This window comes from Microvirga sp. Mcv34 (genome assembly GCF_024519725.1).
GTDB lineage: Bacteria > Pseudomonadota > Alphaproteobacteria > Rhizobiales > Beijerinckiaceae > Microvirga.
In genome coordinates, this window is sequence record NZ_JALJRK010000012.1 from 1 (window position 1) to 102,465 (window position 102,465).

The following is a 102,465-nucleotide window of genomic DNA, read 5'->3' on the forward strand; positions in this document are numbered from 1 at the left end:
GGCACCGGGATCGGCACGTTGATGCCGACCATGCCCACATTCACCTTGGAGGCGAAGTCGCGGGCGGCGTCGCCGTCGCGGGTGTAGATCGCGACGCCGTTGCCGTATTCATGATCGGAGGGCAGGCGCAGGGCCTCGTCGTAGTTCTTGGCGCGCACGACCGACAGGACGGGACCGAAGATCTCTTCCTTGTAGATGCGCATGTCGGTGGTCACCTCGTCGAAGAGGCAGCCGCCCATGTAGAAGCCGTTCTCGTAGCCCTGCATCTTGAAGTCGCGGCCGTCGACCACGAGCTTGGCGCCTTCCTGGACGCCGAGATCCACGTAGGAGCGCACCTTTTCCATGTGGGCCCGGGTGATCATCGGGCCGAAATCGGCGGACGGATCAGTGGAGGGGCCGACCTTCAGGCTTTCCACGCGCGGGATCAGCTTGTCCATGAGCGCATCGGCCGTCGCCTTGCCGACGGGAACCGCCACCGACACGGCCATGCAGCGCTCGCCCGCCGAGCCGTAGCCGGCGCCGATGAGGGCGTCCGCCGCCTGGTCGAGATCGGCGTCGGGCATGATGATCATGTGATTCTTGGCGCCGCCGAAGCACTGGGCGCGCTTCCCGTTCGCCGCCGCGCGGGAATAGACGTACTGGGCGATCGGCGAGGAGCCGACGAAGCCCACGGCCTTGATGTCCGGATCATCGAGGATCGCGTCCACCACTTCCTTGTCGCCGTTGACCACGTTGAGGATGCCAGCGGGAAGGCCCGCTTCCATCATGATCTCGGCCAAGCGCATCGGCACGCCCGGATCGCGCTCGGACGGCTTCAGGATGAAGGCGTTGCCGCACGCGATGGCGGGGGAAAGCTTCCACAGCGGGATCATGGCCGGGAAGTTGAACGGCGTGATGCCGGCCACCACGCCGAGCGGCTGGCGGATCGAGTACATGTCGATGCCGGGGCCAGCGCCTTCCGTGAACTCACCCTTCAGGAGATGCGGAATGCCCGTGCAGAACTCGGCCACCTCGACGCCGCGCTGGATGTCGCCCTTCGCGTCGGCAACCGTCTTGCCGTGCTCGCGGGCGAGCACGTCGGCGAGGCTGTCGGTTTCCTTGGCGATGAGCTCGAGGAACTTCATCATGACGCGGGCGCGGCGCTGCGGGTTCGTGGCCGCCCAGGCGGGCTGCGCCGCCTTGGCGTTCTCGACGGCCTGGCGCAGCTCGTCCTTGGAGGCCAGCGCCACCCGGCCGAGAACCTCGCCGGTCATGGGCTGGAAGAATTCGGTGGTGCGACCCGACTTGCCGGCAACCTGCTTGCCGCCGATGAAATGTCCGACCTCGCGCATGGCGTCGTCTCCTCCTGAGAGTGTTTTTCGTGCCCTTCTTCTATCATTGTTGAAATCGCACGACTATGGGTGAAACCGAAGCACCGTTGTGCGAAAATGCCAATATGGCCAAGGTAGGCCCAAAGGGGGCCTAAGGGAGGTCCAAGATAGGCCATGAGCGCTTTCGACTGGGACGATCTCCGCTTTTTCCTGGCCGTCGCCCGCGCCGGCCGTCTCACCGTGGCGGCGCGGCAGCTGGAGGCCGACCACACCACCGTGTCCCGCCGCGTTTCGGCCCTGGAGGCGGCCCTCAAGGCCAAGCTGTTCGAGCGCAGTCCCCAGGGCTACACCCTGACCGAACAGGGCGAGCGGCTCCTGAAGCACGCGGAGAGCATAGAGACGCAGGCGTTTGCCGTCGCGAGCGAGCTCGGCGGGGCGGACCTCGCCCTGTCGGGCACCGTGCGCATCGGCGCGCCGGACGGGATCGGCACCTATTTTCTCGCCCCCGAGCTCGGGGCGCTGGCCGAGCGGCATCCGGGCCTGACCCTGCAGCTCGTGGCCCTGCCGCGCACCTTCTCGCTGTCCAAGCGCGAGGCCGACATCGCCGTGACGCTGGAGCAGCCGACGGAAGGGCGTCTCGTCTCGCGCAAGCTCACCGATTACCGCCTGAGGCTCTACGCCTCCCAGGATTATCTCGACCGCCACGGGCCGGTGACGGAACTGGCCGATTTGTCCGGAAAAACCCTCGTCACCTATGTGGCGGACCTGCTCTACAGCCCGGTGCTCGACTATTTCTCGGGCCTCGAGAAATATACTGCCCGCCGCTTCGAATGCGCCAGCGTGGTGGCCCAGGCCGAGGCGGTCCGCGCGGGCGTCGGCATCGGGATCCTGCACGACTACGCCGTGCGCCAGTTCCCGGAGCTGCGGGTGGTGTTGCCCGAGGTGTCGTACCTTCGCACCTATTGGCTCGTCACCCACGCGGATGTGCGGTCCTTACGCCGGGTGGAGGAGGTTTATTCCTTCATCCTGAGCCGCGTGCGGGCCCATCGGGGGCTTTTTGTCTGAGGCTTTGCCCTTCACGCGAGCCCCTTATGGGACTAAGTCAGACGCCAAAGGACAACCCACGGAGATCCCCATGCCCTCCAAGCTCGAGCAATTGCGCGCCATGACGGTCGTCGTCGCCGATACCGGCGACCTCGACGCGGTGCGCCGCCTGAAGCCCCAGGACTGCACCACCAACCCGACCCTGCTCCTGAAGGCGGTCGAGACGCCCGCCTACGGCCACATCATCGAGGAGGCCCTGGCCTGGGGCCGGTCCCATGGCGGGTCGCGGGATGATGTCGTGTCCGCCATCTGCGACCGGCTGGCGGTGGCGTTCGGAGCCGAGCTTGCCAACATCGTGCCCGGCCGCGTCTCGACGGAAGTGGACGCCGACCTCTCCTTTGACACCGAAGCGACGGTCGCCAAGGCGCGCGCCATCATCAAGGCCTATGAGGAGCGCGGCATCGGGCGGGAGAAGATCCTGATCAAGATCGCCTCCACCTGGGAGGGCATCCGCGCGGCGGAAATTCTCCAGAAGGAAGGCATCGACTGCAACCTCACGCTCCTGTTCTCCCAGGCCCAGGCCCAGGCCTGCGCCGAAGCGGGCGTGTTCCTGATCTCGCCCTTCGTCGGCCGCATCCTCGACTGGCACGTGAAGGCGGGCGGCGGACCCTACACGGGCGAGACCGATCCGGGCGTGCTGTCGGTGCGCAAGATCTACGCCTCGTACAAGGCGCAGGGGATCAAGACCGTCGTGATGGGCGCTTCCTTCCGCAATATCGGCGAGATCGAAGCGCTCGCCGGCTGCGACCGCCTCACCATCTCGCCCGCGCTCCTCGACGAGCTGGCGAACGCGCAGGGCGACCTGCCGCGCAAGCTCTCGGCCGAGAACGTGGAGACGATCCAGCCCCTGCCGCGCATGGACGAGAAGAGCTTCCGCTTCGCCCTGAACGAGGACGCGATGGCCACCGAAAAGCTCGCCGAGGGCATCCGCTCCTTCGTGAAGGACCTGCGCTCCCTGCGCACGCTCGTGGCCCAGCGGCTCGACGAGGCGAAGGCGGCTTAGTATACATTGTTACGGAGGGAGCATATGCTCCTTCCGTAACAATGAGAGCGGTTTATGCAGCGCTCTTTAGGGAGAGCGAACTGTCAGTGATAAAAGAAGATTCTGCCGAAGGTCCAAGCTACGATGCAGAGCTTGCTGCGGACCTAATTGGCAAGACATTGCTTGTCGGCCTTACGTACCTTGATAGCAATGGTTCTCTGGCCAATCGACGCCAACTATTTGGCACTGTCATCTCATGTGACGAGAGAAAAGGCATCGTTCTTAAGCTCAGCGGAAGTGACGAGCTTTTTACGATAGCGCCAATTACTGACGCTATCGAACCTGCTGCTCCGGGAGTCTATCAACTAAGCGATGAAGACGTTGAAGTGATAGATCCAGATTTTACAGCCCTGCTAACGGTGAGAAAGCCTGTACAGCATTAGCAAGGCTGCATCTTAAGCTTTCCCCGCCATCGCCTTCTCGCGGATCTGTGTCAGCGACATGGTCGGGGTGATGACTTCCGGGTCGATGATGCAGTGGAGGATCGCCGGCTTGCCGGAGGTCAGCGCGCGCTGCAGGGCGGGGGCGAATTCCTCCGTCAGGGTCACGCGCTCGCCGTAGCCGCCGAAGGCCTTCGCGTAGGCGGCGAAGTCGGGGTTTTTCAGCATCGTGGCCGAGACGCGGCCTGGATATTCACGCTCCTGGTGCATGCGGATCGTGCCGTACATGCCGTTGTCGAGCAGGATCACCAGGATCGGCAGGTCGTATTGCACGGCGGTGGCGAATTCCTGGCCGTTCATGAGGAAGTCGCCGTCGCCCGCGAACACCACCACGGGGCTGTCGGGTCGGATGCGCTTGGCCCCGACGCCGGCCGGGACGCCGTAGCCCATGGACCCGGAGGTCGGCGCCAGCTGCGTGCCGTATTCGCGGAAGGGCCAGAAGCGGTGGACCCAGGTGGCGAAGTTGCCCGCGCCGTTGCAGAAGATCGTGTCAGCGGGCATCACCTTGCGCAGGTGAGCCATCACCTCGCCCATCTGCAGGCCGCCGGCGGTGCGGATGGCGCTCGGATCGCTCCAGGCGAGATAATCGGCATGTGACGTCTTCGTGCCCTCGCTCCAGGGCAGCAAAGCCGGGGGATGCACGCCCTCCAGGGCCGCCGTGAAGGCGACGGGCGAGGCGTTGATGGCGAGATGCGGGGCATAGACCCGGCCGATCTCGCTCGGATCGGGATGGACGTGAACGAGCTTCTGCTGCGGGGCCGGAATGTCGAGCAGCGTGTAGGCCTGGCTCGGCACCTCGGAGAGGCGCCCGCCGACGAGCAGGACGAGGTCGGCTTCCTTGATGCGCGTGAGCAGCTTCGGGTTCACCCCGAGGCCGAGATCGCCGATATAGGAGGCGTGATCGGCGGGAAACAGCATCTGGCGGCGGAACGTGCAGGCGACCGGCAGTTCGAAACGCTCGGCGAAGCGCACGAAGCGCTGCACCGCCACCTCGGACCAGCGGCTGCCGCCGAGGAGCGCGACGGGATTCTTCGCGCCCTGCAGCAGCTTCTGCAGCTCGGCCATCTGCGTGAGGCCCGGATGCGTCTCGACGATCTGGTAGCGCGGCGCGTCGGCGACCTGCGCCATCTCCGTGAGCACGTCCTCCGGCAGCGCGATCACGACGGGACCGGGACGGCCCGAGGTGGCGACGTGGAAGGCGCGGGAGATGATCTCGGGGAAGCGCGCCGGATCATCCACCTCCGTGGCCCATTTGGCGAGCGGCCCGAAGGCGGCGCGGTAATCGAGCTCCTGGAACGCCTCGCGCTCGCGCATGCCGCGCTCGATCTGGCCGACGAACAGGATCATCGGAGTCGAGTCCTGCTTGGCGATGTGGATGCCCGGCGAGGCATTGGTCGCGCCCGGGCCGCGGGTGACGAAGCAGATGCCGGGGCGTCCGGTGAGCTTGCCGTAGGCTTCCGCCATCATGGCGGCGCCGCCTTCCTGGCGGCAGACCGTCACGTCGATCTTCGCATCATGCAGCGCATCCAGCGCCGCCAGATAACTCTCGCCCGGAACGCAGAAGATGTGATCGACCCCGTGAAGAGTCAGCTGATCGACAAGAATCTGGCCGCCGGTGCGGGAGGGCGCTGTCATGGAAGGCTCGCGATATGAGAGGGCAGATAAAGAAACGGAGGGCATTTCTGCCCTCCGCCGTGTTCTTACGAGGATCAGGCGTCCACGTCGAACTTCACGCCCTGGGCGAGCGGAAGCGTCGAGCCGTAATTGATCGTGTTGGTGGCGCGGCGCATATAGGCCTTCCAGGCATCGGAGCCCGACTCGCGTCCGCCGCCCGTCTCCTTCTCGCCGCCGAAGGCACCGCCGATCTCGGCACCCGAGGGGCCGATGTTGACGTTCGCGATGCCGCAATCCGAACCCGCCGCCGACACGAAGGCTTCGGCCTCGCGCAGGTTGAGGGTGAAGATCGAGGAGGAGAGGCCGGCGCCGACCGCGTTGTGCAGCGCGATCACCTCGTCGAAATCCGAATAGCGCATCACGTAGAGGATCGGCGCGAAGGTCTCACGCGTCACCGGGCCGGTCTGGCTCGGCATCTCGACGAGGGCGGGGCGGGCATAGACGCCCTCGTTCGCCACATCCGTGTAGCGTCCGCCGCCATGCACCTTGCCGCCGGCCGCGCGGGCCTCGTCGAGGGCACGTTCCATATTGTCGAAGGCCGCCTTGTCGATCAGCGGGCCGACGAGCGTTCCTTCCGCGCGCGGGTCGCCGATCTTCACGCTGCCATAGACCTTCACGAGGCGCGGCACGAGCTGGTCGTAGACGCTCTCGTGCACGAAGAGACGGCGCAGGGTGGTGCAGCGCTGGCCCGCCGTGCCCATGGCCGCGAAGGCGATGCCGCGCAGAGCGAGATCGAGATCGGCCGACGGAGCCACGATCGCGGCGTTGTTGCCGCCGAGCTCAAGGATCGCGCGGGCGAAACGCTCGGCGAGCTTCGGACCGACCTGGCGACCCATGGCCGTCGAGCCGGTGGCGGAGAGAACCGGGACGCGGTGATCCTCGACGAGGATCTCGCCGATCTCGCGGCCGCCCAGCAGCACCTCACAGAGACCTTCCGGCACGCCGCCGAAGCGCTTGGCGGCGCGCTCGACGATGGCATGGGTGGCAAGGGCGGTCAGCAGGGTCTTCTCGGAGGGCTTCCACACCACGCTGTCGCCGCACACGAGGGCGAGCGCCGCGTTCCAGGACCACACGGCCACGGGGAAGTTGAAGGCCGAGATAACGCCGCAGACGCCGAGCGGATGCCAGGTCTCCATCATGCGGTGATCGGCGCGTTCGGTCGCGATGGTCAGGCCGTAGAGCTGGCGGGACAGGCCGACGGCGAAATCGCAGATGTCGATCATCTCCTGCACTTCGCCCAGACCTTCCGAGACGATCTTGCCGGCTTCCAGCGTCACGAGGCGGCCGAGGTCGTCCTTGGCAGCGCGCAGTTCCTCGCCGAGCAGGCGGATGAACTCGCCGCGCTTGGGCGCCGGGACCTTGCGCCAGGCCTTGAACGCGGCGTCGGCGCGGCCGATGGCGGCCTTGGCCTCGTCGGGCGTCGTCTCGCGCACATGGCCGATCACCTCGCCGGTGATCGGCGACAGGGCCGGGCGGCCGCCGGACGCGAAGGCGCTTTCCGGCACGCCGAGGCGCGCGAGAATGGCGCGGGCCTCATCCGCAACGGAAGCGGGCGCGGAGGATACGGGTTTCAGGCTCGCGGTCATGTTGGTTCTCCCTGGATGCGGGCTTGGGCCCATGGGGCCCGCCACCCTCGCTTGTCTTTGAAACGAAACGACGGCGGCTATCATGCCACCGTCTTAATGCATGACCGGGAAGCCTGGGAACTGCTTTTCCCGAATAGGGTCATGCCAATTAGTCAAGAACCCGACGGCTTGGGCCGCCTCGCCTCGTCATCACCTCCCCGGATCAAGTCCGGGGACGCCATGATGTCGAGGTCGCGTTTAGGCCACCGCGTCGAGGCGGATGTTCTTCACCGCCGGCTCGTGGCCCTCGTCCAGGCGCTCGCCCGCATAGACGCGGCCGAAGCGGTTGGCGAGGAACGTGTCGAGGCCGATCTCCTCCTGGCGCACGAAGCCCTGCTTCGGCAGTTGGCCCGCTACGAGCAGGTCGAGCATGGCGCAGATGCCGGCCGCCGTGGTCACCTGGATGGCGGTGCGCTGGGTGCCGGCGACCTTCTGGCCGTAGACGCTGCGGGCATAGGTCTCCTGAACGTAGCGGCCGTCGCGCTCGCCGGTCACGGTCACGAAGACGATGACCATGTCCTGCATGGTGGCCGGAACGGCGTTCTCCAGGATGTCCTTCAGGACTTCGCGGCGGTTGCGCAGCTGAAGGTCGTTGAGCAGCACGCGCATCAGGGCGCAGTGGCCAGGATAGCGAATGGTCTTGTAGTTCAGGTTGCGCACCTTGCCTTCCAGCGTCTCGCACAGGGTGCCGAGGCCGCCCGAGGTGTTGAAGGCTTCGTAGCGGGTGCCGTCGAGGGAGAACTCTTCGAGCTCCTCCATGGCGGGAACTTCGCGCAGCTTGCCGTCCACGACCGCCTCGCAGCGCTCGATGTACTCGTTGATGACGCCGTCAGTGCTCCAGGTGAGGTTATAGGAGAGGGCGTTCGAGGGATATTGCGGCAGGGCGCCGACGCGCAGGCGCACGGTGTCGAGCTTGTCGAACCGGCTTGCGATGTCATGGGCCACGATGGAGATGAAGCCCGGGGCGAGGCCGCATTGCGGAATGAAGGCCGTGGTGGCGCCTTCCGCCAGCTCCTTCACCATGCGGGTGGTGGCCACGTCCTCGGTCAGGTCGAAATAGTTCACGTCGGCGAGGCGCGCGGCCTGGGCCACGTGGCCGGTCAAGTGATAGGGGGCGGCGCTGAGCACGGCGTAGCGGCCCTTGAGAGCATTCTGCAGGGCGACCGCGTCATTGAAGTCGAGCTGGACCGTCTTGATGCCACCCTTGGCGACCGCTTCGAGAGCTGCGGCGGACGAATCCGCGACGGTGACGTCGTAGTCGCCGGTCTCGTGAAGCATGTCGACGATGGTGGAGCCGATCTTGCCGGCGCCGATGACGAGGATCGAGTGCATGGAGTTCTCCCTGTGATGGCCCCAGAAAAAGGCAAACCCCTGCAGAACGCCATGGACAGGCTGACGGAAAGACGAGTATTTATCGGCAGATCGCCAAAGTGACTGGTCATTCTGATGCTCGACGCCACGGATCGTGCCTTGATTGCGCTCCTGCGGGAGAACGCCCGGATCGGCCATGCGGAGGCGGCCCGGAGGCTCAAGCTCTCCCGCACGACCGTGCAGGCCCGGGTCGAGAGCCTCGAGCGCCGGGGGGTGATCGCCGGCTATACCCTGCGCCTGGCCGAGGAGGTGGCGAGCCGCATGGTGCGGGCGCATGTGACCATCGTGGTGGCCCCCAAGGCCTCGGGCGGCGTCGTCTCGGCGCTGCAGCGCATGCCAGAATTGCGCGCGCTTCATTCGGTCGCGGGTGTCTTCGATCTCCTGGCGGTGGTAGAGGCTGAGGACGTTCCCTCCCTCGATGCGGCTATCGACAAGATCGGCGCGGTCGAAGGGGTGGAGCGCACGCAATCCTCCATCATCCTCTCAACGAAATTCGAACGATGACCTCTGCAGCTTCTTCTTCAGCCGATGTCGTGATCGTGGGCGGCGCCGTCATGGGCTCCTCCACGGCCTATCACCTGCTCGCCGATTCCGGCTTCAAGGGACGCGTCGTCGTCATCGAGAAGGATCCGACCTACCAGCTTTCCGCCTCGGCCCTGTCGGCGGCTTCGATCCGCCAGCAATATTCGAGCGCGGTGAACATCCGGATCTCGCTCTACGGCATCGATTTCCTGCGCTCCATCGGCGACCGTCTTGCCGTTGACGGCGACCGGCCCGAGATCGGCCTGAAGGAGGGCGGCTATCTCTACTGTGCGTCTGACGCCGGTGCCCCGATCCTGGCCGAGAACCAGGCGCTGCAGGCGGCCGAGGGTGCCGATATCCTGTTCCTGAAGCCGGACGACCTGAAGGCCCGCTTCCCTTGGCTCAACGCGGATGATCTCGCGGCCGGCACCTGGGGACGCTCGGGCGAGGGCTGGTTCGACGGCTGGGGCCTTTTGCAGGCCTTCCGCAAGAAGGCGCGCTCGCTCGGCGCCGAATACATGAAGGGCGAGGTCGCGGAGGTCGAGCGGGACGGCGGCACCATCGTGGCCGTGCGCCTCAAGGACGGAACCCGGATCGCCTGCGGCACGCTCGTCAATTGCGCCGGCTCCGGCGGGCGGGCGCTCGCCGCCATGGCCGGGCTCGACATCCCGGTCCAGGCCAAGCGCCGCTACGTCTTCACCTTCTCGTGCAAGGGACCCGTCGAGAACTGCCCTCTGCTCATCGATACCTCGGGCGCCTATGTGCGGCCCGAAGGGGAGGGGCATTTCATCTGCGGCGCCTCGCCGGAAGCGGATCTCGATCCCGACTGGTTCGACGAGGATCCCGCATCGCAGGAGATCGATCACACCTTCTTCGAGGAGTTCATCTGGCCGAACCTGGCGCATCGCGTCCCGGCCTTCGAGGCGATCAGGCCGGGTCGCGCCTGGTCGGGCCCTTACGACATGAGCCTCCTCGATCACAACGCGATCATCGGCCTGGCCGGCGGGTTCAAGAACTTCTACCTCTGCAACGGCTTCTCGGGCCATGGCCTGCAGCAGGCCCCGGCGGTCGGCCGGGGCCTGGCCGAACTGATCGTCCACGGCGGCTACCGCACGCTCGACCTGTCCGAACTCGGCCACGAACGCGTTCTCGCCAACCGTCCGCTGCTCGAGCGGAACGTGATCTAAAGCCCGCCTTCCTCGAATGACCGATAGGCCCAGACCCGGCCGCCGCGATTCAGATAGCGCTGCATGAGGCCGGGCTGGTCGGGGTCCGGCCGGGTGTCGACGGCGAGTTCGTTGACGCCTTCCCGGTCGGCCCGCTCGTCGCTGCGGCGCGAGCCGGTGCCGGTCGTCGTCCCTGAGCCCTGGTTGGATTGGGCGAACTCGTCCGCCCTGAGATCCGTGGTGCCGAGGTCGTCCGAACCTTCCGCCATCAGGCCCATGCCGGGCAGGGCGCTCGTGTTGGTCATGCCGCCTTCCGCACCGCCGGTGATCCCGGCCCCGAGTGGAGCGCCCGCATCGGCTCCGGACCGGTCGGATGCGTGCTCGCTCAGCCACTCACGGCTGCTGGCGTCGAGATCGACTGGATCGAACATCTCCAGCACCCGCAGGGCCTCCTCGACATTGTCCTTGTCGACCTGCGCGGCGATCAGGGCGCAATGCCTGTGGATACCCTGGGCGAAGAGCCGCTTGTCGGCTTCCGGAAGGTTCAAATCTTGGAGAGCGTCCAGGGTCTCGTCCCTGGCCGAGAGCGCGCGAAAGCCCGAGATCGACGAGATCTCCCGCGCCTCCGCATTGCCGGCAGCGACGATTCGGTTCTGAGCGATGCCCATTTCCAGAAGGGATTGAAGGGCTTGGCGGGCTTGGGCGGGATCCCTGAACAGGGCGGCGATCATCTGGGGCATGGGTCTCTTCCGTTGAGTTGTTTCCTCAACGAAGAGGCGTTCCGGCCTGTTCCCGTCGGCCGCCGTTAAGTCTTTTGGCGGAAAGGGGCTTCCATTTTGAAGCCGGCTATGATTGTCATGTTTTCGTCATAGAAACGTCATCCGGCCTTAATGCAGGGGTGATGAACGACAAGAACGTCCCCGACGGGATGACATGGGAGAGATCACTATGATGAAGAAGTCCCTTCTCGGCGCACTGGCCTTCGGCCTGGCGACGAGCACGTCCGCCTTCGCCCAGACCGAGATCCAGTGGTGGCACGCCATGACGGGCGCCAACAACGAGGTCGTGAACCGACTGGCGGAAGAGTTCAACAATTCGCAGAAGGACTACAAGGTCGTCGTCAGCTACAAGGGCCAGTACGCCGATACGCTGAACGCCGGCATCGCGGCCTTCCGCGCCGGTAATGCTCCCCACATCCTGCAGGTGTTCGAAGTCGGCACGGCGACCATGATGGGCGCCCGCGGTGCCGTGAAGCCCGTCTACCAGATGATGGCCGAGGCCGGCGAAAAGTTCGACCCCAAGGCCTATCTGCCGGCCATCACCGGCTACTACTCCACCGCCAAGGGCGAGATGCTCTCCTTCCCGTTCAACTCCTCCTCGATGGTCATGTGGATCAACAAGGACGAGCTGAAGAAGGCCGGCGTGAACGAGATCCCGAAGACCTGGCCTGAGGTTTTCGAAGCCGGCAAGAAGCTCAAGGCCGCCGGCCACGACACCTGCGGCTTCTCGAACGCCTGGGCCTCCTGGGCGAATGTCGAGCAGTTCTCCGCCTGGCACAACATCCCGATGGCCACCAAGGCCAATGGCCTCGACGGCTTCGACACGGAGATGAAGTTCAACTCTCCGGCTCACGTGAAGCACCTGCAGAACCTCGTGGATCTGCAGAAGGACAAGACCTACGACTATTCGGGCCGCGACTCGAAGAGCGAAGGCCGCTTCACCTCCGGCGAATGCGCGATCTTCCTGACCTCGTCGGGCTTCTACGGCAACGTGAAGGCCAACGCGAAGTTCGACTTCACCTCGGTGCCGATGCCGTATTATCCGGACATCCAGGGCGCTCCGCAGAACTCGATCATCGGCGGCGCTTCCCTGTGGGTCATGGGCGGCAAGAAGGCCGAGGAATACAAGGGCGTGGCCAAGTTCTTCGCGTTCCTGTCGGACACCGACCGCCAGGCCAAGCTGCACCAGGAATCGGGCTACCTCCCGATCACCAAGGCGGCCTACGAGAAGACCAAGTCTTCCGGCTTCTATGAGAAGAACCCGGTGCTTGAGACGCCCCTGAAGGAGCTGACCAACAAGGAGCCGACCGAGAACTCCCGTGGTCTGCGCTTCGGCAACATGGTCCAGATCCGCGACGTGATCTCCGAGGAGATCGAAGCGGCTCTCGCCGGCCAGAAGCCCGCCAAGGACGCCCTGGACGCAGCGGTCACCCGCTCGAACCAGATCCTGCGTCAGTTCGAGCGTACCGTTCGCTAAAACCGAACGACTGAAAACACTTTGTCATCCCGGGCGGCCGAAAGCCGTCCGGGATGATCTTATAGAACAACCACGCAGACCGGTGGACGCCGTCATCTGCACCGTCACCGGACAACCGTAAGCGCGATGGAAAAACGAGCTCATTTTTCAGGGTGGACGCTGCCTCTGCTGCTGATCATTCCGCAGATGGCGATCACCGTCATTTTCTTCTACCTGCCGGCCTCGCAGGCGATCTGGCAATCCTTCCTGCGCGAGGACGCCTTCGGCCTTGCATCCGAATTCGTCGGTTTCGAGAACTACAGCGCGGTCTTCGAGCAGCCCGAATATTACCGGGCGATGATCACGACCGTGATCTTCTCGACGCTGGTGGCCTTCTTCTCGCTCGCCGTCGCCCTTCTCTTCGCCACACAGGCCGACAAGAGCCTTCGCGGCGGCCACGGGTTCAAGACCCTGCTGATCTGGCCCTATGCGGTGGCTCCGGCGATCGCGGGCGTGTTGTGGATGTTCATGTTCCATCCGACGCTCGGCATTCTCGGTCGCCCGCTCAACGTCATGGGGTTCAACTGGAATCCCATGCTTGACGGCAAGGATGCCATGATCCTGCTCGTGCTCTCCGCCACGTGGAAGCATGTGAGCTACAACTTCCTGTTCTTCCTCGCGGGACTGCAGGCGATTCCGAAGAGCGTGATCGAGGCCGGCGCCATCGACGGCGCGGGGCCGCTGCGCCGCTTCTGGACGATCATCTTCCCGCTTCTGTCGCCGACCACCTTCTTCCTTCTCGTCGTGACCATCGTCTACGTGTTCTTCGAGACCTTCGGCATCATCGATGCCGTGACGGGCGGCGGCCCCGCCGGGCAGACGACGACTCTCGTCTACAAAGTTTATGCGGACGGCCGCTCCGGCGGCGACCTCGGTCTCTCGGCCGCGCAATCGGTGGTCCTCATGGTCATCGTGATCGCGCTCACCGCCGTCCAGTTCCGCTATGTCGAACGCAAGGTGCAGTACTGATGGTCGAGAATCGTCCCTTTCGAGACTTCATGGCCTACCTGACGCTGGTCATCGGCGTCATCCTGGTGGCCTTCCCGGTCTATATCGCCATCATGGCGTCGACCTTCGACACCGCCACCATCATCAACGGCAACATGCCGTTGACGCCGGGCGATCAGACGCTGGAGAACTACTCCCGCGCCCTGTTCTACGGCGGCAAGACGGCCCGCGAGCCCGTGATGGGCATGATGATCAACTCCCTGATCGTCGCGCTGGGCATCGCGTTCGGCAAGATCCTGATCTCGATCCTGTCGGCCTATGCGGTGGTCTATTTCAAGTTCCCGTTCCGCAAGACGGCGTTCTGGGTCATCTTCATCACCCTGATGCTGCCGGTCGAGGTGCGTATCTATCCGACCTACAAGATCGTCGCGGATCTGGGGCTTCTCGATACCTATTCCGGTCTCGTCCTGCCGCTCATCGCGTCGGCCACCGGCACGCTCCTGTTCCGGCAGTTCTTCATGACCATTCCGGAGGAGCTTCTGGAAGCCTCGAAGATCGATGGTGCCGGCGCGTTCCGCTTCTTCAAGGACACGCTGCTGCCGCTGTCGATGACGACGATCGCGGCGCTCTTCGTGATTCAGTTCATCTATGGCTGGAACCAGTATCTCTGGCCCCTGCTGATCACCACGAAGAGCTCGATGCAGACCATCGTGATCGGCATCAAGAAGATGATCACGACCACCGACGCGCTGACCGAGTGGAACATCGCCATGACGACGGCCGTGCTCGCGATGATCCCGCCGGTCCTGGTCGTCATCTTCATGCAGAGGCTCTTCGTGAAGGGCCTCGTCGAAACGGAAAAGTGACGCGGGAAAAATCCCGCAGGGCCCTCCCGAATTTTCCGGGAGGGCTCATCCCCACACATTTGGAATTTCGCCCGATGCCCCTGAGGCGCGGGCAACGGTCAAAAGGAATGGAACGATGGCAGGGGTAACCCTCGATACGGTCAGGAAGATCTACTCGGGCAACGTGGAGGCCGTGAAGGGCGTGTCGCTCGGCATTGAGGACGGCTCCTTCTGCGTGCTCGTCGGCCCGTCGGGCTGCGGCAAGTCCACGCTTCTTCGCATGATCGCGGGTCTCGAGACGATCTCCGACGGCGAGGTGAAGATCGGTGATCGCGTCGTGAACCAGGTGGAGCCCGCCGATCGCGATATCGCGATGGTGTTCCAGAACTATGCGCTCTACCCGCATATGAGCGTCTACGACAACATGGCCTATGGCCTGAAGAACCGGAAGACGCCCAAGGACGAGATCGAGACGCGCGTGAAGGAGGCGGCCCGCATCCTCGCCATCGAGCCGTTCCTCGACCGCAAGCCGCGCGCACTCTCCGGCGGCCAGCGCCAGCGCGTCGCCATGGGCCGCGCCATCGTGCGCAAGCCTCAGGTGTTCCTCTTCGACGAGCCGCTCTCCAACCTCGATGCCAAGCTGCGCGTGCAGATGCGCGTCGAGATCAAGCGCCTGCAGAAGGCCCTCGGCGTGACGTCGATCTACGTCACCCACGACCAAGTCGAGGCGATGACGCTCTCAGACAAGCTCGTGGTGATGTCGAGCGGCCAGATCGAGCAGGTCGGCAGCCCGTCCGAGGTCTATCGCCGCCCCGAGACCCGCTTCGTCGCCACCTTCATCGGCTCCCCGCCCATGAACATCCTGCCCGGCAAGGTCGAAGGTCCGGGCCGCGTGTCGGTCGGTGGACAGTCGATCGCCGTCACGGACATGCGCGACGGCCTCACCCCCGGCTCCGCCATCGAAGTGGGCCTGCGTCCCGAGGACGTGCAGGCGGGCGGTGTGGGCTCCAGCTCGCTGTCCATGGACGTGGACTTCGTCGAGGAACTCGGCGCGACCCAGCTCTTCCACGGCAAGGTCGCGGGTGCCGACTTCGTCGTGCAGGCCTCCACCGGCCAGATCCCGGCCGACACCCGCAAGCTCGCCCTCGCGGTCGATCCGGCGAACGTCCATCTCTTCGATCCCCAGACCACGAAGCGCCTCGGCCGCGTCTGACGCGGATTCGCCAGTTCAATGAATAGCGCAGGGCCTCGGCACAGCCGGGGCCTTTTTCGTCGGGTCTCACGGGAGTCCCAGCCCCGGCATGGCCATCCCGATCATGTGAAGCTCGGCGTTTCACGCAAACGGGCCCACCGGCACGAGGCCGGTGACGACGTCGCGCGAGGGGGCAGGGGGAGTTCCGTCCTGTACTTGCTCCTAACCTCCCGAGAACCGGCGGTTGCGCCGCGTTCGAAGCCTCGGTATCCCTGTATCTTCAACGTGAGGAACAGCGATGACGGTCAAGCTCGATGGCGCCACTCTCGGCATTCAGGACGTGGTGCGCGTCGCGCGCGCCGATGCCCAGGGGGACTTCGCCACGGCCGCCCTGGCGCCGGAAGCACGCGATCGCATCGCGGCGACGCGGAGCTATATCGACCGCACCTGGATGCATGACGATGCGCCGCTCATGTACGCCTTCAACACCGGCGTCGGCCTGTTCAAGGACCAGCGTGTCCTTATCGCAGACATGGCGGCCTACCAGCAGAAGACCGTCTATGCCCATGCCACCGGCGTCGGCGAGCCGTTCTCCGAGGACGTGACTCGGGCCATGATGCTCCTGCGCGCCAATGCCTTCGCGTCGAACTACTCCGGTCCCCGCGTCGAGCTCGTGGAGCGCCTCATCGCCTTCCTCAATGCGGGCCTGCACCCGGTCATCCCGCAGAAGGGCTCCGTCGGAGCCTCGGGCGACCTTGCGCCGCTCGCCCACATGGCTGGGGCGGTCTGCGGCTTCGAGGAAGCCGAGATGGTCTACCGCGGCCGCCGGATGCCGGCGCGCGAAGCCATCAAGGAGGCGGGCTTCAATCCCGATTTCGAGCTCGGCGCGAAGGATGCTTCCGCGCTCATTAACGGCTCGACCACGTCGCTCGCCCTCGGGGCGCTCGCCACGCACGACGCGCGCCGCCTGCTCAAGCAGGCCGACATCGCCATGTGCCTGTCGCTGGAGGCCATGCGCGGCGAGCTCGCGGCCTTCGATCCGCGCGTGCACAAGGCGCGTCCGCATCCGGGCCAAGCGCGCACGGCGCGTAATCTGCTGCGCATTCTCGAAGGCACCAAGCGCTGCTCCCAGGATGCGCGGGACATCGTCTTCCCCGACGAGCCGCGCCAGCCGGGAACGCCCGCCGCTCCGCGCGTGCAGGACGTCTATTCGCTGCGCTGCACGCCGCAGGTTCACGGGCCGGCCGTCGAGGCGGTCGAATACGTGGAGCGCATCATCGGTACGGAGATGAACTCCGCCACCGACAACCCGCTGATCTTCGATGACGGTCAGGGCGGTTACGTGTCGATTTCCGGCGGCCATTTCCACGGGCAGTACATGGCCCAGGCCATGGATTTCCTGGCCATCGCCATGGCGGATCTCGGGGCGATCTCGGAGCGGCGCCTGGCGCGCCTCATCGACCCCACCATGTCATACGGGCTGCCGCGCAACCTGCTGGCGGGCAAGCGCGGCCTCAACACGGGCTTCGCCACGGTGCAATGCTCCATGTCAGCGCTGGTCATGGAAAACCGGGGGCTGGCGACGCCGGGATCGGTCGATTCCATTCCCGGGAAATCCAATGCCGAGGACCACGTCTCCAACTCCACCTGGTGCGGACGCAAGGCGCGCATCGTGGTCGAGAACGTGGAGCAGATCGTCGCCGGCGAATTGCTGATGGCCGCGCAGGCGCTCACCCTCGTGGAGCCTCTCGCCAAGGATCATCCGCTGGGCAAGGGGTCCCGCGCAGCGCTCGACGCGATCCGCGCCGTCATCCCGCCGGCGCTCGACGGCGACCGCTGGTATGCTGCCGAAATGCGCCAAGCCCTCGACCTCGTGCGCTCAGGCGCCGTGGTCGAAGCCGTCGAGAGCGCCATCGGCGAACTGGAATAAAAATGGGCCCGGTCATCCCGGGCCCTTTCTTCTGGCTGAGCTCGATCAGCGGCAACGGCGGATGTCACGATACACCACGCGGCCGTTGGGACGGACCACGCGCTCACGCACGGTGCGGCAGCGTTCCATACGCCTCATGTGGGGCCGCACGCCGCAATCCCGCACGGTGCGAAACACCACGCGGCCGTTCGGAAGCACGGTGCGGACGCGGCGCGTCACGCAGGCGACATCGTCCACGAGGCTGGGCGCCTGCAGCTGCTCGGCGCCGAAACGGGCTTGGGCTTCTTGCGGTGCAGCAAGGAATCCTGCGCCGAGGACAAGGGCGAAAGCAGGGAGAATGATGGCTCGCATGGTCCATTCCTTATGTTTTGAGGAGGGGCTGACGACAACGACATGTCTATGCCATGGTTCCTGAAGATGGGATGAACTTCATGTTGCCACGCGTTGTGATTCGTCTCGTTCACGCTTCGGACGCCGCCGAGCTGATCGCCGCCAATCTCGCCAGCATCGACCTGCACGAGCCCTGGGTCTCGCCCTGCCGCGACCCTGTGAGCTTCCAGGGCTACCTCGCCCGCTGCGACGGTGACCGTTCCATAGGGTTCATCGCTCGTGAGCGGGAAACCGGCAGGATCGTCGGCGTCGTCAACCTGAGCGAGATCGTGCGCGGCTTCTTCCAGAGCGCCTATATGGGCTATTACGGCATGGCCGGCATGAACGGGCGCGGGCTGATGAGCGAGGCGGTGAGCCTTGTGGTCTCGCACGCCTTCCGCGAACTCGGGCTGCACCGCATCGAGGCCAATATCCAGCCGGGCAACGGGCCTTCCCGCGCTCTCGCCCAGCGCTTGGGCTTTCGCCAGGAGGGCTACTCGCCGCGCTATCTCAAGATCGGCGGCGAATGGCGCGACCACGAGCGCTGGGCCATCCTCGCGGATGAATGGCGTGGTTGACGGCGATTATGCAGCAGATCCGAGCTTCTTCTGCAGGAAGAAGCGGCTGCCGCCGACAGGATAATCCTTCAGCTCGCCGAAAAGCTCGTAACCCAATTTTTGGTAGAGCGTAAGCGCCTTGGGATTGAGCGTGTCGATCCAGGCCGAATGACAGCCTTGGGCCCGGGCCTCTTCCTCGGCCATCGCGATCAGGCGCGTGGCGAGGCCCCTGCCGCGAAAGGCCTCGGGCACGAAGATGAGTTCGATATCAAGCCAGCCGCCATTCATGCGGCCGCACAGGCCCCCAACAGGCTCGTCGCTGTCGGGATTGCGGATTGCGATGGAAAGATCCCGGCCGGGCGGATGACCGGCGAAGAGAGTTCTGTTGAATCCCCGTAGTCCCGTCAGAACGATCTGGTGGAGCGCGGAGGCATCGTCGACGAGCGCGATCTCAGGCACCTGGGTCATCATACGTTACTCACATTGAAATTCGCTGGACGGCATCAATCAGAACACGCGCGGCCACATCCGCATCCTCGACCGTGATCGACTCCGCCGGATTGTGGCTGATGCCGCCCTTGCAGCGCACGAAGAGCATGGCCGAGGGGCAGAGATTGGCCATCGCGACCGCATCGTGGCCCGCTCCGGAGGAGAGATGCAGCGGCTCGATGCCGAGACTCTGCACAGCCTGTTCGAGCTGCCCGATCAGATCCCTATCCATGGGTGTGGCGGGGGACTCCATGAACGGCTCGATGGAGAAATCCACATTGCGTCTTTGCGCAGCAGCCCGGCATTCGCTCACGATGTCCTCGACCATGGCCAGGCGCACCGCGTCATCCGGCGAGCGCGCATCGAGGGTGAAATCGACCCGAGCGGGAATGACGTTGATCGCTCCGGGCTGCACCTGCGCGACGCCCACCGTCGCCACCGTGTCGTTGCGTGTGGAGCCTGCGCGCTCCACGATGCCGATCATCTCGGCCACGGCCGCGAGCGCATCGCGGCGCATATTCATTGGCACGGTGCCCGCATGGCCCGCTTCGCCGATCACATGCGCGCGGGCGCGCGTGATGCCGTTGATGGCCGACACGATGCCGACGGGCAGGTTCTTCGCTTCGAGCAGCGGCCCCTGCTCGATATGCACCTCGAGATAGCCGCGGTAGCGCGCCGGGTCGCGGGCCAGCGCTGCCGCGCCGTCCGGATCGCCGCCGAAGCGGATCAGCGCATCGCGCAAAGCGACGCCGTCCTGGTCCCGGCCGTCGAGCCAGGCCGGATCGAAGCGGCCGGCGAGAGCCTGGGACGTGGAGAGATTCGTCGGGAAGCGCACGTTCTCCTCGTCGCCGAAGGCCACGACCTCGATGGGGCAGGCCGGCACGATGCCCTGCTGCCGCAACGCCTCGACCACCGCGATGCCGAGCACCACGCCGAGATTGCCGTCATAGCGGCCCGCATCGACGACGGAATCGATATGCGAGCCGATGAGGAGCGCGGGGGCTTGCGGATCGGTGCCCTCGACGCGCCCGATCACGGAGCCGAGAGCGTCGATATGGGCGTTCAGCCCCGCCTGCCGCATCAGATTCAGCGTGGCGTCGGCGGCCCTGCGATGGGCCCCCGAGAGATAGAGGCGGGTGATGCGGCCGGGTTCGTCCGTGTACTGGGCCAGTTCCTCGATCATCGCCATCACGCGGCGGCCGAGGGTGAGATCTGTCGCGTTCGTCATGGGACCGAGAGTTTCAGGAACGGGATGGCTGCGCAAGTGGGGGACGAGCGCGACACCGCAGAAATGGGATGGCCGGCACAAGGCCGGCCATGACGTGGTGAGTTTATGAGACGTGCCTTACGCCGCGACGCCGAGCTTTTTCTGCAGGCTCGTTGACGAGGTCGTGTATTGGAACAGCAGCCTCTTCTCGGGATAGACGTAGCGATGCACCTTCTGGGCCGCGAGCGCACCCTCGTGGAAACCGGAGAGGATGAGCTTCAGCTTGCCCGGATAGGTGTTGATGTCGCCGATGGCGAAGATGCCGGGAACGTTCGTCTCGAACTTCTCCGTATCGACGGGGATCACGTTCTCGTGCAGATTCAGGCCCCAATCGGCGATGGGTCCGAGCTTCATGGTGAGGCCGAAGAAGGGCAGCATCACGTCGCAATCGACCGTGAATTCCGAGCCGTCGTCCTTGCGGATCACCGCACCTTCGAGAACCGGCGCCTCGCCCTTGAGGGAGGTCACCTGGCCGAGATGCAGGTCCATGTCGCCGGCGGCCACGAGGGAGCGCATCTTCTCCACCGTGTGGGGCGCGGCCCGGAAGGCGTCGCGGCGGTGGAGCAGGGTCAGGCGCTTGGCGATGGGCTGCAGGTTCACCGTCCAGTCGAGGGCGGAATCGCCGCCGCCGACGATGAGCACCTTCTTGCCCCGGAACCTCTCCATCTTGCGTACGGCGTAGTAAACGCCGGTGCCCTCATAGGCCTCGATGTTGTCGATCGGTGGCTTCTTGGGCTGGAACGAGCCGCCGCCGGCCGCGATGATCACCGCCTTGCAGGTGAAGGTGGTGCCGTTCTCGGAGGTCTTGACCTTGAACAGGGGCGCTTCCGGCGTGCCAATGGATTCCAGGCTCTCCACCATCTCGTTGAGGTGGAAGGTCGGATGGAAGGGCTCGATCTGCGCCATCAGGTTATCGACGAGGCCCTGGCCGGTCACCATCGGAAAGCCCGGAATGTCGTAGATCGGCTTTTCCGGGTAGAGCTCGGCACATTGGCCGCCCACCTTCGGCAGGATGTCGATGAGATGGCATTTGATATCGAGGAGGCCCAGTTCGAACACGGCGAACAGGCCCACGGGGCCGGCACCGATGATGACGACGTCCGTTTCGATATGGTCGGTCATGAACAGGCTCCTTCGAGAGACCCTTTCGAAGCACGGTCTCTCCGTCTTATCAATGTGGCAGGCTGACGGTCAGGCTCCGGTGGGAGCGAGAGTGACCTCCAGGCCGTCGAGTTCGGGGGTCCAGAGGATCTGGCAGGACAGGCGGGAATTGGGTTGCGTCATCACGGTGTCCAGCTGGTCCTCCTCCTCTTCCGTCGGAGGATAGAGCTTGTCCAGCCATTCCTCGGCAACGAAGACGTGGCAGGTCGCGCATTCGCAGGCGCCGCCGCACAGGCCCTCGATGGGCAGGCCCCAGTCGCGGATGATCTCCATCACCCGCCAGCCCTCGATGGCCTCGAGGGTGTGGCGCTGGCCGGCCCGGTCGGTCACATGGATGACGCCCATGAAGCGGGAAATCCTTATGTCGTGCATTCTGGGATGAGGCGCGGAAGGGGATGCGCCGGAGGGGCTGATATCGTCCTTTCGGCCCGGTCCGTCAACGGTTTAGGGCTTCGTTCGTTCTTAGAAAGGGAATACTGGCAGGCCTTATGGTTTCTTGTCTATGCCCGGCTCATGAGTGATTAAGCCAGTATTCCTCAGCATGTTCAGGTAGGCCGGCGGATCTGCAATTTGGCAGGAATAGGCGCTTCCAGGGCAAGGGATCCTGCTCGCCTTCAAAGGGTCCATCTTGCGGGCCTCGGTCTTTAAACGTTCAAGATGTTCACGAAGTCCATTTTGGGAGATGTAGATATTAAGACTATAGAGTTGCTTGCCGAGCCAGTCTTTCCTGACTGGTTCCATTGTTAAATCGATGTTTTGCGTGCCCGTAGGGCGCTGCATTTTCCATTCACCTAACAACATCTTACCGGTGAAATAGATCTTTTCCGGAGGTGCGATGTTCTTGTCGATATCCCTTAGCTCGACCAGTCGCTCATGGTTTCTATCAGGGATCGCAACTTTATCGAACGTTTCCATAACCTGTTGGGCAACTTTCAAAGCTTCGTCCTTTGAAACTGGCTCCAGCAAGGGTTTGACGTTCAGATTCCAAATTTGCAGGGCTATGAAATCGACTTGGACGAAGGTCGATGATGGCAATCTGAAGAGTTCATTTGGCAGGCCATATGAAACGACGACAGGGGCGTCCGGTGCGCCGTCCCATGGGGTAAAGTTCCAAAAGGTCGATTCATCGGCTGGCAGTCTTTTGGGATCTTCTGTTCGATATTTCTCTCCCGCATTGAGGGTGAGCATCCGATCATAGGGAGCACCCAATTCGACCCTGAGCAGTGATGGCTCGCCAGCATCTCTTCGTAGGAGAATTATGGCTGAGGCCAGCACGGCTAAGAGAAGTGCAATCATCCAAGGAGGCATGATCCATGCAGATGACACTTCGGGCTCTGTCTCAGGGGACAACTGACCTTCTCCAATATGACTAGAGAGATTGGTATTTCTATCAATTATCCTAAAATAAAACCTACGAAATAACGTTTGTTTTTATCAGATCACGGAACCTCCACTCTCAAGCAAGCTGCTTTTTCAGATCCCGAGGGTTTCCGCCCGGAGCGCCTCGTCGGCCATCAGCTCGGCCATGGTGCCCTGGAACCGGATCTCGCCCCGCTCAATCACGCAGGCCCGGTCGCTGATGCCGGCCGCGAAGGCCCAGTTCTGCTCGGAGAGGAGAACCGCCACGCCCTCCGCCTTCATGGCCCGGATCGCCTCCGCCATCATCTGGACGATGACGGGTGCGATGCCCTCGGACGGCTCGTCGAGCAGGATCGCGTCCGGGTTGCCCATGAGAGTGCGGGCGATGGAGAGCATCTGCTGCTCGCCCCCGGACATCTGGCTGCCGCGCCGCCCGCGCATCTCGGCCAAGTTGGGAAACAGCCGGAAGAGCCGCTCCGGAGTCCAGGGCTGGCGCCCGTCCCCGGCCGGGCGGCGCCCCGTCCCCAGGTTCTCCTCGACCGTGAGATCGGTGAAGATGCGCCGGTCCTCCGGCACGTAGCCCAACCCCAGGCGGGCGATCCTGTAGGTCGGAAGCCGCCCCAGGGAATGTCCCTTGAAGGTGGCATGGGTGGCCGTGGCCGAGATCAGCCCCATGATGGCCTTCAGGGTCGTGGTCTTGCCGGCCCCGTTGCGGCCGACCAGCGCCACCACCTCGCCGGGGTAGAGATGGAACGAGAGCCCGAACAGCACCTGCGCCCGGCCGTAGAAGGCATCGAGGTTCCGGATGTCGAGGAGCGCTTCTCGTCTCATGCGGGGTCCGGTCCTTTCGGCCGCTCCAGCGCATGCTCGTCGCCGAGATAGGCGCGCCTCACCTGCGCGTCCCGGCGGATCTCGTCGGGCGTCCCGGCGGCGATGACCTGGCCGCGCAGGAGCACGAGAACCCGGTCCGCATGGCCGAAGACCACGTCCATGTCGTGCTCGGTGAACAGCACTCCGATGTCCCGCGAGGCCGCGATGGAGGCCGTAAGGTCCATCAGCTCCGCCCGCTCGCGGGGCGCCATGCCGGCCGTGGGCTCGTCCATGAGAAGGAGCTTGGGCTCCCCGGCGAGCGCGATGGCGAGTTCCACGCGCTTCACGTCGCCATAGGCCAGGGCGGAGCAGGGAATATCCGCCGCCTCCGCCATGCCCACCTGGGCGAGCAGTTCGACCGCTTTCTCGCGATAGCGTTCGCGGGCGGGGGTCCAGAGGCCGTGGCTGCGCCGACGGCAACTGATCAGCGCCATCTGGACGTTCTCGACGGCGTTCATGGACAGGAAGGTCTGGGCCACCTGGAAGGTACGCCCCACGCCGCGGCGAAACCGCTTCTGCGGCGCCGCATGGGTGATGTCCTGCCCGTCGAGCACAACCTGGCCGTGATCGGCCCTCAGCTGGCCGCCGACCATGTTGAACACGGTGGATTTGCCCGCCCCGTTGGGGCCGATGAGGGCGAGCATCTCGCCCCGCGCGACGTCGAACGACACGCCGCGGGCCGCCACCACGCCGCCGAAGGTTTTCTGCAGGTCTTTCACGGCCAGAAGCGTCATGCCCGCTCCTCGCGCCAATGTTGGACCGTGCCGGCAAGGCCGCGCGGGAAGATCAGCACCATGGCGATGATGATCAGGCCCAGCACCAGGCGCCAATGCGCGGTGAGCGGCATGACGACGTCGCGCAGGAAGTGCAGGGCGGCGGCGCCCACGAGCGGACCCGTCACCGTCTGGATGCCGCCGAGGAGCAGCATGGTGAGCGCATCGACCGAGGTCGAGATCCCGAGCAGGCTCGGATCCACCGATCCCCGGGAGAAAGCATAGAGACCGCCCGCAAGTCCCGCCGCCGCGCCCGAGAGGATGAAGGCGAGCCAGCGGTGAAGGCGGATCGTCAGGCCGATGGCTTCGGCGCGGGCCTCGGAGTCGCGGGCCGCGCGCAACGCATAGCCGAACGGGGCGTCGATGATGCGCTTCAGCAGCAGCACCGCCGCAAGCGTGAGCGCGGCGGTCAGGAGATAATAGGCGACGGGTCCGGAGGCCCAGGTCGCGGGCCATACGCCGACGATGCCGTTGTCGCCCCCGGTCACATCGACCCACTGGAAGGCGACCGCATAGATGATCTGGGCGGCCGCGAGCGTCATCATGGCGAGATAGATGCCGGACAGGCGCACCACGAAGGCGCCGATCAGCCCCGCCCCCAGGGCGGCGAACGCGAGCCCGAGGGGGAGGGCCGCCTCCATCGAGGCGCCGGACCATTTGACCGCCAGGGCCGATCCATAGGCGCCGAGGCCGAAGAAGGCCGCATGGCCGAAGCTCACGAGCCCGCCGACCCCGATGAGAAGCTGCAGGCTGAAGGCGAAGAGCGCGAAGATCAGGATCTCGGTCGCGACCTTGAGCAGATAGGCATCGGCCACGAGCGGGAAGCAAGCGAGAACGGCCACGACGGCGAGCAGGATGTAAACGCGGCCTGGCAGGGGCTTATGGCTGGCGATTCCCACCGTGTGGGTCGCGCCGACGACCTCGGCGCGCCCGAAGAAGCCATAGGGCCTGACGGCCAGCACCACGGCCATGAGCAGGAACACCACCACGAGGGTGCTCTTCGGAAAGATCAGGATGCCGAAGGCCTGCAGCTGCCCGATGACGAGGGCCGCGAGGAACGCGCCGGGCACGCTGCCCATGCCGCCGACCACCGTGACCACGAAGGCCTCCGCGATGATGGAGAGGTCCATGCCGGTATTGGCCGACACGCGCGGAATCTGGAGCGCGCCGCCGAGCCCGGCGAGGAACGCGCCGAGAAACAGCGTGCCGGTGAACAGCATGGCCTGGTTAACTCCGAGCGATGCCACCATGTCGCGGTCCTGCGTGGCCGCGCGCACCAGCATGCCGAAGCGGGTCCTGCGCAGGAGAAGCCACACGAGCCCCAGAACGACGGGCCCGGCCGCGATCAGCACGAGCTCGTACGAGGGAAAACGCCGTCCGAGAATGTCGACGGGCGCGCGCAATCCCGGCGCCCGGGGCCCGAGAATGTCCTCCGGCCCGAAGACCAGCACCACGAGATCCTGCACCACCAGCACCACTCCGAAGGTGGCGAGCAGCTGAAACAGTTCCGGGGCGCCGTAGATGCGGCGCAGGAGCAGCACCTCGATGATGATTCCGATGAGGCCGACGATCACCGCCGAGGCCAGGATGCCGGCCCAGAAGGACACGGGCCCAAAGGAGAGTTCGAGCAGGCGCGGCACCAGGGTCGCGGCCGTATAGGCGCCGATCATGTAGAGCGAGCCGTGCGCGAAGTTCACGATCCGCGTGACCCCGAACACGATGGTCAGGCCGCAGGCGGTGATGAACAGCGACGAGGCGCTGGAGAGGCCGCTGAGAGCCTGAACGGCCAGAAAGGAGGGATCCACGGATCTATCTCCTCTTGTCGCAAACACGGTTGATCGGATGCGCCGACAAACCCTCTCCCCCCTTGTGGGGGAGAGTTGGAGAGGGGGGTGTGAGCGCTGACCCATCAGGCTCCGGCGCCAGCACCCCCCTCCCTAGCCCTCCCCCACAAGGGGGGAGGGGATTGTCGGGTGAGTTGCTCAATCCTTCCGCACCGCCTTCACCTCGGCCTCGGTCGGCATGAACGACGTGCCGTCCTTGTAGGTCCAGTCCGTCATGCCGCCCGTGGCGCCCTTGAGCGCGAGCTTGCCGACCCAGGCGCCCATGGTGGACTGGTTGTCGATGCCGCGCATGGTGACGGGGCCGATGACCGTGTCGAACTTCGCATCCTCCAGCGCCTTGATGACGGCTTCCGTGTCCGTGGAGCCCGCGCGCTCGAGGGTATCGCGGATCATGTACACGACCATGTAGCCGAGGAGCGAGCCAAGACGCGGCGTATCGTTGTACTTGGCCCGGTAGGCGTCCACGAAGGCCTTGTGCTTGGGCTCGGTAATCTGGTCCCAGGGATAGCCCGTCACGGTCCAGCCCTCCGGCACTTCATCCTTCAGGGGCAGGAGCCATTCGGGCTCTCCCGTGAGGAGGGAGAGCACCGTCGCGCCCTCGAAGAGGCCGCGCGTGTTGCCTTCGCGCACGAACTGCGTGAGGTCGGGGCCGAAGAGCACGTTGAAGATGCCGTCGGGCTTGGCCTGTTCGAGTGCCGACACGGTGGCTCCGGCCTCGATCTTGCCGAGGGCCGGATACTGCTCGGCGACGATCTCGGCGCCGGGCACGCGCTCCTTTATCAGGCGCTTGAACGCCTGGGCGGCCGACTGGCCGTATTCGTAGTTGGGCGCCACGATGGCCCAGCGCTTCGCGCCCGAGGCCTTGGCCTGGTCGACCAGCATGCCGACCTGCATGGTGTTGTTGGGCCGGATGCGGAAGGTGTAGCGGTTGCCCTGCGCCATGGTGATGGCATCGGTCAGGGGCTCGGCGGCGATGTAGACGATCTTCTTCTGGTTGGCGAAATCCGCCATGGCCACGCCCACATTCGACAGGAACGAGCCGAACAGCAGGGAGACGCCCTCGCGGCTCACGAGCTCGTCCGCCACGCGGGTCGCGTCGCCCGTGGTGGCGCCGTCCTCGCGGGAGACGATCTCGATCTTGCGGCCGAGGACCCCACCCTTGGCGTTGATCTCGTCGAGGGCGAGCTGCCAGCCATTCCGGTAAGGCACGGTGAAGGCCGCCTGCCGGGCGTAGGAATTCAGCTCGCCGATCTTGATTGGGGCCTGTTGCGCGTGAACCGATGGCGCTGCGAGCGCGAGCGCTGCCCCGAAAGCCAGCCAGCGGATCGTTGAAATCTTCGCCATTGCGCGTTCCTTAGCAATCGAGAGCCTGGCTGGATTTAGGGCCATTCCAGCTTCGATGAAAGCCCAAACTGCCGAGCTTCGCGAATTCCTGCCTTGCTTGAAACACGGAGGCAATGACACATTCGCCGTCTTCGTTCCTCAGAGACCCGACAGGACCCATGCTCCTCGACCGCGATCCCGCCCATGCTTTCATGCCGTACCCGGCCGTTCCCGTCGCCCATGCCCCGAGCGGTCCGCTCTCCGGCCTGACCTTCGCGGCCAAGGACCTGTTCGACGTGGCGGGCTATCCCACCAGCGCCGGCTCGCCCCACATGCTGGCCATGTCGGGGATCAAGACCCGGACGGCACCGATCGTGCAGAAGCTCCTCGATGCGGGCGCGCGTCTCGTCGGCAAGACGATCACCGACGAGCTGGCCTTCTCCATGAGCGGCAAGAACGCCCATTTCGGCACCCCGGTGAACGGCGGCGCGCCCGACCGCATTCCCGGCGGCTCGTCCTCGGGCTCCGCCGCGGCCGTCTCCAACGGATCGTGCGATTTCGCCCTTGGCACCGATACGGGCGGGTCCGTCCGGGCGCCGGCCAGCCATTGCGGGCTCTTCGGTATCCGTCCCACCCACGGCCGGGTGAGCCTCGAAGGCTGCCACGATCTGGCCCCCTCCTTCGACACCTGCGGGTACTTCACCCGCGACGGCGCCACCTTCCTGCGAGTGGGCGAGGTCCTGCTCGGCCCGGACAGCGCTCCCCTGCCGCAGAGCCCCCGTGTGCTCCTGGCGCAGGATGCGTTCGGCCTGCTCAAGAAAGAGGTGAGGGACGCGCTCGCGCCGGCCCTGGGCCGGGCGGAAGCCGCGCTGGGGCGGCCCGAGCCGGTCGACGTGGCGCCGGAGGGCTTCACGGCGCTCTACTGGGCCATGCGCTACATCCAGAGCCGGGAGGCCTGGAATGTCGACGGGCCGATGATCGAGCGCTACCACCCGCCGCTCGGTCCCGGGGTCGCTGACCGGTTCGAGTTCTCGAAGGCGGTGACCGATGCCCAGGTCACGGAGGCGCAGGTGATCCGGGCGGCTTTCCGCAAGCGGTTCAGCGCGCTCCTGGCCGGTGGGGCGGTCCTGATCCTGCCGTCTATGCCGGACGTCGCGCCGCTCCTCTCGGAGAGCGACGAGAGCCTGAACGATTACCGCAACAACGCCCTCAACCTGCTTTGCCTGTCGGTGCTGTCGGGCCTGCCCCAGGTGTCGATCCCGCTCGCCTCCCGGTCGGGAGCGCCGCTGGGGCTGTCGATCATGGGCCCGGCCGGGTCCGACCTGAGCCTCGTGGCCCTGGCCGGCCGAATCGCCGATAGCGCGTCGGCGTGATGGGACCAATCACGCCCTGCCGGAGTTACCGGCAGGAGCGGGGAAGCGCACAAACCTTGTCCCAAGGGGAAGACACATGACACATCCAGCCGTGCATCCGGAAACGCCCCATGTGGCGGTGGCGAGCGCCTGCATCCTGGGCGAGGGGCCCGTCTGGGACCACCGGTCCGACACCCTGTTCTGGGTCGACATCAAGAACCCGGGCGTCTGGCGCTATCATCCGGACACCAAGGAGCATTACCGGATCGATGCCCCCGAACGGATCGGCTTCATCGCCCTGACGCCCGACGAGGATGTGGTCATCGCCGGCTTCAAGTCGGGTCTCGCCCGCTTCAACCTCAAGACCGGTGCGGTGCAGCCCCTCGTGTCGCCCGACAGCGACAGGCCGAACAACCGGATCAACGACGGCCATGTGGGACCGGACGGGGCCGTCTATTTCGGCACCATGGACGACGAGGAGAAGGAAGGCTCCGGGGCCTTCTGGCGTTGGGACGGCAAGGAGCTGACCCAGTTTCATTCCGGCATCATCGTCACCAACGGCCCGGCCTTCAGCCCGGACGGGCGGCGGCTCTACGCGACCGACACGATCGACGGCACGGTCTACGTCCTCGACGCTCAAGGCGGCCGGTTCGGCGAGCCGCGCCCCTTCGTCCGCTTCGCGGAGGGATGGGCGCACCCGGACGGGATGGCGGTCGATGCGGAAGGCCATGTCTGGGTCTGCCACTGGGGAGCCTCGCGCATTACCCGCTTCGCGCCGGACGGCTCCGTGGAGCGCGTCGTGCCCGTTCCCACGGCCCAGGTGACGAAATGCGCCTTCGGCGGCCCCGATCTCACCACGCTCTACATCACCACGGCGTCCATCGGCCACGATCCTCATATCGACCCGATGGCGGGCCATCTCTTCAAGGTCGAGACCGGCGGCATCCGCGGCCTGCAGGCCCATATCTTCGAGGGGTAGGAAGCATGACCATCGAGCGTTTCGGCACCCTCGACGGGCAGGACGTGCTGCAGGTCTCACTGCAGGGGCCCGACGGCATGGACGCGAAGGTGCTCACCTGGGGCGCCGTGGTGCGGGATCTGACCGTGCCGGTGGCGGGCGCTCCCCAGCGGGTCGTGCTGGGGCTCAACTCCATCGAGGATTACGTCGCCCATTCCCCCTATTTCGGTGCCATCGTCGGACGCTACGGCAACCGTATCGGAAAAGCGCGTTTCACCCTGGATGGTAGGGCCTACCGACTCGATGCCAACGAGGGTGAGAACCAGCTTCACGGTGGAGCCAAGGGCTTCGGCTCGCGGATCTGGAGCATCATCGACCATACGCCCTCCAGCGTGACCCTGAGCCTCGTGTCGGAAGACGGCGACATGGGCTATCCAGGACGTCTCGTGGCGACCTGCACATACACGCTGCTGCCGTCATCGCGCCTGCGGATCGAACTCGACGCAACGTCCGACAAGCTGACGCCGGTCAACCTCACCACCCACGGCTATTTCAACCTCGACGGCAGCCCCGACATCTCCTCTCATGAGTTGACCATCGCCGGCGATTACATCACGCCGACCCGGCCCGATCTCATCCCGACGGGCGAGATCACCGCGGTGGCGGGCACCGACTATGACTTCACGACGGCACGGCCGATCCATGTCCCGTCGCACACCCTCTACGACATCAACTATGTCCTGCGCGGCCCCTATGGCGAGCTGCGCCATGCGGCGACGCTGGCGTCGCGCCGCAATGATCTGTCCATGGAGCTGTGGACCACCGAGCCCGGCGTCCAGTTCTATGACGGCCATCTGATCGACATGCCGGTCGAAGGGCTGGGAGGGACCCGCTACGGGCGTCACGGCGGGCTTTGCCTGGAGCCTCAGCGTTTTCCGGACAGCCCCAATAATGCCCATTTTCCATCGTCTATCCTGCCGCCCGGGCAGGTGTCCCGACAGGTCAGCGAGTTCCGGTTCTCCCGCTGAGCGAGGGAACTTTGCCGGTGTAAGATTGTTCTTCTTTGTAGGCGTTGCGTTCCCGGACAGATACGAACCAAGAAGGGACAGTCCCCATGCCGGTGCTCGATGCGAAAGCTCTGGAGATCGATCCGAAGGGAGCGGCTTTCCTGAAGAGTGTTTTGCGTTCCCTTCCCACGCCGCAGACGCCTCCCAAGGAGACATCGCGGATCGTCAAGATTCGCTTCTACGCGCTCAAGAGGTCACGGGAGTTAGCGGCCGGTACGGCGTGACGGGCCGCTTACGCAGCCCGCCGTCTTCTTTCCTCACGCATCTTCAACGACAGGCGCCAGGCCACGCTTGGCGAGAAGCGCGTCGGCCGTGGGCAGGCGCCCGCGGAACGCCGTATAGGCTTCAGCCGGGTCGCGCAGGTTGCCGGCGGAATAGATGAAGCGCTTCAGCTTGGCCGCCATGTCCTTGTCGAAGGCATCGCCCGTTTCCTCGAAGGCCGTGAAGGCATCCGCGTCCAGAACCTCCGACCAGAGATAGCTGTAGTAGCCCGACGAATAGCCGTCGCCCGAAAACACATGCGCGAAATGCGGCGTGCGGTGGCGCATGATGATCTCGCGCGGCATGCCGATCTTTTCCAGCGTTTGCGCCTCGAAGGCCGACACGTCGAGATCGCTCGGATCCTTGCGGCGATGGAGTTCGAGATCCACGAAGGCGGACGACAGGTACTCGACCGTGGCGAAGCCCTGGTTGAAGTTGCGCGCGGCCATCAGGCGGGCGAGCAACTCCTCCGGAATCGGTTCGCCGGTCCGGTAATGGGTCGCGTAGCGACGCAGGATGTCCGGCTGCGACAGCCAGTGCTCGTAGAGCTGAGACGGCAGCTCCACGAAATCCGTCGATACGGCCGTACCGGCGAGCAGCGGATAGGTCACGTTCGAGAGCAGGCCGTGCAGGCCATGGCCGAACTCATGGAACAGGGTTCGCGCATCGTCGAAGCTCAGAAGCGACGGCTCGCCCGCCGCGCCCTTGGCGAAGTTCATCACGTTGACGATGATCGGCCGAATGTCGCCGGTCAGTTTCTCCTGGGACCGGAAGGCACTCATCCACGCGCCGCTCCGCTTGGACGGGCGGGCGAAATAGTCGCCGATGAAGGTGCCGATAGGATTACCGTCCGCATCCACCACCTGCCAGGCGCGGATATCGGGATGATAGCGCGGGAAGTCCTTCAACTCCTTGAAGCTGAGGCCGAAGAGGCGGTTCGCCGTTTCGAATGCGGCCCCGATGATCCGGTCGAGCTGGAAATACGGCTTGATCGTCGCCTCGTCGAGATTGTGACGCGCCATGCGGACCTGATCGGCATAATAGCGCCAGTCCCACGGTTCGATGACGATGTTGTCGCCGATGGACTGGGCCTGAGCCTGCAGGTCGTCGCGCTCCTCTCTGGCCCGCGCGATGGCGGGCGTCCAGACGTCGCTCAGGAGCTTCTGCACGTTGTCGGGCGTCTTGGCCATGGTGTCGGCGAGCTTGAAATCGGCGAACGTCTCGTAGCCGAGAAGCTTCGCCCGCTCGGCACGCAAGGCCGCCGTTTCGGTGATGATGGCCTTGTTGTCGGTCGCATTGCCGTTGTCGCCGCGCGCCGCCCAGGCCTTGAAGGCCTGCTCGCGCAGGTCGCGACGCTTGGAGAATTGCAGGAAAGGCTCGATGCTGGAGCGGGAGAGGGTGATCACGTGCTTGCCCGGCAGGCCGCGTTCCTCGGCCGCCTGCGCGGCCGCTTCACGCAGGAAGGAGGGCAAGCCCTCGAGGTCCGCTTCCCCGTCGAGAACGAGCTGATAGGATTTCTCATCCGCCAGCACGTTTTGCGAGAAATGTGTGCCGAGGCTCGCCAGCCGTTCGGTGATGGCAGCGAGACGCTTCTTCTCGTCCGGTCCAAGCCTGGCGCCGGCGCGCACGAAGATGGTGTGATACCGGTCGAGGACGCGGGCCTGTTCGGGTGTCAGGCCGAGGCTGTCGCGCTTTTCGTAGAGAGCCGCCACGCGCCGGTAGAGCGCCTCGTTCATGAAGATGCTGTTGCGGTGCTTGGCGAGGATCGGCGCCATCTCGCGCTCCACAGCCTGGACCGCGTCGTTGGTATGCGATCCGGCCAGGTTGAAGAACACGCCGCCGACTTTCTTCAGCGTCTGACCGCTCTTTTCCAGAGCTTCGATGGTGTTCGCGAAGCTCGGCTCCTCGAGGCTGTCGGCAATGGCCGCGATCTGTTTCTGCTGCTCGGCGAGCGCCGCGTCGAAGGCAGGCTTGTAATGCTCCGGCGCGATGGACTCGAAGGGCGGAAGCCCGAACGGGGTGGTCCACGGCGTGAGAAGGGGATTGCCTGCGAGAGCCGTGTCTGAAACCGTCATGATCGCTCCTGCCTGATGATCGTCGCGCTGCAAGTCTTAATCGTCTCACCCGCTCACGGGAAGGGCCCTCGCACCTGTCGAGGCGTCCGCCCCGGCCAGATATTGCTGCAGGAAGGCGAGGGAGCGTGCGGACGCATCATGGTCCGCAGCCCCCCTGAAGCCGTGGCCCTGGCCGGGATAGACCTTGATCTCATGCGGCACGTTCTGCTGGCGCAGCAGCGCCTCGACCGCATAGGCGTTCGAAACCGGCACGATGGGATCGGCCGAGCCGTGCAGGACAAGGGTCGGAGGCAGCTTGGACGTGGTGGCGATCGCCCCCTGGGGAAGCGGGCCGAAGTAATTCACCAGCGCCTTCACGCGGCCGTCCGAGCTTGCAACGGCAAGGCCCAACGCCGCCCCGAGAGAGATGCCGATGATGCCGATGCGATGCGGGTCGGCTCCTGGGTGATCCGATGCGAAGGCGAGCGCATCCTGAACCGTGCCCATCCAGGGCATGAAGTTCTGGAACAGGGTGCCGAAGGAGGCTCTCTTCTCGCCGGTACGATCGAGATAGTGGACGAGGTGAACCTGATAGCCGGCGGCCGCCACGTTGCGGGCGCCCTCGCGATATTGCGTGTTGTAGCTCAACCCATCGGCGCCGTGCAGCATCAGCACGGCCGGGCGGGGCAGGGAGCCCGGCGCCTGGAAGGTCTCGACCGCGATGGCCTTGCCGCCGCTTCTGAAGCTGTTCCGTTGGGTCGTGACGGGCATCGGGGTCGGTTTGTCCTGTTGGGCGTGAGCGGTCGAAGAGGCAGCCAGGGCTGCTCCGATCAGGAGATTGCGTCGGGTGAGGGGCATGGAGGCTGGGAGCTGAGGGCAAAATCTCGGGATTGTTCATAGAGATGGGATCGGATTCCCGGGCATGGAGATGGCAAAAGGTCCCAGCTTTCCTCGGCGGAGGAGCGTTGTTGTTATGCTCAAGGATCGTTTGGCCGTCGAAGACGTTGTTTGCAGGTCGGCGAGAGTGTCTCGCGGCCCAGCAGAGATACCTCACATGCGTCCAGGCCCTCCCACCTTGCCTCCCTCGGAGACGGAGATCGAGCCTCCCGCGGTTCCTGGGCTGTCCGGGCTCATGACCCTGGCCGTCGGGGTCGTCGTGCTCGCCGGGCTCTATGTGGGCCGGGAAGTCTTCCTGCCCGTCGTGATGGCGATACTGCTGGCCTTCGTGTTGGCCCCCTTCGTCGAAGTGCTGCGCCGGTGGCGCCTTGGCCGCGTTCCGTCCGTCATCGTGGCCGTGCTGGTCGCCGTAGGGATCATCGTTTCCCTCGGCGCGGTCATCGGCTTCCAGCTGGCAGGCCTGGCAAGCGATCTGCCGCGCTATCAGACCACCATCGAGACGAAGGTCGGTTCGCTCCGCGAGGGTACGCTCGGCAAGCTGCCGAGCCTCCTGAAGGATTTCGGCCGCCGCTTCGACCGCGCCGTCGCGGAGCCTCCGCAGGAACAGGCGCCCGCAAGGCCGGCCGCATCCGCACCAGCTGCCCCGGCAGAGCCTTCCGGCCCGCTTCCGGTCGAGGTCCACGAACCGGAGCCGACGCCGTTTCAGATGGCCCGTGACGTTCTGCTGCCGGTGCTCGGGCCGCTCGCCACGATGGGCATCGTCTTCGTGGTGCTCGTCTTCATCCTCATGCAGCGCGAGGATCTGCGCGACCGCATGATCCGTCTGTTCGGAGCAAGCGACCTCCATCGCACCACCGTGGCCATGGACGATGCGGCGCGACGGCTCAGTCGGTACTTCCTGACCCAGCTTGCCCTGAATGCTTCCTTCGGCGTCGTCGCCGGCATCGGTCTATGGATCATCGGCGTGCCCAGTCCGGTCCTGTGGGGCGTCTTCGCCGCGCTCATGCGGTTCGTGCCCTATATCGGCTCTTTCCTCGCCGCCCTGCCGCCGATCCTCCTGGCCGCCGCCGTCGATCCCGGCTGGTCCATGGCCCTCATGGCCATGGCGCTGTTCCTGATCGGCGAGCCGCTCATGGGCCACGTGATCGAGCCGATCGTCTATGGACAGAGCACGGGCCTGTCACCCTTCTCGGTGGTCATCTCGGCCATCTTCTGGACCTGGCTCTGGGGACCTGTCGGCCTTCTCATCGCTACGCCTCTCACCCTCTGCCTCGTGGTGCTGGGCCGGCATGTGGAGAGGCTCGAATTTCTGGACGTCCTGCTCGGCGACAGGCCCGCTTTGACGCCGGCCGAGAATCTCTACCAGCGCATGCTCGCCGGGGATCCTGACGAAGCACTGGATTCGGCGGAGCTCCTGCTGAAGGAGCGCTCCCTTACATCCTATTACGACGAGGTGGCACTCAAGGGTCTCCAGCTCGCGGCCAACGATGCGACGCGCGGGGTCCTCACTCAGCGCCAGCTCGATCAGGTCAAGGATGTGATCCGGGCTCTGGTTCAGGATCTCAGCCCCCATAGCGATGTGGAGCCGGAACCGCACGAGACCAAGGATGAGCCCGTCGCCTCTCCTGCGAGCACGCAGCCCGACAACAAGGAACCGGCGGTCGCGCAGCCGATGCCGCCGGACAGCAACGTCCCGGAGGCCTGGCGGGCGGATGGCGCGATCCTGTGTGTCGCCGGACGCGGTCCTCTCGACGAGGCTGCATCGGAGATGCTGGCGCAGCTTCTGAACAAGCATGGACTCGGCACGCGCGTCATTCCGCATTCGGCCGTGTCGCGCCGGGAGATCTTCAATCTCGACATGACCGGCGTGCAGATGGTGTGCATCAGCTATCTGGAGATCAGCGGTACGCCGGCACATCTGCGCTACCTGCTGCGGCGTCTGAAGCAGAAGGCTAAGGCGCCTGCCCTGGTGGGTCTCTGGCCGGCGGAGGACGCTGTCCTGAAGAGCGAGGCAATGCGCGCAACGCTCGGCGCCGATTACTACGTCTCATCCTTGCGGGATGCCGTGGTGCAGTGCCTGAAAACGGCGACCGGCGAGGAGAAAGTGCCGGAGCCGGCCAATACGCCGGCTGTCGAAGAGGCAATGGCAGCCAAGAGACTGCCGTTGCCGGCGTGACGGCTGTTAGAGCTGACTCCATTGGCATGGAATCGGCTCTCTTCTTTGGTTGGCCGCTTCACCGAAAATGCTCTAGCGCATCGGACGTGAATTCGAACTCACGTCCGATGCGCTCAGTTTTTGTTGTGTCGCATCTCTCTACGTAAAGCTGGTTCCCGCTTTTGCGTTCGATGCTTCAGGCCGCGTTCTTCCGCGCAAGCCGTGCCTTGATGCTCGCGGGGTCAGCCCGCGGGGTCGCTGCGAAGAGCGTCTTGGTGTAGTCGTGCTTCGGGCTCGAGAACACCTCGTCGCGGGTGCCGTATTCGACCGCTTCGCCGAAATACATCACCATCACGTCATCGGCGATATAGCGGACCACCGACAGGTCATGGCTGATGAAGACGTAGGTGAGATTGAACTCGTCCTGGAGGTCGGCCAGCAGGTTCAGCACCTGGGCCTGCACGGAGAGGTCGAGCGCGGAAACCGGCTCGTCGAGAACGAGCAGGCTCGGATTGAGCATCAGGGCACGGGCAATCGCAATGCGCTGGCGCTGACCGCCGGAGAACATGTGCGGATAGCGGTTGTAATGCTCCTCGCCGAGGCCGACCTTCTTCAGCATCGCCATGGCACGGTCGCGGCGCTCGGACGCCGGAACATTGCCGTGGATCACCAGCGGGGCGCCCAGAACGTCGCCGATCTTCTGGCGCGGATTGAGCGAGCCGTAGGGGTTCTGGAACACAATCTGCACTTCGCGCCGAAGATCCTTCGTGAGGTCTCCTTTCGCGATGTCGACCTTGTTGCCCTGGATGAGCAGGTCGCCGGAGGTCGCGGGGTCGATCAGCGTGAGGATGCGCGCGAGCGTGGATTTGCCGCAGCCGCTCTCGCCGACGATGGCGAGGGTTTTCCCCTTCTCGACCGTGAAGCTCACGCCCTTGACGGCATGGACTGTCCGGCCCTTGGAGAAGAGGCCACCGGGGATATGGTAATCCCGTACGATGTTTTGGGCTTCGAGAACAACACTCATGATACGGCCGCTCCGGCGATCTCGCTTCCGTCCTTGAAATAATCGGCGATGGTGGGCAGGCGGTCACCCGTCGCGTTGTCGGGCAATGCGGCGAGGAGGGCCTTCGTGTAGTTGCTGCGCGGGTTCTCGAACAGCGTCAGAACATCCGCCTCTTCCATCTTGCGGCCCTTGTACTGGACCACCACGCGATCGGCGGTTTCTGCGACCACGCCCATGTTGTGGGTGATCATGATCATGCCCATCCCGTGCTCGGCCTGAAGCTTCACGAGAAGGTCCAGGATCTGCTTCTGGATCGTCACGTCGAGCGCGGTGGTCGGCTCGTCGGCGATCAGGAGCTTCGGATTGCACGCGATGGCCATGGCAATCATCACGCGCTGGCACTGGCCGCCTGACATCTGGTGCGGGAAAGAGCTCAGGCGCTCGTCGGGGTTGGGAATGCCGACCAAGGTCAGAAGCTCGATGGCGCGGGCGCGCCGCTCCCGGCGCCCGAGACCGAGATGGAAGCGCAGCACCTCCTCGATCTGGAAGCCGACCGTGTAGCAAGGGTTCAGGCTTGCCACCGGCTCCTGGAAGATCATCGCGATGTCCTTGCCGACGATCTTGCGCCGCTCGGAATCGGACATCGTGAGAAGATCGCGGCCGTTGAAGGCCATCTTGTCTGCCGTCACTTTCGCGGTCCAGGGCAGAAGGCCCATCACGGCGAGCATCGAAACGGATTTGCCCGAGCCGGATTCGCCGACGATCGCCAGCACCTCGCGCTCGTCGACCTTGAGCGATACGCCATCGACGGCCCGGAACATGCCGACCGAGGTCTGGAACTCGACGACGAGGTTCTCGATTTCAAGAAGAGCCATGATCAGGACCTCTTCAGTTTCGGGTCGAGGGCATCGCGAAGGCCGTCGCCCAGAAGATTGAAGGCGAGCACCGTGATGAGGATGGCGAGACCCGGGAAGGTCACCACCCACCAGGCGCGGAGCACGAATTCGCGGGCATCGGCCAGCATGGTGCCCCATTCCGGCGACGGCGGCTGCGCGCCGAGACCGAGGAAGCCGAGCGCGGCGGCATCCAGGATGGCGGTCGAGATGCCGAGGGAGGCCTGCACGATCAGCGGGGCGGTGCAGTTCGGCAGCACTTCCCTGAACATCAGGCGCATCGTGCCGGCGCCGCTCACCCGGGCGGCCGTGACGTATTCCTTCGAGGTTTCGGTGATCACCGCCGCGCGGGCAAGGCGCACGTAATGCGGCAGGATCACCAGCGCCACCGCCAGCATGGCGTTCATAAGGCCGGGACCCAGCACCGCCACGATCACGATGGCGAGCAGAAGGCTCGGCAGGGTGAGGACGATGTCCATCAGGCGCATGATGAAGATCTCAGTCAAGCCGCGGAAGAAGCCCGCAACGAGACCGAGCACCGTGCCGATGATGATGGAGATCGTCACCACCACGATGCCGATCAGGAGCGACAGGCGCGCGCCGTAGATCATGCGCGAAAGGATGTCGCGGCCGATCGGGTCGGTGCCAAGCGGATAGGCGAGCGAGCCGCCCTCCTGCCAGAACGGCGGCTTCAGGGCGATGGTGGTGTCGGTGATGTAAGGCGAGTGCGGCGCGAGCACGTCGGCGAGCAGCGCCACGAGCACCACCACGACGATCACGACGAGCCCGGCGACGGCACCGTGGTTGGCGCTGAAATAGCTCCAGAACTCGCGCAGCGGGTGGGGAGGGGTGGCCGTCGGAGCTGCGACAGCCGGGGCTTCCATGGTTTCAGTGGTCATCGCGTATGCCTGATACGAGGATTGATGAGACCGTAGGCAAGGTCGACGAGAAGGTTCACGCTCATCACGACAACGCCGAGGAGCAGGGCACCGCCCTGGAGCACCGGATAATCGCGGCGGAAGATGGCATCGATGAGCCATTTGCCGACGCCCGGCCAGGAGAAGATGGTTTCCGTGAGGATCGCGCCGGTGAACAGCACGCCGACCTGCAATCCGATCACCGTCACGACGGGGATGAGCGCGTTGCGCAGGGCGTGCAGGGCGATGATCCGGAACCGGGGCAGGCCCTTGGCCTTGGCGGTGCGGATGTAATCTTCGCCCAGGACCTCGAGCATGGCGGAGCGCGTCATGCGGGCGATCACGGCGAGCGGCACGGTGCCGAGCACGATTGTGGGAAGGATCAGGTGGTTCACCGCCGACCAGAAGGCTTCCGGCTCATCCGAGAGCAGGGTGTCAATCAGGAGGAAGCCGGTTACCGGCTCGATGTAGTAGAGCACATCGATGCGGCCCGAGACCGGCGTCAGGTCGAACTGCACCGAGAAGAGCAGGATGAGAATGAGACCCCACCAGAAGATCGGCATGGAATAGCCGGTCAGCGAGATGCCCATCACGCCGTGGTCGAAGATCGAATTTCGTCGGATGGCCGCGATGATGCCCGCAGGAAGCCCGATCACGAGAGCAAAGAGGATCGCGCAGAGCGCCAACTCGACCGTTGCGGGGAACAGCGACGAGAATTCGTTGAGAACGGGCTCCTGGGTGATCATCGACTTGCCGAGATCGCCCTGCAGAACGCGGGACAGATAGATCCCGTATTGCACGAAGATCGGCCGGTCGAGACCATATTCCTTCAGGAGCTGCTCATGGCGCGCAGGATCGATGCCGCGCTCGCCGGCAAGTGTTTCGATGGGATCGCCCGGGACCAGGCGGATCAGGAAAAAGGCCAGCAGCGTGATCCCGAGGAAGGTCGGTATGATCAGGCTGACGCGAGTGAAAATGAATCTGAGCATCGTCTGAACGTAAAAAGGCGGAGCGGCTTTTTTGAGCCGCTCCGCCGTAGGTTGAAGGGATGAGCTTACTTGCCCTTGATGTCCACGCCGTAGAAGGTGTGGCGACCGAACGGCGAGAGCTTGAAGTCCACGACTTCCTTGCGGATCGGCTTCAGCTGCACGGCGTGAGCCACCGTGAACCAGGGAGCCTGCTCCTTGAACACCACCTGGGCCTGCTCGTAGAGCTTGGTGCGCTCGGCCTGATCGGTCGTGACCTTCGCCTTGGTGACGAGATCGTCGAACGGCTTGTAGCACCACTTGGCGATGTTCGAACCCGAGTTGCTCTGCGCCGAGGCGCAGCCCAGCAGGGTGTGCAGGAAGTTGTCCGGGTCGCCGTTGTCACCGGTCCAGCCGAGCTGGGCCATCTGGTGCTCGCCGGCCTGAGCCCGTTTGCGGTACTCACCCCACTCGAAGCTCTTGATCTCGGCCTTGACGCCGATCTTGGCGAGGTCGGCCTGCATCAGCTCGGCGATGCGGCGGGCATTCGGGTTGTAGGGGCGCTGCACCGGCATGGCCCACAGGTCGGTCTCGAGGCCGTTCGGGTAGCCGGCTTCCGCCAGGAGCTTCTTGGCGGCTTCGGGATTGTACTCGTCTTCCTTCACGTTGTCGTTGTACGACCACATGGACGGCGGGATCGGGTTCTTGGCCGGAACGCCCGAGCCGAGGAACACGGCGTCGACGATCGCCTTCTTGTTCATGGCCATGTTGAAGGCCTTGCGGACGCGCACGTCGTCGAAGGGCTTCTTCGTGGTCTGATAGGCGAGATAGCCGATGTTCAGGCCGGGCTGCTCGAGAATCTGGACGTTCGGGTCCTTCTTCATGGCCTCGAGGTCAGCCGGGTTCGGATACGGCATGACGTGGCATTCGCCCTTCTGGAGCTTCGCCCAGCGCACGGAGGCGTCCGGGGTGATCGAGAAGACGAGGTCGTCAAGGGCGGCTTTGCCGCGGAAGTACTCAGGGAAGGCCTTGTAGCGGATGATCGCGTCCTTCTGGTACTGGACCAGGTAGAACGGACCCGTGCCGATCGGCTCCTGGTCGATCTTCTCGGGGCTGCCGGCCTTCATCATGGCATCGGCATATTCCTTCGACTGAACGCTTGCCCACATCATGGCGAGGTTGGCCAGGAACGGGGCCTCGGGCTGGTTCAGGGTCACGCGAACGGTATAGTCGTCAACCTTCTCGACCGACTTCAGGAGCTTGGGCATGCCCATGTCGCTGAAGTAGGAGTGGTTGGGGCTGGTGACCTTGAAGTAGGGATTCTCTTCCTTCCACTGACGCTCGAACATGAACACGATGTCGTCGGCGTTCATGTCGCGGGTCGGCTTGAAGTTCTTGCTGGAGTGCCACTTCACGCCCTTGCGCAGGTGGAAGGTGTAGACCGTGCCGTCAGCGGAGACGTCCCACTTCTCTGCGAGGCTCGGCTGAACCTTCGTGCCGCCGCGCTCGAATTCGACGATGCGGCTGTAGATCTGTTCGCTGGCGTCGAAGGAGGTGCCGGTGGTGTTCACGCCGGGATAGAAGTTCTCCGGGCTGCCCTCGGAGCAGTAGACAAGGGTCTTGGCTGCCAGCGGAGCAGCGGCCAGGAAAGCCGGAACGCAGATGGCTGCGAAAAGGGCTGATTTTTTCATTACCTAGGTCCTCTGAGACGGCTCTACTCGTGGCCGTTCTGTGACGGAGTTAAGGTGCGAAGCTCCGATAAAGTCAATCTGTCCATGAAACAATGGATAATTTTTAAAAGAAATTTACCATTTTCTGCCGTAGCGGCAGCTGGAATCAGCGGGCGGGAGCGTCAATTTTCCGCGATTCCACGCCACTCTCGCCAAAAGTGGACAGAACACTTTTTGTCCACAATCCACGGTTCCTCCAGGAATGTCAGGCGGACGAACCGTGATCCTGGTCCATGCGGGCCGCCTCGGTGACCTTCGCGGCGAGATCTGCGCGGCTGAACGGCTTGTGAAGCATCAGGTAGTCGTCCGGGAGCCGCTTCGGATCGGCATATCCCGTCACCAGGAGGATCCCGAGGCCAGGCCGGATCTCCCGCGCCTTGTCGGCGAGGTCGGTTCCCGTCATGCCGGGCATCGCAAAATCGGCGATGAGGAGGTCCAGCTGATGATCCGCCTTGAGGATATCGAGGGCCGACAATCCGTCCGCGGCCTCCACGACCCGGTGCCCCATTTCTGTCAGGTAGGCAGCCGTGACCGTCCGAACGTCGGCGTCGTCATCGACGAGAAGAATGCGCACCTTGGGCGCGTCGTGGGCGACCGCCTGCTTCTCCTGAGGCCCCTTCTCCTGTTCCGCGGCGGCGCGGGACAAGTAGAGCTCCACCGTCGTACCCGATCCGACTGCGCTGTGTATGGTTACGGTGCCGCCGGATTGCTGCGCCAGGCCGTACACCATGGGCAGCCCGAGGCCTGTGCCCTTGCCCACCTCCTTGGTGGTGAAGAAGGGTTCGAGGACACGGGTCAGGACCTCCGGAGGAATGCCGCTTCCGGTATCCACGACCGAGATCACCACATATTCGCCGCCGCCCAAATCAGGGATCCGGCCTTCGTCGACCGTTTCGTTCCGGGTCGAGAGGGTCAGGATGCCGTTCTCGGCCATGGCATCGCGGGCATTGATGCACAGATTGAGAATCGCGAGTTCGAGCTGGTCCGGGTCGACCATGGCGGTCCACAGGCCCTCGCTGAGATGCCGTTCGATCCGGATCACGCCGCCCAGGGTGCGGGTCAGCAGATCGTTCATGCCGGTGATGACCTGGTTCACATCCACGGCCTGAAGCCGCAGGTCCCGCTGGCGGCTGAAGCTCAGGAGCCGCTGGGTCAGAGAGGCGCCCCGTTCCGCCGCATAGGTGGCGTTCTGCAGAAGCCGGGTCAGCCGGGGATCGTCGGGAGCCCGGCGGGAGGCGAGATCCAGGCTGCCGAGGACGGCCATCAGCAGGTTGTTGAAGTCGTGGGCGACGCCGCCCGCGAGGGTGCCGAGAGCCTGCATCTTGTCCGCCTGTCGCAGGCGCATTTCCATCAGCTTGCGCTCGGTGATGTCGCGCTCGATGGTGGCCAGGTTCGTGACGGTGCCCGCCTCGTCCAGGATCGGAATGTGGTTGATGAGGATCCACTGGGTCGTGCCGTCGGGTGCGGTCCGCTCCTCGACCACCTCGTCGGGCGTGCGCGCCGCAATGGCCCGGCGCTCAGCCTCCTCGATCATCGTGGCACGCTCCGGCGAGATGTAATCCCGCTCCTTGCGGCCCAGGCAATCTTCCGTACCGCAGCCGAGGCTTCGCGCCTTGCTGGCGTTCAGGCGCACGAAGCGGCCCTCCAGGTCCTTGAACGAGATCAGGTCGCCCGTGCTTTCCATCAGCCCGCGCAGAAGCGCCCGTTCCGTGTCGAGCTTGCGGGCCAGCATGCGTCGCTGGTAGGCCGCCGCCACCATGTTGGAGAGGGCGGCCGGATCCCAGGGCTTCGGCACATAGGCCATGATGCGGCCCTTGTTGACCGCGCCGATGACGGCCTTGAGATCCGCATACCCGGTCAGGAGAATGGCATCGGCATCGGTCTCGTGGCGCGCCTGGGCCAGGAACTCGTCGCCCTGCATCTCTGGCATGCGCTGGTCCGAGATGATGATGGCGATGTCGGGTTCGTGCCGAATGATGTCGAGTGCCTGCATCGGCGAGGATGCGGTCAGGACGCGGTAGTCGTTCTCGAACAGATCCTCGAGCGCAATCAGGATATCCGGCTCGTCATCGACGACCAGAATCGTACCATGGGTTGATTTCATCTCGCTCGACAAGGTCATGAAACAATATGCCTCGGGATCGTGATGGTGAAGCAGGCGCCTCCCTGAGGGCCTGCATCCACCGCAATCGATCCTTTGTGGGCCTGGACGACGCTATAAGCGATGGCGAGGCCAAGTCCAGTTCCAGACCCTACGGGCTTGGTGGTGAAGAACGGTTCGAAGATGCGCTCCCGCAATTCCCCTGGAATCCCCGGCCCTGTGTCGCTGATCTTGATGGTATAGGTTGTCTCGTCGCTCTCAGTTTCAATGTCTATGCCGCCGGTTCCCTTGATCGCATCGGCGGCATTGCCGACGATGTTCATGACGACCTGGTTCAGAAGGGCAGGCGAGCAGTAGAGATCCGGAGCCGCGTTGTAATGGCGGCGCACATCGATCCGGGTGCCGAGCTTGTGACCCAGAAGGGCCAGGACGGTTTCGATCGATTCCGGCACGTTGACCGTCTGGAAATCGCCTTCGTCCAGGCGGGAGAAGCGTCTCAGATTGAGGACGAGCTCCTGGATCCGGGCAAGGCCCAGCTTCATGGCGCCGACCCGGTCGCGCGATTTCTGCACCTGCCGCTCGAGACCTGCCTCCGGCGGGAGCTTCGCGGCGATTTCCGTCAGCAATCTCTCCACGGTTCCCTGATGGGCCTGGATGAACGCGAGGGGATTGTTGATCTCATGGGCAATGCCCGCCACCAATTCGCCGAGGGACGCCATCTTGGCGGCCTGGACGAGCTGCGCCTGCGTGCCCTTGAGGAGATCGTTGGCTTCCGCCAGCTCGCGATTGGCATTGGCGAGCGCCTCGGCGGAGGCGGCCTCCGCCCGGGCCTTGGCGAGGGCCAGCTCCCGCTCGCGCAGCTCCGCCTCGATGCGCCAGTTCTCGTCCTGCATGAGCTTGCGCCGGACGAGCGCGCGGATGCGCACGCGCATCACGTCGGCCTCGACCGTGGAGGGAACGATATCGTCGACCCCCGCGGCAAAGGCCCGTGCGAGCAGATCGCCGCCATCTTCGTGGCCGAGGCCCACGATGGCGAAGCTCGGGGCATCCGTGCCGGGCAGGGGCGCAAGGCCGCGATAGAGGTTCAGCTGCCGGCACAATTCGATGCCGTCGAACCCCGGACTGAGCAGGTTGACCAGGACGCAGTCCCAGGTGGCTTCCCGTTGGCGGACGAACCGGAGCGCCTCGGCCGGTTCCGAGGCGGGCGTCACCGCGTAGCCTTCATGGGCCAGCAGGTTCTGAAGGTAGGCGCGGTGGGTCGGGCTGTCGTCCACGATCAGGACGCAGGCCCGGCGGAAGGTGCCGAAACTCGGCGATTGCCGCTCTTCCTGGGAATTTCCGATCGGAGACGAGCGGCGGCGCAGAAGGGCCTTGATCCGCAGCACGATCAGGTCCTGCTCGGCGGATTTGGAGATGTAGGCATCCGCGCCACTCTCCAGGCCCTGCCGCTCGACGGTCCGTTCCCTGGCTTCGGTCAGCATGATGACCGGGATCGCCCGCGTCCTTACGTTGAGGCGCATCTGGCGGGTCAGTTCGTCTCCGTTCATGCCGGGCAGATGGTAGTCGGCGATGACGAGATCGGGCAGCTTCTCGTTCAGGCTGTCGAGGGCGGCCTCCGCGGTGGACCGCCAGGAGACGTTGAACCCGTTCGTCTCGAGCATGTGGCGCAGCTGAAGGGCCTGGGTTTCCGAATCCTCGACCAGGAGAATCTCGGCCGCCTGAGCGACGGAACCGGCGCTCATTCGCCTTCTCCTCGCGCCAGACGCAGGATCCGGGGGCCGATCAGGTCGAGGGGCAGGCTGACATTGACGCCGCCCAGGCGGGCTGCGGCGGCGGGCATGCCGTAGACGACGGCGGTGCTTTCGTCCTCGGCCAGTCCATAGCCTCCGGCCTGGCGCAGCTCGACGAGGCCTTGGGCGCCATCCTCGCCCATGCCGGTGAGGATGACCCCGAGGCCCCTCCGGCCGACAGACCGGGCCATCGACTGGAACAGCATGGTGGCGGAGGGCCGCTGGTTGCCCAGGGGAGGTTCGGCACTCACCTTCAGGGTCCCGGCAGGGGAAAGCAGCAGGTGCCGGTCGCCGGGCGCCACATAGACGGTGCCCGCAGCCGGGATCTCCTGATCCTGAGCCAGGCGGACCTTCAAGGGCAGCAGTCCGTTCAGCCAGGAGGCGAAGCCCTCCATGAACGGAGCGCCCATGTGCTGGACGAGGAGGACCGGCAGCGAAAAGTCCGCCGGGAGAGCCCCCAGGACCTTCGCGAGGGCCGGCGGACCGCCCGTGGAGGCGGCGATGCCCATGATGCTCGGGCGGGCCGCGCTCCATTCCGGTTCGCGCCTGGCAGGTGCGATCGTCGCCTTTTCTCGCCATGGCGCGAAGGAGCGCTGCCGGACCACCGGGACCTGGCTCATGATGTAGAGCTGGGTGCAGATGGTGCTGGCGATCCCCGCATAATTGGCGCTGGAGAGGCCGACGGGCTTTTCCACCACCGTGAGCGCGCCCGCCCGCAAGGCATTCATGGAGATCTTGAGGGAGGAATCCTCGATGCTGTCGGCGATGACCACGATGGGGGTCGGGTGTTCCGACATGATCCGGCGCGTCGCCTCGAGCCCATCCATACCGGGAAGGCGGATATCCATGGAGACCACGTCCGGTTCCACGCGGCCGATCTCCTGGAGGGCCTCCTCGGCCGAGCTGACGGCGGCCGCGACCACGAGGCGGGGATCGCTGGCGATGATATGGACGAGCAGCTGACGGACGACGAGGGAATCCTCGACGACCATCACACGCACCCGTGTCTGAGACGCCATGCTCATCGCCGCATACTCACAACACCTGCCCGATCGTCGCCAAGAGCTCGCGCTGATCGAACTTCTGCTTGGTAATATAGGCGCTCGCGCCCAGATCCAGACCCTTGCGCACGTCCTCCGGGTCGGCCCGCGAGGTCATGAGAATCACGGGCAGCGTGGAGAGCCGCGGATCGTTCTTGACCGCCTGCAGCAGCCCGAACCCGTCCATGCGCGGCATTTCCACGTCGGCGATGACGAGATCGACCATGGCTTCGCCCGAGCGCAGGACGTGAAGGGCATCGATTCCGTCGACGCTGAGAAGGACTTCGTAGCCCTGCGCCTCCAGGATGCTCTTCTCGAGCGTGCGGGTCGTGATGGAATCGTCGACGACGAGGATCGTCCGCGCCCGCCGCTCCTCCTCGGGAGCCCACCGGGCGAGCCCGAGGCCGCTGGCTGCGAGGCTGCCTTCGTTCTTCACCCAATGCTCGACCAGCTTGTCGGGGCTCAGCACGAGGGCCGGCATTTCATTTTCCAGCAGGACGGTGCCCGAGACCAGGTCGTTGAGCCCGACCGCCTGGATATCGCTGACCAGCATCGTCCGGACATCGTGGAAGGTATTGACGGCGAGCGCGCAGGAGCGGGAGCCGTGACGGACAAGCACGGCCTTCACGTGTCCAGCCTCGGTCGGGAGGGGGGCATTCGGGGATCCTGTCAGGGCTGCGAGGGCGACGACTGGAACGATAACGTCCTGTCCCCCGATCTCGATCCGTGCCGTGGGACGGCCTTCCACACTTTCCAGCGAGTCGGCGGTAAGCCGCAGGAGGCGCACCACCGCGTGGGAGGGCAGGCCGAACATCCGCTCCTCCGCCTCCAGGAGCAGCAGCGGCTGGCGCGCCGCCGTGAAGGGCACGTTCAGCAGAATCTCCGTGCCGTGGGGATAGCGCGGCCGCATCAGAACGGAGCCCTGCAACTTGCGGGCGGCCTCCGCGACCACGGACAGGCCCATGCCCCGGCCCGAGAGCCGGTCGACCTCGCCGGCCGTCGAGAAACCGGGGGCGAAGACGAGGGACAAAAGCTGGTCCATCATCGGCGGCGGATCACCGGCAGCGCGCGGCTGCAACAGCCCACGTTCGATAGCCACCTCCTCGATGCGCCCCAGGTTCGGACCCCGGCCGTCGTCGCGGACGGCGATGACCAGGCGGCCGCCGCGGGAGGCCAATTCCAGGGTGACTTCGGCCCGCTCCGTCTTGCCTTTCGCGAAGCGCTCCTCCGGCGGCTCGATCCCGTGGCTCACCGCATTGCGCAGGAGGTGCATCACGGGATCCTTGAGGGCCTGCAGCACCTGCCTGTCCGCCTGGATGTCGAGGCCGATGCTGCGCACGTTCACGTCGCGTCCGGCCTTGCGGGCGATTTCGCGGACCATATGGCCGAAACCGCCGAAAACCGTCTCCGCCGAGACGAGGGAGACGCGGTCGATGTTGTCGCGAACCTGACGTGCCGCCTGTTCGACGGACCAGCTCGACTGCCGCCTGTCCCGGGAGAGGGCCGACAGCCTGCGGAACAGCGCCTTCAGCCCCTGGTCGAAATCACGCAGGCGCGGCGCGAAGGAGGGGAGAGCGCGGGAGCCGGTGCCGTCGGAACCGCGCTGCGCGGTGGAACCCAGCGTGTTGACCTGCGCGTGAAGCTGGTCCCAGCTTCGCCTGAGGCCCCGAACTTCCAGCTCGATCTGCCGCAACGTGTCGTCGATGCCCTCATTGGCCTGCAACTCGGCCAGGAGCTGATGCATGGAATCGGACAGTTCCTCGATCTGCTCTGTGGCGACACGGAGATAAGCCCCCGTGCCGGCATCGGCCTGTGCAGGCGCATCCGTCCTGGGTGCTGCCGGTTCCGGCTCGAGGAGGGCAGGCTTCGAAACCGGCGCCGGTGCTGGTGCCGTCTCCCGCTCCGGCGGCTTCAGGACGTCCGCGACGAGATCCTCGATGAGGTCGAGGTTCTGCCTCACCGCTGCGATCGTGGGCTCGTCCAGGGATTGCTGGCCATCGAGCACCTGGGAGAAGAGCGCTTCGAGCTGATGGGCCACTTCCTCCACGGCCGGAAGGTCGACCGCCCGGGCCGCACCCTTGAGGCTGTGCGCCCGGCGAAACACGTCCGTCAGGTCGATCTCGCCCCCGCCCGCGTGGTCGAGCGCGGTCCGGATCGCCTGAAGATGCTCCCGGTGCTCCGCCTCGAAGGCTGCCAAAAGCTGCTTGCGAATATCCGTCACGACACGCGCATCCCCATCCTCTGCCGGTTACAGACGATAGCGCTCGGCGAGGCCGAGAAGCTGCTGCGCAAGGGATGACAGGTTGGCGGCCGCGGTATCGAGCTGGCGGGTGCCCGCAGCCGTCTGCTGGCTGGCCTGACGGATGTTCTGGAGGGCTCCCATCACCTGCTCGATGCCGAGCTGCTGCTGGTTGGTCGAGGCGATGATCTGCTGGAAGGTCTGGACGCTTTCCTGGATCTGGCTGGAGATGCCGGTGATGGTCTGCTGGGTGGTGTCCGTGCGCTCCTTGCCGGCGGCCACGCGCTTCACCGCTTCTTCCGTGAGCATCACGGACGAATTGATGCCGCGCTGAATGTCACCCAGGATCGAACGGACCTGCAGCGTCGCGTCCTTCGCCTGATCGGCGAGCGTCTTCATCTCGGAGGCCACCACCGCGAAGCTGCGCCCGTTCTCGCCGGCGGCCGCCGCCTCGATGGCGGCGTTCAGGGCGAGAAGATGCGTGCGCTCGGAAATGTCGTTGACGGACGTGATGATCTCGCCGACCGCCTGCGTCTTCTCGCTCAGGGCGACGATGTTCTCCGCCACCGCTTCCGCCTGCTCGCGGATCGCGTCCATGGCGCGGGCCGTTTCCTCGACCGCCTGCAATCCCGAGACACTGGTCTGCGCCGCCGCCTGGGCCGATGCGATGACCTCCTGCGCGCGCTTTCCGATCTGGGTTCCGGAATGGGTGATCTCGTCGACCGTTGCGGCGGTTTCCTGCACGGCTGCCAGCTGTTCCTCGACGGAGGCGGCCTGCTCCTGGGTCGAGGCGCGGATTTCCGCCGCCGCGGCGTTCAGGTTTTCCGTCGCCTCGCGGCTCTGTTGCGCGAGTTGGCGCAGGCCGTCGACCATGGTGTTGAGCGTGGCGCCGAGATGCCCGATCTCGTCCTTGCCGGCCACGGCCTTCTGGCCACCGAGCTCCCCGCGCCCGACCCGCTCGACGAAGCTCATGAAGTTGCCGAGAGGGCCCGTAATGGAGGAGCGCAGGGCATAGGTGATCAGGACGCTCAGGAGCGCCGCGACCGCCACGGCCACGATGATCGACATCCGGCTCTGCTCATAGACTTCACCGATCCGCCTCTGGCCGATCGTGATCGCTTCGCCGAGAACGCTGCGGGCCTGCACGAGATTCCTGTTCCAGGATTCGCGGCTGGCGTTGAGGCCGTTCTGGGTCGCGGCGACGGCGGCGAGGTCGTTGCTCTGCTCGGCCGCGAACTGCCTCTCCGTCAAGGTGCGGATCTGGCGCAGGTCCCCGCTGGCGCGGCTGAAGATTTCCGCGATGCGCCGCCAGGCATCCGCTCTCTGTGTGGTGACCGATCTATTGACGAAGTCGTTGACCGTCGCGATGGCCTGCGCCATCGCGGCTTCCGTGCCGACGGCCTGCTGTTCCCAGGCCCGGGTCAGGTCCTCGCCCGATGATTGCTGCTGGCCAAGGGCGCGCAGGTAGAAGCGGGAGAGAATTTCCTCCCGCAGGCCCCGCATGTTGTTCTGCAGGTCGCCGAGATCCTCGATCTGACGCATCAAGGCCAGATCGCGTGTCACGATCGTTTCCGTGGACTGGCGGACATCGTCCAGCTGGTTGATGGCATAGACGCAGAGGCCCACCATCAGCGCGACAATGACGGCGAAGCCGAGAAGAATGCGGTTGGCGATCGAGATCGTCACGTCAGGCTCCAGGAACAAGAGATGTGGGCAGGAAGGGGCGCAGAAGGCGCTCGGTATCGAGAAGAGAAAGCGTTTCGTCCTGCCCGTCAGGGCCAGATCGAAGTTTGCCGTAGCCGTTCACCGCGTCGTTGCGGAAACCGGTCGCGTCGTCGCCCGCCAGGGGAAGAACATCCTCGACCGCATAGGCCCGCTCGACCCGCAGCGCCACCTGCGGCTGCTCGCGCCGCAGCAGGACGAAGTGCTGGCTCTCGTGCTCCGTGGAGGACGGCTCAAGTCCCAGGGCAAGGGCGAGATCGACCACGCTGACCAGGCGCCCGCCCCGGCCGAACAGGCCGATCAGGGCTGGCGGTCCGTCGGGAACGGGCATGCATTTCTGGGGCGGCATCACCTCGGCGACCGCATCGACCGGAAGGCCGAAACGCTCGCGGCCCGTGCCGCAAACCAGGGCGCGAAGCAGGGTTTCCGCCGGAGCCGCGGTTCCGTCCTTGCGCGCCGCGAGGCGTTCCGTGCGCTCGTCGAGGATGTGCTGCATGCGCTCCTCGGCGGAGCGGACGCGGACACGTTCCATCAGTTTCAGCTTCCGGCGCGCGGATCTCGCCACGATCAGCTCCTGCGCTTGGGCGGTGTCGCCGCTTCGAGGTGGATCCGGATCAGGTTGCGCAGATCCCCGGCGGTCAATCCGTCGCCCTCGTCGAGAGGATTGTCGTCGGGCATGGCAGCGGCGATGCGGGCCGCATTGGTCAGGGCACGCCGGCCGGGAGCCGAACGACCCTCCGCGAGCAACAGCAATCCAAGATGGTAATGAGCCATGGCGAAGCTTTTATCGAGATAGATGCTCTTAAGGAAGCTTTTCTCGGCATCGTCCGGCCGTCTGAGCCCCTGCAGGATAAGGCCATGGTAAAAATGAAGGGCGGCGCTCAGGGGCTCCAAGGCCAGAGCCTTTCGGCAGAGAGCGTCGGCGGCCGCGAAACCGCCCGTATCGGCGCTCGCCCTGACCTCGTCCAGCAGGGAACCCGATGTCTGGGGAGGAAGAGTGACTTGCGCCCGGGACGGAAACGTCGTGGGCGGAGCGGCGGGGCGCTGCGGCTTGACCGGCTCGACGCGCCTGGGCGGCGGAAGAAGCGGGACCCAATGCCCCGCGACAGGGCCAGCTTGTTCGACGGAAGACGCTGCTGACGTCGTCCCCTCGCCGGGGCGATAGGCCACGGTCCCTGGCAGGTTCAGGGTCTGCATCATGGCGGAAAAGGCAGGGTTGGGCTCCGCATGGCCCAGCAGCATCCACCCATCCTCCGTGAGACGGTCGCGCAGAGCCTCGACGATCCCGATCACGGTGTCCGGATGGAAATAGATCAGGACGTTGCGGCAGAGGATGAGGTCGAAATCGGTGAGCTCGAGGGGGGACGTTCCGTCGAGCAGACTCAGGAGATTGTGCTTCTCGAAACGGACCAGGGAGCGGAATTCAGGCCTGACCTGCCAATGGTCCTTTCCCGCTTCCAGGAAATACCGCTCCCGTTCCGCAGCCGGCATGGAGCGGAGGGCCCATTTCCCGAACCGCGCCTGCCTGGCGAGGTGAAGGAAGCTGTCGTTGATGTCGGTGCCGACGATGCTGACACGCCATGTGCCGAGGCGCTCGCCGAGGATCTCCTTGACGAGGATCGCGAGGGAATAGGGCTCCGCGCCGGTCGAGCATCCTGCGCTCCAGATGCGCAGCCGCTGCGTGCCGCCCTTCCGGTCGATGATCTCCGGCAGGATCGTCTCGCGCAGGGCCGAAAACTGCTCCGCGTAACGGAAGAAGAATGTCTCGCCGATGGTGATCTCTGCTTCCAGCTTGCCCCATTCCGCCGGCCCCGAGATCGCATCGTCCAGGAGGTTCAGGTATTGCGTGGAATCGGCGAGGCCCGTGGCGCGCAGGCGCTTGCGCACCCGCTCCCAGAGCAGGTCGTCCTTGTCCTGATAATAGAAATGCCCGGTGCGCTCGATGATGCGGCTTTTCAGGTGCGGAAAACCGGGATCGATCAGCGGGACGGCGATGGCGCGTGGGGCCATCAGGCCTCGACCGTCCATTCGCTGAGCCGATCTTGCGCCTGCCGTCCGAGTTCCGCGAGAGCCTGCTGTTCCTCGGCCATGAGAATGCGTTCGACGGAGAGCAGGTGGACGAGCCGCTCGTCCCATGTGACCTCCGCCTCGACGCAGCCGTTCAGGGTGCCTTCCTGGCTGACGGGGGACAGCTGCGACGGAGCCACGCTCACGACATCGAGAACCCTGTCGACGAGGAGCGCCGTCGTCCCAGGGCCGTTGAAACGATCGACAAGGATCAGATGCCGATAGAGGTTCGCCTCGGCGCCATCGTCCGTCCTTCGAAGGCCGAACAGCACATCGAGCCGAAGCACCGGAACCGCATGGCCGCCCAGGTTGAAGAAGCCCGCGACCGGGCGCGGCAGGGCCGGGGGGCGCCACAGATGGGGCAGGGGCAGAAATTCGCGCGCGGCGCTTCTGTGCAGGGCACAGGGGGTGCCGCACACGTCGAACACTATGATCTGCAAACTGGCCATGGATTCGGATCGAGGGAGGAAACCGGGTTTGGGCACAAGCCCATTCGGCCATTAGATAGGTGCGCGGCGGGCTCTGGCAACCGGCTTGGGCGCCGCTGGCTAATACCGCATCTGGCCTGTGACTTCCGCGATAGCGTTCAATCCGGCGGCGGCTTCCTCGGAATACCCGGTCTGCTGCACGGCACGGAAAACCTTCGCGGCATCGTCGTAACGGCCGAGCTTGAGATAGGACCAGCCGCGAATGAGCAGGAGGTCGTTCTGCTCCGGGACGATCCGGGCGCGCTCGGTCAGGGCGAGAAGGGTTTCCACGTAGCGCCCGTCCCGATAGGCCGCCAGGGCCCGCTGCGTCAGGATGGAGGCGCCGAGTTCCACCCGGCGCTCGCGGGTCTGCGGCGCCTCGGCGGCCGCGACGGCCGCCTCGGAGGTCATGTTCTTGCGCAGGTAGGCGAGGGACTTGCCGTAGGCCGCTTCCTCGCGGGTGCGGCCGCTGCCGGTGGCGATGGCCTGATCGAAGGCCGCCACGGCTTCCATGGGGCGGTTGATCTCCATGAGGCACCAGCCCCGGGTGAGGGCGCTGTCGCCGGTCAGGCCGGCGGGATTGCGCGTGATGGCGCAGCTGCGCCCGAGGGTGGACCGGGCCTGGCTCTGCCGGCGCCGCACATTGGCTTCCGTCCGAGTGAACGTCTGCTCGGTCTCGACCCGCTCTACCGTCACCCGAGAGGAGGCCGGGCGGGGCTGTACCGGTGGGGGAGTGCTCTCGGCGGGCTGAGCCGCCGGAACCTGCGCGACGACGGCGGGCGCGGCGACAGGCTGCCGCCGGGCGGCCGGGTTCGTTCCATCGGCCAGCTCGGCGATGCGCTGCGAGCGGCCGCGCCATTGAGCGACCACCGCGTTGAAGCCGGCACGGTCGTTCAGGCGCTGGGTCGTCAGGGCCAGCCCATAGGCGGAGGCTTCGTCATCGGCCTTCCAGCCGAGGGCCGTGCGGAACCAATCGCGCGCCGTGCGGATCTGCTCCGTGTTGTAGGAGTACCAGCCGAGGGCCTGGGCCGCGTCCGAGAAGCGCTGCGCGGTGACGACCGGGACGATCCGGGCCAGGACCTGCGGCTCAAGGCGCGGCGGCGGGTCCTGGCTGAGGAGCGCGGTCGCCACGTCGAGATAGATCTTCATATTCTCGGGGGCCCGCTCACGCCATTCATAGGCGAAGGCTTCCGCATCGGCGAGCCGCTCGAGGGCGCGCAGCGCCATGGCATAGCCTTCCGCCGCCTTCGTTCCGCCGTCCCGGTCGAGGGCGGTCTTGAACAATTCGAGCGCCCGCGCCGGGTTGCCGTGGTGATAGTTGTACCAGCCGAGGATCAGCACGGGGCCGGCTTCATTGGTGTTCTGGATCATCCGCTCGACCACGGCGAGATCCTCGGCCGAGGCCGTGAGCTTGCTGTCGAGGGAGGCGCGCTCGACCCGGCGACGGGCGAGTTCGTCCCGGATGGACGTGAAATCGTCCGGGGTTTCGCCGGTCTTGCGTTCGAACTGGAGCAGGGCGGTCACCTGCGGCTCGGGCAGCAGGGTCAGGGCCTTCTGCAGGGTCGCCAGGCGTTCGCCCGGATTGGCGCAATTCTGCAGGAGATAGGTATAGACGTCGCGCGTCCGGTTCGGCTGATCCGTCCGGGCGAAGGCCTCCGCCACCCGCCACATCACGTCGACATTCGTGCAGGTCAGAAGGCCCGGGCTTTCCGTCGCCACCTGCAGGACCGTCCGCCACTGGCCCGTATCGGACGCATTGGTCAGCCGGCGGCGCGCTTCGACCATGTCGAGGGCCGTGACGAGCTCCTCCGGCGGCTTCCAGCTCGGATCGGCGGTCTGGCGCTCGGTGATGGTGGCCCGGACCTCGGCGATCCGGTCTTCACGATAGAGATTCCACAGGCGCTCGATGAGCGGGTCGGGGGCCGCGCCCCCGGCGGCGCCGGAGAGCTGCGAGAGGTCGCTCGGCGGCGTCCAGTTGGGATAGAGCGCACGCAACCGTGCGATTTCCGCATTCACACGGCGCGTGTCGCCCTGGGACGCGAAATAGCGCAGCGCGGATTCATCGACCTGAGGCTGGGATCCGTTCGCAGGCGGCGTCGGGGGCGGCGGCGATCCGGCGGGCGGCTGATCAGTGCCGGTGCCTGTCTGCTGCGCGATGGCTGCGAAGCCCAGGATTGCGACCGCAATCGTTATGGCACTGCCGACGAGACGCATTGCGGATATTTCTCACCAAGCAGGGATTTGGCCAAAAGGTACAGGGTCGACGGATAATAGAGGGTCGGCTCGAAGGTTTTCAAAGCTTCGGGAACGGGCGTTCCGTCGAGAGCACAGGCCAGAGCCGCGGGCAGGATGGCGTAGCCCTGGTCGGTCAGCCGCTCCCGGACCTGTCCGGTCACCACATTGACCACGGCAACTCCTTCGTTTTCCGCAGACCAGCGCTGCCTGAGAGCTCTCAGCCACTCCAAATCAGTCATCCCTGCTCTCAACAGGTAAAGCGGTATCCTTAACGAGTTGTAACCAAACTCGGGAGGAAAGCCATCCGCCGGTTGCGGCTGGAGACCGTTGTGGAGCGAGATCCAGTCGGCCGGGAGCCTGACGCGGCCCGCTACCGTCTGCTGCAGCAGCATCACGCCGTCGCGCCAGACCCGGTTCCATTCGTACTCGGGCGCCAGGGCGGCCATCACAGGGAAGGCCTCGAAGACCCAGTAGGACAGGTTGACGACCGGGCCGTCGGGGCGGTCGGACGCGCCGAAGCCGTGGGCGCCCGGCAGGAGGGTCAAGGATTGCCCGTTACGGGCAAACGTGGTCTTGCCGATGGCCTTCGCGAGTTTCTGCGCGGCCGTCGTGTAGCGGGGCTCCTGCCAGGCCGCGCCGGCCTTGGCCAGGGCGTAGGCGATGAGCAGGTCGCCGTCGGTGGCATTGTTGCGGTCCGTCACCCGCGGCTTCGCGGCCGGATCCCATTTCCACGCAGCCAGACCGTCGTCCCGGATGAGAAGCTCGGTGAAGGTGAAGTTCCAGATCTTCTCGAAGGTGCTCCTGTCGGCGGCCGCCAGGGCGAGCAGAAGCCCGTATCCCTGACCTTCGCTGTGGCTGATATTGCCGTTGGCCGTATCGACCACGCGCCCGTTGTCCTCCACGAGGCGCGAGCGGTAGGCCTCCCAATCCGCCTGGGAGATCGTACCAACCAGGTTCAAAGGCTGCACTGACAGGGTCTGGGAGGATGCCATTGGCGCCATGGCAAGGAAAAAGGTGGCACAGAGCCAGGGCAGGAGCGGGGTGAGACGGCGCATCCTCATTCTCATGAGCGGCGTCCCAGGCGGTTCAGGAGCAGCGAGGTCGCGATGCCCAGGAAGGTACAGCACGCCAGCAAGAGGAGCGCATAGGGAAGGATGTTCGCGGACATCCAGTTCGCCGCAACCAGGCGCAGGTTCGTCAGGGACGGGGGCTGCGTCTGCACGAAGCGGTATTCCTTGATGGGCTCGATCTGCAGCTTCATCTCGCTGGGATCGAGCGCCACCGCCCGGCCGGCAACCTGGGACCAGATCATCGGATTCGCCAGCCGAGCCGTCTCGTCCGCGAGGGCCCTGTCCGTGCGAGCCGTTACAAGGGTCCAGACCCCGGAGGCGTCGGTGCGGCTCTGCGCCACCAGCAGGGACGCCCGCTGCGGCGGCTCATAGGGCGCGTCGGCGCGCTCGTTCAGCGACAGGGATTTGAGAGACAGGTTGAACGTCTTCTCCATCCAGTCCTGCACCGTGCCGATCGTCTGCTGAAGAACGCCACGGCGTTGGAACGTCTCCGACCAGCGCTTGCGGACCTCGTCCGTGGAGGCGGCCGCCATGCGGTCCGGTGACCCTTGCGGTGCCGGGAGGCTGAAATCCGTGTTGGCCGTTTGTGGTCCCGCCCTGTCGCCTGCGGTCGGTGTCGAAGGCCAGATCATGCGCAGATGCTCCGACACCTTCACGCGGTTGAGGAGACCGGCGGGAATCTGATCGACGGCGCCGATGAAAAGCACCGATTCGTCGTCCGCCGATGCGGCATTGGCGAATTGCGCCCGCACCGGCGTGCCGGCGCTGCGCGCCATGCGGGCGAGCAGGGTTCCGGCTGCGGAATAGTTCAGGGGATCGGGCCGGGCCAGAACCACGGTCGTGGGGAGATCCTCGTCCGGGAAGCGGCCCGAACTCAGGACCGCGAGGTCCGGCAGGCGCCCGATGCGTCCATAGGTCGGAAACTCGAGCGTGGTGGTGTCGAACAGGACGAAGCGGTTCGTCTCGGAAAGAGTCTCGCCCGGGGTGCAGCGCTCGTCGGCGTCCGTCAGCAGCGCGGCCTCGATGGTGATGTGGTTGAGCCCGGACTTGAAGTTCTTGAGCGGCACGCGGACGTTGTATCGCTTGACGATGTCTCCCTGCGAGGTGATCGTCATTTGCGTGCTGATCATGCCGTTGACGAACACGTTCACGTGGCTGCCCGGCCTCACGGCGGACGTGTAGGCCGCATCGAGATGCAGGATGGTCTCGCCATATTCGGTGGCGTAGAAATCCGGCGGCAGGTTGATGGAAAAGCCCACCTTCAGCCGCCGCCCGGAGAATTCCTGCGTCGGGACGCCGAGATCGGCGAAGCGGAAGTTCTGGGCGCCGAAGGCGGTCGGCACTTCCGGCCATTGCCATGAGGCGGTGTCGATCATGCCCCGCTCGGACTGGGCGCCTCCCAGCCCACGGGTTCCGACGATGCCGATGGCAGTATCGAGGTCCTGCCAGCTCGGACCGGAGACCACCAGGGTCGAGCCCAGGGAGCCCGGCTCCTGCATCATCATGGTCAGAGGCTGGATTGACGCGGCGTCCGGAACGCCGGCGACCAGTCCGCGCAACTCGCTGGCCAAGCCCATGGCCACCTTGATCGTGCCGACCGGTGACGGGCCTGGATCGGCTTCCACCACCTGAATGACCGGATGGGCATAGCGCCCGCGCAGGGCGACGAACTGCACCAGACGCAGCAGGCGGTCGCGAATTTCGGGACGATAGATCTTGGGGGCGACCACGCGGATCGTGGTCACGCCTTCATGATCGACACCGACGGCGGGCAGGTCGTCCAGGCCGCGCAGGGTCTTGGTGGCGCCCTCGGCGAAGACGAGCTTCGTGGAGGCCGAGTCGACGTCGGTCCAAAGCTCGTAGGTGGCCTCGATCGTGCAGTCCGTCCGGTGGCGCTGGAAGGCCTCCACGCGGACGATATTCTGCCCCGCACGCAGGAGGCCGGGGCGGATCGATGCCGTCAGGCGCTTGATGTCCGTTGACGAGGAAATCGGCGTGTCGACCACGGATTCTCCGTTGATCGCGATCCGCAGGCGCGAGCCTTCCGGCATGACCACGACGGCGTTCTTGTAGCCGATGGCGATGCTGGCGCCACTCGAGGCTTCGTCCTGGGTGAGGTGGACCGTCCAGGACCGGGCATCGGTCTCGCCCTCGAGGCGGAGCGTCTCGAAGGGCAGGATGGGACGTTCGATCCGCGTCGCGTTGCGGGCCGCCGAGGCTCCAGCCGCAGGCGGCGCGGCCGGTCTGGCGGGGGCAGGAGTGCCGGCCTGGGCCGGAGGGGTCGGACTCTGGGGCGCAGCGTTGAAAGGCGCTGTCCCGCCGGAGGGAGGCACGGACGGGGAGGGAGCGGCCGGCGGTGCCGTGGACGGACCGGACGGCGCGGCGCCTTGCTGGCGCATCTCGAAGGGAGCCGCAGCCGGAGCCTGTTGCGCCGGTTGCTGCTGCGGTGCGGGCTGGGTGGCCGGGGGCGTGCTCGGCGCGCCCGGCGACATGCTGAAGGGCGTCTGCGCGACGGCGCCCTGCGCGCCCAGCGCCTGTATGGCCAGCAGAGAGGAGATCAGGACCCGACGCACGATGAACCTCTATTTGGCAGCCGAAGGGACGGCCGGTACCTGAGGCTTCGAGGCGCCGATCTTCTGCAGGCCGAAGAAATAGGAGAGGCCTCGTCCCGTCTGGTAGAACGCGACCATGAAGAACCACAGCGTTCCCCGGAGCACTCCGATGTCGTGGTGCCGGTTCTTCTGGAACTGGCTCCACTGGTCGGCATTCGCGAAGACCAGATCGGCGATCATCCGGCGATGCTCGGGCTTCTCGATGAGGAAACGGCAGCCGAGCAGCAGCCCCTTGTCGTCCATCCCGACCTTGCGGATCTCCATGGGCAGGTGCTGGACGGGAAGGTTGGAGAAGGGCTGGAATTCGAGGGTGCCGGCGGTTCCCTTCTTCAGCTTCGGTTCGGCCGACGGCGGAACGTGGACCCTTGCGCCTCCGACCGAGACGTCCCTCACGACCGCGTCGATGGTCTCGTCGCCCATGATGAAGCGGCAGGGACGCTCCACGCGGACGCGATGGCTATGGCGCCGGGTGGCCCGCTCGGAGACCACGCCCAGGGCGCAGCCGGCGATGATGAGGTTGAGGACGTTCCAGGCGCCCGTCACAAGGGTGAGGTCCGCCTTATAGGGCTCCGCCCAGACACGGAGGCCGGTGGCGATGACGCCGAGGATCAGGATGCCGAAGATGATGAAGTACGGCGTTCCCAATTCCGAGACGCGGCTCTCCGCCATGGATTCGTTCTTCGCCGTGACCTTGAAGGTGGGCTTGCTGGGATTGGCGATCACCGACAGCACGGCCGGCAGCAGGTAGATCGTCTGGATGTACTCGTAGAGATCCGAGATCCACGGCCAGCGATAGCGGCCGTAGAGATAGTTCTGCATCATGAAGTTCACCATCATGTAGGTGAACGTGTAGGCGAGGAACTCGCCGCCCGACGCGGTGAAGATCTCGAGCGAGAAGAAGAGATAACAGAGCGGCGAAATGAGGAAGCAGAACCGCGAGAACGGGAACAGCCAGAACATGCTGCTCGACATGTAGCACAGGCGCTGCGAGATCTTCAGCCCGCGCTTGAGAGGCGGAAACTTGTAGCGCAGGATCTGCATCATGCCCTGCGCCCACCGGGAGCGCTGGCCGATGAAGCTCGCGAAGCTGTCCGGCTGAAGGCCGGCGATCAGCGGCTTGTCCACGTAGACGCTCGTCCAGCCGCGGGAATGGAGCTCGAGGGCGGTCTCGCAATCCTCGGTGATGCTGACGCCGCTGAATCCGTTGGTTTCCTGAAGGGCCTCGCGCCGGAGCACGGCGGCCGAGCCGCAGAAGAACGCCGCGTCCCATTTGTCGAGACCGCGCTGGATGACGCCGTAGAACATCTCGTTCTCGGACGGCATGGTCTGGAATGTGCCGAGATTGCGCTCCAGCGGATCGGGATTGATGAAGAAGTGCGGAGTCTGGACCAGGAACAGGTTCTTGTCCTTGGTGAAATAACCGACCGTCTCCATGAGGAAGCTGCGCGCGGGGGCGTGGTCCGCATCGAACACGGCCACCAGGTCGCCGGTCGAGTTCTCGAGTCCGTTGTTGAGGTTGCCGGCCTTGGCGTGCAGGTTGCGCGCGCGGGTCAGGTACTTCACGTCCATGACGTCGCAGAGCGCCTGGAGTTCGGCGCGGCGCTCACGGGCTTCCTGGGCAGTCTTGGCGTTGCTCGAATTGCACTTCTCGTCCGTGCCGCCGTCGTCCAGCAGCCAGACCGTGACCTTGTCCTCGGGATAGGTCATGGCCTTCGCGGCCGCCAGGGTCGTCGCCAGGAGGTCGGCGCCTTCGTTGTAGCTCGGCACGAACACGTCGACGGTCGGCAGGTTCTCGGGGTCGATCTGCGGCGCCTTGCGGGATTTCAGGGGGCTCGACACCACGAAGAGGCTCAGGAACAGCATCATGACGCTGTACATCTCGGCCAGATAAAGCAGGAAGCCCGGGATGAAGCTCGTGATCTCGGTAATCGGCGGGATCGTGCTGGTGGTGCGCCAGAAGACATAGCGCAGGACGATGGCGGTGCCGAGAGCCAGCGCGATCAGCCGCCAGATGCCCTGGGCCCGGAAGAACTTCAGGATGATCATGCAGGCCACGACCGTGAGGCCCGCGACGAGGTGTGCCTGGATGCTGATTGGAAGAGCAACGATCGAGATGATCAATACCGCCGCCACGGCCCAAAAGGCCACGATAAGACCTGCTCGCATCGTTTGGATTCTCGGCTCAAGGATTGAGTGGGAGATTGCACACTTAGTTTAAGACTAAAGACGGGTCTATTAATATCTCTATAGTGACAGTTAGGCCTAATGTCACAGCAGTAAACGGAATATTACTCTGTGTAACTTAGTTTCAATAAGGGCATGACGTTACTGAACGGGGGGCGGCGGCACGATGGGGTAGCCGCTCGGTACGGCGGGTTCCGGCGGCGCGGCAGGAGACTGTATGGCAGGGGCGATCGTATCCTTGTCGATCGTGCGGCGGGGCGCCCGAACGGACGTCGTGACCTGTCGCGTGCTCTCGATATTATTTCGCCGGCGGGCAACCGTGGCCCGTCCTTCGCTGTCCCCAAGGCCCAGCGGATACATCGGGGCGTCCTTCTCTCCGAGATGCTGGGGCGGCGAGGGCGGATCCCCGTATGGGTTCCAGGATTCCTGACGGTAATAGGCCGCGATGGTGTAGCCGTAGAAGACGCGCAGCAGCTGATCCACGCTGGCGTCCGCATCGCAGAGGCGCAGGCGAACGGAAATCGCTCCGCCCGGCACGAAGATGGCGGGTTCGCCTGGTTCGATCTGCTGCCAGGCATAGAGGCACAGGTCGCCCGTGGAGGAGCGCCCGGTGGCGAAGCCGAAGGGGCCGAAGCGGTTCTGCACGTAGACCAGCGAGGTCTCCATCTCGACACCCGGCATCCGCTCTTCCATCTCGCGCTGGAGCCGGTCCGGGGTCATGGAGGGCAGCGTCAGGGAATTCGGGACTTCCATGTTGCCCGCCGTGTTGTTGAGCAGGCTCACGTAGAAGGCATTTTGCCCCGTGGTGAGGGAAGCCGTCGAGAGGGCGATCTCCTGCGAAAGGCCGTCCTGGTATTGCTGCTGCAGCACGGCCACCACGGACGGACCGCCCGGCGGGGGAACGACGATCGCCCGCGCGGCCGGAACTTCGGACATGAGGCTCGCGAAGCCCAGGTCCGAGCGTCCTGCACAGGCGGACACGGTCATCAGGACGATGCCGGCCGCAAGACAGCTCAGCGCTTTGCGTGCGACGGCCCGAGCCGGACGGAAGGTTTCCGGGCGCCGAGCGGAATGGGCCATGCTGAGACACGTCTGATTCGGTGGCATCGAGGCGGTCATGAAGAACTTTGATATCTCTGGAACTGGCCAGGCGGCCGCATGGGCTGCCGTGAAGGAGGGACGGGGCTTAGCGGATCGGCCCATCCGGCTGGATGGTTAATCAGCTATGACCATTCATGGTTAACGAAACGTAAGTATTATAGCCAGGGCGGACTATAATCCAATGACGGACGGCAGCCGTCTTGAACCGCTGCACCGGAGGGCCTACAAGCGGCGCATATCCTGCGGTGCTCCTGAGTTTAGGTGAGCCGGGGCCATTTTCTGTCCAGATTGTTTGACCTGTCCTGTCGATGGACAGGCCGTTTTCTCAATCCCGGCTCGTCGGCCGGGGCTACGAAAGCCGTTCTCCATGAAGTCCGCCTTTTTGCGCAACGCGCTCGTCCTCGGCATGCTCTCGGCTGTCGGGCCCTTCGCCATCGATATGTACCTGCCGTCGTTCCCGGCCATCGCCCGCGAGTTCCAGGTGGATGTCAGCGCCGTGCAGATGAGCCTGATGAGCTTCTTCCTGGCCGTTGCGGTCTGCCAGATCGTCTACGGGCCGCTCTCGGACCGGTTCGGCCGCAAGCCGCCGCTCTATTTCGGCCTCGGCCTTTTCGTCCTGGCCGGCATCGGCTGCAGCTTCGCGCCCAATGTGGAGACCCTCATCGCCTTCCGCTTCCTCCAGGGCGTGGGGTCCTGTGCGGCCATGGTCATTCCCCGGGCCATCATCCGGGACCTGCATACCGGCCATGAGGCGGCCCGGCTGATGGCCACGACGATGCTGGTCTTCAGCGTCTCTCCCATCCTGGCGCCGCTCGCCGGCAGCACCCTGACGGCCTTCTTCAGCTGGCGCGCGATCTTCTGGGCCATCGCCGTGATCGGCCTTGCCGGCCTCGCCGTCGTTCTCTTCCTGCTGCCGGAGACCCACAAGCCGAACGCGGAGCGTAAAGGCATCGGACATGCCTTCTCCACCTACCGGGGCCTCCTGAAGGACCGCCGATTCCTGGGCCTCGCCTTCATCGGCGGCTTCAGCCAGGCCAGCTTCTTTGCCTATCTGGCCGGATCGTCGGTCATCTTCATCGAGCATTACGGCCTCACGCCGTCCGCCTACAGCATGGTGTTCGCGTCGAACGCCATCGCGTTCATCGGCAGCGCTCAGTTCAACAGCTTCTTCATGCGCCGCTTCGGCGCCGAGCGGGTGGTGAGAACCGCGATCTCCTGCTTCGCCGCACTGGTGATCCTGCTGTTCGTGCTGACGATCCTGGGCGTCGACAATGTCTATGTTCTCTGGGGCCTGCTCTTCGTCTCCTTCGGCTGCCTCGGCTATGTCATCCCCTCGACGGCCGTTCTGGCGCTCGAGGAGCATGGGCCCGTGGCTGGGACCGCCTCGGCGCTCATGGGGACGCTCCAGCTCAGCACGGGCGCGGTGATCATCGTGCTCGTGAGCGCCTTCTACAACGGCACCCCGCTCTCGATGGTCAGTGCCATCGTGGTCTGCGGGATCGTCGCGTTCACCTTGAGCCGCCGCGTCATGAAGCCGAAGCGCGTCTATCCCTGACGGATCTCGCTCAGGATCCAGTCGCGGAAGGAGCGCAGGAGCGGCGTCTCCGCCTTGTGCTCCGGATAGACGAGATAATAGGCGCCGCCGCTGACGAGGCTCTGGGGAAACAGGATCTCGAGGCGGCGGGACGCCAGCTCGTCGGCGATGAGGAAGTGCGGGATGAGCGCGGCCCCGAGCCCCGCCGCGGCGGCCTGGGCCACCATGGCGAATTGCTCGAAGCGCGGGCCGCGCAGCGGATTGCCGACGCTCACGCCGACACTGGCGAACCACTCCGCCCAGGCCGTCGGGCGGGTGCTCTGCTGGAGCAGGGTGGCGCGGGTGAGATCCTGCGGCGTGCGCAAATTCTCCCGCTCCCGATAGGCCGGGCTGCAGACGGGCACGACCTCCTCATTCCGCAGCAATTCGCAAACCGCCCCCGGCCAATGAGGCTCGCCGAAATGGATGGCCGCATCGAACGGGTCGGTGTCAAAATCGAAGGGGACGAGGCGTACGCCGAAATTCACCGTCGCGCCGGGATGCCGGGTGAAGAAGTCTGGGATGCGCGGAATGAGCCAGCGGGTGCCGAAGGTCGGCAGGGTGGCGAGGTTCAGGACCCCGCTCGTGCCCGAGAGCGCAATGGCCTGATGGGTCGCGTCGGAGAGTTCGGACAGGGTGCTGCGGACCTGGGAGGCATACATGCGCCCCACATCGGTGAGCACGACCCGCTGGCGGGAGCGGCTGAACAGGGAAACTCCGAGGGATTCCTCCAGCTGCTGGATCTGGCGCGAGACCGCGCTCTGCGTCAGGTTCAGCTCCTCGGCGGCTCTCGACACGCTGCCATGGCGGGCTGTGGCCTCGAAGGCCAGGAGGTTGCCCACATTGGGCAGAAAGCCGCGACGAAACACGTTCATTCCATTTGAGAATAACCTGCTGCGAAGATGTCGATTTACATTTTCCCTGTCCAGCGCGATTTTGCCGCTCAAATTCAATGGCTTTGGTGAGCCTGCTAGGCTGACCGCAGATACTTTCGGGAAGGATGACCGACATGGCCGGTGCTCAGGAATATGCGAAGTTCAAATGGGATGACCCGTTCCTCCTCGACGATCTGCTCACCGACGACGAGCGCATGATCCGCGACACGGCCCGCGCCTACGCCCAGGACAAGCTCCTGCCGCGTGTGATCGAGGCCTATCGCGAGGAGAAGACCGACCGTGGCATCTTCAACGAGATGGGCGAGCTGGGCCTTCTCGGCGTGACCCTGCCGGAGGATTACGGCTGCGCGGGCGCCTCCTACGTCGCCTACGGCCTCGTGGCCCGCGAGGTCGAGCGGGTCGATTCCGGCTACCGCTCCATGATGAGCGTGCAATCCTCCCTGGTCATGTACCCGATCTACGCCTACGGCTCCGAGGAGCAGCGCCGGAAGTACCTGCCCAAGCTCGCCTCGGGCGAGTTCGTCGGCTGCTTCGGCCTGACCGAGCCGGATGCGGGCTCTGACCCGGCCGGCATGAAGACCCGCGCGGTGAAGACCGATGGCGGCTATCGCCTCATCGGCTCCAAGACGTGGATCTCAAACTCTCCCATCGCGGATGTGTTCGTGGTCTGGGCCAAGTCCGAGGCGCACGACAACCAGATCCGTGGCTTCGTGCTGGAGAAGGGCATGAAGGGCCTCTCAGCGCCGAAGATCGGCGGCAAGCTTTCGCTCCGCGCCTCGATCACCGGCGAGATCGTCATGGACAATGTCGAGGTGGGCGAGGATGCGCTGCTTCCCAACGTGTCCGGCCTGAAAGGGCCGTTCGGCTGCCTCAACCGGGCGCGCTACGGCATTTCCTGGGGCTCCCTGGGGGCCGCGGAGGATTGCTGGCACCGGGCGCGTCAGTACACGCTCGACCGCAAGCAGTTCGACCGGCCGCTCGCCGCGACCCAGCTCGTGCAGAAGAAGCTCGCCGACATGATGACCGAGATCACCCTCGGCCTTCATGCCTCCCTGCGCGTCGGCCGCCTCTTCGACGAAGGCCGCGTAGCGCCCGAGATGATCTCGCTGGTCAAGCGCAACAATTGCGGTAAGGCCCTCGAGATCGCCCGCCAAGCCCGCGATATGCATGGCGGCAATGGTATCCAGGAGGAATATCATGTCATGCGCCATGCGCAGAACCTGGAAACCGTGAATACCTACGAGGGAACGCACGACGTCCACGCCCTTATTCTGGGCCGGGCGCAGACGGGCCTGCAGGCGTTCTTCTGAGAGAGGACTGGTCGCTCATGTCACTTCGGATCACCTTGGCGGGATCGACCGGCTGGGTCGGTCGGGCCCTCGTGGCGGCGATCGCCGCCGCCGACGATCTCGTGCTCGCGGGGGCGGTCAGCCGCAGCGCCGCCGGCCAGGATGCTGGCGAGGCCGCGGGGTTGCCCCGACTGGGTGTTCCGGTCAGCGCCACCCTTGAAGAGGCGCTTGCCGCGCCGTCCGACGTAGTGATCGACTACACCAAGCCCGGAGCCGTGAAGGCCCATGCCGTTACGGCACTGACGCAGGGCCGACATGTGGTCATCGGCACGTCCGGTCTCTCGGCCGAGGATTACGCCGAACTCGACCGCTATGCGTTGGCGGCAGAGCGTGGGGTACTTGCGGCGGGGAACTTCTCAATCACGGCGACGCTTCTGCGCCGCTTCGCCTTGGAGGCAGCCCGTTACGTGCCGGACGTCGAGGTGATCGACTACGCGTCCGCCAAGAAGCCCGACACGCCTTCCGGCACGGCGCGGGAGCTGGCGGAGCTTCTCAGCGAGGTGCGCCAGCCCGCGACCTCGAAGGCGGTCGGCGAGCTGACGGGCGTGCAGGAGACCCGCGGCGGCGCCCTGGGGGCGAGGGAGCCGGTGCAGGTTCATTCCCTGCGCATGCCGTCCTTTGTCCTGTCCTGCGAGGCCGTGTTCGGCGCTGACAATGAGCGTCTGGTGATCCGCCACGATGCGGGTTCGTCGGCAGCTCCCTACGTGGCCGGGACGCTTCTGGCCGCCCGTCGTGTTTCGTCCTTCATCGGATTGAAGCGCGGCCTCGATGTCGTGATGGATTGACGCTCATGAAGCCCCTCGAAGGTCTTAAAGTCCTCGAACTCGCGCGCATCCTCGCGGGCCCTTGGGTGGGGCAGCTTCTCGCCGATCTCGGCGCCGACGTGGTGAAGGTGGAGCGGCCCGGCGCCGGGGACGACACCCGCGGCTGGGGACCGCCCTTCGTCGAGGGCGCCGAGGGCGAGCATCTTTCGGCCGCCTATTTCCACTCCTGCAATCGCGGCAAGCGCTCCATCGCGGTCGATTTCGAATCGCCCGAGGGGCAGGAGCTCGTGCGCAAGCTCGCTTCTCACGCGGATGTAGTGATCGAGAACTTCAAGGTCGGCGGCCTGAAGAAGTACGGGCTCGATTACGAGAGCCTCAAAGCCGTCAATCCGCGCCTCGTCTATTGCTCGATCACGGGATTCGGGCAGGATGGCCCCTATGCTTCCCGGGCCGGCTACGACTTCATGATCCAGGGCCTGGGCGGCATCATGGACCTGACGGGGGATCCCGACGGCGAGCCGCAGAAGATCGGCGTGGCCTATGTGGACATCTTCACCGGGGTCTATTCCGTGGTCGGCATCCTGGCAGCGCTGCGCAAGCGCGACATCACGGGCGAGGGGGCTCATCTCGACATGGCGCTTCTCGACGTGCAGACGAGCGTTCTGGCCAACCAGGCCATGAACTACCTGGCCTCGGGCAAATCGCCCCGGCGCATGGGCAACGCCCATCCCAACATCGTGCCCTATCAGGTGTTCCCGGTGGCCGACGGCCATGTGATCGTGGCGGTGGGCAATGACGGCCAGTTCGGCCGCTTCGTGTCCGTGCTCGGACAGCCCGAGCTGGCGCAGGACGAGCGCTTCCGGACCAATGCGGGCCGTGTCGGCCATCGCGCCGAGCTCGTGCCGGTGTTGACCGAACTGACGCTCCGGTTTGCCCGCGAGGATCTCCTGGCGGCCCTGGAAAAGCAAGGCGTCCCGGCCGGGCCCATCAATACGGTGGCCGACGTCTTCGACGACCCGCAGGTGATCGCCCGCGGCATGAGGATCGATCTACCCTCGGAAGCCGCTAAAGGCGGGGCCATCCCGTCCGTCCGCTCCCCCATCGTCATGGATGGTCAGGCCATGGCTGCCGGCCGGCCCTCGCCCCGCCTCGGCGAGCATACGGACGAGGTTCTGAGCGATCCATCCTGGATCGCCTGAGACGATCTCGAGGATGCGAACACGCCCGAAATGTTTGTTCCTGTTTTGGGCGGAGGATGACCGAAACTCATTCATCGAAGGTCTGACTTCAGAGACTGGCTCGTGGGTATCGCCGCCACCCATCCTACGGGTCTGAACTTCTTCACCTGGGATCTTCTCCAGACCTCATGCGATGATCTGGACGCTGTCACTCGCCGACCCGGCTTTGTTTTGCAAGTGATCTGACACAGCAGCCCCGTCCCCGTTCCTCTGAACGCAAGAAGGGCCGTCTATGTGACCGGCCCTTCCTTTCGTTATCGTGGGGATCTTTGGCTTATATCAGGACGAAGTTGGCCGCCGTTAGCGCCAAGCCAGTGGAGAGCTGGGCGAACTTCACCTGCGCGGCGGGGCTTGCGCCGTCCGGGTCGTAGTACAGCGCTCCTGTCAAATTGTCGTACACGATCTGCGCCGCGTTGTTGGCCGTCGCACCTGTCCCGATCACCAGCGATACCGACGTGCCGATGCCGCCGAACACGCTTCCGCTCAGGGCGATCCAATCCTCGGCTACGTTGAAGTCGGCGATCCGGTCGACGTTGCCGGCCGCATTCAGCGCGCTCTCGAACACGAACAGGTCGCGCCCTGCCTCGCCATGCAGCACATCGTTGCCGGCTCCGCCGACCAGGCGATCGTTGCCCGAGCCGCCGGCGAGCAGGTCATCGCCGATGCCGCCCTCGAGCCAGTCATGTTCGGACCCTCCCCAGAGCGTGTCATTGCCGTCGGCCCCCGCCAGTGTGTCGTTGCCGCCCTGCCCGTTGAGCTCGTTGGCCTCTGCACTGCCGTAGAGAGTGTCGTTGCCTATCCCGCCGACCACGTTCTCGAAGCCGCTGATCACATCGCCTGCGGCCTGCCCGGCAGTCGCACCCGTCCTCAGATCGACATAAACCCCATCCACGCCGCCGAAGAGCACGGTGTCGATGCCGTAATCGCTGTAGACCAGCGTGTCGATGCCGCTGCCACCATCCATCGTATCGGCACCCACACCGCCCGAGACAACGTCATTATCGGCGCCACCCTCAAGGCGGTCGTTGCCGTTGGATCCCCATAGGGTGTCGTTGCCATCCGCGCCAGCCAGGGTGTCGTTGCCGCCCTGGCCATTGAGCTCGTTGGCATAAGCACTGCCGTAGAGGGTATCGTTGCCCGAGCCTCCAGTCACGTTCTCGAAGCCTCTGATCACATCGCCGGTCGCTTGGCCGGCAACATAACCGGTGCGCAGGTCCACGTAGGCGGCCTCTGCCTCGCCATAGAGCAGCGTGTCGATGCCTGAACCACCATCCAGAGTGTCGGCGCCGGCACCGCCGGCAATGACATCGTTATTTTCCGAGCCGTAGATGCGATCATCGCCTCCACTGCCGTAGATGGTGTCATCACCTTCGTCTCCAAAAATTTCGTCGCTTCCACCTGCTCCGTCAATGATGTCGTTTCCAGAAAGGCCATTGATTTCATTCGCCTCGTCGCTGCCGTAGAGGGTGTCGTTGCCGAGGCCGCCGATCACGTTCTCAAAATTGCGGATGATGTCGCTCTCGGCATGGCCATAAGCGGCCGAGCCGGTGCGCAGATCGACGTATACGCCCGTCTCGTCGTTGCTATATTCGAGGAAATCAATGCCCTCGCCGCCGTCCAGCATGTCTGCGCCCGCATCGCCACTAATAACGTCGGAGCCGGCGCCGCCCCAGAGCATGTCGTTGCCGTCGTCACCAGACAGGTTGTCGTCGCCACCCTGGCCATCGATCTCGTTGGCATCTGAGTTGCCTCGGACTCTATCGGCGTATGAGCTACCAACCACGTTCTCAATATTGCTGATCTGGCTTTCGTAACCCTGGACTTCGCTGAAAAACCCATAGTTTCTCTTTAAATCGACGAAAACACGCACCGTGAGGCTCCGGCTATCAAGCGTATCGATGCCATTGCCGCCATCGAGCGTATCACGGCCCGAGCTGGGAACGATGACGTCGTTGTCCTCGCCACCTTCGAGCCGGTCGTTGCCGGAGCCGCCCCAGAGGGTATCATTGCCGCCGGCACCGGCGATGATGTCGTCGCTGCTCCACCCTTTCAACTCGTTGGCGCCGGCACTGCCGTAGATCGTGTCCGCACCCACGCCGCCAACCACGTTCTCGAAGTTGCTGATGACGTCGCCGGCTGCTTGGCCATACAGAGCGGTGTTGGTGCGCAGGTCGATATACACACCGGTGAAATCGTCGTAATAGTCGAGGGTGTCGATACCCCCGCCGCCATCCAGCACGTCGGCGCCCGCGCCACCCTTGATGAGATCATCGCCGGTGCCGCCGATCAGCGTATCGTTACCATCCCCGCCAACGAGCACGCCGCCACTCATGATGGCGCTGCTGCCCGACGTCGCATCCGTTACCGGAGTGATGATGAACGAGGAATGGCTCTCATCTGAGAGACTTGTCCTGATAATTTTGAATCCAGGCGGCCGCTTGAAGATAGGCAATACAGGATCCCTGTACTCGTATAATTCCCCTTCATTCGGTTGGTATTGACGGGGCGGATAGGCCTCAGGTGGATAAATGTATGTCTTATATCCCCCATCGGTTCGCTCCCTGATAGTAAGTGTGCCGTCGGGGCAAAGTTTATAGGTCTTTCCGTCTTTAGTGGCTTCTTGCGTGCCATCAGGGTAATATTTATGAACTACTCCGTTTTCGTCGGTGATTACGGCGGGGTAGTTGTCGTCATCATATTCAGGGAGTTCGTCAACGGTCTCGGCTTTACCTTCGCCTGGACTGCCTTCCACGTGCTGGTTCTCGTGCTGCTCGGCGACCGAGCCCGATCCCCTCCAGGTGACACCGCTTCCCACTTGCTGGTCCGCGCCCCAAGCAGCCTGCGCGCCGCCATAGGTGATAGCCACAGACCCACCGTAATTATCCATAAATTCCAGATAGGCTTGTTCCAGAGAATAAGTCATTCAGTTCCCCCATAGCTCTGATTAGTGTCGCAACTATGTTGCGGCAATGCAGGCTATAGGACTGTCTTCCTTTTGCAACCTCCAATTCATTGATTGCGTTGCATCAATCCCAGCGGGTCTTCTACTCGGCGATGCCCTTGACCACGACCCGGTCGATGGCCTTGACGATCCGGTCGCGGTCCTCGTCCGTGAACGGGCTGAGATTGTGCATCTCGAGGTTGCTGAGGCCCTCGGTCGCGAGCCAGCCCACCAGGGCGGCGTCGAGATCGTCCGAATTGGCCTTCAGCTGCTTCAAGGTGTTGCCGATCACCTGACGGACCGGGTCGAGGAGGCCGGGATTCTCGGCCGTGGCCGCCATCATGCCGGTGGCGAATTCCTGCATCTTGCCGCCGCAGCAGATGTTGAGCAGGGTCTTCGTGACCACGCGGGCTTCCAGGTTCGGCCCGGGCTCGACCGTCGCCCTCAGGGCGTCCTTCTCCGAGGTGACCTGGTCGATCATGCGCTGGATCATGCCCTGCAACAGGGCTTCCTTCGTGGGAAAATTATACAGAAGCCCGCCCTTGCTGAGACCGGCCTTCTCGGCAACGGCATCCAGGGTGAGCCGGCCGGCGCCGATTTCGGCGACGAGTTCAGCCGCCGCGTCGAGGATTTTCTCGCGGGAACTCTTGCGGCCTCTGGTACAGGGAAACAACATCTACATCTCTTGATCTTGTGCGCGGACGCACTTGCAACTAAACCGTCCAGCCGGTATATAAATTCCCTCTCACGGCATGGGCGTCAAGGTAAAGTACGCTGTTGCCGCACCCACCATAGTCGTACAAGGGCCCTCGGGAATGGGCCCTAACTCTCGGAAAAAGCCTATGAAACGGCGCATTGTAGTTGCTCTCGTCTTTATTCTTGCAATCGGACTTTGCGCCGGACTGATCTGGTTCAACTTCTTCCGTGACAAGATGATCACCCAGTTCTTCGCCGACATGCAGCAGCCGCCGCAGGTGATCTCGGCCGCCAAGGTCGAGGCCAAGACCTGGACGCCGAGCATCAGCGCTATCGGCACGGCCAAGGCCGCCAATGGCGTCGAGCTGGCCTTCGAGACGGCTGGCATCGTCAGCGAGATCAAGTTCAAGGCGAACCAGAACGTCCGCCAGGGCGAGGTTCTCGTCCAGCTCGACGATACGGTCGAACGCGCGGACATCCAGGATGTTCAGGCGAACGTCAAGACGGCCGAGAGCAGCTTCGAGCGCGCCAAGACGCTCTCGTCGCGCGGCTACGGTACGGAAGCCAACCTCGATCAGGCCAGCGCCCTGCTGGCGGCGGCGCGCTCCCGCCTCGCGCGCCTGCAGGCGACCATCGAGCAGAAGGCTCTGAAGGCGCCCTTCTCGGGTGTGATCGGCATTCCGCGAGTCGATGTGGGCCAGTACCTGCAGCCCGGAACGGTCATCGCGAGCTTCCAGGACCTGTCGTCCATGAAGGTCGATTTCACCGTGCCGGAGCAGCGCGCCAGCGAGGTCAAGCTCGGTCAGGAGATCCATCTCGGCACCACGGAGGGCAATCTCCCGTTCAAGGGCCGTGTCACCGGCAAGGACCCGCGCGTCGATCCCAAGACCCGGCTCGTCGCGGTCCAGGCTCTCGTCGAGGACAACAAGGACGGAGCCATCCTTCCCGGCCAGTTCCTCCATGTGGAGGTGATCCTGCCGGAGCAGCCCAACGTCATGACCGTGCCGCAGACGGCCGTGATCGCCAGCCTTTACGGCGATTACGTCTACACGATTGACGAGGAGCAGAAGGACGGCAAGCCGGTCCTCATCGCCAAGCAGGTCTTCGTGAAGACCGGCCGGCGCCGTGGCGGCGCTCTCGAAATCGTTTCGGGTGTCAATCCGGGTCAGCAGGTGGTCGCCTCCGGGCAGAACAAGCTGCAATCCGGTGCGACGGTCAAGATCGACAACACCATTGATGTGACGAAGCTCGACGCGTCCAAGCTGGCGAGCGGGCAATAGGCATAAGCCATGAGTTTCACCGAACTTTTCATTCGCCGCCCCGTCCTGTCGATGGTGGTGAGCCTCCTGATCCTGCTGCTCGGCGCGCAGGGTCTGATGAGCCTCCAGGTTCGTCAGTATCCTGAGGTCGAGGAAACCACGATCACGATCACGACGGTCTATACGGGCGCCAGTGCCGACCTGATCCAGGGCTTCATCAGCACGCCCATCGCCAAGTCCGTGTCCAGCGCGGAAGGCGTGGACTACGTGACGACGCAGAGCCGCCTTGGCATCAGCACGGTGTCGGTGCGCATGCGCCTGAACACGGATCCGAACGCGGCGCTCACCGAAGTCACCGCGAAGGTGCAGCAGGTGCGTGCGCAGCTTCCCTCGGAGGCCGAGGATCCGGTGATCATGAAGGGCACGGGCCAGAGCTTCGCGCTCATGTACCTGACCTTCGGCAGCACGGAGATGAATCCGGAGCAGGTTTCCGAATTCCTCACCCGCGTGGTGCAGCCGCGCTTCGCGACGCTCGACGGTGTCGGCAATGCCGAAATCCTCGGCGGGCGCGACTTCTCCATGCGCGTCTGGCTCGACCCCGTGCGCCTGGCGGCTCGCGGCGTCACGGCGGGCGATGTCGTTCAGGCGATCAATGCCAACAACTTCCTCGCGGCGCCCGGCAAGACGCAGAGCGAGTACGTGGCCTACCGGCTCGACATGCAGACGACGCTGCAGACGCCCGAGACTTTCGGTATGCTGCCGATCCGCTCGGCGGGCGACCAAGTCGTGCGCCTGCGCGACGTGGCGGATGTGGAACTCGGCCCCAAGAGCACGGACACCATCGTCAGCTTCAACGGCAGCCAGGGCACCTTCATCGGCATCACGCCGACGCCTTCGGCCAATCCGCTGACCGTCGCGGCCGGAGTCACGAAGGCCATCGATGCGATCCGCCCGACCCTGCCGAAGGGCATGAGCGTCGAGATCGTCTACGACGCGTCGAACTTCATCTCGGCCTCCATCGAGGAAGTGTTCAAGACCATCGGCGAGGCGGCCCTCATCGTCGTGGTGGTGATCCTGCTCTTCCTGGGCTCCTTCCGCTCGGTGCTGATCCCCATCGTGACGATCCCGCTCTCGCTCGTCGGCGTGTGCTTCTTCCTCTATGTGCTGGGTTATTCGATCAACCTCCTGACCCTGCTGGCCATGGTGCTCGCCATCGGTCTCGTGGTCGACGACGCCATCGTGGTGCTGGAGAACATCCACCGCCACATCGAGGAGGGGCTTAAGCCCGTCGACGCGGCCATCGTGGGCATGAAGGAGATCTTCCTTCCCATCGTGTCTATGACGGTGACGCTGGCCGCGGTGTACGCGCCGATCGGATTCACGCAAGGGTTGACCGGCTCGCTCTTCCGCGAGTTTGCCTTCACCCTCGCGGGGGCGGTGATTATCTCGGGCATTATCGCGGTGACGCTCTCGCCCATGATGTCCTCCAAGCTGCTGAAGGCGCATGGCGGCCAGGGACGGTTCGCCGCCTTTGTGGACCGCACCTTTACGCGGCTCGAGAACTGGTATGGGCGGCGCTTGAAGGGCTCGCTGGATTATCGCGGCGTAACCCTGGTCATCGTCGCGGTCCTGCTCGGCACCACGGCGTTCCTGTTCACCAAGACCTCCTCCGAGCTCGCGCCGGAAGAGGATCAGGGCGCCTATCTCGGCATCGTCAACGTGCCGAAATACGCTACGGCCGAGTATACCCAGGCCTTCTCCAAGCAGTTCACGAAGGCGGGCGAGAAGATCCCCGAGATCGAGGACAGCTTCCTGATCGTCGGCATCGACGGCGGCGGCGGCGGCTTCTTCGGCTTCAAGCTGAAGGAGTGGAGCGAGCGCGACAAGAAGGGCGCCGCGACCAAGCAGGACATCCAGAACCTCCTGAACCAGAACGCGGGCGTGCAGGCCTTCGCCTTCGCACCTCCGTCGCTTCCCGGCGGCGGCGACGGCCTGCCGGTCCAGTACGTGCTGCGGACCATCGGCGACTCGTCCCAGGCCTACGAGGTGGCCGAGGAGATTCGCAAGCGTGCGATGAAGTCCGGCAAGTTCATCGTGGTTCAGAACTCCATCTCCTACGAGACTCCGCGCGCCCGCATCACGGTGGACCGCGACCGAGCCGCCGCCCTCGGCGTGCCGGTCTCCGAGATCGGCAACACGCTCGGCGCCCTGGTGGGCGGCGCGCCGATCTCGAAGTTCGACCGCGACAGCCGGAGCTACGACGTGGTCAGCCAGGTGCGGCAGCAGGACCGCCTGAATCCGGAACGCCTGGCCGAGTACTATGTGAGGGCCTCGGACGGATCCATGGTTCCGCTTTCCGCGCTTGTCAGCATCAAGACGGACGCGGCCCCGGCGGTCATCGAGCAGTTCAACCAGCTCAACTCGGCGACCGTCTCGGCGCTGCCTCTGCCCGGCGTGACCACATCGGAGGGCCTGGCGACCCTGCGTTCGATCGGCAAGGAGGTCATGCCCCAGGGCTTCTACGAGGATTATTCCGGCCAGTCGCGCCTGGAGATCCAGGAGGGAAGCTCGATCTTCCTCGCCTTCGGTCTTGCGGTCATCGTGATCTATCTGGTGCTGGCGGCGCAGTTCGAGAGCTTCCGCGATCCGTTCATCATCATGATGTCGGTGCCGCTCTCCATGTTCGGCGCCATGATCTTCCTGAACGTCGGACTCGCGACGCTGAACATCTACACGCAGGTCGGCCTGATCACCCTCGTGGGTCTGATCACCAAGCACGGCATCCTGATGGTGGAGTTCGCCAACGAGCTGAAGGAGAAGCACGGCGTCAACAAGCGTGAGGCCATCGAGGAGGCGGCCCGCGTGCGTCTTCGCCCCATCCTCATGACCACGGCCGCCATGGTGCTCGGCGTCGCGCCGCTGCTCTATGCCAGCGGCGCCGGTGCTGCGGCGCGCTTCTCCATGGGTCTCGTGATCGCCTCGGGCATGTCGATTGGCACGATCTTCACGCTCTTCGTGGTGCCGATGTTCTACACCTTCATCTCGAAGGAGACGGTGCGGGCCGGCCGGACGGAGGACGCCCATTCCCATCACCAGGCCCTGGCGGCCGAGTGAGGCAGCCGCTCCATCACGACAAAGAAAAGGCCGGGCAATGCCCGGCCTTTTGACGTTCAGAGCTCGAAAGGCAGGGTTCCGAAATCGTTCCTGCCTTCCTGTCTGAAATCAATGGGCGATCTCGCCCTCGACTTCCATGAACGGGGAGACGGACTTGAAGCCGGCCTGCTCGGCGGCCTTCTTCACGGCCTCCGCGACCTCGGTCGAATGGACTTCGATGGTCTCGCCCGTCTTGGAATCGACGAACATGATCTTCATCGCGTTCACGTCCGGCTGGCCGTGGGAAATGACGTAGGAGTTCTGGGTCGCCAGACGATGGACGAGACCGGCATCGCGCAGGAAGTCGAGCGCGCGATAGATCGTGACCGGGGCCAGCCGCTTCTTCTCGCTGCTGAGACGGTCGACGAGATCGTAAGCTCCAACCGGGCCGCCGCTCTGAACCAGTTCGCGATAGACGCGCTCGCGAATCGGCGTGAGCCTGAGATTGTTCTGGCGGCACAGATCGTCTGCACGACGGAGGAGGTTTTCCTCTTCTTCTTTCCTGAGGGCCTTTGTGCTCATGAGCCACACTCCTGTTATTACGGAACCTACATATTCATATAGGGAAAAAGTGTGGCTGACAATGTGCTATCGTTACTGAGTGGGTCTCTAGCTGTGAATATTCCGCAAAGGAACTGAGCGTATGAGCAAAAATACGGCTCATGCCGGGAAATAAAAAACGTAATAACGTAATAATATAGGCCGATGTTCCTGAGGATAAGCGCTACTTGGCGCAGCTCTCGCACAGCCCACGGATTTCGACCGTGACCTTCTTGGTATGGAACGCATGGCCGTCGCCCCAATGGGAGAGCCGCTCGCTGATATGCGGGTCGGTGAATTCCTTGACGAGGCCGCAGCTCTCGCAGATCGCAAAGGCCGCCATGTCGTGCTCGTGGTGCGGGTGCTTGCAGGCCACATAGGCGTTGAGGCTCTCGAGCCGGTGGGCGAGGCCCTTCTCGATCAGCTTGTCCAGGGACCGGTAGACGGTCGGCGGCGTGACGGCGCCCTTCGCCCGCATCTTGTCAAGGACCTCATACGCCGAGAGCGGGTTCTGGGCGGAGCACAGAATCCGGTGCACCCGCTTCTGGGTGTCGTTCAGGTCCTCGAGGCCGTGGTGGTGATGCGTGGAAACCATCTTGAAATCGTCTGATCCGCTGGAGGCGTCGACCCTATACGTCATGATTGCGGAGGCGATTTCAAGGGAAGAGGCGAATGGGGCCGGCCGAGCCGGCCCCATTCGCAACGGTCTATAGATCGACCCAGGCGGCCTTGCGCTGCGACGAGCGCACGGCCGCCTCGATGAAGCGGACGCCGCGCACCCCGTGCTCCACGGTGGGCACTTGGAGCGAAAAGGGATGGGGCTCGCGGTTCTCCATCCGGGCGGCGATCTGCTCGGCCACGTCGGTGTAGAGCTGCGCGAAGCCTTCGAGGTAGCCTTCCGGATGCCCGCCCGGAATGCGCGAGGCCGCGCGGGAGACCTCGTCGGCCCCGTAGCCGTTGCGGCGGATCGTGCGCGGCGGCTCGCCCAGGCGAGAGAAAGTGAGATAGTTGGGGTTCTCCTGATGCCATTCGAGCCCGGCCTTCTCGCCATAGATGCGGATCTTCAGGCCGTTCTCGAGCCCGGCCGCCACCTGGCTGCACCAGAGCATGCCCTTGGCGCCCGATGCGAAGCGCAGCATCATGTGGGCGTTGTCGTCGAGCCTGCGGCCCTCCACGAAGGTGTGCAGCTCCGCCGACAGGGACGTGATCTCGTCGCCGGCGATGAACTCGGCGAGGTTGAAGGCGTGTGTGCCGATGTCGCCGACCGCGCCAGCGGGGCCTGAGCGGGCCGGATCCGTGCGCCATTCCGCCTGCTTGCTGCCGGTCTCCTCCATGCGGGTGGCGAGCCAGTCCTGCGCGTATTCCACCTGCACCACGCGCAGCGCCCCGAGCTCGCCCGCCTGCACCATGGCGCGGGCCTGCCGCACGAGCGGATAGCCGGTGTAGTTATGCGTGACCGCAAAGACGAGACCGGATTCGCGCGCGAGCTTGGCGAGCTGGTCCGCCTCGCGGCGCGTGGTCGTGAGCGGCTTGTCGCAGATCACGTGGATGCCCGCCTTGAGAAAGGCGCGCGCGGCCGCCGCGTGGGCGTGGTTCGGCGTCACGATCGCGACGGCGTCGATACCGTCCTTCAGCCGCCGCTCGCGGCGCGCCATCTCGTTGAAATCGCCGTAGATGCGATCCGGCTTCAGGAGCAGGTCCTCGCCGGAGGCCTTGGCCCGCTCCGGGTCGGACGAGAGGGCGCCCGCCACCAGCTCCCAGCGGTCGTCGAGGCGGGCGGCGATGCGGTGCACCGCGCCGATGAAGGCGCCGCGCCCGCCGCCGACCATGCCGAGGCGCAAGCGGCGGTTGAGCTTCTGATCCGGTGATCCTGCAATCGTCATAGGTGCCCCCTTGTCGCTTAGCCGGCGTCGATGCCGAGCATCCGGCGGTTCGCCGCCTCGTCCGTTCCGCCGGCGGCGAAATCGTCGAAGGCCTTTTCCGTCACGCGGATGATATGCGCGCTGATGAACTCCGCACCTTCGCGCGCGCCGTCCTCGGGATGCTTCAGGGCGCATTCCCATTCCAGCACGGCCCAGGAATCGTAGTCGTATTGCGCGAGCTTGGAGAAGATGGCGTTGAAATCCACCTGCCCGTCGCCGAGCGAGCGGAAGCGTCCGGCGCGGTTGATCCAGCTCTCGTAGCCGCCATAGACGCCGACGCGCCCGGATGGGTTGAACTCCGCGTCCTTGGCGTGGAAGGCCTTGATGCGCTCGTGGTAGAGGTCGATGAAGGCGACGTAGTCGAGCTGCTGCAGCAGGAAGTGGCTCGGATCGTAATTGATGCAGGCGCGACGATGTCCCCCGACGGCGTCGACGAAGCGCTCGAAGGTGGCGCCGTCGTGGATGTCCTCGCCGGGATGAATTTCGTAGCAGACGTCGCAGCCCGCATCCTCGTAGGCATCGAGAATGGGTTTCCAGCGACGTCCCAGCTCCTCGAAGGCGGTCTCGACGAGGCCGGCGGGGCGCTGCGGCCAGGGATACATGAAGGGCCAGGCCAGCGCGCCCGAGAAGGTGACGCTGGCGTTCAGGCCCAGGCGCTTGGAGGCCTTCGCCGCCATGAGCATCTGGTTCACCGCCCATTCCTGCCTGGCCTTCGGATTGCCGCGCACCTCGGGAGCCGCGAATCCATCGAAGGCCTCGTCATAGGCCGGATGAACGGCGACGAGCTGACCCTGCAGGTGCGTGGAGAGCTCCGTGATATCCATGCCGTGCGAGCGCACGATGCCGGCGATCTCGTCACAATAGGTCTCCGATTCCGCCGCCTTCTTCAGATCGAACAGGCGCGGGTCGAAGGTAGGAATCTGAACACCCTTGTAGCCGAGGGACGCCGCCCAGCGGCAGATCGAGTCGAGCGAATTGAACGGAGCCTCGTCGCCTGCGAATTGTGCAAGGAAAAGGCCGGGGCCCTTCATGGTCTTCATGGGTGAACTCCCGATGTGGCGTGGGTGAGGGCAGGAACTGGCAAGGGGAAGCCGCACGGAGATCGAGCAGCTTTCCGTTGCCTCGCCTCTCCCGGCGGGGAGAGGCGAGGTCCACGCCATCAAACTAGAATGGCGATTCGGGGAAGTAGTGGTCCTTGGCGTTGTCCTTCGTGATCAGCTGGGCATTGAGCACGTAGGTGCCGCGCATCGGGGCGTTGCTGTAGAAATGCGCCGCGGTGACGCCCATGGCGGTGGAGATCATCGACGGCGGATAGGAGACGTCGGCCGGGATCATCTTGTCGCCGTCCATCACCTTCTTGATCATGTCCTTCATGCCCGCACCGCCGAGGACGAACTTGATGTCCTCGCGCTTGGCCTGACGGATCGCTTCCATGATGCCGAGCGCCATGTCGTCGTCCGAAGCCCACACCGCGTCGATCTTCGGGTGCTTGGACAGGAAGTCCTGCATCACCTTGAAGGCGTCGTCCCGGTTCCAGTTGGCATATTGCTTGTCGATCACCTTCACGCCCGAGCCTTCGAGGGCCTTCTCGAAGTTCGATACGCGCTCCTCGTCGATCACCGTCGGAATGCCGCGGAAGACCACGACGTTGCCCTGCTTCAGGTTGTCGACGAAGTACTTGCCGGCGACGCGGCCGAATTCCGGGTTGTTGCCGGCGACATAGATGTCCTGGATCGACGCATCCTTGAGGCCGCGATCAACCACGGTGATGAAGGTGCCGCGCTTCTTGATCTCGCGGACGGGGTTCGTCAGCTCGTCGGAGTTGAAGGGCAGCACCACCAGCGCGTCGACCTTCTGCGAGGTCAGGTCGTCGAGGGCGTTCGCCTGCGAGGCGCCATCCGGGGAGGTCTTCACGATGACCTTGAGGCCCGGATAACCCTTCTCGAGCAGCTTCGCGGTCTCCTGCGCGTGGTAGACGACGCCGCCGGTCCAGCCGTGGGTCGCGGCCGGAATCGAGACGCCGATCGTCACGTTCTTCTGCTGGGCCATCGCCCCGGTGGCGACGCCGGCCATGAGGCCTGCGGCAACCGCGATCTTCAGTACCGTTGCTTTCATCTCATTCCTCCCTGAAGCGTTGATTTCAAGCCTTTGTCCCTTGTCCGGTGGCTTGAGCCCGGTTTCATCGCCCGCGGTGGACGGACCGCTGCACGAGCATGGCGACAATGATGATGGCGCCCTGAACCGCGCCCACGAGAAACTCGGAGACGAAGTTCGACAGCACCATGATGTTAGCGACGAGTTCGAGGATCACGGCGCCGACTACCGTTCCCCAGACGCGACCGACACCGCCCTTGAGCGCGGTGCCGCCGATGACCACGGCCGTGATGGCCTGCAACTCCCACAGAAGGCCGGTCGTCGGCGTGGCGGAACCGAGGCGTGGCACGTAGACCAGAACGGCGATGCCGACGCAGATCCCCTGGATGACGTAGGTGAGCGTGCGCACGCGCCAGATCGGAACGCCCGAGTAGCGGGCCACATCTTCGTTGGAGCCGAGCGCCACCACGTGCCGGCCGAAGGAGGTGCGATAGAGGATCAGCGCCCCAATGGCCGCCACCACGAGGAACGCGATGATGGGAATCGGAACACCGAGAATGCTGTCGAAATAGACCGGGCGGTAGAGCTCGCGCAGGTCGTAGTTGCGCATGGTGATCGTGCCGCCCGCCGCCAGCCAGATCACCAGGGAGCGGTAGATGCCCATGGTGCCGAGCGTCACAATGAAGGGCTCGATGCGCCCGAAGGTGACGATGAGGCCGTTCGCCAGGCCGCAGGCCGCGCTCAGGGCGATGGCGGCCAGCATGCCGAGCGCGAGCGTTCCCACGTCGCCGCCGCCAAGATTGTTCAGGGTCAGGATCATGACGCCCGCCGTGAGCGCCGCCATGGAGCCGACCGAGAGATCGAGCCCGCCGCCGGCGATCACGAAGGTGGCGCCGACCGCGATGATGGCGATGAAGGCCGAGCGCGTCACCACGTTGAGCAGGTTCGACGCGGTGAGGAAATCCGGGTTGATCAGCGCGCCCGCGATGATGAGCACGATCAGCGCGATGAAGGGCGAAAGAGCCCGCATGTCGACATTGAACCGCCGCTTCTCGGCGGTGGAGCGAAGCACGGTTTCGGTCATGCGTGGCCTGCGGCGATTTCCGCCGCCCTTTCTTCATGGACGCCGGTGGCGAGATAAACGATGGAATCCTCGGACAGGTCGCCCTGAGCGACTTCGCCGGCGACGCGCCCGTTGCGCATCACGACAACCCGGTGGCACAGGCCGATCAGCTCCTGCATCTCGGACGAGATGACGACGACGGCGCGGCCTTCGGCAGCGAGCGAGGCGATAAAGCGGTAGATCTGCTCCTTGGTGCCGATGTCGACGCCGCGCGTCGGCTCGTCGATGATGACGATGCGCGGCTCCACCAGCATCATCTTGGCGAGCAGGAGCTTTTGCTGGTTGCCGCCGGACAGCTGTCCAGCGAGAAGGTCGCGGCGGCGGGTGCGGATGTCGAAATCCTTGATCGCCTTGTCGAGCGCCTGCTCCTCGCCGCTTCCATCGAGGAAGGAGCCGCGGCTGAACTTCTCCAGGGCCGCCAATGTCAGGTTCATACGAAGGTTCTGCTGCAGCAGCAGGCCTTTGCCCTTCCGGTCCTCGGAGAGGTAGACGATGCCCGCTTCCATCGCCTCACGGGCGTCGCGGAAGCGAGCCTGCCGGCCGTCGAGGGTGATGGTCCCGTGTCCGGGGCGAAGGCCCACGAGGGCTTCGAACAATTCGGTGCGGCCCGCCCCGATGAGGCCGCCGAAGCCGAGGATCTCCCCGCGATGGAGGGTGAAGGAGGCGTTCTCCACATAGCCCGGCACGGCCATATCGCGCACGGTGAGAAGCGGCTGGTCGGAGGCGGTGGCGGGTTTTTCCGGATAGAGCTTGGACATGTCGCGGCCGACCATGAGGCGCGCCATCTCAAGCGGTTCCAATCCGTCGATGTCGCGCGTCGCCACGTGGCGGCCGTCGCGCAAAACGGTGACGCGATCGGCAATCGCTTTCACCTCGTTCAAACGATGCGAGATGTAGAGCACCGCCACGCCCTGTGCGCGCAGCTTGCGGATGATCGTGAACAGGCTCTCGGCCTCGATGGGCGTGAGCACCGCGGTCGGCTCGTCGAAGGCGACGACCTTATGCGGTACGAGCAGCGCGCGGGCGATCTGTACCAGCTGCCGGTCGGCGATGGACAGGCGGCCGACCTCCCGGTCGGGGTCGATCCGGGTGCCGAGATCACGCAGGATGGATCGCGTCCGCTCGCGCATGGCCTTGTCGTCGACGAAGCCGAAACGCTTGATCTCGCGGCCGAGAAACAGGTTCTGCGCCACCGTCAGGTCGGGCGCGAGAAGGATCTCCTGGTGCACGAGAACGATGCCGTGGCTCTCCGCATCCACCGGACCCGAGAAGGTGATCGGCCGGCCGTTCAGGTGCAGGCTGCCCTTCGTCGGCGCGATGTGGCCCGAGAGGACGCGCATCAGGGTGGACTTTCCGGCCCCGTTCTCGCCGATGACCGCATGGACCTCGCCGGGCTTCAGATCCAGCGAAATGCCACTCAGGACCTCGATGGGTCCGAAGGATTTCGAGATGTTCTCGGCGCGAAGAACTGATTCCATGAACGGCTCCAGATGAGCGGCATCACTCGCTTCCGCTTGGGGAAGACGATCATCGAAGGGATGCGGTGCTGATCAGCTGGACGTGGCGCGGGCTGGCATTGGTTTCCTCCTGGATTGTCGCTTTGTCCTCTTGGCGGGACTATTCACGATGTAGGGTGATCGACGGGCGCGACAACGGCCGCATGTAATCGATTACATGAAACTTTACCGAAACCCCGGCTTCTGTCAAACAGAACCATCGTAGGGGGAGGTTCATGGACGACATCGGGCACAAGGACGGGTCGGGGTCTGAGGCCATTTCCGTCCGCGCGACGCGGATCCAGGATGTCGCCAAGCTCGCGGACGTCTCGACCGCGACGGTCAGCCGGGCCCTTGCGACCCCGGAGCGGGTATCGCCCGAGGCCCGTGCGCGGGTCCTGGAGGCCATCGCCAAGACCGGCTACGTGCCCAACCCCGCCGCGCGCACCTTGCGCTCTCAGAAGACCTACATGGTCCTGGTCGTCCTGCCCGACCTCGCGAACACGTTCTTTTCCAAGATCCTGCGGGGTATCGAGGAAACCCTCTTCGAGGCCGGATACGGCATGATCATCGGCGATCTCGACGGCTCGCCCGAGAAGGAGGCGCATTTCGCCGCCTTCACGGCAGCTGGCCGAGTCGACGGTGCGATCCTCCTGAACGGCCACCTGTTCGGGCAGAGCCGCGGAGGCGAAGGAATCTCGGCCCGCATCACGATTCCGCTCGTGGCGCTCTGCGAGAGCATTCCCGGCGCCGACATCCCGCAGATCGAGATTGACAACCGCGCCGCCGCCTCCCGCATGACCCAGCATTTGGCCTCCCTGGGCCATCGCAGCATTGCCTATGTGAGCGGTCCCGCGAGCAACATCCTAGAACGCGAGCGATTCCAGGGCTTCAAGGATGGTCTGGCGGCCTCCGGCCTGCCGTTCGAGCCGGTCCAGGTCATTCCCGGAGACTACACCATCGAGGCGGGCGTGAGAGCGGGGCGGGATATCGTCGCGCGCCGGGACCGCCCGACGGCCGTGTTCTGCACCAGCGACGAGATGGCCATCGGGCTGATGCGCACCCTCTTTTCCGCCGGGCTCCGGGTTCCGGACGACATTTCGGTGGCCGGTTTCGACGATATTGACTTCGCCGTCGTGGCCGAGCCGTCGCTGACCACGATCCGCCAGCCGCGGCGGGAGCTGGGACAGGCTGCGGCATCGGCTCTGATCGATCTTTTGCAGGGGCGGCCGTCGCCCAAGCGGATCAGACTGGAGACGGAGTTGGTGATCCGGGACAGCGTGGCGCCGCTTTGAACCCGTTCAGAAGATCGAGACGGCGCCCACGAACAGGACGAGCACCAGGCCGATGAAGCCGACGAAGGCGTAGAGGGCCTTGCGCGAATCCTGGTGGGCATAGCTGTCCTTTTCGGCGCCTTCCTTCCAGCGCACGGAGGATTCCTGATGGCGGGCCTGATCAACCTGCGCCGGTGTCGGCGGCGTTCCGGCGGCCTCGTCGTCGGAACCCAACGGGGAGAGGCCCGGGTCGAACACCTGGGTCTTGTCGCCCGTGCGGCCGCTGTCGATGTCACCCTTCAACTGCGCGGTGGTCGAGCCCTCGGTCAGAGGCGGCGCATCCATAGGCTTGATCGTGCGCGTCGGCGGAATGTCGGCATGATGATTGTCTGAACGGGTGGACATCTGATTCTCCCGGGCTCCGTTGGAGGGGAAACCATCGGGATTCCGGGATGTTCCGGTCCTGAGACGCCTCAGGGATCCTGACTTCGGGCAAGAAAAAAGGCCGTTGTTGCCAACGGCCCGAAGTTTAGGGAGGAAACGCCCAAGAAGGGCAGCAACGCTGCGACGCCAATCGCCGTGTTGCATTGCAAGAAGTAAGGGGTCGGAAGGCCCGTTTCAAGACCAAAAGGTCAGCATCATTGCCCAATTTTTCGCCGCCCTGAAACCTGCGGTTTTTCAAGCATTACTGGACATGGAACAGGCGGCCGTGGACAAAATGCAGGCAGCGAGATTGCTACGAGGTCCTATATGCCCACGCTCAACGCCGTTCTCGAGACCGCGCTCTATGTCGACGACCTGGCGCGGGCGCGCGCCTTCTATGAGGATGATCTCGGCCTGAGAGTGCTTTTCGGCAATGCGCGCATGTATGCCTTCGACGTGGCCGGTAAGAGTGTGCTGCTGATCTTCCTGCGCGGTGCGTCGCGGCAGGACATGCCCACGCCCGGCGGGACGATCCCCGGCCATGACGGGCGGGGGCCACTGCATATCGGCTTCGCCGTTTCGGCCGATGAGCTGCCGGCGTGGGAGAAACGGCTCCAGGAGCGCCATATCCCCATCGAGAGCCGAACGACCTGGTCCCGCGGCGGGACCAGCGTCTATTTCCGGGATCCCGACGGCCACCTTCTCGAACTGGCGACGCCGGGACTCTGGGAAACCTACTAACCGCGTCAGGTCACGACGCTAGGTTCGTTACGACCCGTGCGGGAAGCGATCTCGGCAATCTCGTTCGCCGCCTGGACGATGGGAGTCAGGACCTCGGCCGTCGGCAGGTCGTGCCGGTCGGCATTCGGTTCGAAGCGTTCGAGATAGACGCGCAGGGTCGCCCCCGACGTGCCGGTGCCCGACAGGCGGAACACGGCGCGTGCGTCCTCCGCGAAGAGGATGCGGATGCCCTGCTTCGGCGTCACGGACTTGTCGACCGGGTCCGTATAGGCGAAGTCGTCGCAGGACTGGACCGTGAGGGTGCCGAAACGCTGACCGGGCAGGGTCGGGAGCTTGGCTCGCAACGCATCCATCAGCGCATTGGCCGGGGCCGTCTCGAGCTCCTCGTAATCGTGGCGCGTGTAGTAGTCACGCCCGAACGTGGCCCAGTGCTCGCGGACGATCTGGTCGGCCGGTTTGCGGGTGACGGCCAGGATGTTGAGCCAGAGCAGCACGGCCCAGAGGCCGTCCTTCTCGCGGATATGGTTCGAGCCCGTGCCCGCGCTCTCCTCGCCGCACAGGGTGATGAGGCCCGCATCCAAGAGATTGGCGAAGAACTTCCAGCCCGTGGGCGTCTCGAAGCAGTTGATGCCGAGCTTCGCCGCGACCCGGTCGGCAGCGCGGCTCGTCGGCATGGAGCGGGCCACGCCGGAAAGCCCCTTGGCATAGCCGGGCGCCAGATGGGCATGGCTCGTGAGGATCGCGAGGCTGTCGCTCGGCGTCACGAAGAGGCCCTTCGCGACGATCATGTTGCGGTCACCGTCGCCGTCGGAGGCGGCGCCGAAATCGGGCGCGTCGGGGCCGTACATCAGCTCCATGAGGTCATGGGCATGGACCGGGTTCGGATCGGGATGGTGGCCGCCGAAATCGGGCTTCGGCTCGCCGTTCACTACCGTGCCGGCCGGGGCGCCGAGCCGGCCTTCGAGAATGGCCTTCGCGTAAGGACCCGTGATGGCGCTCAGCGCATCGAAGCGCATGCGGAAGCCGGAACGGAACAGCCCGGCGATGGCGTCGAAATCGACCAGCCGCTCCATCAGCTCCGCGTAATCGGCCACCGGATCAATCACCTCGACGGCCATGTCGCCGACCTTGCTTTGTCCGATCGTGCCGAGGTCGATGTCGGGCCCGTCGTCGATCCTGTATTCGGTGATCTCGCTCGCCTTGCGGAACACGGCTTCCGTGAAGGTTTCCGGCGCGGGGCCGCCGTGGGACATATTGAACTTGATCCCGAAATCGCCATCCGGTCCGCCGGGATTGTGGCTAGCCGAGAGCACGAGGCCGCCGATGGCCTTGTGCTTGCGGATCACGCAGGAGGCGGCCGGCGTCGACAACAGGCCCTTTTGGCCGACGAGAACGCGGCCGAAGCCGTTCGCCGCCGCCATCTTGATCGCGGTCTGGACGACGGATTCGTTGAAGAAGCGTCCGTCCCCACCGATGACCAGCGTCGAGCCGTCCTTGTTCTCGACGGTGTCGAAGATCGCCTGGATGAAGTTCTCCACATAACGGGGCTGCTGGAAGACGGTGACCTTCTTGCGCAGGCCGGACGTGCCGGGACGCTGGTCGGAAAACGGTGTCGTCGGAATACGGGTGGTCACCATCGGAGCAGATCACTTCCTTGAGGCGGCCCCGTCGGGGCCAGTTCTCGAAATCCTTTGTCGATCCCGGAGGGGATCACGGACCATTCTAGGGTCACTCGGGGCAGATGCCACTGCCAAGATGAAGGCAGGATGAAAGATCCGGTAACCGGCAGGAAGGAGCTGCCACATTCCCTGGCAGGCCTGTCACCAGGACCTGCCAGGGAAGGCCGAGAGGAGGTTTAAGGATTGTTGCCGCCGGACGGCCGCTTGGGCGCTTGGCCCGGATCGGTGCCCTGCGGAGCGTCGCCGGCCGGCTTCACCTCGTCCGGGTCGGACACGCTCTTGTTCACCGGCTCGCGAGCCGGCTCGTCCTGGGGCGGAGGACCGGCCACGGCCGAGCCGCCCATGTAGGAGGGTGGGTCGCTGGCCGGGAAGGAATATTCCGAGCCGGCATCGACCAGTTCGTCTTCTTCTTTTTTCACGCCCATCGTCATCTCCTGTCTTGGCGAGGCTTTGCATGCTCAAGAAGAGAATGCAGGCGGTGCCGCCGTGTTCAGGCGCGGCGGTAAAAAACCGGATGGGTCACGCCCTAGGCCTCAACTTAGGTCGGCCTTGTGGCGGGTGACACGCTATCTCCCGCCGGTCGCACAAGCCCTCATAACGGTATCGATTCCCGGGAGAACGCCATGAATCCGACCCGCCGCACCCTCCTCAAGACCCTGGCCGCCGGGTCCGCCGCTGCCCTGGCGCCCTGGCCGGGCTTCGCGCAATCGGCCTATCCTACGAGGCCCGTGCGGGTGATCGTGCCCTATGCGGCCGGCGGGGGAACGGATTTCTTCGCCCGGCTCGTCTTCGGCGCCATGGGCGAGAAGCTCGGCCAGCAATTCGTCATCGAGAACAAGCCCGGCGCCGGGACCAATATCGGGGCCGACACGGTGGCCCGCGCGGAGCCCGACGGCTATACGCTGCTCCTGGGCGATACGGCCACCTTCGCGACGAACCGCACGCTCTACAGGAAGCTCTCCTTCGACCCGTACAAGGATTTCGCCCCGATCTCCCTGTCCGGACGCTTCGCCCTGGTGCTCCTCGTCAATACGAACAGGCTGCCGGTAAAATCGGTTCAGGAACTCGTGGCCGAGGCGAAGAAGAATCCCGGCAAGATCAACTACGCGACGCCGGGACTGGGCAGCCCGTTCCATCTGGCCACGGAGCTGCTCTCCCAGGGGGCCGGGATCAAGCTCACCCATGTGCCGTACCGGGGCGCTGCGCCGGCCGTCCAGGATCTGGTCGCCGGGCAGGTCGACATGATGTTTATCGATTTCGCCACGGCTCGCTCGCAGCTTTCCGGCCCGATCAAGGCGATCGCCGTGGCATCGCCGCAGGAATTCGCGGGGCTTCCCGGCGTGCCGCCAGTGGCGGCCGATCAGCCGGGCTTCGAGGCCTGGGCCTGGCAGGGCTTCGTTGCGCCGGCCGGCACTCCGTCGGAGATCATCGCCAAGCTCAACGACACCTATCGCAGCGTGGTCGCCAATGCGGAGATCCGCGACAAGCTGGTCGGCGCCGGCATCGACGTGCTCCAGGGCTCTCCCGCCGAGATGGCCGCCTACATGCAGGAGGAGGGGGCCAAGTGGGAGAAGGTGATCCGGACGGCCAACATCACGCTGGAATGAGCCTTCACCTCAGATCTTCAGATCACGTCAGTTCCGGTCCCAGCGATACATCCCGCGCTCGCCCTCCTGGCAGCTGACGGGCGGCTCCGCCTGGACCTTCTGGATCAGCGATGGAGCGGAGAGGGCGGCGATTTCGCGGATGATCTTCGTGCGGATGGCGTCGGCGAATTGGTGGCGCTCCCGCACGGGGACGAGGAACGCGCCTTCGCCTCCGATGACGCAGGATTTGTAGTAGAGGTCGAGGTTCTCCATGTCGCCGAATCCCGTCGGGCGTTTGAGCATGATGGGAAGGCCGTTGATGGTGATGCCCTTCGCGACGGCCTCGTCGCGGGCGGCCGTGACGCTCCGTCCGCTGCTGTTGGGCCCGTCGCCCGAGATGTCGATGACGCGGCGGATGGGCTCGACGCCGGTCTGCTCCAGCAGCTTGGCGCCGAAGTCGATGGCGCCGGAGATCGACGTGCGCCGCAGGCGGCCGATCGGATTGTCGTGCAGGCTGTCGGCGAATTTCACGGCGGCATCCGGGCCGTCGATCACGGTCCAGGGCACGATCACGCGCTGGTAATCCACGCCCGACCATTCGAAATAGGTCACGATGATCCGGCCCACCATGCCGTTCCTGATGGCGTCGTGCACCTGAGGCGAGCGGAAGGCTTCGATGAAGCCCTGGCGCTGAAGCTCCTGCTCGTCCGGATCCATGGAGCGGGACACGTCCACGGCGAGGACGAGCGCGACGTCCACCTCCGTTTCCGCCCTGGCCGGGGAGGCGGGCAGCCAGAGCGACGCCGCCATGAGGGCCGCGATCATGCTGAGACGCCTGAAATCCATCCCGACCTCCGTTCCGCCGATGTCCGACTCATATGTTCCCGACCCTCAGGATGAGCGAGCGCCCAGTACGGTCTGATCGCTCCCCAGAGACGCTGCTGCGCTGTTCCTCAGGATCAGGGAGGGATGAGGCGAAGTGCCAGGAGAAGCTGACACGAATCTCCCACCGGGCAAGGTTGGATCGTCTCAGGAAGCACGCCGGAGGCCTCAATTTAGCGTGAGGAACAAGGCAGGCCGTCGCTCGGCTCCTTCGGGTTCCAGCGACCTCGTCGGCACCGAGGAGGCGGTGGCCGGTTGTCCCGCCCGCCTTATAACCCGGCCGGCGGAGATCCGCGTTCGCCGCGGTGCTCCGACCCCAGCAGAAGGTTCGCATTCGCATGTCCGCCACCCTCGACCGTTGGTCGCCCCATGCCTTGGCCGTCCTGAGGATCGTCACGGCCCTGATCTTCATGGAACACGGAACGCAGAAGCTGTTCGGCTTCCCGGCCCCTCCCGAGGGAGGCGTGCCGGCGCTCTTCTCGCTGTTCGGAATCGGCGCCGTTCTCGAACTCGCCGGAGGCTTCCTGATCCTGATCGGCTTGTTCACCCGGCCCGTCGCTTTCCTGCTCGCCGGCGAGATGGCCGTGGCCTACTGGATGTTCCATGCGCCCCAGAGCCCCTATCCGGCGCTCAACGGCGGCGACGCGGCGATCCTCTTCTGCTTCGTGTTCCTGCTCTTCGTCTTCACCGGCCCGGGCGCCTGGAGCATCGACGGAGCTAGACGGCCGGCAGGGCCGCGGCACTCGTGGGAGCGATGATTCATCACACGTCATCACCGGTTTGTGCCGGTGATCCCGATCAGACAGGTGCTCCCATCCCGCACCTGTCCCGGAATCGATAAGTAAGAATTCCGGGATCGCGCGCCTCACAACCCCGGCGTAACCCGGAAGAGACGGGTCACTTTCACGGGTTCTGCGATTATTCTCTGGAACGGTTTTCGAGAACCGCCCGTTTTCGATGCAGGCCCCATGACCTTTGCGTCGGAAGAGGATAAAGCGGGGCACGAAGTGTTGCGTGGAGTGGGACATGGCGGAGATCATCGCTTTCAAAGATCTCAAGAAGATTGCCGATCGGTGCGAGGTGCTGACGCTGTTCGAGCCGAAGCATTCTGCGAAATCGAAATCCCGCTCCGAGTCCAAGACTTTCGAGTTTCCGAGCTCCCGCCCGTTCATCTCCGGAAATCTGACCGACCTGTTCGAGCAGGCGAATGCCGTTGCCATGCGGCACTACCACGGGGATCCCAAGGTGGCGGCGGTCGTCGCGGCGAAATGCATGGAGCTCATTCAGGCTTTGGAAGATCACGCTCAGCCGGAATGATTATTGCCCCGGCCGTCTGAGTTCGGCCGAATTGCTGTTTCTGCTCCCGCACGATCCGTTCACGCGAATGTCAACGCGCTCATTCTCGAAACGGCGCGTATGCTGCGTCGCCGGCTGCATCGCATTCTCCATTCAGACGAGTATTGATTATCGAGGCGTGGGACGCGAAAGGCGGCATCTGCGGCTCTCGTCCCGTGACTTCGGCAATGCGCCTTTTGTGCACCCGTGCGATGCAACGGAGACTCTTTCGGGCCTTCGTCAGGAGGAAGAGTTACCCCTTCGTGGGCCGTAGTATCAAGGAACTAATGCCTGTAGGGATGGTTGTTGCCACGCTCGATCCGTTTGGGATCGGCTGAATGGATCGGACTCCTTTCGACCAAGGCATATCGCCTCGTGTCGTATGCGGACGGTGTCACGATCTTGTTCGACATACCGCTGAACGAATGGGGGCCAGCACATATGAGGCACGATGTTGTCTACAAAGAACAAATTCTTGCTGTCGCGCAGGATCCTTTCCAGAATGTCGCCACGGTCCTGATCTGTCAGAATCTCCTGCTTCGCACCGGCATAGGTCACGTGCTCTCCGGCACACGCTTCGCCTTGGTCGATGGGCAGTGCGACGACCCGTCGAACCTCCCTGCGCTCGACGATACGATGCCGGTGCTATTCATGATCTGCGAGAACCGACCGACGCAGGAGCTCGTCACCATGGTGGATACGCTCAAGGCGCAACACCCGCTCTCGCGCGTGGTCGTCCTGGCCGATGCCATGGAACCGGACACCGCAATCCAACTCTGCGGCGCCGGCATGGACGGTTTCTGCCCGACGAGCATGGAACGGCACGCCCTGGTCAAGGCTCTCGAAATCGTCATCCTGGGTGAAACCTACATCCCGGCTTCGATCGGGCTGGCTCTCCTGGAGCGGGTCCGTCAGGATCGGGCGCATTCCGATGCTGCCGGTGCGCCCGGCAACATCTCTACCGAGGCTCTCGAAAAGCTGTCGGAGCGGGAGGCCCAGATCCTCCGCTGTCTGACACGGGGGGCCTCGAACAAGGTGATCGCGCGTGAGCTCGGCGTGGCGGAGGCCACGGTGAAGGTGCATATCAAAGCGATCCTGCGGAAGGTGAAGGCCACCAACAGGACCCAGGCAGCGATATGGGCGACCGGGCATTTCGATCTCGCACAGGATAATGTCCGCGCACTGGAGGCGGGCGAGTGAGAATAAGCGCCGTTCCTGTGACCTGAAACGGCTCACTTATGCGATTTTTCCTAATAAGAGAGGCCGCCGAAAGGCGGCCTACTCCTTTGGGGGTAGCTCATGTGGCGAGTTGCGGATCAGTCGAACGGGACTGTAAGCCTAGTACGTCCTCGCGGCGGATCAGCGAAATAATAAGTGTAAATGCGTATTCGCGCTGCGGGCCTGATTTGAAAACAATGACACCTGAATTGGTGAAGTGGGGCATCAATGGATTATCAAGTGGAGCTGGTCGCTCGCGCATTCTACGATGCCGAGCATGAGGACTGCCTGTGGGATGCCGAGGCTGAGGCCATCAGGCAGGATTTCCGCGAATATGCGCGCAATGCCATCAATCTCCTGAACGAAGACATTGGCGTTTTGCTGATGGCTCTGGAGAATGCCACGGCGGAAGAAAATCCGAACCGGTCGCGCGCCGCAGCCTGAAACACCGATTTCGCGTAAGAATATAAAACGGAAAATCCAAGAGCATCGTGCAGCCCTCCAGGGCCACTCGAAACGGTGCCCGAGACAATCAAGAGCATCGAACGCAAAAACGGGAACGGTTTGCGTGCAAAGATGCGGGAGGACACTCAGAGCATCGTGCGCCTGAAGGTGCGCACGATGCTCTTTTCGTATGTTCGGATCTCAGTGCGCGTCCGGCGGCAGGTCGACGATCCGCTTGATCTCGTAAACCACCAGCATCAGGAAGACCGACATGATCACGAGGCCGATGGCGCTCGTGAACACGCTTGCGCTGACGCCCGACGACGAGACGAGAGCGAGCAGAATCAGGAACGGAAGGCCGACGGCAATCGACAGAACAGCGAGAACGGACCGTGACATGGGGGATGCCCTGAGGGTTTTCGGGAAAACGTTAGGTAGCCTAAGAATCGTGGAGAAAATGAGGTTGGAGCTTTGGGTCCGCGCCACACGACGCGCTGTTCAACGGGTTGAAGGGTGGATCGGATCCCATGCGGGAGGAGGATTTTCTCCGCCGCGTCCTCCGGGTTGAAGACGACGCGCCGGGACGCGCCTCAGAAGTCCCAGCGCTGCGCCTTGGAGACGAGGAAATCGCGGAAGACCTGGACGCGGGCCACGGAGCGCATCTCCTCCGGATAGACGAGATAGCTGTCGAGGGTCGGCATCTCCTCGTCGCGCAGGACCTGCTTGACCCGCGGATTGGTGCTCATGGCGTAGTCCGGCGCCATGCCGATCCCGGCTCCGTTCTCGATCGCCTGCCGCAGGGCCAGGCTGTCGTTGACCACGAACCGGCTCGGGCGGGGATCCCTCGGATTGCGTCCGAGCGTGGTCAGGCGATGCAGGTCGAGGATGAAGGACGGCTGGTCGCCGCCGAGGCAGAGGATCGAATGATTGTCGAGATCCGCGATGGTCTCCGGCTCGCCGCAGCGCTCGATATAGGTATGGGCCGCGTAGGCGTGGTACTGGATGGTGAACAGGCGGCGCTGGATCAGGTCGGGCTGGGCCGGCAGGCGAAGGCGGATGGCGATGTCCGCCTCCCGCATCGCGAGATCGAGCTCATCGTTGGTGAGGATGAGCTGGATGCGCACCTCGGGATAGAGATCGATGAATTCGGTGATGCGCCGGGCGAGCCAGATGCCGCCGATGCCGACCGTCGCGGTGACGCGCAGGTCGCCCGCGGGCCGCTCGCTGGTTTCGGTCAGGCGTTGGCGCGTTTCCTCCAGGCGCAGGCGGATGTCCTGCGCGGCCCTGAACAGCACGTCGCCGTGCTCCGTCAGAACCAGGCCGCGCGGGTGCCGGTGGAAGAGCGGGACCTTCAATTCGTGCTCGAGGGCGCTGATCTGCCGGCTGATGGAGGACTGGTTGACTCCGAGCTTCTCGCCGGCACGGGTGAAATTCCCCGCGTTGACGACTTCGTAGAACAGTCTGATCTTGTCCCAGTCCAATGCGGATCCTCAAGGCTGGAGGGTGGGCCTGCGGCAGTTCGCGACGGCCAAATGGAGAACGGGGCGGCCGTTCAGGTCAAGCCCAATCTTCACGGGGGAGAGCGGCGTTCGTCGGGCCTCTCGTCCTCGTCCGAGCCATCCGGGGCCTGGACGCGGCCCAGCAGGGCGGTGCGCTGGTTGAGCGGGAATTCGATCACGCAGCGAATTCCGCCGGGCGAGAATTCCAGCGCCGTCCTGGCATCGATCTCGTAGGGCAGGCTGCGCTCGATCAGCTCGGTGCCGAAGCCGCGCCGGCGGGGGGCCGCGGTCGCGATGCGAATGCCGGTCTCCCGCCATTCCAGCTTGAGAGTCCGCTCGCCGTCGCCGCCCTCGATGGTCCAGGTCACGTCGATATGGCCGCCGGTCTCCGAGAGCGCGCCATACTTGACCGCATTGGTGGCGAGCTCGTGGATCGCCAGGCCCAGCTTGTCCGCCACCACGGTCCGCAGCCGGACGGGCGGCCCTTCCACATGGGCCTTCTCGTCGTCTCGCACCGCATGGGCGAGCAACTCGTCCCGCACCAGCTCCTCGAGGTCGATGACGGAATCGGCCGAGCGCGTCGCCATGGTCTGCGTGCGGGCGAAGGCCTCGATCCGCCCTTCGAGATGCATGGCGTAATCGTCGACCGTGTTGCTGTTCGCCGCCGTCCGCCGCGTGATGGAGCGCACCACCGCGAGGGTGTTGCGGACGCGATGCTGGAGCTCTGCGAGCAGGAGCTTCGTGTGCTGCTCGCTCTCCCGCAGGGCTTCCTCCGCGCGCACGCGCACGGTCATATCGATCGCGATGATCAGGCTGCCCACCACGGTTCCGGACACATCGCGCCGGGCACTGACGTTGTTGCGCACCCAGATGATCGAGCCGTCGGGACGGCGGTGGCGCCTCTCGCCGATGAAGGATTCGCCGCTCGAGAGCGCACGCTCGAGCATGGCGTCGCTGCGATTTTCCGCCTCGATCGGTGTCAGCTCCTGGATCGCCCGGCCGACGATCTGCTCGCGGGTGAGGCCGAGGATCGTGCAATAGCGGTCGTTGACATAGATGGCGCGCCCGTCGCGGTCCGTCATCGCGATGCCCACCTCGGCCTGCTCGGCCATGGCGCGGAAGCGCTCCTCGCTCTCGCGCAGGGCCTGCTGCGCCCGCGTGAGGGGCGTGACGTCCATGAAGGTGACGACGGCGCCGCCGATGTAGTTGTCGATACTGCGATAGGGCAGCACGCGCACCATGGTGCGCGTCCCCGTCGCTGGATCCTCGATCTCCCGGTCGACGCTGCCGAGCGTGCGGATCACCCGGCGAGCATCGTCCTGGAGCTCGTCATAGGCGATGCGCGACTTGATGTGCCCGATCGGCCGTCCCACGTCGGTTTCGACGAGTTGGAAGATCTCGGTCACAGCCGGCGTGTAGTTCATCACGCGCAGGTCGTTGTCGAGGAAGATCGTCGCGATCTGCGTGCTTTCCAGAAGGTTCTTCAGGTCGCTGTTCGAGCGGCCGAGTTCCTGCACCCCATGCGCGAGCTCGCCGTTGACGGTGGTCAGTTCCTCGATGGTCGCCTGGAGCCTTTCGCGGGTGACGCGCAGGTCCGTTTCGAGATGCTTCACATGCTCGTCGCGCATGAAGGAGCCGCCGGCCAGGGGATCGGAGACCTCGGCGGCCTCCGCTTCGAGATGGGCGGCCTCGTCGTATCGGGCCGCGTGGCTCACGTGGAACTGCACGCGCTTGGCCAACTCCTCCGGGGGCAGGACGAAATCCGCGACGGCCACGGGGCTGTGGTTGGGAGCGATACCTTCGACGGACAGCTCTGGGCTTTCCTCCGCGAGCGTCAGGCCACCCGCCTCCTTGAGGGCCGTGATGCCGAGCGTTCCGACCCCGTTGGTGCCGGAGAAGACGATGCCGATGGCCTTCTCTTCCCTGTCCTGGGCCACCGAGATGAGGAAGCTGTCGATGGTGCCCCGCTCGCCCGGCGGTTCCTGGGCGTCACGGATCTGAAAACGCCCGTCCTCGACGGTCAGGATGGTGTTGAGGGCAGACCAATAGATCCGGCCGGATTCGACGAGGGCTCCCCGAACCGCCTGGGTGAGGTGTCGGTCGTGTTGCGCCAGCGTCGCCGCGAACCGCCCATCGTCCAGCGCCTCCCGGTGATGAAAGACGAGGACGACGGCCATCTGCTCTCCGATGGTCAGCTCAGCCAGGAAGCGCTCCAGGGAATGGCTCTCCGCCCCGGAGACTCCCGCCGCAACGATAAAGGAAGCACTTCTGGAACCGATATCGGTATTGGGGGCGGTTTCGGAGGACGTCGTCTCGCTCTTCCTGGCGGCCACGGTCAAGTTTCCCAGCTCGGGAGGGGGTTTGCCATACTACGGAGAATTGCACCACCTCTCAAAGATCATCTCCCATGGCCTATCCGTCGCTCTCCGGCCCGGCTTCGTCCATGCGGGAGGCAAGCGATGTCATAGACTGCAGGACGGCCTTGCGCAGGGTGTCGGCGTATTGCCGGTATTCGAGAGCCCTCGCCTCGTACATCTCGGCGACCGATCGGCGGCCGCTCCGGCGCCCGTCATCCGCCATGCGGGAGACCAGCTCGGCCGGAAGTGCGCCCAGGATGGTCTTGAGCGGGGCGGTCGCTCCTGATGATCCGCCGATGACGATGATGTCACGATTATTCATGAAGCGGACCTCGGATTACATTCCAAAAGGGAAAGACATTTTACGGCCGCCTGTTCCGCGAAACCGGGTCCCGTGCAGAATTTACGGGGGGGGGGACGCAACAGATGTTCCGCGCGCGCATTGCCCCAGGAGAGATGTGTTCATGGGGGGCATGGCGAGCGTAACCCCTGCTGGTCCAAGGTCGCGCGGTCGCACTCTGCCGACGCGGCTGGAGATGCTATGATGAGCTTCGTCATGCATAGACAGGTCAACACCAATCCACTGCTGTGGAAGCTCGACAGTATCGTCAGCCTGTCCGACGAGGAAAGGCAGGCGTTGCTCGACTTGCCCATGGCCGTCAAGGTCATGGAGGCGGACAGCGACATCGTCCGCGACGGGGACAGGCCTTCGGAATGCTGCTTGGTCCTGAGCGGCTTCGTCTGCCGGTACAAGGTTCTCTCCGACGGCAGGCGTCAGATCATGGGCTTTTACATCCCCGGCGACATTCCCGACCTGCAGAGCCTTCATTTGCATGTGATGGACCACAGCGTCGGGACGCTCGTGACGAGCAGCCTTGCCCTCATTCCGCACGAGAGCCTGCGTCGTGTTCTGGCGCAATACCCCGGTCTCGCGGCCGCGTTCTGGCGCGACACGCTCATCGATGCGGCCATGTTCCGCGAATGGATGGTCGGCATGGGGCGCCGCTCGGCCTATCAGCGCATCGCTCACCTTCTCTGCGAGCTCCAAGTCCGTCTGAAGGCGGTCGGCCTTGCCGGCGAGGACGGCTACGAGCTGCCGGTGACCCAGAACGAACTGGGCGACGCCCTGGGCCTCTCGACGGTTCACGTGAACCGCGTCCTCCAGGATCTGAGAAGCGAAGGGCTGATCGTCCTGCGCGGAGGCTCTCTCCACATCCCGGACTGGAAGGCCCTTCAGCTGGCAGGCGACTTCGATCCCGGTTATCTTCATCTCAAGCGATGAGACCCGGACGGGCGTTCCGGAGCCACCGCATTCCTGACGAAATCCATCGGCAACCGAGAGGCAGCCCATGTCGCACGCGAAGCTGTTCACGCCTTTCCGGATCGGAGAATTCGAACTCGCCAACCGGATCGTCATCGCGCCCATGTGCCAGTACTCGGCCGAAAACGGCTGCATGAACGACTGGCACCTGATCCATCTGGGCCAGCTCGCGCTCTCGGGGGCGGCGCTCCTGACCATCGAGGCGACGGCGGTCACGCCCGAGGGCCGGATCACCTACGGGGATGTAGGCCTCTACTCGGATGAATGCGAAGACGCCATGCGCCGTGTTCTCGACGGAGTCCGGCGCTGGTCCGACATGCCGATCGCGATCCAGCTCGGCCATGCCGGACGCAAGGCCTCCACCGAGGTTCCCTGGAAAGGCGGCCGGCAGATTTCGCCCGACCATCCCAACGGCTGGCAGACGGAGGCGCCTTCCGCGATCCCGCACGGAGCCGACGAGGTGCCTCCCACGGCGCTTGATCGGGACGGCCTCGTGCGGGTGCGTGAGGCCTTCGCCGATGCGGCGCGGCGCGCCGGACGCCTCGGCCTCGCAGCCGTGCAGATCCATGTGGCCCATGGATACCTGCTGCACCAGTTCCTCTCCCCGTTGTCCAACCGGCGTGAGGACCCATATGGCGGGTCCCTCGAAAACCGGATGCGCTTTCCGCTCGAGGTGTACGATGCCGTTCGCGCCGCGTTCCCGGCCGAGCGCCCGGTGACGGTGCGGGTGTCGGGCACGGATTGGGCCGAGGGCGGCTGGACCATCGAGGAGACGGTGGAATTCGCGAAAGCCCTCAAGGCCCGCGGCTGCAGCGCGATCCACGTGTCGAGCGGCGGCCTGACGCCGGCGCAGAAGATTCCCGTGGGGCCGAGCTATCAGGTGCCGCTCGCCCGCGCGGTGAAATCAGTCGGGATGCCGGTCATCGCCGTGGGCCTCATCACGGATTACGTGCAGGCGGAATCGATCCTCGTCACGGGCGATGCCGATCTGATCGCCATTGCGCGCGCGGCTCTCTACGACCCGCGCTGGCCCTGGCACGCCGCCGCGCATTTCGGCGCAGCCGTCAAGGCGCCGCCGCAATACCTGCGTTCTCAACCGCGGCAATATCCCGACCTCTTCAAGATCCGGGCTGATGACTGATCCGAGGGAGCGTTGGGACATGGCCTATCGGGGGACACGCCCATGGAGCTGAGCGAGACTGCATGCGACATCCTCGATTACATGCGGGAGACACACCGCAGGCCGGGAGCGCGCCTCACCATGGCCACGCTCGACGCGCATTTCGGGACTGATCCCGCAGTGGCGGTGGCCGTGTCGGAACTGGCCCATCTCGGCTATGTCGCGGTGCCCGATGCCGGAACGATCGAGCTGACGGATCGCGGCTTCGACGCGATCCATCGCGGCGCCTACCGCGAGAACGGCGGGTGATTCCGGGCCCTGTCGCCTTATCGCTCTAACGCCAGTCGGCCCGGCCCGAGCGACGCTGCTCCCGGTCGGCGCCGCGGCTCACTTCGACGGAGGTAGGCAGCGGCCGCGCCTTCTCGTCCCGGGCCGTATTCTGTTCCGCCGGACCGTCGGTGATGAGGCGTGCGCCCCGCTGGTAGGTCAGGTAGTTCCACAGCCAGGTGAAAGCCACGACGGCCCGGTTGCGCAGGCCGATCAGGAAATAGACATGCGCGATGCCCCAGAACAGCCAGCCGATGAAGCCCGTGAGATGAAGGGAATCGAGCTTCACCACGGCGGCCTTGCGCCCTACCGTGGCGAGGTCGCCCTGATGCCGATACCGGAACGGCCCGGGCTCGGTCCCGTTCCCGACCGCCGCGGCGATCACATCGGCCACATAGCGGCCCATCTGCTTGGCCGCCGGAGCGATGCCCGGTACGGTCTTTCCCTCCGCGTCGACCACTGAGGCGGTATCGCCGATCACGAAGATCTCGGGCCTGCCGGGCACCTTCAGATGAACGTCGACCTTGACCCGCTCGGCGCGGTCGTGCTCCGCCCCGAGCCACTCGGCCGCCGGGGAGGCTACGACGCCGGCAGCCCAGATGACGGTTCCGGCGGCGATCCGGCTCTCCTCGAGGTCGACGCCGGTTTCGGTGCAATCCGTCACCCGGGCATTCGTCCTGACCTCAACGCCCATCCGTTCCAGGGATTTCTGCGCATAGGCCGCGAGATCCTCGGGGAAGGCGGGCAGCAGGCGCGGTCCCGCCTCGATCAGGATCACCCGGGCGCTATGGGGATCGATGCGCCGGAACTCGGACGGCAGGGCATGATGGGCCACTTCCGCGATGGCCCCGGCCATCTCGACTCCGGTGGGGCCGCCGCCCACGACCACGAAGGTGAGCAGACGGCGCTGCTCGTCGGCGTCGTCGGTCAGTTCGGCGTGCTCGAAGGCGAGGAGGATCTTGCGGCGGATCACCGTCGCATCCTCGATCTGCTTCAGCCCCGGCGCGACGGAGGCCCATTCCGGATGCCCGAAATAGGAATGCGTGGCACCGGTCGCGACGACGAGGTAATCGTACGGCACGCTCAGCGGTCCGGCCTGGACGATCCGCGCCTGCGCGTCGATGCCGGTGACATCCGCCAGAAGCACCGTCGCGTTCTTCTGGCGCCGCAGGATGCTGCGGATCGGCCATGCGATGTCGGCCGGGGACAGGGCCGCCGTGGCGACCTGATAGAGCAGGGGCTGGAAGTAGTGGAAATTGTGCCGGTCGATGATCGTGACGTCGACCGGCGCCCGCGCCAGGGACTGTGCCGCCGTCAGCCCGCCGAACCCTGCTCCGACGATCACAACCTTCGGTCTTCGAGCGGTCATCGCGGCCCTCGCTTTTGTGGTGTCGGAATGGCTTGCTGTGCGTCGCACCCTCACTCTGGCTAATCGGCGCGGGGCGTCGATGTTCCGCGCGCGCGGCGGCCGCCTGGAGCCTTCCATTCCCGTCGTCGTCTCAGCTGAACTTGGGGGTGTAGCGATAGCTCTGGGTCGGCCGGTCGAGGACGCGCCGTCCCATCAGGCTCGCCACGAGATCGACCATGAGCAGGGCCGTGCGGCCGCGCTCGTCGAGGAACGGATTGAGCTCGACCAGATCGAGGCTGCCCACGAGGCCGCTGTCATGCAGGATCTCCATGATGAGATGCGCCTCGCGGAAGGTCGCGCCGCCGGGAACCGTGGTGCCGACGCCGGGCGCGATCACGGGATCGAGGAAATCCACGTCGAGACTCACGTGGAGGATGCCGTTCGCCTCCGCGACGCGCTTCAGGAAGGCGTCGAGGAGCGACACGACGCCGTTCTCGTCGATGGAGCGCATATCGTGGACCGTCACGCCCGCGCCCTGCAGGGCGGAGCGCTCCGCGGGATCGACGCTGCGGATGCCCATCATGCAGACGTTCTGCGGCTTGATGGGAGCGGCGAGCGGCGGGAAGTAGCCGTCGAATCCCTCGCGGCCCGTGGCATAGGCCATCGGCACGCCGTGCAGGTTGCCGCTCGTGGTCGTGGCGAGGGTGTGGAAGTCCGGATGCGAGTCGAGCCACAGGACGAAGAACTCGCGGCCTTCCTCGGCGGCGCGCCGTGCGAGCCCCGTCATCGAGCCGGCCGAGAGACTGTGGTCTCCGCCGGCGAAGATCGGCATCCCGTCGCCGGCGGCCCGATAGGCCGCCTCAGCGATGGCCTCCGTCCAGGCGACGGTTTCCGGCAGGGCCTTGATGGCGGCGTTCGGGTGCCGCAGATCCCGGAGCGGCCGGGGCGCGATGTTGCCCCTGTCCTCCACCTCGTAGCCGAGGCTCTGCAGCTCGGTGAGGAGGCCGGCGGTCCGGAAGGCGCTCGGGCCCATGTCGCAGCCGAGCCGGCCGGCGCCCTCCTGAACCGGCACGCCCAGAACGATGCACGGCTTCGATGTCATTCCGCTCTCCTCGGGATTCCGTCGGGGTCCTGTGCGGAACACGACGTCCGCTGTTCGGTTGCCTGCATAGCACAAACCTTCTCGGGAATGACGATGACGGAGCCGCAGATCAGCTCACTACGCAAGGATTTCCGCGTTTTCCGCGACCCGGGATTCCTGGTCACGCTGTTCCTGATCGGACTTCTGGCTGCCGTCGGAGCGCTCATTCTCGTCCTCGCCTCCAGCGAATACGGCATTCCGATCCGGCAGTTCTGGCCCTGAGGTTCCCGGCGCCGGGGATCACATTTTCGGGAACATCGGCGAAGCTGAACGGTTAGAGTCGAGCCGCCCTCATGGCGGTGCTGTTCTGGCGTTCCGGAGAACAATCTTGGGTGGAGCTCGCCTTGCCCTCGTCCTGGCTATTCTGCTG

At 64.9% G+C, this 102,465-nt stretch carries 88 protein-coding genes; 33 read left to right on the top strand and 55 right to left on the bottom strand.

All coding sequences use genetic code 11. The features are described from left to right. A partial coding sequence (locus tag OC446_RS09110; protein ID WP_262028716.1) for a CoA-acylating methylmalonate-semialdehyde dehydrogenase occupies nucleotides 1-1,331 on the bottom strand: 1,331 nt, incomplete at its 3' end. Nucleotides 1,332-1,484: 153 nt separating this feature from the next. Between OC446_RS09110 and OC446_RS09115 the strand changes: the two genes are divergently transcribed. The 3 genes from OC446_RS09115 to OC446_RS09125 all read left to right on the top strand — a co-directional run bounded on the left by OC446_RS09115 (nucleotide 1,485) and on the right by OC446_RS09125 (nucleotide 3,839). Then, a complete protein-coding gene (locus tag OC446_RS09115; protein ID WP_262028717.1) occupies nucleotides 1,485-2,375 on the top strand; it encodes a LysR family transcriptional regulator in 891 nt (296 codons plus the stop codon). 70 nt (nucleotides 2,376-2,445) lie between these two features. Continuing rightward, nucleotides 2,446-3,417 carry a transaldolase gene (gene tal, locus OC446_RS09120; protein WP_262028718.1) on the top strand — a complete coding sequence of 324 codons (972 nt, stop codon included), beginning with the start codon at nucleotides 2,446-2,448 and terminating at the stop codon, nucleotides 3,415-3,417. Between the two features lie 86 nt (nucleotides 3,418-3,503). After that, on the top strand, nucleotides 3,504-3,839 hold the full coding sequence (locus tag OC446_RS09125; RefSeq protein ID WP_262028719.1) for a hypothetical protein: 336 nt from the start codon (nucleotides 3,504-3,506) through the stop codon (nucleotides 3,837-3,839). 12 nt (nucleotides 3,840-3,851) lie between these two features. Here the strand turns inward: OC446_RS09125 and OC446_RS09130 are convergent, their stop codons facing one another. The 3 genes from OC446_RS09130 to OC446_RS09140 form a co-directional block, all read right to left on the bottom strand. Next, nucleotides 3,852-5,531, bottom strand: coding sequence for a thiamine pyrophosphate-binding protein (locus OC446_RS09130; RefSeq protein WP_262028720.1), 1,680 nt, complete (start codon nucleotides 5,529-5,531; stop codon nucleotides 3,852-3,854). Nucleotides 5,532-5,605: 74 nt separating this feature from the next. Further along, a complete protein-coding gene (locus OC446_RS09135) occupies nucleotides 5,606-7,156 on the bottom strand; it encodes an aldehyde dehydrogenase family protein (protein ID WP_262028721.1) in 1,551 nt (516 codons plus the stop codon). A 237-nt stretch (nucleotides 7,157-7,393) separates the two neighbouring features. Then, nucleotides 7,394-8,527, bottom strand: coding sequence for a saccharopine dehydrogenase family protein (locus OC446_RS09140; protein WP_262028722.1), 1,134 nt, complete (start codon nucleotides 8,525-8,527; stop codon nucleotides 7,394-7,396). 114 nt (nucleotides 8,528-8,641) lie between these two features. Here OC446_RS09140 and OC446_RS09145 point away from each other — a divergent pair, with 114 nt between their 5' ends. Continuing rightward, nucleotides 8,642-9,070, top strand: a complete 429-nt coding sequence (locus OC446_RS09145; RefSeq protein ID WP_181051179.1) for an Lrp/AsnC family transcriptional regulator — start codon at nucleotides 8,642-8,644, stop codon at nucleotides 9,068-9,070. Beyond that, nucleotides 9,067-10,275, top strand: coding sequence for an NAD(P)/FAD-dependent oxidoreductase (locus tag OC446_RS09150; protein ID WP_262028723.1), 1,209 nt, complete (start codon nucleotides 9,067-9,069; stop codon nucleotides 10,273-10,275). The genes OC446_RS09145 and OC446_RS09150 overlap by 4 nt, the downstream gene beginning before the upstream one ends. Here the strand turns inward: OC446_RS09150 and OC446_RS09155 are convergent. Continuing rightward, complete coding sequence (locus OC446_RS09155; protein WP_262028724.1) at nucleotides 10,272-10,994, bottom strand: hypothetical protein; 723 nt, start codon at nucleotides 10,992-10,994, stop codon at nucleotides 10,272-10,274. The two genes, OC446_RS09150 and OC446_RS09155, sit on opposite strands and share 4 nt — an antisense overlap. A gap of 208 nt (nucleotides 10,995-11,202) precedes the next feature. On the opposite strand from OC446_RS09155, the gene ugpB reads away from it, so the two are divergent. The 5 genes from ugpB (at nucleotide 11,203) to hutH (ending at nucleotide 17,464) form a co-directional block, all read left to right on the top strand. Further along, nucleotides 11,203-12,510 carry a sn-glycerol-3-phosphate ABC transporter substrate-binding protein UgpB gene (gene ugpB, locus OC446_RS09160; protein WP_262028725.1) on the top strand — a complete coding sequence of 436 codons (1,308 nt, stop codon included), beginning with the start codon at nucleotides 11,203-11,205 and terminating at the stop codon, nucleotides 12,508-12,510. A 126-nt stretch (nucleotides 12,511-12,636) separates the two neighbouring features. After that, a complete protein-coding gene (gene ugpA, locus OC446_RS09165) occupies nucleotides 12,637-13,518 on the top strand; it encodes a sn-glycerol-3-phosphate ABC transporter permease UgpA (RefSeq protein WP_262028726.1) in 882 nt (293 codons plus the stop codon). Further along, complete coding sequence (gene ugpE / locus OC446_RS09170) at nucleotides 13,518-14,363, top strand: sn-glycerol-3-phosphate ABC transporter permease UgpE (protein ID WP_262028727.1); 846 nt, start codon at nucleotides 13,518-13,520, stop codon at nucleotides 14,361-14,363. The genes ugpA and ugpE overlap by 1 nt, the downstream gene beginning before the upstream one ends. 115 nt (nucleotides 14,364-14,478) lie before the next feature. Then, entirely contained in the window at nucleotides 14,479-15,555 is a 1,077-nt protein-coding gene (locus tag OC446_RS09175; RefSeq protein ID WP_262028728.1) for a sn-glycerol-3-phosphate import ATP-binding protein UgpC, read from the top strand. 277 nt (nucleotides 15,556-15,832) lie between these two features. After that, nucleotides 15,833-17,464 (top strand): histidine ammonia-lyase, encoded by a 1,632-nt coding sequence (gene hutH, locus OC446_RS09180; RefSeq protein ID WP_262028729.1) that lies wholly within the window; start codon nucleotides 15,833-15,835, stop codon nucleotides 17,462-17,464. 45 nt (nucleotides 17,465-17,509) lie between these two features. Here hutH and OC446_RS09185 read toward each other — a convergent pair whose 3' ends face one another. Then, the gene (locus OC446_RS09185) at nucleotides 17,510-17,815 is read right to left on the bottom strand and encodes a hypothetical protein (RefSeq protein WP_262028730.1); all 306 of its coding nucleotides are present in this window, start codon (nucleotides 17,813-17,815) and stop codon (nucleotides 17,510-17,512) included. Between the two features lie 80 nt (nucleotides 17,816-17,895). Between OC446_RS09185 and OC446_RS09190 the strand changes: the two genes are divergently transcribed. Next, the gene (locus tag OC446_RS09190) at nucleotides 17,896-18,411 is read left to right on the top strand and encodes a GNAT family N-acetyltransferase (RefSeq protein WP_262028731.1); all 516 of its coding nucleotides are present in this window, start codon (nucleotides 17,896-17,898) and stop codon (nucleotides 18,409-18,411) included. Nucleotides 18,412-18,417: 6 nt separating this feature from the next. Here the strand turns inward: OC446_RS09190 and OC446_RS09195 are convergent, their stop codons facing one another. The 9 genes from OC446_RS09195 to OC446_RS09235 all read right to left on the bottom strand — a co-directional run bounded on the left by OC446_RS09195 (nucleotide 18,418) and on the right by OC446_RS09235 (nucleotide 27,497). Beyond that, complete coding sequence (locus tag OC446_RS09195; RefSeq protein WP_262028732.1) at nucleotides 18,418-18,861, bottom strand: GNAT family N-acetyltransferase; 444 nt, start codon at nucleotides 18,859-18,861, stop codon at nucleotides 18,418-18,420. A 7-nt stretch (nucleotides 18,862-18,868) separates the two neighbouring features. Then, the gene (locus tag OC446_RS09200) at nucleotides 18,869-20,107 is read right to left on the bottom strand and encodes an allantoate amidohydrolase (protein ID WP_262028733.1); all 1,239 of its coding nucleotides are present in this window, start codon (nucleotides 20,105-20,107) and stop codon (nucleotides 18,869-18,871) included. A 117-nt stretch (nucleotides 20,108-20,224) separates the two neighbouring features. Continuing rightward, a complete protein-coding gene (locus OC446_RS09205; RefSeq protein ID WP_262028734.1) occupies nucleotides 20,225-21,268 on the bottom strand; it encodes an NAD(P)/FAD-dependent oxidoreductase in 1,044 nt (347 codons plus the stop codon). 69 nt (nucleotides 21,269-21,337) lie between these two features. Continuing rightward, nucleotides 21,338-21,652 carry a 2Fe-2S iron-sulfur cluster-binding protein gene (locus OC446_RS09210; RefSeq protein WP_036371040.1) on the bottom strand — a complete coding sequence of 105 codons (315 nt, stop codon included), beginning with the start codon at nucleotides 21,650-21,652 and terminating at the stop codon, nucleotides 21,338-21,340. A gap of 141 nt (nucleotides 21,653-21,793) precedes the next feature. After that, the gene (locus OC446_RS09215; protein WP_262028735.1) at nucleotides 21,794-22,657 is read right to left on the bottom strand and encodes a hypothetical protein; all 864 of its coding nucleotides are present in this window, start codon (nucleotides 22,655-22,657) and stop codon (nucleotides 21,794-21,796) included. 123 nt (nucleotides 22,658-22,780) lie between these two features. Continuing rightward, nucleotides 22,781-23,497, bottom strand: a complete 717-nt coding sequence (locus tag OC446_RS09220) for an ABC transporter ATP-binding protein (RefSeq protein ID WP_262028736.1) — start codon at nucleotides 23,495-23,497, stop codon at nucleotides 22,781-22,783. Further along, a complete protein-coding gene (locus OC446_RS09225; protein ID WP_262028737.1) occupies nucleotides 23,494-24,270 on the bottom strand; it encodes an ABC transporter ATP-binding protein in 777 nt (258 codons plus the stop codon). The genes OC446_RS09220 and OC446_RS09225 overlap by 4 nt, the downstream gene beginning before the upstream one ends. Continuing rightward, nucleotides 24,267-26,114, bottom strand: a complete 1,848-nt coding sequence (locus OC446_RS09230) for an ABC transporter permease (protein WP_262028738.1) — start codon at nucleotides 26,112-26,114, stop codon at nucleotides 24,267-24,269. The genes OC446_RS09225 and OC446_RS09230 overlap by 4 nt, the downstream gene beginning before the upstream one ends. 177 nt (nucleotides 26,115-26,291) lie before the next feature. Further along, nucleotides 26,292-27,497, bottom strand: a complete 1,206-nt coding sequence (locus OC446_RS09235) for an ABC transporter substrate-binding protein (RefSeq protein WP_262028739.1) — start codon at nucleotides 27,495-27,497, stop codon at nucleotides 26,292-26,294. 158 nt (nucleotides 27,498-27,655) lie between these two features. Here OC446_RS09235 and OC446_RS09240 point away from each other — a divergent pair, with 158 nt between their 5' ends. The 4 genes from OC446_RS09240 to OC446_RS09255 all read left to right on the top strand — a co-directional run bounded on the left by OC446_RS09240 (nucleotide 27,656) and on the right by OC446_RS09255 (nucleotide 31,077). Next, nucleotides 27,656-28,849, top strand: a complete 1,194-nt coding sequence (locus OC446_RS09240) for an amidase (protein WP_262028740.1) — start codon at nucleotides 27,656-27,658, stop codon at nucleotides 28,847-28,849. A gap of 76 nt (nucleotides 28,850-28,925) precedes the next feature. Continuing rightward, the gene (locus OC446_RS09245; protein WP_262028741.1) at nucleotides 28,926-29,807 is read left to right on the top strand and encodes an SMP-30/gluconolactonase/LRE family protein; all 882 of its coding nucleotides are present in this window, start codon (nucleotides 28,926-28,928) and stop codon (nucleotides 29,805-29,807) included. 5 nt (nucleotides 29,808-29,812) lie between these two features. After that, entirely contained in the window at nucleotides 29,813-30,814 is a 1,002-nt protein-coding gene (locus OC446_RS09250) for an aldose epimerase family protein (RefSeq protein WP_262028742.1), read from the top strand. A gap of 86 nt (nucleotides 30,815-30,900) precedes the next feature. Further along, nucleotides 30,901-31,077 (top strand): hypothetical protein, encoded by a 177-nt coding sequence (locus OC446_RS09255; protein ID WP_262028743.1) that lies wholly within the window; start codon nucleotides 30,901-30,903, stop codon nucleotides 31,075-31,077. Nucleotides 31,078-31,110: 33 nt separating this feature from the next. Here OC446_RS09255 and OC446_RS09260 read toward each other — a convergent pair whose 3' ends face one another. Together OC446_RS09260 and OC446_RS09265 are read right to left on the bottom strand one after the other, a co-directional pair. Further along, on the bottom strand, nucleotides 31,111-33,189 hold the full coding sequence (locus OC446_RS09260) for a M3 family metallopeptidase (protein WP_262028744.1): 2,079 nt from the start codon (nucleotides 33,187-33,189) through the stop codon (nucleotides 31,111-31,113). A gap of 45 nt (nucleotides 33,190-33,234) precedes the next feature. Further along, on the bottom strand, nucleotides 33,235-34,026 hold the full coding sequence (locus OC446_RS09265; protein ID WP_262028745.1) for a dienelactone hydrolase family protein: 792 nt from the start codon (nucleotides 34,024-34,026) through the stop codon (nucleotides 33,235-33,237). A 196-nt stretch (nucleotides 34,027-34,222) separates the two neighbouring features. Between OC446_RS09265 and OC446_RS09270 the strand changes: the two genes are divergently transcribed. Continuing rightward, nucleotides 34,223-36,241 (top strand): AI-2E family transporter, encoded by a 2,019-nt coding sequence (locus tag OC446_RS09270; RefSeq protein ID WP_262028746.1) that lies wholly within the window; start codon nucleotides 34,223-34,225, stop codon nucleotides 36,239-36,241. A 175-nt stretch (nucleotides 36,242-36,416) separates the two neighbouring features. On the opposite strand, the gene OC446_RS09275 is transcribed toward OC446_RS09270, so the two are convergent. The 18 genes from OC446_RS09275 to bcsN all read right to left on the bottom strand — a co-directional run bounded on the left by OC446_RS09275 (nucleotide 36,417) and on the right by bcsN (nucleotide 62,335). Then, entirely contained in the window at nucleotides 36,417-37,244 is an 828-nt protein-coding gene (locus tag OC446_RS09275) for an ABC transporter ATP-binding protein (RefSeq protein WP_262028747.1), read from the bottom strand. Then, nucleotides 37,241-38,098 (bottom strand): ABC transporter ATP-binding protein, encoded by an 858-nt coding sequence (locus tag OC446_RS09280; RefSeq protein WP_262028748.1) that lies wholly within the window; start codon nucleotides 38,096-38,098, stop codon nucleotides 37,241-37,243. The genes OC446_RS09275 and OC446_RS09280 overlap by 4 nt, the downstream gene beginning before the upstream one ends. 2 nt (nucleotides 38,099-38,100) lie before the next feature. Then, the gene (locus OC446_RS09285; RefSeq protein ID WP_262028749.1) at nucleotides 38,101-39,015 is read right to left on the bottom strand and encodes an ABC transporter permease subunit; all 915 of its coding nucleotides are present in this window, start codon (nucleotides 39,013-39,015) and stop codon (nucleotides 38,101-38,103) included. Further along, nucleotides 39,012-40,022, bottom strand: coding sequence for an ABC transporter permease subunit (locus tag OC446_RS09290; protein WP_262028750.1), 1,011 nt, complete (start codon nucleotides 40,020-40,022; stop codon nucleotides 39,012-39,014). The genes OC446_RS09285 and OC446_RS09290 overlap by 4 nt, the downstream gene beginning before the upstream one ends. A gap of 65 nt (nucleotides 40,023-40,087) precedes the next feature. Beyond that, nucleotides 40,088-41,689 carry an ABC transporter substrate-binding protein gene (locus OC446_RS09295; protein ID WP_262028751.1) on the bottom strand — a complete coding sequence of 534 codons (1,602 nt, stop codon included), beginning with the start codon at nucleotides 41,687-41,689 and terminating at the stop codon, nucleotides 40,088-40,090. Between the two features lie 244 nt (nucleotides 41,690-41,933). Further along, entirely contained in the window at nucleotides 41,934-43,832 is a 1,899-nt protein-coding gene (locus OC446_RS09300; RefSeq protein ID WP_262028752.1) for a response regulator, read from the bottom strand. A 14-nt stretch (nucleotides 43,833-43,846) separates the two neighbouring features. After that, nucleotides 43,847-45,571, bottom strand: a complete 1,725-nt coding sequence (locus tag OC446_RS09305) for a response regulator (protein WP_262028753.1) — start codon at nucleotides 45,569-45,571, stop codon at nucleotides 43,847-43,849. Beyond that, the gene (gene cheB / locus OC446_RS09310) at nucleotides 45,568-46,644 is read right to left on the bottom strand and encodes a chemotaxis-specific protein-glutamate methyltransferase CheB (RefSeq protein WP_262028754.1); all 1,077 of its coding nucleotides are present in this window, start codon (nucleotides 46,642-46,644) and stop codon (nucleotides 45,568-45,570) included. The genes OC446_RS09305 and cheB overlap by 4 nt, the downstream gene beginning before the upstream one ends. 10 nt (nucleotides 46,645-46,654) lie before the next feature. Next, nucleotides 46,655-48,880, bottom strand: a complete 2,226-nt coding sequence (locus OC446_RS09315) for a response regulator (protein ID WP_262028755.1) — start codon at nucleotides 48,878-48,880, stop codon at nucleotides 46,655-46,657. 27 nt (nucleotides 48,881-48,907) lie between these two features. Further along, entirely contained in the window at nucleotides 48,908-50,584 is a 1,677-nt protein-coding gene (locus OC446_RS09320) for a methyl-accepting chemotaxis protein (protein ID WP_262028756.1), read from the bottom strand. Between the two features lies 1 nt (nucleotide 50,585). After that, on the bottom strand, nucleotides 50,586-51,185 hold the full coding sequence (locus tag OC446_RS09325) for a chemotaxis protein CheW (protein WP_262028757.1): 600 nt from the start codon (nucleotides 51,183-51,185) through the stop codon (nucleotides 50,586-50,588). A gap of 2 nt (nucleotides 51,186-51,187) precedes the next feature. Then, nucleotides 51,188-52,630, bottom strand: a complete 1,443-nt coding sequence (locus tag OC446_RS09330) for a CheR family methyltransferase (protein ID WP_262028758.1) — start codon at nucleotides 52,628-52,630, stop codon at nucleotides 51,188-51,190. Further along, entirely contained in the window at nucleotides 52,630-53,136 is a 507-nt protein-coding gene (locus tag OC446_RS09335) for a chemotaxis protein CheW (protein ID WP_262028759.1), read from the bottom strand. The genes OC446_RS09330 and OC446_RS09335 overlap by 1 nt, the downstream gene beginning before the upstream one ends. A 99-nt stretch (nucleotides 53,137-53,235) precedes the next feature. Further along, on the bottom strand, nucleotides 53,236-55,368 hold the full coding sequence (locus tag OC446_RS09340) for a tetratricopeptide repeat protein (RefSeq protein WP_262028760.1): 2,133 nt from the start codon (nucleotides 55,366-55,368) through the stop codon (nucleotides 53,236-53,238). Beyond that, a complete protein-coding gene (locus OC446_RS09345; protein ID WP_262028761.1) occupies nucleotides 55,344-56,444 on the bottom strand; it encodes a glycosyl hydrolase family 8 in 1,101 nt (366 codons plus the stop codon). Before OC446_RS09345 ends, OC446_RS09340 begins: the two co-directional genes overlap by 25 nt. 8 nt (nucleotides 56,445-56,452) lie before the next feature. Beyond that, nucleotides 56,453-59,032: a cellulose biosynthesis cyclic di-GMP-binding regulatory protein BcsB gene (locus OC446_RS09350; protein ID WP_262028762.1), complete on the bottom strand. Its 2,580-nt coding sequence runs from the start codon at nucleotides 59,030-59,032 to the stop codon at nucleotides 56,453-56,455. Between the two features lie 9 nt (nucleotides 59,033-59,041). Beyond that, nucleotides 59,042-61,237, bottom strand: coding sequence for a UDP-forming cellulose synthase catalytic subunit (bcsA, locus tag OC446_RS09355; protein WP_262028763.1), 2,196 nt, complete (start codon nucleotides 61,235-61,237; stop codon nucleotides 59,042-59,044). Nucleotides 61,238-61,396: 159 nt separating this feature from the next. Further along, nucleotides 61,397-62,335, bottom strand: coding sequence for a cellulose biosynthesis protein BcsN (gene bcsN / locus OC446_RS09360; protein ID WP_262028764.1), 939 nt, complete (start codon nucleotides 62,333-62,335; stop codon nucleotides 61,397-61,399). 388 nt (nucleotides 62,336-62,723) lie between these two features. Here bcsN and OC446_RS09365 point away from each other — a divergent pair, with 388 nt between their 5' ends. Beyond that, the gene (locus OC446_RS09365) at nucleotides 62,724-63,911 is read left to right on the top strand and encodes a multidrug effflux MFS transporter (protein WP_262028765.1); all 1,188 of its coding nucleotides are present in this window, start codon (nucleotides 62,724-62,726) and stop codon (nucleotides 63,909-63,911) included. On the opposite strand, the gene OC446_RS09370 is transcribed toward OC446_RS09365, so the two are convergent. Further along, nucleotides 63,902-64,804, bottom strand: a complete 903-nt coding sequence (locus OC446_RS09370; protein WP_262028766.1) for a LysR family transcriptional regulator — start codon at nucleotides 64,802-64,804, stop codon at nucleotides 63,902-63,904. The genes OC446_RS09365 and OC446_RS09370 overlap by 10 nt on opposite strands. 134 nt (nucleotides 64,805-64,938) lie before the next feature. On the opposite strand from OC446_RS09370, the gene OC446_RS09375 reads away from it, so the two are divergent. Genes OC446_RS09375 through OC446_RS09385 form a run of 3 tightly spaced genes read left to right on the top strand, consistent with a single transcriptional unit; the run spans nucleotide 64,939 to nucleotide 68,137 of the window. Beyond that, nucleotides 64,939-66,135 carry an acyl-CoA dehydrogenase gene (locus OC446_RS09375; protein WP_262028767.1) on the top strand — a complete coding sequence of 399 codons (1,197 nt, stop codon included), beginning with the start codon at nucleotides 64,939-64,941 and terminating at the stop codon, nucleotides 66,133-66,135. 17 nt (nucleotides 66,136-66,152) lie between these two features. Next, on the top strand, nucleotides 66,153-66,959 hold the full coding sequence (dapB, locus tag OC446_RS09380; RefSeq protein WP_262028768.1) for a 4-hydroxy-tetrahydrodipicolinate reductase: 807 nt from the start codon (nucleotides 66,153-66,155) through the stop codon (nucleotides 66,957-66,959). Nucleotides 66,960-66,964: 5 nt separating this feature from the next. Beyond that, complete coding sequence (locus OC446_RS09385) at nucleotides 66,965-68,137, top strand: CaiB/BaiF CoA transferase family protein (protein WP_262028769.1); 1,173 nt, start codon at nucleotides 66,965-66,967, stop codon at nucleotides 68,135-68,137. A 313-nt stretch (nucleotides 68,138-68,450) separates the two neighbouring features. Here the strand turns inward: OC446_RS09385 and OC446_RS09390 are convergent, their stop codons facing one another. Next, nucleotides 68,451-71,099 (bottom strand): calcium-binding protein, encoded by a 2,649-nt coding sequence (locus OC446_RS09390; RefSeq protein WP_262028770.1) that lies wholly within the window; start codon nucleotides 71,097-71,099, stop codon nucleotides 68,451-68,453. Between the two features lie 121 nt (nucleotides 71,100-71,220). Beyond that, nucleotides 71,221-71,793 carry a TetR/AcrR family transcriptional regulator gene (locus tag OC446_RS09395; RefSeq protein ID WP_262028771.1) on the bottom strand — a complete coding sequence of 191 codons (573 nt, stop codon included), beginning with the start codon at nucleotides 71,791-71,793 and terminating at the stop codon, nucleotides 71,221-71,223. A gap of 166 nt (nucleotides 71,794-71,959) precedes the next feature. On the opposite strand from OC446_RS09395, the gene OC446_RS09400 reads away from it, so the two are divergent. Both OC446_RS09400 and OC446_RS09405 read left to right on the top strand, forming a co-directional pair. Continuing rightward, nucleotides 71,960-73,093, top strand: a complete 1,134-nt coding sequence (locus tag OC446_RS09400) for an efflux RND transporter periplasmic adaptor subunit (protein ID WP_262028772.1) — start codon at nucleotides 71,960-71,962, stop codon at nucleotides 73,091-73,093. Between the two features lie 9 nt (nucleotides 73,094-73,102). Continuing rightward, on the top strand, nucleotides 73,103-76,186 hold the full coding sequence (locus tag OC446_RS09405) for an efflux RND transporter permease subunit (protein ID WP_262028773.1): 3,084 nt from the start codon (nucleotides 73,103-73,105) through the stop codon (nucleotides 76,184-76,186). Nucleotides 76,187-76,294: 108 nt separating this feature from the next. Here OC446_RS09405 and OC446_RS09410 read toward each other — a convergent pair whose 3' ends face one another. The 7 genes from OC446_RS09410 to OC446_RS09440 all read right to left on the bottom strand — a co-directional run bounded on the left by OC446_RS09410 (nucleotide 76,295) and on the right by OC446_RS09440 (nucleotide 83,382). Continuing rightward, the gene (locus tag OC446_RS09410; protein ID WP_009763185.1) at nucleotides 76,295-76,747 is read right to left on the bottom strand and encodes a Fur family transcriptional regulator; all 453 of its coding nucleotides are present in this window, start codon (nucleotides 76,745-76,747) and stop codon (nucleotides 76,295-76,297) included. 202 nt (nucleotides 76,748-76,949) lie between these two features. Next, nucleotides 76,950-77,360 carry a Fur family transcriptional regulator gene (locus OC446_RS09415; RefSeq protein WP_262028774.1) on the bottom strand — a complete coding sequence of 137 codons (411 nt, stop codon included), beginning with the start codon at nucleotides 77,358-77,360 and terminating at the stop codon, nucleotides 76,950-76,952. Between the two features lie 112 nt (nucleotides 77,361-77,472). Next, the gene (locus OC446_RS09420; RefSeq protein WP_262028775.1) at nucleotides 77,473-78,648 is read right to left on the bottom strand and encodes a Gfo/Idh/MocA family protein; all 1,176 of its coding nucleotides are present in this window, start codon (nucleotides 78,646-78,648) and stop codon (nucleotides 77,473-77,475) included. Nucleotides 78,649-78,665: 17 nt separating this feature from the next. Continuing rightward, nucleotides 78,666-79,727, bottom strand: a complete 1,062-nt coding sequence (locus OC446_RS09425) for a sugar phosphate isomerase/epimerase family protein (RefSeq protein WP_262028776.1) — start codon at nucleotides 79,725-79,727, stop codon at nucleotides 78,666-78,668. Nucleotides 79,728-79,851: 124 nt separating this feature from the next. After that, complete coding sequence (locus tag OC446_RS09430) at nucleotides 79,852-80,802, bottom strand: substrate-binding domain-containing protein (RefSeq protein ID WP_262028777.1); 951 nt, start codon at nucleotides 80,800-80,802, stop codon at nucleotides 79,852-79,854. Nucleotides 80,803-80,866: 64 nt separating this feature from the next. Continuing rightward, the gene (locus tag OC446_RS09435; RefSeq protein WP_262028778.1) at nucleotides 80,867-81,865 is read right to left on the bottom strand and encodes an ABC transporter permease; all 999 of its coding nucleotides are present in this window, start codon (nucleotides 81,863-81,865) and stop codon (nucleotides 80,867-80,869) included. After that, nucleotides 81,862-83,382 carry a sugar ABC transporter ATP-binding protein gene (locus OC446_RS09440; protein WP_262028779.1) on the bottom strand — a complete coding sequence of 507 codons (1,521 nt, stop codon included), beginning with the start codon at nucleotides 83,380-83,382 and terminating at the stop codon, nucleotides 81,862-81,864. Before OC446_RS09440 ends, OC446_RS09435 begins: the two co-directional genes overlap by 4 nt. Nucleotides 83,383-83,636: 254 nt before the next feature. On the opposite strand from OC446_RS09440, the gene OC446_RS09445 reads away from it, so the two are divergent. Beyond that, complete coding sequence (locus OC446_RS09445; RefSeq protein WP_262028780.1) at nucleotides 83,637-84,695, top strand: LacI family DNA-binding transcriptional regulator; 1,059 nt, start codon at nucleotides 83,637-83,639, stop codon at nucleotides 84,693-84,695. A 6-nt stretch (nucleotides 84,696-84,701) separates the two neighbouring features. On the opposite strand, the gene OC446_RS09450 is transcribed toward OC446_RS09445, so the two are convergent. Continuing rightward, nucleotides 84,702-85,019 (bottom strand): hypothetical protein, encoded by a 318-nt coding sequence (locus OC446_RS09450; protein ID WP_410055046.1) that lies wholly within the window; start codon nucleotides 85,017-85,019, stop codon nucleotides 84,702-84,704. A 405-nt stretch (nucleotides 85,020-85,424) separates the two neighbouring features. On the opposite strand from OC446_RS09450, the gene OC446_RS09455 reads away from it, so the two are divergent. Continuing rightward, a complete protein-coding gene (locus tag OC446_RS09455; protein WP_262028782.1) occupies nucleotides 85,425-85,838 on the top strand; it encodes a VOC family protein in 414 nt (137 codons plus the stop codon). A gap of 5 nt (nucleotides 85,839-85,843) precedes the next feature. Here OC446_RS09455 and OC446_RS09460 read toward each other — a convergent pair whose 3' ends face one another. Further along, nucleotides 85,844-87,475 carry an alpha-D-glucose phosphate-specific phosphoglucomutase gene (locus OC446_RS09460; RefSeq protein ID WP_262028783.1) on the bottom strand — a complete coding sequence of 544 codons (1,632 nt, stop codon included), beginning with the start codon at nucleotides 87,473-87,475 and terminating at the stop codon, nucleotides 85,844-85,846. Nucleotides 87,476-87,693: 218 nt separating this feature from the next. Continuing rightward, nucleotides 87,694-87,942 (bottom strand): hypothetical protein, encoded by a 249-nt coding sequence (locus OC446_RS09465; protein ID WP_262028784.1) that lies wholly within the window; start codon nucleotides 87,940-87,942, stop codon nucleotides 87,694-87,696. Nucleotides 87,943-88,140: 198 nt separating this feature from the next. Between OC446_RS09465 and OC446_RS09470 the strand changes: the two genes are divergently transcribed. Continuing rightward, nucleotides 88,141-89,124 carry a Bug family tripartite tricarboxylate transporter substrate binding protein gene (locus OC446_RS09470; RefSeq protein ID WP_262028785.1) on the top strand — a complete coding sequence of 328 codons (984 nt, stop codon included), beginning with the start codon at nucleotides 88,141-88,143 and terminating at the stop codon, nucleotides 89,122-89,124. A gap of 27 nt (nucleotides 89,125-89,151) precedes the next feature. On the opposite strand, the gene OC446_RS09475 is transcribed toward OC446_RS09470, so the two are convergent. Then, on the bottom strand, nucleotides 89,152-89,949 hold the full coding sequence (locus OC446_RS09475) for a DUF1194 domain-containing protein (protein WP_262028786.1): 798 nt from the start codon (nucleotides 89,947-89,949) through the stop codon (nucleotides 89,152-89,154). Nucleotides 89,950-90,323: 374 nt separating this feature from the next. Here OC446_RS09475 and OC446_RS09480 point away from each other — a divergent pair, with 374 nt between their 5' ends. The 4 genes from OC446_RS09480 to OC446_RS09495 all read left to right on the top strand — a co-directional run bounded on the left by OC446_RS09480 (nucleotide 90,324) and on the right by OC446_RS09495 (nucleotide 92,982). Then, a complete protein-coding gene (locus OC446_RS09480) occupies nucleotides 90,324-90,743 on the top strand; it encodes a DoxX family protein (RefSeq protein WP_262028787.1) in 420 nt (139 codons plus the stop codon). A gap of 268 nt (nucleotides 90,744-91,011) precedes the next feature. After that, complete coding sequence (locus OC446_RS09485; protein WP_262028788.1) at nucleotides 91,012-91,302, top strand: hypothetical protein; 291 nt, start codon at nucleotides 91,012-91,014, stop codon at nucleotides 91,300-91,302. Nucleotides 91,303-91,761: 459 nt separating this feature from the next. Next, the gene (locus OC446_RS09490) at nucleotides 91,762-92,520 is read left to right on the top strand and encodes a LuxR C-terminal-related transcriptional regulator (RefSeq protein ID WP_262028789.1); all 759 of its coding nucleotides are present in this window, start codon (nucleotides 91,762-91,764) and stop codon (nucleotides 92,518-92,520) included. A gap of 258 nt (nucleotides 92,521-92,778) precedes the next feature. Next, complete coding sequence (locus OC446_RS09495; RefSeq protein ID WP_262028790.1) at nucleotides 92,779-92,982, top strand: hypothetical protein; 204 nt, start codon at nucleotides 92,779-92,781, stop codon at nucleotides 92,980-92,982. Nucleotides 92,983-93,183: 201 nt separating this feature from the next. On the opposite strand, the gene OC446_RS09500 is transcribed toward OC446_RS09495, so the two are convergent. From OC446_RS09500 to OC446_RS09515, 4 genes are all read right to left on the bottom strand, one after another. Then, nucleotides 93,184-93,381, bottom strand: a complete 198-nt coding sequence (locus tag OC446_RS09500) for a hypothetical protein (RefSeq protein WP_262028791.1) — start codon at nucleotides 93,379-93,381, stop codon at nucleotides 93,184-93,186. A 191-nt stretch (nucleotides 93,382-93,572) separates the two neighbouring features. After that, on the bottom strand, nucleotides 93,573-94,463 hold the full coding sequence (locus OC446_RS09505) for a LysR family transcriptional regulator (protein ID WP_262028792.1): 891 nt from the start codon (nucleotides 94,461-94,463) through the stop codon (nucleotides 93,573-93,575). A gap of 89 nt (nucleotides 94,464-94,552) precedes the next feature. Next, entirely contained in the window at nucleotides 94,553-96,814 is a 2,262-nt protein-coding gene (locus tag OC446_RS09510; protein WP_262028793.1) for a PAS domain S-box protein, read from the bottom strand. 79 nt (nucleotides 96,815-96,893) lie between these two features. Next, nucleotides 96,894-97,160 carry a hypothetical protein gene (locus OC446_RS09515; protein ID WP_410055047.1) on the bottom strand — a complete coding sequence of 89 codons (267 nt, stop codon included), beginning with the start codon at nucleotides 97,158-97,160 and terminating at the stop codon, nucleotides 96,894-96,896. A 234-nt stretch (nucleotides 97,161-97,394) separates the two neighbouring features. Here OC446_RS09515 and OC446_RS09520 point away from each other — a divergent pair, with 234 nt between their 5' ends. The 3 genes from OC446_RS09520 to OC446_RS09530 all read left to right on the top strand — a co-directional run bounded on the left by OC446_RS09520 (nucleotide 97,395) and on the right by OC446_RS09530 (nucleotide 99,588). Next, the gene (locus tag OC446_RS09520) at nucleotides 97,395-98,120 is read left to right on the top strand and encodes a Crp/Fnr family transcriptional regulator (protein WP_262028794.1); all 726 of its coding nucleotides are present in this window, start codon (nucleotides 97,395-97,397) and stop codon (nucleotides 98,118-98,120) included. Nucleotides 98,121-98,187: 67 nt separating this feature from the next. Further along, entirely contained in the window at nucleotides 98,188-99,300 is a 1,113-nt protein-coding gene (locus tag OC446_RS09525) for an NADH:flavin oxidoreductase/NADH oxidase (RefSeq protein WP_262028795.1), read from the top strand. A gap of 42 nt (nucleotides 99,301-99,342) precedes the next feature. Next, complete coding sequence (locus OC446_RS09530; RefSeq protein WP_262028796.1) at nucleotides 99,343-99,588, top strand: hypothetical protein; 246 nt, start codon at nucleotides 99,343-99,345, stop codon at nucleotides 99,586-99,588. A 25-nt stretch (nucleotides 99,589-99,613) separates the two neighbouring features. Here OC446_RS09530 and OC446_RS09535 read toward each other — a convergent pair whose 3' ends face one another. Next, nucleotides 99,614-100,975 carry an NAD(P)/FAD-dependent oxidoreductase gene (locus OC446_RS09535; RefSeq protein WP_262028797.1) on the bottom strand — a complete coding sequence of 454 codons (1,362 nt, stop codon included), beginning with the start codon at nucleotides 100,973-100,975 and terminating at the stop codon, nucleotides 99,614-99,616. 130 nt (nucleotides 100,976-101,105) lie between these two features. Next, nucleotides 101,106-102,056 carry an arginase gene (gene rocF / locus OC446_RS09540; protein WP_262028798.1) on the bottom strand — a complete coding sequence of 317 codons (951 nt, stop codon included), beginning with the start codon at nucleotides 102,054-102,056 and terminating at the stop codon, nucleotides 101,106-101,108. Nucleotides 102,057-102,149: 93 nt separating this feature from the next. On the opposite strand from rocF, the gene OC446_RS09545 reads away from it, so the two are divergent. Beyond that, a complete protein-coding gene (locus OC446_RS09545) occupies nucleotides 102,150-102,317 on the top strand; it encodes a hypothetical protein (RefSeq protein ID WP_262028799.1) in 168 nt (55 codons plus the stop codon). The last annotated feature ends 148 nt before the right edge of the window (nucleotides 102,318-102,465 follow it).

Excerpts from the sequence above, each read along its gene's own strand:
- rocF (WP_262028798.1), bottom strand. The coding sequence starts at position 102,056 with ATGACATCGAAGCCGTGCATCGTTCTGGGCGTGCCGGTTCAGGAGGGC.
- OC446_RS09480 (WP_262028787.1), top strand. The coding sequence starts at position 90,324 with ATGTCCGCCACCCTCGACCGTTGGTCGCCCCATGCCTTGGCCGTCCTG.
- bcsA (WP_262028763.1), bottom strand. The coding sequence starts at position 61,237 with ATGCGAGCAGGTCTTATCGTGGCCTTTTGGGCCGTGGCGGCGGTATTG.
- cheB (WP_262028754.1), bottom strand. The coding sequence starts at position 46,644 with ATGAGCATGGCGTCTCAGACACGGGTGCGTGTGATGGTCGTCGAGGAT.
- OC446_RS09460 (WP_262028783.1), bottom strand. The coding sequence starts at position 87,475 with ATGGTGACCACCCGTATTCCGACGACACCGTTTTCCGACCAGCGTCCC.
- OC446_RS09340 (WP_262028760.1), bottom strand. The coding sequence starts at position 55,368 with ATGCGTCTCGTCGGCAGTGCCATAACGATTGCGGTCGCAATCCTGGGC.
- OC446_RS09295 (WP_262028751.1), bottom strand. The coding sequence starts at position 41,689 with ATGAAAAAATCAGCCCTTTTCGCAGCCATCTGCGTTCCGGCTTTCCTG.
- OC446_RS09290 (WP_262028750.1), bottom strand. The coding sequence starts at position 40,022 with ATGCTCAGATTCATTTTCACTCGCGTCAGCCTGATCATACCGACCTTC.
- OC446_RS09450 (WP_410055046.1), bottom strand. The coding sequence starts at position 85,019 with ATGGATGCGCCGCCTCTGACCGAGGGCTCGACCACCGCGCAGTTGAAG.
- OC446_RS09515 (WP_410055047.1), bottom strand. The coding sequence starts at position 97,160 with ATGAATAATCGTGACATCATCGTCATCGGCGGATCATCAGGAGCGACC.
- OC446_RS09440 (WP_262028779.1), bottom strand. The coding sequence starts at position 83,382 with ATGGAATCAGTTCTTCGCGCCGAGAACATCTCGAAATCCTTCGGACCC.
- OC446_RS09330 (WP_262028758.1), bottom strand. The coding sequence starts at position 52,630 with ATGGCCCCACGCGCCATCGCCGTCCCGCTGATCGATCCCGGTTTTCCG.
- OC446_RS09245 (WP_262028741.1), top strand. The coding sequence starts at position 28,926 with ATGACACATCCAGCCGTGCATCCGGAAACGCCCCATGTGGCGGTGGCG.
- ugpE (WP_262028727.1), top strand. The coding sequence starts at position 13,518 with ATGGTCGAGAATCGTCCCTTTCGAGACTTCATGGCCTACCTGACGCTG.
- OC446_RS09185 (WP_262028730.1), bottom strand. The coding sequence starts at position 17,815 with ATGCGAGCCATCATTCTCCCTGCTTTCGCCCTTGTCCTCGGCGCAGGA.
- OC446_RS09285 (WP_262028749.1), bottom strand. The coding sequence starts at position 39,015 with ATGACCACTGAAACCATGGAAGCCCCGGCTGTCGCAGCTCCGACGGCC.
- OC446_RS09240 (WP_262028740.1), top strand. The coding sequence starts at position 27,656 with ATGCTCCTCGACCGCGATCCCGCCCATGCTTTCATGCCGTACCCGGCC.
- hutH (WP_262028729.1), top strand. The coding sequence starts at position 15,833 with ATGACGGTCAAGCTCGATGGCGCCACTCTCGGCATTCAGGACGTGGTG.
- OC446_RS09265 (WP_262028745.1), bottom strand. The coding sequence starts at position 34,026 with ATGCCCCTCACCCGACGCAATCTCCTGATCGGAGCAGCCCTGGCTGCC.
- OC446_RS09470 (WP_262028785.1), top strand. The coding sequence starts at position 88,141 with ATGAATCCGACCCGCCGCACCCTCCTCAAGACCCTGGCCGCCGGGTCC.
- OC446_RS09435 (WP_262028778.1), bottom strand. The coding sequence starts at position 81,865 with ATGACCGAAACCGTGCTTCGCTCCACCGCCGAGAAGCGGCGGTTCAAT.
- OC446_RS09175 (WP_262028728.1), top strand. The coding sequence starts at position 14,479 with ATGGCAGGGGTAACCCTCGATACGGTCAGGAAGATCTACTCGGGCAAC.
- OC446_RS09525 (WP_262028795.1), top strand. The coding sequence starts at position 98,188 with ATGTCGCACGCGAAGCTGTTCACGCCTTTCCGGATCGGAGAATTCGAA.
- OC446_RS09190 (WP_262028731.1), top strand. The coding sequence starts at position 17,896 with ATGTTGCCACGCGTTGTGATTCGTCTCGTTCACGCTTCGGACGCCGCC.
- OC446_RS09300 (WP_262028752.1), bottom strand. The coding sequence starts at position 43,832 with ATGAAATCAACCCATGGTACGATTCTGGTCGTCGATGACGAGCCGGAT.
- OC446_RS09345 (WP_262028761.1), bottom strand. The coding sequence starts at position 56,444 with ATGCGCCGTCTCACCCCGCTCCTGCCCTGGCTCTGTGCCACCTTTTTC.
- ugpA (WP_262028726.1), top strand. The coding sequence starts at position 12,637 with ATGGAAAAACGAGCTCATTTTTCAGGGTGGACGCTGCCTCTGCTGCTG.
- OC446_RS09475 (WP_262028786.1), bottom strand. The coding sequence starts at position 89,949 with ATGGATTTCAGGCGTCTCAGCATGATCGCGGCCCTCATGGCGGCGTCG.
- OC446_RS09390 (WP_262028770.1), bottom strand. The coding sequence starts at position 71,099 with ATGACTTATTCTCTGGAACAAGCCTATCTGGAATTTATGGATAATTAC.
- OC446_RS09130 (WP_262028720.1), bottom strand. The coding sequence starts at position 5,531 with ATGACAGCGCCCTCCCGCACCGGCGGCCAGATTCTTGTCGATCAGCTG.
- OC446_RS09520 (WP_262028794.1), top strand. The coding sequence starts at position 97,395 with ATGCATAGACAGGTCAACACCAATCCACTGCTGTGGAAGCTCGACAGT.
- OC446_RS09335 (WP_262028759.1), bottom strand. The coding sequence starts at position 53,136 with ATGGCCAGTTTGCAGATCATAGTGTTCGACGTGTGCGGCACCCCCTGT.
- OC446_RS09155 (WP_262028724.1), bottom strand. The coding sequence starts at position 10,994 with ATGCCCCAGATGATCGCCGCCCTGTTCAGGGATCCCGCCCAAGCCCGC.
- OC446_RS09370 (WP_262028766.1), bottom strand. The coding sequence starts at position 64,804 with ATGAACGTGTTTCGTCGCGGCTTTCTGCCCAATGTGGGCAACCTCCTG.
- OC446_RS09270 (WP_262028746.1), top strand. The coding sequence starts at position 34,223 with ATGCGTCCAGGCCCTCCCACCTTGCCTCCCTCGGAGACGGAGATCGAG.
- OC446_RS09385 (WP_262028769.1), top strand. The coding sequence starts at position 66,965 with ATGAAGCCCCTCGAAGGTCTTAAAGTCCTCGAACTCGCGCGCATCCTC.
- OC446_RS09255 (WP_262028743.1), top strand. The coding sequence starts at position 30,901 with ATGCCGGTGCTCGATGCGAAAGCTCTGGAGATCGATCCGAAGGGAGCG.
- OC446_RS09200 (WP_262028733.1), bottom strand. The coding sequence starts at position 20,107 with ATGACGAACGCGACAGATCTCACCCTCGGCCGCCGCGTGATGGCGATG.
- OC446_RS09530 (WP_262028796.1), top strand. The coding sequence starts at position 99,343 with ATGGAGCTGAGCGAGACTGCATGCGACATCCTCGATTACATGCGGGAG.
- OC446_RS09220 (WP_262028736.1), bottom strand. The coding sequence starts at position 23,497 with ATGAGACGAGAAGCGCTCCTCGACATCCGGAACCTCGATGCCTTCTAC.
- OC446_RS09195 (WP_262028732.1), bottom strand. The coding sequence starts at position 18,861 with ATGATGACCCAGGTGCCTGAGATCGCGCTCGTCGACGATGCCTCCGCG.
- OC446_RS09455 (WP_262028782.1), top strand. The coding sequence starts at position 85,425 with ATGCCCACGCTCAACGCCGTTCTCGAGACCGCGCTCTATGTCGACGAC.
- tal (WP_262028718.1), top strand. The coding sequence starts at position 2,446 with ATGCCCTCCAAGCTCGAGCAATTGCGCGCCATGACGGTCGTCGTCGCC.
- OC446_RS09115 (WP_262028717.1), top strand. The coding sequence starts at position 1,485 with ATGAGCGCTTTCGACTGGGACGATCTCCGCTTTTTCCTGGCCGTCGCC.
- OC446_RS09405 (WP_262028773.1), top strand. The coding sequence starts at position 73,103 with ATGAGTTTCACCGAACTTTTCATTCGCCGCCCCGTCCTGTCGATGGTG.
- OC446_RS09430 (WP_262028777.1), bottom strand. The coding sequence starts at position 80,802 with ATGAAAGCAACGGTACTGAAGATCGCGGTTGCCGCAGGCCTCATGGCC.
- OC446_RS09400 (WP_262028772.1), top strand. The coding sequence starts at position 71,960 with ATGAAACGGCGCATTGTAGTTGCTCTCGTCTTTATTCTTGCAATCGGA.
- OC446_RS09545 (WP_262028799.1), top strand. The coding sequence starts at position 102,150 with ATGACGGAGCCGCAGATCAGCTCACTACGCAAGGATTTCCGCGTTTTC.
- OC446_RS09250 (WP_262028742.1), top strand. The coding sequence starts at position 29,813 with ATGACCATCGAGCGTTTCGGCACCCTCGACGGGCAGGACGTGCTGCAG.
- OC446_RS09150 (WP_262028723.1), top strand. The coding sequence starts at position 9,067 with ATGACCTCTGCAGCTTCTTCTTCAGCCGATGTCGTGATCGTGGGCGGC.
- OC446_RS09395 (WP_262028771.1), bottom strand. The coding sequence starts at position 71,793 with ATGTTGTTTCCCTGTACCAGAGGCCGCAAGAGTTCCCGCGAGAAAATC.
- OC446_RS09280 (WP_262028748.1), bottom strand. The coding sequence starts at position 38,098 with ATGGCTCTTCTTGAAATCGAGAACCTCGTCGTCGAGTTCCAGACCTCG.
- OC446_RS09210 (WP_036371040.1), bottom strand. The coding sequence starts at position 21,652 with ATGGGCGTCATCCATGTGACCGACCGGGCCGGCCAGCGCCACACCCTC.
- OC446_RS09465 (WP_262028784.1), bottom strand. The coding sequence starts at position 87,942 with ATGGGCGTGAAAAAAGAAGAAGACGAACTGGTCGATGCCGGCTCGGAA.
- OC446_RS09535 (WP_262028797.1), bottom strand. The coding sequence starts at position 100,975 with ATGACCGCTCGAAGACCGAAGGTTGTGATCGTCGGAGCAGGGTTCGGC.
- OC446_RS09365 (WP_262028765.1), top strand. The coding sequence starts at position 62,724 with ATGAAGTCCGCCTTTTTGCGCAACGCGCTCGTCCTCGGCATGCTCTCG.
- OC446_RS09135 (WP_262028721.1), bottom strand. The coding sequence starts at position 7,156 with ATGACCGCGAGCCTGAAACCCGTATCCTCCGCGCCCGCTTCCGTTGCG.
- OC446_RS09485 (WP_262028788.1), top strand. The coding sequence starts at position 91,012 with ATGGCGGAGATCATCGCTTTCAAAGATCTCAAGAAGATTGCCGATCGG.
- OC446_RS09490 (WP_262028789.1), top strand. The coding sequence starts at position 91,762 with ATGAGGCACGATGTTGTCTACAAAGAACAAATTCTTGCTGTCGCGCAG.
- ugpB (WP_262028725.1), top strand. The coding sequence starts at position 11,203 with ATGATGAAGAAGTCCCTTCTCGGCGCACTGGCCTTCGGCCTGGCGACG.
- OC446_RS09275 (WP_262028747.1), bottom strand. The coding sequence starts at position 37,244 with ATGAGTGTTGTTCTCGAAGCCCAAAACATCGTACGGGATTACCATATC.
- OC446_RS09145 (WP_181051179.1), top strand. The coding sequence starts at position 8,642 with ATGCTCGACGCCACGGATCGTGCCTTGATTGCGCTCCTGCGGGAGAAC.
- OC446_RS09375 (WP_262028767.1), top strand. The coding sequence starts at position 64,939 with ATGGCCGGTGCTCAGGAATATGCGAAGTTCAAATGGGATGACCCGTTC.
- OC446_RS09415 (WP_262028774.1), bottom strand. The coding sequence starts at position 77,360 with ATGGTTTCCACGCATCACCACCACGGCCTCGAGGACCTGAACGACACC.
- OC446_RS09425 (WP_262028776.1), bottom strand. The coding sequence starts at position 79,727 with ATGAAGACCATGAAGGGCCCCGGCCTTTTCCTTGCACAATTCGCAGGC.
- OC446_RS09445 (WP_262028780.1), top strand. The coding sequence starts at position 83,637 with ATGGACGACATCGGGCACAAGGACGGGTCGGGGTCTGAGGCCATTTCC.
- OC446_RS09225 (WP_262028737.1), bottom strand. The coding sequence starts at position 24,270 with ATGACGCTTCTGGCCGTGAAAGACCTGCAGAAAACCTTCGGCGGCGTG.
- OC446_RS09500 (WP_262028791.1), bottom strand. The coding sequence starts at position 93,381 with ATGTCACGGTCCGTTCTCGCTGTTCTGTCGATTGCCGTCGGCCTTCCG.
- dapB (WP_262028768.1), top strand. The coding sequence starts at position 66,153 with ATGTCACTTCGGATCACCTTGGCGGGATCGACCGGCTGGGTCGGTCGG.
- OC446_RS09410 (WP_009763185.1), bottom strand. The coding sequence starts at position 76,747 with ATGAGCACAAAGGCCCTCAGGAAAGAAGAAGAGGAAAACCTCCTCCGT.
- OC446_RS09205 (WP_262028734.1), bottom strand. The coding sequence starts at position 21,268 with ATGACCGACCATATCGAAACGGACGTCGTCATCATCGGTGCCGGCCCC.
- OC446_RS09420 (WP_262028775.1), bottom strand. The coding sequence starts at position 78,648 with ATGACGATTGCAGGATCACCGGATCAGAAGCTCAACCGCCGCTTGCGC.
- OC446_RS09260 (WP_262028744.1), bottom strand. The coding sequence starts at position 33,189 with ATGACGGTTTCAGACACGGCTCTCGCAGGCAATCCCCTTCTCACGCCG.
- bcsN (WP_262028764.1), bottom strand. The coding sequence starts at position 62,335 with ATGGCCCATTCCGCTCGGCGCCCGGAAACCTTCCGTCCGGCTCGGGCC.
- OC446_RS09305 (WP_262028753.1), bottom strand. The coding sequence starts at position 45,571 with ATGAGCGCCGGTTCCGTCGCTCAGGCGGCCGAGATTCTCCTGGTCGAG.
- OC446_RS09140 (WP_262028722.1), bottom strand. The coding sequence starts at position 8,527 with ATGCACTCGATCCTCGTCATCGGCGCCGGCAAGATCGGCTCCACCATC.
- OC446_RS09235 (WP_262028739.1), bottom strand. The coding sequence starts at position 27,497 with ATGGCGAAGATTTCAACGATCCGCTGGCTGGCTTTCGGGGCAGCGCTC.